The sequence below is a fragment of the Collimonas sp. OK307 genome (genome assembly GCF_900113705.1).
Classification (GTDB): Bacteria; Pseudomonadota; Gammaproteobacteria; order Burkholderiales; family Burkholderiaceae_D; genus Collimonas.
This window is the reverse complement of record NZ_FOQI01000015.1, coordinates 1-115,343: the sequence shown is the minus strand read 5'-3', so window position 1 is coordinate 115,343 and position 115,343 is coordinate 1. Positions and strand designations below refer to the sequence as shown.

The window sequence follows — 115,343 nt, the reverse complement described above, 5'->3', positions numbered from 1 at the left end:
CACCGTTGAATTTCAAGATGATGTCGCCAGCCTGCAAGCCAGCCTTGGCGGCCGGGCCATCAGCCTCGACCCTGGCGACCAGGGCGCCTTCAGCTTTAGGCAAGCCCAGCGACTCGGCCACATCTTTGGTCACTTCGCCGATCTGCACGCCAATTCGGCCGCGCGTCACCTTGCCGGTTGTTTTCAACTGGTCCGACACGCGCATGGCTTCATCAATCGGCACCGCAAACGAAATTCCCATGAAGCCGCCGGAGCGGCTGTAGATTTGCGAGTTGATGCCAACCACTTCGCCACGCATATTGATCAACGGGCCGCCGGAATTACCGGGATTGACGGCGACGTCGGTCTGGATCAAGGGCAGGTAGTCGCCGGTATCGCGCGCTTTCGCCGAAATGATGCCGGCAGTCACAGTATTTTCCAGGCCGAACGGCGAACCGATCGCCAACACCCATTCGCCGGCCTTGATCTTGTCGGAATCGCCGATCGTCAAGCGTGGCAAGTTGGCGCCGTCGATTTTCAACAAGGCGACGTCGCTGCGCGTATCCGCGCCGATCACCTTGGCTTTGAATTCGCGCTTGTCGGTCAGCGTTACATACACTTCGCTGGCGCCGTCGATTACGTGCGCATTGGTCATGACATAGCCGTCGGCCGAAATCACGAAACCGGAACCTACGCCGCGCGGCACTTCTTCCTGCGGCTTGGGCTCAGCCTTGCGGCCGCGCGGGGCCGGGGCCTGCGGGCGCGGCGTGTTGGGAACCGGAACACCAAAAAAACGACGGAAGAAATCTTGCATTTCGGCGTCGCTAGGATCGTCTGAATCCCCCTGGCCGGAACCGGTTTTGACTTTTTCCGTGGTGCGGATATTGACCACTGCAGGGCCGGTTTTTTCGACGATATCGGTAAAGTCCGGCAATCCGGATACCGGTGCAGCGATCGCCTGGGGGCCGATGCCAATCACGACAGGAACAAAAAGAGCTGATGTGACGCCAACGACACCAACAACCATTGCAGACAAAACGTAACGAACCGGATTTGCCGTTTTCATAGTCATATAAGTTTTATTTGTTTTTGAGTTCAATCGAATTCGCCACCTGCCGCATTGCCGCCGGCGGCACATCGCCAACAATCGTCAACCAGTATTCCCCCTGGCGCTTACCCACGATATTCAATGCTCCCTGCTGCAAGGATCCTTCGGTACGGCTTTGACTGCCTGGTTCGATAAATATGGAAATCGCCACCAGCCCGTCTGAAAAAATCAGCTGCGAAACTTCGCGCCGCGTTACCGGCGTACCGGGAGCGCTCTTCGCGGCCGGCGCATCCGCCACCATACGCTTGAGTTCGCGTACTTTCTTGAAACCCGGAGGCATGCCGGTAACTGTCCACTCGTTCAGATTGGAGGGATTGATTACGCTGCTTTCGGTATGCCACGCATTGGTGTTGCCAAAGCTCGGCTTCAATAGATTGTGGTCGATATTGCCGATGGCGACTTGGGTAAACGAAATCTGCTCGATGATTTCATTCTTGCCGTTCAGCGTTTGCGCCCGCAACAACAAGCCGGATTTTTTCTCTGCCCATAGCTTGTAACCATAACGCATATTGTCCCTGGGTTCCAGCAGCACGGCCTGGCAATCAAAACCGGCGACCCGCCCGGTCTCGCCCATTTTTACATTGTAATAATCGGTCAGGTCGGCCGGCAGCGCCGCCAAAATGGCAGGAAAACCGTCTTGTGTGACGCGCCTCTCGACTATCTTGGTTTTAACCTCCGGCATATAGCAGGTGACATCCTCGTTACGCCGGATATATTCGCGCGGCTGGCCATCGAGGATTTCCAATTTTTCTATTTCATTCCGGCCATCCAGCATATGCGTAATACGCGACGTGCGTATCTGGTTTGCCTGCTGATAGATGAAAGTACCGGAATAACTCAGTCTTTGCGCCGCCGACTGGATTTTTTTCAGCAGCGTCTGCGCCTCCTGCTTGTCGGCTGCATTTGCAGCCGCATTTGCGCCATCGGTGCTTTCCGCTTGCGCGGAAAGCACCATGACCAGCGACAGAACAACTCCTAGCAAGACCCGCGTCTGCCGCATGTTAGTTATTAGCATCAGGTGCGTATGTGGCCGGCCGTGCGTATTGCGCAGCGCTATAAAGGGAAGGAGAGAAACGTTGATGCGCCACCAGATATTCATCCATCCGTGGGTCCCGTAACACTTCTCCGTTACGTGTGACGGCGTGATCGTCGCCGACTGCAGATGCCGAAGCCAGGGCCAGTTGCGACGTTGCCGCCCCATTGGACGCCGGGCCGCCGACCACCGCCGTTTGCGGCGTGATGATGAAAGCCGCTGCCGCTACGGCCGCAGCAGCCATGCCAGGCAAGGCAAAGCGTTTGATGGAACGCCCGACGCCGCCCGTGATGCCAAAGCGCATAGACTGGCCGCCACCGACAGCATGACGCTCGGCAGGCTGCAAAGTGGCGGCCAGGGGCGCAGCAATAATTGCAGGCTCAGCGTCTAAGCGCGCCGACATGCGGCTGAAAAAATCCGGACTCATGGTCAACGCCATATCATCCGAACGCATGATGTCGCCTATCTGGTGATAGACGTCCCATGTGTCGCGACCTTCAGTCTGACGCAAAGCAGCCATTGCCATATCCACATAGGCATTGGACAACTCACCGTCAGCCAAGGCAGAAATCTGCTCTTGGGTTATATCTTTGGTATTCATATGTCACCTTAAAACCAGGCCAACCCCTTCGTTCCCGAAAAACCACTATCTTTTTTTACGTTTTACCAACGTTTGTCGATGGCCGTATCCAGCAATGGCCTCAACTTATCTGCGATAGCTTCCCGTGCCCTAAATATCCGACTGCGCACCGTTCCTATCGGACATCCCATTGCCTCAGCAATCTCGTCATAACTCAAACCCTCTATCTCACGTAAGGTAATCGCCGTACGCAACTCCGCCGGCAAAGCCTCCATTGCAGTGTTCACGGTTTGCGCTATCTGCTTGGTGGCCAGCAAAGATTCCGGGGTGTTTATATCCCTTAGTTGCTCGCCATCGTCAAAAGTTTCTGCTTCTTCAGAATTTGCTTCAGTTGAGGTGGGCGCCCTGCGTCCCTGGGTCACCAAATAATTCTTAGCAGTATTTATGCCAATCCGATACAGCCAGGTATAAAAGGCCGAGTCGCCCCTAAACTGAGGCAGTGCCCGGTACGCCTTGATAAAGGCTTCCTGCACAACATCCTCAGCTTCTGCCTGATCGCGTACCAGCCGCGACACAAGACGCATCAGCTTGCGTTGGTATTTAATAACCAAGAGCTCGAACGCCTTCTTATCGCCACGCTGTACGCGCTCGACAAGCAGTTGATCAATTTCGCGTTCTGTCGTCAATCCCCATTCCCTTGTTTTGTTGCGACCTGCATTAGGGTGCCGGAATAGATAGTAAGCAATGACAAAAGTTCAAGAAAATGCTTATTCATTATCTAACCCAACGAGCCCTGTTTTATCCGTGCGCGACGCAATCCAGCGGCATGCCACGGATAATCTTCTGAAAGCATCATTAGAAACGCTATCAGGCAGTATAGCGATTGTTCGGACCGAGCCGCTATCCAATCGAAGGCGCAGCAGCAGTAAATGTGACCAGAGAGTGGTGCCTTCAAGCAACTTCACTCGTAATGGTGTCTGTTTCGCGGCAGGTACGGCCTTGACCGTTGCCACATCGACAAGTCTGATATGGCCGTTTCCGGAAATATTGATTTGAACTGCTTGCCTGCTACGAGTGTAGCGCGTTATGCCGTAAATAGCCGCCGACAAACACAGCGCGGCCAGAGCAAGGCGCTCGGATAACGGTAAATCGCCTACAGCACCAACGGCAATCAGGATGCCAACCGAGCCGGCCAGCAGACACTGCAAACTCACCAGCGCAGACATCACCTTGGATGGCCGGATAACGGCAGACAGGGCGATCGACATCATGAGAAGTTAAAGCGAAATTCGAACCGGTCTCGACAGAGACCGGTTCGAAGCCTGTTGCAAAATTTTAAATTTTGCCAAAAACCAGGGTGCCATTCGTGCCGCCAAAGCCGAATGAATTTTTGACTGCGATGTCTATTTTCATGTCCCGTGCCGTGTTGGCGCAGTAATCAAGATCACATTCAGGATCTTGATTGAAAATATTGGTCGTCGGCGGCGAGATTTGATTATGCAGAGCCAACACTGTAAATACCGACTCCAGTCCACCGGCGCCACCCAACAGATGTCCGGTCATCGACTTGGTCGAATTCACCACCAGCTTATAAGCATGATCACCGAAAGCGGCCTTGATCGCTTCCGTTTCATTCTTGTCGCCCAATGGTGTCGAAGTACCATGCGCATTCAGATATTGCACCTGGTCGGCGTTGACGCCGGCATCGCGCAAGGCATTGCCGACGCAACGACGCGGGCCATCCAGGCTAGGAGCAGTCATGTGATAAGCATCGCCGCTCATGCCGAAGCCAAGCAGTTCCGCATAAATCTTGGCGCCGCGCGCCTTGGCATGTTCGTATTCTTCGAGCACCAGCACACCGGCGCCCTCACCTAATACGAAACCGTCCCGATCCTTGTCCCACGGACGCGAAGCCGTGGCGGGATCGTCATTACGCGACGACAATGCGCGCGCTGACGCAAAACCGCCAACGCCCAACGGCGACACGCTGGACTCCGCACCGCCGGCAATCATCACATCGGCGTCGCCGTACTGAATCATGCGGCCGGCAGCACCGATACAATGCAAACCTGTAGTACAAGCAGTCACGATCGCCAGATTCGGTCCTTTAAGACCGTATTTGATCGACAGATTGCCTGAAATCATGTTGATGATCGATGCCGGGATGAAGAAAGGGCTAATCCGGCGCGGACCGCGAGCGGTCAGTTCGGCATGCGTTTCTTCGATCAAAGGCAAACCACCAATGCCGGAGCCGATGATGACGCCTATCCGCTCAGCATTAGTTTCAGTTACTTCCAGGCCACTGTCTTGCATCGCCTGCATCCCTGCCGCCATGCCATAGTGGATAAAAGTATCCATATGCCGTGCTTCTTTGGCAGGAATGTAATCTTCGATATTGAAGCCCTTCACTTCTCCCGCAAAACGCGTGGAAAAAGCGGTGGCGTCAAACTTGGTGATGGCTGCGATCCCTGATTTGCCTGAGATAATCGCATTCCACGCATCGGCAATCGTATTGCCGACCGGTGAAATGCAACCCAGGCCAGTTATCACAACGCGGCGTTCACGTGTGCGGCTCAAGCGGTTCTCCTGGATACATTCAAAGCTTGCTTAGGCAGCCTTAACGTGGGCCTTAGCGTAATCAATAGCTTGTTGCACTGTAGTAATTTTTTCAGCTTGTTCGTCAGGAATTTCCATTTCGAACTCATCTTCCAGTGCCATCACCAGTTCAACTGTGTCGAGTGAGTCAGCACCCAGATCGTTAACAAACGACGATTCGATCTTGATGTCAGCTTCTGCGACGCCCAGTTGCTCAGCGACGATTTTTTTAACGCGTTGTTCGATATCGGACATGTGATGCCTCCATTAGGTTACAGAAAGTGCGCGCATTTTAGCAGGTTTGCGCATTGAAAATTTACTTTCGACATTAGTCTTTAAGATTTAACAAAACTATGTCAAAAGCTTCTAAATTGGTACTAAATGGTACTACTTACATTTAAGTCTGATTTAACTCTGATATAAGCCCGGAACTGCACGTCCGTTTTAGCTCATGTACATGCCGCCATTCACGTGCAAAGTAGTGCCCGTGATATAGCTGGCTTGTGGCGATGCCAGGAAAACCACAGCCGCTGCCACATCATCTGCAGCACCCAGCCGTCCCAGCGGAATCTGTTGCAGCAATGCAGCGTGCTGCTGCTCGCCCAGGTCCTTGGTCATATCGGTATCGATAAAACCGGGCGCTACGCAATTGACCGTAATGTTGCGGCTGCCGATCTCGCGCGCCAGCGCCCTGCTCATGCCGGATACGCCGGCCTTGGCCGCAGCATAGTTCATTTGCCCCGGATTGCCAGCCGAACCGACTACCGAGGTGATATTGATGATACGGCCGTGCTTGGCTTTCATCATGCCACGCAGGACCGCGCGCGACAAACGCGCTACAGCGGTCAGGTTGGTGGCGATGACAGCATCCCATTCCTCGTCCTTCATGCGCATTGCCAGTTGATCCTGGGTAATGCCGGCATTATTGACAAGGATCGACAGGCCGCCGAATTCCTTCTGCGTCAACTCGACTGCCGCCGCACAACCGGCAGCGTCATTCACATTCAACACAATACCGCGCCCCTGGCCCGGCTGGCTGGCTTCCATATACTCTGTGATCGCCGCTGCACCCGCTTCGGAGGTTGCGGTGCCAATCACCTTGGCGCCGCGCTGGAGCAATTGCAATGCGATAGCCCGGCCGATTCCGCGCGAGGCGCCGGTGACCAAAGCCACCTGCCCGACCAAATTCTGTGAGTCTGTATTTTGTATAGTCACTTCAAAGTCTCCAACATTTTATCCAGCGATGCCTGATCGACAATCATATCGCTGATCAAGGTATCGTTAATACGTTTGGTCAAACCAGCAAGAACCTTGCCCGGACCGCATTCAACCACATGCGCGATACCTTCGGCTGCAATTTTTTGCACCGTTTCCACCCAACGCACCGGGCTGGCCGCTTGCCGCACCAGCGCATTCTTGATGGCTTCAGGGTCGCTCACGATGGCCACATCGACGTTATTGATCAACGCGATCTGCGGCGCTGCGAAACTCAGGTCTTGCATGTATTCACGCAAACGATCGGATGCAGGCTTTAACAACGAGGAATGAAATGGGGCCGATACCGGCAATGGCAAGGCACGTTTTGCGCCTTTTTCTTTCGCGACCACACAAGCGCGCTCAATCGCCGCTTTATGACCGGCGATCACCACTTGTGCCGGCGCATTGAAATTCACCGCCTCGACGACTTCACCCTGCGCAGCTGCCAGGCAGACTGCACGCACATCTTCATCCGACAAACCGAGGATGACGGCCATGCCGCCCTGCCCGACCGGCACCGCTTGCTGCATGGCTTGCGCACGGAAACGTACCAGCGGCACGGCATCCCTGAACGCAATCACGCCGGCGGCTACCAGCGCCGAATACTCACCCAGGCTGTGACCAGCCACCAGCGATGGCGCTTTACCACCAGCCGCCAGCCACGCGCGGTAACAGGCAACTGCCGCGGTCAACATGACCGGCTGGGTATTGGTGGTCAGATCCAGTTCTTCTTTCGGCCCCTCGGCAATCAGTTTGCCGAGATCGAACTGCAGCGCTTCCGAAGCTTCTGCAACCGTGTCTTTTACCACCGGGTTATCGGCAAAACCGTTCAACATGCCAATGGCCTGCGAACCCTGGCCCGGGAAAACAAATGCGAATTTATTCATGCCTTACCTAATTGGGTATCAAATTTGTTAAACACACGCTGGATATATAGCCGCGGTCTGGCAGCAACCTGCCGGATAGACGTTAAAGCGCCTATGCGTGACTTATGTCGCTGCTTATGTCTGGCCTATTGTTTTACATGCGCGCCAAGATAGCGCCCCAGGTAAAGCCGCCGCCCACACCTTCCATCATGACATTCTGGCCAGGCTTGACGCGGCCATCGCGTACCGCCTGGTCCAGCGCCAGCGGAATCGACGCCGCCGAGGTATTGCCATGCTGGTCGACCGTCACCACCATGCGCTCGGGATCCAGGCCCAGCTTGCGCGCGGTGCTTTGCATGATGCGGATGTTGGCTTGATGCGGAATCAGCCAGTCGATCTCGGAAGCCGACATGCCGGCAATCCGCAAAGTCTCATTGGCGACTTTTTCCAATACCGACACTGCCAGCTTGAAGACTGCCTGGCCATCCATATACAAGAAGGCACTGCCCTCAACCGCACCAGCACTCACCTTGCCGGGCACGCACAGTATGTCTTTATGACGGCCATCGGCATGCAGCTTGGTGGCAAGGATGCCAGGTTCGGAGGAAGCGGTCATGACCACCGCGCCGGCGCCATCGCCAAACAAGACACAGGTGGTGCGATCTTCAAAATTCAGGATCTTCGAAAAAACCTCGGTGCCGATCACCAATACGTTCTTGTGGGTGCCGGTCTTGATAAAGCTGTCCGCGATCGATACCGCGTACACAAACCCGCTGCACACCGCCTGTACATCAAAGGCTGCGCCGCCATTGGTGATGCCGAGCTTTTGCTGCACTACGCAGGCAGTACTCGGGAAACCGCCGAAATGGTCCGGGGTTGAAGTGGCGACGATGATCAGGTCGATATCTTCGGGCTGCATGCGAGCCATGTCCAGCGCCTGTTTGGCGGCGGCCACGGCGAGATCGCTGGATTGCACATCCGCTTCAGCATAGTGGCGCGCTGCGATGCCGCTACGGGAAAAAATCCATTCATGGGATGTCTCGATCCCCTTCGCGGCGAGCTGCTCGGTGAGCTCCTGGTTGGTTACCCGCTTCGGTGGCAAATAGCTGCCGGTGCCGACAATTTTGCTAAATGTAGTCATGCTGTCTTTTGTTGGGTTAATTCAGTATTAACGATTTCACCGGACGCGCCACCCGCACCGGCATCCGCCGGCCTGGAGGCGATATCGGCTTGCGGCATCAGCTCCGCAATCGTGGTCGCAATACGAGACAATACATCATATTTGGCTGCATCGAATGCGCGCTGTATGGCCCATTCGTAACCATATGCATCGGCACTGCCGTGGCTCTTGAAAACCAGCCCGCGCAAGCCAAGCAGGCTGGCGCCGTTATAACGCGACGGATTCAGGCGGCGCGAGATCGCTTTGATTGCGCCGCGAGCGATGACTGCGCCCAACATGTTCAAAATGCCGCTCTTGAATTCGGTCGTCAATACCGTCTTGACGAAACGCCCCAGGCCTTCGGAAGCCTTGAGCGTGACATTGCCGACAAAACCATCGCAGACGACGATGTCGGTAGTACCTTCGAAAATGTCATTGCCTTCGACATTGCCGTAGAAATTCAGGATACCTTTTTCGTGATCCGCGCGCAGTAATGCCGCGGTCTGCTTGACCACTTCATTGCCCTTGATATCTTCTTCGCCGACATTGAGCAAACCGATTGTCGGCATCGGCTTGCCTTCCATGGCCGATACCAGGGCCGATCCCATCAACGCAAACTGATGCAGATGCAGGGCTTCGCAGTCAACGTTCGCGCCCAGGTCGAGCATGTACGTCGGACGGTCTTTTTGATTGGGAAGAAGGGTGCAAATGGCAGGGCGGTCGACGCCGTGCAAAGTCTTGAGCAAATAACGGGAAACCGCCATCAAGGCGCCGGTATTACCCGCCGAGACGCAAGCCTGCACCTGCTGGTCTTTAATCAGACGCAGGGCGACACGCATTGAGGAATCTTTTTTACGGCGTAATGCAGTTTCGATGGAGTCATCCATCGTCACCACTTCGGATGCATGCTGCACCGATAAACGCGGATGGGAACTCGCCCTGTGCTTTTTCAGTTGCGCCCGAATTTCGTCTTCGAGACCAACCAATACCAACTCAGCCTCAGGCTCGCGATTGGCAAATGAAATAGCAGCAGGAACGGTAACCGATGGGCCGTGATCACCACCCATACAGTCGATAGAAATTTTGATTGTCATTGTTTTGATTCAGTGCCTACTCTAAGCCGTATTATGAGGCAGATTGGGCGCGATTCAAAATGACGCAAGGATATATTCAGTCTATTCTGCATACAAAAACGGCGCTGCTGAGTAAAACTCATCGCGCCGCCTTCACCCTGCATCGCAAGAACAAGTATTAATTACTCGTCGTTCTTGGTCTTCAACACTTTACGGCCACGGTAAAAGCCGTTCGGGCTGATATGGTGACGCAGATGTGTTTCACCGGTCGTTGGCTCGATAGCCAGCGGAGGTGCAACCAGAAAATCGTGGGCACGGTGCATGCCGCGCTTCGATGGGGTCTTCTTATTTTGTTGAACTGCCATGATAACTCCTGCTTTCTTAAGATCTTAAAGTTTAACATATCCAACCCTCAGAACAGGGAAAGGCTGGATATTCCTGCCGCGTTTGTGCGCGGATTTTACTACCTATTGCCACACCTTAGTCACACGGAATCACATTCATGTGAAAATCAGCGCAACAAATTTACCGCAATTCCTTATTACCGCAATTTACATCTATTGCAATTACTGCTACTTCAAATTCTTTAGCATCGCGAACGGCGATTCTTTTTTGCTGCTTTTCAGCCCATCCAGTGCAGACTGGTCCGGGCAAACCGGATGCTTGGGCGACAGCGGCAAGGCCAGTAAAGCCTCATCCTCAATCAATTCAACGATATTCAGTGATTTAGTGCCGACGATGACATCGATTTCGTCATTATCAAGAAGCGCATCGATTGCATCTGCACTTTCTTCATCTTTTGCCAACACCAACACGGATTCCGCATCGATATCGAAGGCAAACGGCGTCAAGCAGCGCTGGCACATGATCTTGATCGAGCCTGTTACCGACATCGTCAACTGGGGATGCCCCAAGTTATCGACACCGCCAACCAGAACCCAATGCAGAGTGCCGGAGCGGTCTGCCGATTCATCAGCCAGGCGACTCAAGTCAGCCACGGCGATTTCGCCTTCACGGCGCTCTTTATGGCGCGAATACTCAAACGCGTCGATTACAAAAGCACTCATAGTCTAGCCGGACCCGGAAAACCTGCGATAATAACAGCCTTTTCCCTTATTCGTCAAAGTGTTAGCGTGATTTCCGCACTTTCTCGGCATTTTATTGTTGGGCAATCGTTCAATTAACGAAAACCATGGCTTCTTTACAACAAACGACTTCCTCCGCAGCACCCGCAACCCCATCCCTGCCGCGCCTGATCCTCGGCTCCAGCTCAAAATATCGCAAAGAATTGCTTTCCCGGCTACAGATGCCATTTGAGGTGGTGGTGCCGGATATCGACGAAACGCCACGCCCCGGCGAAAATCCGGAAGCCACCGCCTTGCGCCTGGCGCTGGAAAAGGCCCGCACAGTGGCGCTGGCAGCGCCAAATGCGCTGGTGATCGGCTCGGATCAGGTTGCCACGCTGGATGGCGAGCAGATCGGCAAACCCGGCAACCACGAAAATGCCTTGGCGCAACTGCGGAAGATGCGCGGCCGCCGCGTCATATTCCATACCGCCCTGTGCTTGTGGGATAGCCGGCAGAGCCAGGCCGGACAAGCAGCGCAGATAGAAAATATCCAGACCTTCGTCACTTTCCGCGACCTGCCCGATGCCGAACTGGATGCCTACTTGCGCATCGAACAACCTTACGATTGCGCCGGCAGCGCAAAAAATGAAGGACTGGGCATCGCCATCCTGGAAAAAATCGAAAGCACCGATCCGACTGCCCTGACCGGTTTGCCATTAATCGCACTGACCGGTATGCTGCGCCGCGCCGCCTTCCCATTTTTCATAAGATAGACCGACATGCCAGGTATTCTGTATTTAATCCCCAACACACTAGGCCAGAGCGAAGCCACGTCGGCGCAGCCTCCGGCTACCGGGCTGTCAGCCGTTATTCCGCTTGAAGTACAGGCACTCACCGCCCGGCTGGATTACTTCATCGCAGAAAATGCAAAGACGACACGCGCCTTCTTGAAATTGATCGATGCCGCCCGGTCGCTGGCCAAGCCATTGCAAGAAATTCAAATCGCCGAGCTCAACGTCAACACTGCCAGCACCGCATTACCGGCGTTGCTGGCGCCGATCCTGGCCGGCCAGGACGCTGGCCTGATCTCAGAAGCGGGAGTGCCTGCAGTCGCCGACCCCGGCGCCAATCTGGTACGGCTGGCCCATGCACACGGGATTCAGGTGCGGCCATTGGTTGGCCCGTCATCGCTGTTGCTAGCAGTCATGAGTAGCGGCCTTAACGGCCAGAGTTTTGCCTTCAATGGTTACCTGCCCACCGACGCCGAACAGCGCAACAAACGCATCAAGGCATTGGAGTTACGCTCGCGCCAGGAACAGCAGACGCAATTGTTCATTGAAACGCCATATCGCAATAGCGCATTTCTGGAAGCACTGGCTAACGCCTGTCAAGCCAGCACGCTGATTTGCGTGGCCACCGATCTGACCTTGTCCTCCGAAACCATCAGGACCCAGACCGCGGCCAAATGGAAGGCGGCCCTGGCGGCCGGCAAACATCCGGACTTTCACAAGAAGCCAACTGTGTTCCTGTTCCTTGCTCAATAGTTGCCAGATAGACGTTCTGTAGTTTCACGCACAATGATTTCCGCGCGCAAAATGCAAAACGACGACGGTGTTGCGCCGTCGTCGTACTTGCCTGTCTCGAAAGACATTATGTTGAGAAGTCGAAAACTTCTCGGTGCCGCATCCGTGATGCGGTGGTTTGTCCAGCAGCAAATGTACTACGTCAATGCAAGGGGTTGTATTGCAATGGCGCGACTTTTTGCTACCGAAACAATTGCAACTGAGTGGCCAACGATTTAACTATATCTATAATCGCCTCCTCCGTTCGCTATTCCTCGAGTCACTTCAATATACAACAGGATCGCGAAGATACAAGGCGAATTAAGGTATTACGATATGTCGATTTCGAATCGATATTGAATCGGTTTCCACTTTGATATCGCCTTCAAAGCGCGCTCGCAATGTTGCACGAGCAGGCTCTTGACTTAAACTCAACGCAAACTTGGCTTGACGCTGCCAACCAGAGACTGCACCACACCGCCGCCCATCGCCACGCCGAATTTTTTCAGCAAACGGTCAGGCAAACCTTCGCTCTTGGTGTAATCGACAATATCTTCCTGCTTCAAGACATCGCGCGCAACACTGTCCACTGTTCCATAACCATCCGCGAGACCCATCTCGATCGCCTTGGAGCCGCTCCAGAACAGGCCGGAAAAAATTTCCGGCGTTTCTTTCAGGCGCGCGCCACGGCCCTTGCGCACGACATCGATAAACTGCTGATGGATTTCCGCCAGCATGGTTTGCGCATACCCCTTCTGGGTAGCGCTCATCGGACTAAACGGATCGAGGAAACCCTTGTTCTCGCCAGCAGTCAGCAAGCGCCGCTCGACACCTACCTTATCCATCAATCCGGTGAAGCCGAAGCCATCCATGAGCACGCCGATCGAGCCGACGATACTGGCTTTATTGACGTAGATCTTATCGGCCGCAGCAGCGATGTAATAACCGCCGGACGCGCACATCTCATCGACCACTACGTACAGCGGCTTGTTCGGATACTCTTTGCGCAAGCGAGCGATTTCATCATTGATGATGCCGGCCTGCACCGGGCTGCCTCCAGGACTGTTGATGCGCAATATCACGCCGACCGAATCGTCTGCGGCAAAAGCATTATCAAGCGCCGGCACCACCACGCTGGCTGAACCGTTACCTTCCGATTCGATCGCACCGTTGATCTTCACCAACGCAGTATGCGCACCGACGGTTTGCGTATCCGAACCTTCATAGTTCATGCCGAGCCAAAACGCGAAACCGATCACGCCAAGAAAAGCCAGCTTGAAGAAAATACCCCAGCGGCGCCGCGCGCGCTGCTCGCGCAACGAAGCGAACGCCAGCTTCTCCAGCACTTCGCGCTCCCAACCCTCTTTTTTAGCAGGCACCGCAGCTCCCACATTATCAAATTCGTTATTGCTCATGGCGTTCACTCACTTCGTTTATCTGAAATCGTTATTGAATACGGCAGCCATGCAATCTCAGGCGACTGCCGGCCGTATGTATTCATCAGGGATCCAGAACACCTGATCATTGCTTTCTTCAACCATAATCTTGTGCAAGCGGCCACCGCGGCATGGGCCGCCGGCACAGTACCCGGTTTCCGGCTCATACACCGCGCCATGCGTTGCGCACATCAGATACAAACCGCTGGACTCGAAAAACTCGCCTTCATTCCAGTCCAGCTCCAGCGAAATATGCGCGCAACGATTCAGGTAAGCATGGACGATATTGTGGTGGCGCACGACAAACGCCACCGCATCCTCCCCCCAGGCGGTAACTGCAAAGCGCACGCCTTTGCCGCGCTCTGCCAGCGCAGAAGAAGCACAGATGGGGATTCGGATATCATTCACGGTGCGTCGCTCAGTTGCCCACTCGCCGGCCCGGATTCAATGGCATAGATTCAGGCGTTCTCATTAAGCCACGCATGCAGTTCCACCGTCGACCTTGCATTGAACAACGGTTTCAGCACATCCAGTTCGTTGGCAGGATGCGCGCCATATTCAACCGCAATACCCGCCGCGCCGGCATTGATAGCCATTTGCAGATCATGCGTGGTATCGCCGATCATCACGGTGCGTTTCAGGTCTTGCCCCAACTCGCGGGTCAACTCCTGCAGCATGGCCGGATGCGGCTTCGAGAAAGTTTCGTCGGCACAGCGGGTAGCGTCGAATACCGACAGCAATTTAGTCTCGTGCAGGGCGCGATTCAGCCCGACCCGGCTCTTGCCGGTGGCGATAGCCAGGAAATAACCCTGCTGCGACAGATCCGCCAGCATTTCACGTACGCCGTCAAACAAGGTGAGGTCCTGGTCTTGCGCCAGGTAGTGATAGCGATAACGCTCTACCACTCGCGGATACTGGCCAGGCTCCAGGCCCGGCATCGCCACCTGCATCGCTTCCGCCAAACCAAGCCCGATCACATGCGAAGCTGCCTTGTTATCCGGAATTGCCAGCCCCAGATCCCTGGCCGCCGCCTGAATACACTTCACGATGATGGCCGTACTGTCCATCAAGGTGCCATCCCAATCAAATACGATCAAGTCAAATTTTTTTCGTGCCATATTGCCTGACAATCCTTTGCCAATTCCTGTTGCTGTTGTCTGTTGCCGCTCGCCGATAGCAAAATCGACAAGCCGATAAACAAATACTAACTGATATATTCTAATCGCCCTTGGCTTCCGATGTTGCCTCAGGGACATTTTTCGGGAGGCTCTTCAGGAATTTCTCGCATTCCGGCGGCAACGGCGCCTTGAGGGTTACCGGCTTACCCGTTTCGGGATGGGCGAAAGTAATCTGATAAGCATGTAAAAACATTCTTTTCAGGGCGATACGCTGGCCGTCTGCCTTCTGCAAAGCCCGGTTCAAGGCAAAGTCGCCATACTTGTCGTCACCCGCAATCGCAAAACCGCTGGCCGACAGATGGACACGGATCTGATGCGTGCGCCCCGTCTTCAGCTCGGCCTCAAGCAATGCGTAATCACCGTAACGACGGATCAGGTTGAAAATCGTGTGCGATGCCTGGCCGTCGGCTTGCACCCGCACGCGGCGCTCGCCATCGCCCGCCGTATACTTATGTAAGGCCAGTTTGACGTGCTGGCGTTCGTTTTGCCAGTCGCCGTGCACCAGCACCAGGTAGCGCTTGTCCGTATCTCCATCGCGCATCTGTTCGTGCAGATTGGTTAGCGCAGAACGTTTCTTCGCCAACAACAAGATGCCGGAGGTATCGCGATCCAGCCGATGCACCAGTTCCAGGAACTTGGCTTGCGGACGGGCCGCACGAAGTTGCTCAATGACACCATAACTGACGCCGGAACCGCCATGCACGGCAACGCCAGCCGGCTTGTCGATCACCAGCAAATGATTGTCTTCCAACAATATCTTGAATTCCGCACCCGGCACCACTTTTTCTTGCTTTTCAGCAATGCGGATCGGCGGCACCCGGATCACGTCACCTTCCACCAAACGGTAAGTCTGGTCGATGCGGCCTTTGTTAACCCTGACCTCACCGGAGCGCAGCACACGATAAATGTGGCTCTTCGGTACTCCTTTGCAAATACGCAACAAAAAATTGTCGATGCGTTGACCGGCGTCTTCTTCCCCGATAGTCAACAACTGCACGGCAAGTGCTTGTGGCGGCGGTGGCGGCGGCGCCGACGCCTCTTGCTTTACGGCTACATTACGCTCGGCCTTATGCTTGGGCGCGGCCTGTGTCCGCGCCTTGGGACGAGTCTCAACCCGTCCTCCAGAAAATCTCGCTAAGTCCTTCATTTTGAATATATAATTGTTCTGCAATTGTTAGAAAACAGTTGCTGGTGTAAGAATAAAAAGACCATTCTACACAGGGGCGCGCCCATCAGCCTCGCCAATTTGCAAATTTGATGGGAAATGTGTACGCATCACCCCTGCGCGAGTCAAGGTCGCACCGTTGTTGTCATCGGATAACGCGCACGGATGCTGAACAAGAATGTCTGGATGATTAGGATAAAGTCCGGCGAGCTCGATGCGATTGTAACGACGTTACGATTGCGACGAGCTCGCCGGTTGATGTAGTGCTTATAAATTTGTCGTATATTTTTTACTGAAACCAATGCTTTATCTGGCTCTATCAAGCTGCTCACCGCCAGGCGTCGTGCTCGCGTTCCGCGAATCGCAAGACGCTGTACCGGTGCACGCTGGTGGTTTTCAATAAAGCGTTCAGTAAAGTTTTTCAGTACCGCGACAGCACTACATCCGCGCCTGTGCACTGCGCCCTACTTTGTAGATTGGCGCAAACACACCAAGGCAATTCTCTCCCCCCTGACACTCCGTTCTCGCGTACATCCTTGTACTTTTTGTCGCTGACAGAAATGCTGAAGAACAGCAATCCTTAAGCGCCATTGCATTGACCCGAGGGTCACGGAGCGAAAAATGAAACGCATGTTGTTTAATGCCACGCAGCAAGAAGAACTGCGCGTGGCGATTGTTGACGGGCAAAAGCTCATCGACATCGATATCGAAACCACCGGACGCGAACAACGCAAGTCCAATATCTACAAAGGTGTGATTACCCGTATCGAGCCGTCGCTGGAAGCCTGCTTCGTCAACTACGGTGAAGAGCGTCATGGCTTTTTGCCGTTCAAGGAAGTTGCCCGCACTTACTTTAAAGAAGGTGTAGACGTTCGCAGCGCATCGATCAAAGATGCATTGCGCGAAGGCCAGGAAATCATGGTGCAGGTCGAAAAGGAAGAGCGCGGCAACAAAGGCGCGGCCCTGACCTCCTTCGTTTCGCTGGCTGGCCGCTATCTGGTCCTGATGCCTAACAACCCGCGCGGTGGTGGTGTTTCCCGTCGCGTCGAAGGTGAAGACCGCCAGGAACTGCGCGAGACAATGGACAAGCTGGACCTGCCAAACGGCATGTCGGTGATTGCACGTACTGCAGGTATCGGCCGCAACGTTGATGAATTGCAATGGGATTTGAATTACCTGATGCAACTCTGGCGCGCTATTGAAGGTGCCGGCACGCAAGGTAATGGCGCGTTCCTGATTTACCAGGAATCGTCGCTGGTGATCCGCGCGATCCGCGATTACTTCCAACCGGATATCGGCGAAATCCTGATCGATACGGATGAAATCCACGACCAGGCCCAGCAGTTCATGGCCCACGTCATGCCCGACATGGTACACCGCGTAAAACGTTACCGCGACGATGTGCCGCTGTTCTCCCGTTTCCAGATCGAACACCAGATCGAAACCGCGTACTCGCGCACCGTGCCCCTGCCATCAGGCGGCGCGATCGTGATCGACCATACCGAAGCCCTGGTTTCGGTGGACGTCAACTCGGCGCGTGCTACTCGCGGCGGCGACATCGAAACCACCGCATTCAACACCAATTGCGAGGCCGCGGAAGAAGTTGCCCGTCAATTACGTTTGCGCGACCTCGGCGGCTTGATCGTGATCGACTTCATCGACATGGAGAACTCCAAGAACCAGCGCGAAGTCGAAACCCGCCTGAAAGATGCACTGCGCTATGACCGCGCCCGCGTCCAGATGGGTAAGATTTCACGTTTCGGCCTGATGGAATTGTCGCGCCAGCGCCTGCGTCCGTCGCTGTCGGAAGGCAGCCATGTGACTTGCCCGCGTTGCAACGGCACCGGTCACATCCGCGATACAGAATCGTCCGCCCTGCAAGTCCTGCGCATCATCCAGGAAGAGGCGATGAAAGAAAACTCGGCAGCGATCCACGTCCAGGCGCCAGTCGACGTTGCTGCTTTCCTGCTCAACGAAAAACGCGGCGAGATCCTGAAGATCGAAACCCGTCACCGGGTCGGCATCATCCTGATCCCGAACAAGCATCTGGAAACCCCGCATTACAAGCTGGAACGCCTGAAGCACGACGATCCGCGCCTGGAAGAAACCCAGGCAAGCTATGCCATGGCAGAGCAAGCCGATACCGATATCGGTTACAACAAAACCCAAAAAGAAGAAGGCAAGCCGCGTCAGGAAGCTGTGGTCAAGGGCATTACGCCAGACCAGCCGGCACCTATCGTCGAGCGCAAGCCAGCAGAAACAGCAGCGCGTCCGACAGCCGTGGCTGCCGCTCCTGCAGAAACAGGCTTCCTCGGCAAGATCTTCGGCTTCTTCTTCAGCAAACCAGCTGCGCCTGTGGCAGCTCCTGCCGCACCTGCCGAAGCCAAGGGCCCGCAACAACGCGGCGACCGGGGCGATCGCAACAATCGTGGCCAGCGCGGCCGTAATCGTGGCGGTCGCAATCGCGATGGCAGCGAAGGCAAATCGGAAGCACGCGACGATACCGCCAGGAAACCGGTGGTTGAGACGGCAGAAGCCAAAGAAGCTAAAAACCAGCAAGCACGTCTGCCACGCCCTCCGCGCGAATCTAAAGAGCCGAGAGAGCAACGTGACGCCGGCGACAGCAAATCGGAAACTCGCAATGAAGGCCGGCGCGAACGTAGCGAACGCCCACCGCGTCCGCCACGCGAAGATCGCAAGGAAAACCTGAGCGAAGAAAAAGTCGATGACACCTTGCTCAAGGGTGGTGTAGTCGCCACTGCAGGTGTCGCTGTAGCCGCGATTGTCGATACTGCTGAAACAACGGAAATCGATAGCGGACGCACCGAAGTCAAAGCCGGCGAGCAAGAGGAAGAGCCACGTCGTCGTCGTCGTCGCGGTGGCCGTAACCGTAATCGTCGCGATCGTGACAGCACCGAAGGCACGACCGAAGGTAGCAGCGATGAAGTCGAAGCAGGCGAAGCCGCTGCAGTAGCAGATACGGCAGAAGCCAGCGTTGTTGTTGCCGCATCTGCAACAACAGCGGACAATGCTCCGGCTCATGCCGAGCCTGCCGCACTGGTCAGCCACAGCGTACCGATGATGGCCTCCTCAGTTCCTGCACAGCAAGAAGTGAGCGCTCCGGCATTTGAGGCAGCACCTGCTCCGACGGCGTTGTCGAACGCAATCGCTGCACCGCTGGTCCCGCAGCAAGTTGAACCACAACAGGAAACAGCTCCGGTCGCAGTCGAAGTGACGCCGGTAGCAGCAGCTCCGGCCCATGAGCCAGTGGTTGCAGCACCAGTTGTTGCAACAGTTGTCGAAACGCCTGCAGCCGAACCTGAACCAGTCGTTATTCCGGCCCCGGCAGCAGTCGCCGTACCGGATCAACTGGTACTGCCTGAAGTAGCCGCTATCGCTGCCAGCCAACCTGCAGCAGAGCCACAAATCGAAACCGCAGCTCCGGTAGTTACTGAAACGGTGGCTCCGGTGGCTCAGGTAGTTGCTCCAGTTGTTGCGCCGGCACCTGTAGTTGAGGCGCCAGCCGTCATCAAGACAGCCGTGCCGAGCACATCGGCATCGCCTAAGGTTGAAGATTTGCAAAGCGTTCTGGCTGCAGCAGGTCTGACATTGGCGGCAACCGACCCAAGCAAACTGCGTGCGGCGCAGGAAGCAACGGCAAGCATCGCTCCGGCACCACGTGTGCCACGCGAACGCAAGCCATTGCCGGCGCAAACCAGCGAACCGCTGGTTCAAGTCGAAACCCAGCGTTCACAGTCGTAAGCTGACGGTTCACCGCAAGTTATTAGCGGTGTAACGCGATGGCAATAAAACAAAGGGAGTCTCTGACTCCCTTTGTCACGTCTGCACCTGTTTGAAAAACCGGACCGGCCCGCGTTCTTCGGTCCGCTGCAGCCAAAAAACGATGCTCATGGTATCTTGTAGAAGTTACCACCCCAAGACATTGCACACCTTTGCAGACACACATCATGACTAAAAAAGTCATCCCGCTGATCGATAGCCGCAGTTTTTTGCCGCCGTCACTGCCACCGACCTTGCCCTCTATCCTTGAAGCGCCGACCGGCCTGATCGCCGATGAACTGGGCCGGCCGCTACACGACTTGCGCATCTCGGTCACCGACCGCTGCAACTTCCGCTGCGTCTACTGCATGCCACGCGCAGTGTTCGACAAGGACTATGCATTCTTGCCGCATACTGCATTACTGTCGTTTGAAGAAATTACACGACTGGCCAGTTTGTTCGTCGCCCATGGCGTCCACAAAATCCGCCTGACCGGCGGCGAGCCCTTGTTGCGCAAGCACATAGAGACGCTGATCGCCATGCTGAGCGCCCTGAAAACGCCCGATGGCAAGGAACTCGACCTGACCCTGACCACCAACGGTTCGCTGCTGGCAAAAAAGGCGCAGGCGTTGAAAGATGCCGGCCTCAAGCGTGTCACCGTCTCGCTGGATGCACTCGACGAAAACATATTCCAACGCATGAACGACGCCGACTTCCCGGTTTCCGAGGTATTGCGCGGACTAGACGTCGCACATCAGGTCGGGCTGGGGCCGATCAAGGTCAACATGGTAGTCAAGCGTGGCGTCAACGACCAGGAAATCCTGCCGATGGCGCGCTACTTCAAGAACACGCCGTATATCCTGCGATTCATCGAGTATATGGATGTGGGCGCCTCCAACGGCTGGAAGATGGATGAAGTAGTGCCCTCTGCCGAAGTAGCACAACTGATCCAGACCGAACTGCCGATGCAACCGGTGGCAGCCAACTACCTCGGCGAAACCGCGCAGCGCTGGCGCTACGCCGACGGCATTGGCGAAATCGGCCTGATCTCCAGCGTCACCCAGGCGTTTTGCCACGATTGTTCGCGCGCCCGCCTGTCGACCGAAGGCAAGCTGTACACCTGCCTGTTTGCCAGCGCCGGCCACGATCTGCGCGCCCTGTTGCGCAGCGAATGCAGCGACCAGGAGATATCCAGCGTAATCGGCCAGTTGTGGCGGGCACGTGACGATCGTTATTCTGAATTGCGGACGCAAAACACCGAGGGGCTGGCATCCCCCCGCAAGAAAGTGGAAATGTCGTACATAGGCGGTTGACCAAGTCACGCCATGAAAACCGATCCCGACCTTGCTCCCGTTGCGCAGAACATCACTGGCCTGATACTGGCTGGCGGCCGCGGCACGCGCATGGGCGGCGTCGACAAGGGCCTGGCCTTGCTCGATGACCTGCCGATGGTGGCGCACGTCATTGCGCGCCTGGCGCCTCAGGTCAACAGCCTGATCATCAACGCCAACCGCAACCAGAGCAGCTACGCGGCGTTCGGGCATCCGGTCTGGGCGGATGAGCAGCCTGACTTTGCCGGCCCGCTGGCGGGCTTGCAGGCCGGCCTGAGCCACTGCACCAGTCCGTACCTGGTGACGGCCCCCTGCGACTCGCCCTATCTGCCGCATGATCTGGTATCCCGTCTGGCTCAAACACTCCAAAACGCCAATGCCGACCTGGCGGTGGCAACCACAATCGACCATAGCGACCCAGGCGACCCAGGCGACCCAGGCGACCAGAAGGTCCAGCCGCAGCCGGTATTCATGCTCCTGAAAACCGGTTTATTAACCGAGCTCAATGACTTCCTGCAGGGTGGCGGGCGTAAGATGGAAACATGGTATAGCCGCCTAAACTATTGCGTAACGCTGTTTACCGACGCCGACGCTTTCCGTAACATCAATACCCGAGAACAGTTACAACAGCGATAATGCAATGACCAATTTGAATGCCCGCCCAGCCCCAGCCAAACAGTCCTTGTCCCAACTGACCAGTTGCCTGTCGGACTACGATCCGCATGCGATGCCGGTCAAGCAAGCGCAAGCCATCATTCACGATTGCATCACGCCAGTCACCGCGATTGAAAAAGTGGCACTGCGCAGCGCCCTTGACCGAGTGCTGGCAAGCGACATCATCTCGCCCATCAACGTCCCGGCGCATGACAACTCGGCCATGGACGGTTATGCGTTCAACGCCGTCGACCTGTTGCCCGACGCCGATACCATGCTGAGCGTGGTGGGCACCGCCCATGCCGGCCGCGCCTTCGACGGAACGCTGGCGCGCGGCCAGGCGATACGAATCATGACCGGTGCCCTGATGCCGGACGGTCTCGATACCGTGATCCCGCAGGAATTTGTGCGCATTCCGCCTGGCAGTCCGGCAAACTCGGTCACCATCCCGCTCGCAGCCGTAAAGCCGGGCGCAAATCGCCGTTTGGCTGGCGAAGATCTGAAAGCCGGTTCAATTGCCATCGGTCAGGGCCGCATCCTGCGCCCAGCCGATCTCGGTTTGCTAGCCTCGCTGGGGATTGCCGAAATCCCGGTAAGGCGCCGGCTGCGCGTGGCATTTTTCTCCACCGGCGACGAATTGCGCTCGGTCGGCGAAATGCTGGATCCCGGCTGCGTCTACGATTCCAATCGCTACACCTTGTACGGCATGCTGCAGCGGCTCGGCTGCGACATCATCGACATGGGTGTGGTCGGCGACGATCCGCAGGCGCTCGAAAGCGCTTTCCGCAGTGCTTGCGAAAACGCCGACGCCATCATCACCTCCGGCGGCGTCTCGGTCGGCGATGCAGACCACACCAAACAAATGATGGCGCAACTAGGCGATGTCGCTTTCTGGAAAATCGGCATGCGCCCAGGTCGCCCGCTGGCTTTCGGCAGCATCACATCGGCCGGCAGGCAAGCCCTGTTTTTCGGCCTGCCCGGCAATCCTGTTGCGGTCATGGTGTCATTTTACTTTTTTGCCCGCGACGCTCTGCTGCAAATGATGGGCGCGCGGGTCACGCCACTGCCGCTGATGCGCGCCACCGCCGCCGTCGGCATTCGCAAACGACCTGGCCGCACGGAATACCAGCGTGGCATCCTGAGCTTGAGCGATGGCCAGTGGACGGTACGCCCCACCGCAGCCCAGGGTTCCGGCATCCTGCGTTCCATGGCGGAAGCCAATTGCATGATCGTGCTGGCCCATGAGCAGACCGATGTGGCAAGCGGCGATACAGTCGAGGTGATCCTGTTTGACGGTTTGATCTGATCCCTGTCGCCAGCCAGGCACGATAACAGCATGTTCAAACAATACCGGCACGATCTGCAACAGCTGGGCAAACCTTTCATGCTGGTACTGATCAGCGAGATGGCGACACTGAGTGCGCTATTGCTTGGCAATATCACCATCGCCTGGTGGATTGCCCAGCATGGCGGCGCCCGCGATCTTGCCACCTTTGGCGTGACCGTTGCAGCCGCAAGCCTGCTCGCCATTCCCCTGCTCAGCCCTTTAGGTGACCGTTACCCTAAGAAACGCCTGATGGCGATCGGCTTCATCGCCATCGCGATTGAAAGCGTGGCCCTGGCGCTGCTGGCGCAAACGAATTTTTACCATCTCTACATAATCATCGCCTGCGAGATGATCGGCGTTTGCGCCATGGCGATCATCATGCCGTGCATCCAGACCATTGCATCGGAACTGGTGCCGGCGGAAAAACTGTCGCTTGCCTTGAGCATGCAAAAGGTCAGCGGCTCTCTCGGTGGCATCATGGGTCCGGCGCTGGGCGGCAGTGTAATGGCCGCCAGCAGCGTCGCCAGCGCGCTCTGGGTCCATGTGGCTTTGCTGTTGATTGCAGCGTTTGCCGCCACCAGATTACCCAAGGCTGTGACGGCAAACAAACCTGCAGCGCTTGGACTCACGCAATGGCTGCACGAGCTGAAAGCAGGCCTGCGCATGAAATGGCATATTCCGCTGGAACGTCACTGGACCATTGTGACGCTAGTCATCGGCATGTTTTACGCTCCCACTATCGGCATGATGGCAGCGCTGAGAGTGACCAGCCTGGGCCTGTCGGCCTTTTGGCTGGGCGCGACGAACATGGGCATCATGTCCGGCATGTTTCTCGGCTTTCTCGGCTGCGCGTCTTTTCTCTCAAGAAAGCTGGGACGCTTCCGGGCGTTGATAGGCGCAGCCCAGTTACGCGCCGCCGCGCTCCTGCTGGTGGGCCTGACCGCATCGCCGTTGATGCTGGCAGCGGCATTTTTCATGCTCGGCATCTCGCAATCGACAACCCAATTTGTCGGCGTCACGCATCGCTTGCTGGCGATGCCGCCCAACTATCGCGCACGACATGCGTCGGTCAATACGATGGCCTGGCAGATCTCGTCGACACTGGGGCCGGCCGTCGCAGGCACGGCCTTGCTGCATGCGTCGGTGGCGCAATGCTATGTGATTTTCGGGACCCTGATCGCGCTGCTCAGCATCGGCCTGGCGCTGATTCCGAAAATGCGCGAATTCCTGAGCGTCGATCACGACGTCGCTAACGGCTGGTATCAGCGGGAATATCCTGCCGCATTCCGGAATTATAATAAGTCCACCTGATGGTTTGATGATTTATGATTGATTCAGGCGCCTGCTTGCTCGTGGCGACAAGTTTTCTTTTTATATTCTTATGATCATACGAACCGCAACTGAAGCCGACCTCCTGACTATTTGCAAGCTTGGAATGGAAGTCAATCTTTTGCATCACGAAGCATGGCCGACAGTGTTTGCACCTGAAGCAGCGCCGGAGCGAGACCGGGATTATTGGCGCGCCTGCTTGTTGCACGACGGCGCGCTGATCCTGATCGCCGAGATTGACTGCCAGGCAGCGGGGATGGTTACGGCACAGATAAGCGAAGAAACCGGCAGCCTGGTGCATCCGCACAAATTTTGCCGGATCGGTTCGATTTCAGTCAGTACATCGCATCGCGGCGGTGGTATCGGGCGCAGCCTGATGTCTGGGATTGAAGCCTGGGCTACGTCTCAAGGCGCCAGCGATTTGCGGCTTACCGTATGGGACTTCAACCAACGAGCGATCGCCTTCTATGAAGAGCTGGGATATCGGACAAGGTCGCGCCTGATGTGGAAGCCGTTGCAAACCGAGACGATTACGGCAACCTCATGCGAGTTGCGCCCTGCTCATATCGAAGATGCCACTGCAATTAACGCTCTGATCCTGCAGTTTCTGCATGAATTCACGATCAGCGCAGATGGCAGCGGCGCTGAACAATTCCTCGCATCCGTCTCCACCGAAGCTGAAGCCCGCTACATCTCAGATCCGCGCTACCTCTACATCACGGCATTCGCCGGCGATGTGCTGGCAGGCTTCATTGCCATCCGCGACCGCAGCCACATCGCCCATCTGTTTGTAGCGCCACAGTTCCAACGCCAGGGTCTGGCCACCCGGCTTTGGCAGGCAGCGCTGAGCTCTGCCTCGGACCATGACCTTGAAGGCTTTACAGTCAACTCTTCGCCCTTTGCACTACCCGTATACGAGCGCTTGGGGTTCGTCAAAACCGGGCCGAAAATTGAAAAACATGGCATATGCTTTGTCCCCATGCACCTGTCGCTCAGGTAAGTTTGCACAAGCATGAAACACTACGATGATCTCAACTCTCTGTTGCTGGCGGATCCGGTGCGGCAACGTCTGATAGCGCTGGTACATTCCCTCGACCTTCCCGATTGCTGGATCGCGGCTGGCTTTATCAGAAATGCCGTCTGGGATTTTTTGCACGGAAGATCGCCATCATTACCCTCCGGGGACGTCGACGTGATTTGGTTCGACTCCTCCAGGAACAATGCAGACATCGATCTGGAATTGGAAAATTGCCTGAAGAATAGTGATGATTCGATCGCCTGGTCGGTGAAAAATCAAAGCCGAATGCATACTCGCAATGACGATACGCCTTACCAGTCGAGCATCGATGCCATGCGCTTCTGGCCAGAGACCGCAACTGCTGTGGCGGTCAGATACACCGAACATGGCGATCTGGAATTGGCAGCGCCATTTGAGTTAAACGATCTGTACCAGGCTATCGTCAGGCCGACTCCACGTTTCACCGGCGAAAAGCGCCCAATATTCGACCACCGCCTGCAGCAAAAGAACTGGCTCGATCACTGGCCTCTATTGCGTGTCGCGGCAAGCCCACCAGTCGTGAATTGTAAATAGGAAAAACCAACCCAGGGTTTTCCTCTAAAGTGAATTCCGGAGACAATTCAGTTGCGGCCAAACGCTTGACGGTACTCCGCCGGCGTAAGTGCAGTAAGGTCTTTGAACATGCGGCGCATGCTGGAATCGCTGCTAAAACCAAGCTCTGCGCTGATGGCGCTGGCGGGTACGGATGTCAGGATAAGACGCTCGCTTGCCTGGTTGAGTTTGATTCGTCGAACATAGTTTGCAACCGACAAGCCCGTGGCCGCGATAACTTTCCGCGCAAGAGTCCGTTCCGAAATATGCAACTCCCGTGCCAAGTGATGTACCGTCACCTCGGTAGCGGGCATTTGTTCCGCCACTGCATATAGCTTGCGCAGCAGCCGGTCAGATTGTTCGATCAGATTCATCGACTGAAACACATGATGGGTGCGCTCGGGACGCGGCAACACCATGAGCTTGGTCAAATCTCGATAGGCTTCAACGCTGAGATATTTCTCTATCAAGGCCTGGGCGATCGGCAAATAGCCGTTGACCCCAGAGGCGGTAGCCGTGCGCAGGTTAACAATGCTGGTTCGCTCGTTTTGCCAAAGAATTTTCGGATAACGCTGCCGCATCGCATCGGCCAGCCACCACGTAACTGTCGCTTTCTGGCCATTCAACCGTCCCGTGGAAGCGAGCAAACAGACGCCGGTGCAGTAGCTCCACATCATGACGCTCTTCTGCAATCCCGCCAACGCTGCGATCAAGTCCGCATTGATGGCAAGTTCGTCCGATACCTGCTGCGACGATTCTGCCCAGAATCCCGGCACCAGCATGGCGTCGAGATTAGCGCCCGGAATCGATTCGCCAGCTGCCAGCGATTGGCCGTGAGCGCATTCAACAACGCCGGCCTGCTCCGCAACGAAAACCACTTCAAAGAGACGCACGCCGGCACGCCGATTCGCGGCATAAACAAGATCCGCAAATGCAAACAATCCTGCCGGCATGCATCCGGGATACAAAAGCAAACCGATACGAAGAGTCGGCTGGCCAGCTTTGGCAGAAAATGATCGCTTTATGTCCATTCTTGCCATTTTAAGCTTACTCATGAGGCCACACAATGAGTCATTCCTATGAAGAAAGACTCATCATGAAAATAACGCAGCTCCGTAATGCGACAATCGTGCTTGAAATTGGCGCCCACCGGATCCTGGTTGATCCGATGCTAGCGCCGAAAGATGCGTTGCCACCGCTAAAATTCCTCGGCCAGCGGCAACGCAATCCCGTCGTTGAACTACCTGTAGTGGCCGACACCATGCTTGAGTCGGTGACGCATTGCTTGATTACCCACTGCCAGAAGGGGCACTTCGATCATCTCGACCATGCGGGAAAAGAATGGCTGCGAACCCGGCAAATTCCCGTGATCTGCACGCCGCACGATGCGGATTACCTGCGTCAGCGCGATCTGAACGTTTGTCCACTGCCGGTGAGGCTTCAGGAGCCGCAGGCCTTTCTTGGCGGTCAAGTCAGAACCGTGCCTTGCAGCCACGGCAGGGGCATGATCGGGTTACTGATGGAACACGGCGTTGGCTACTTTATCGAAATGCCCGGAGAGCCAAGCCTCTACCTTTCAGGCGACACCATCCTGACGCCTGCCGTGCGCGATTTTGCTGCGCGCCATCAGCCGAATATTTGCGTGGTCCCGGCAGGTGGCGCCAGATTTGACGTCGGGTATGAAATCATCATGGGCACCAGCGAAGTCATCGAATTCACGTTGGCATTGAAAGGCACGGTAATTGCCAATCACTTGGAGGCTCTCAGTCATTGTCCGGTGCGCCGAAGTGAGCTGTCCGCCGCTGCCGCCCATGCAGGCGTAACGGATCGGCTACGGATACCCGAGGATGGGGAAACCCTGGAGTTGACGGTCTGAGTCGGCTGCTTCCTCATCGGAAGCAGCCGCCCGACGATTACAGCTTGCCAAGCGTGGATTGATCAGGCTCCCCTTCAAAATATTTTTGCAGGCAATCGTTGAAAACCTGATTGCCGGTTGCTGCTTTGGCAAACAAGGTCATTGAAGATTGAAATTTCATGTAGTCCGGGTAACCGAATATATCTTCTATCGAACGCCCGTCAACCGCTTCGACCAGTCGGCTGCACTCCAGCAGCCGCGGCCCAAGCAGCGGATGCGCCAGATACGCCTTGGCTTCGTCAAACGAGGAGATGGCATATCTGGATGCCATCTCGCTGTGGCCCAATCCCTGAATCTGGGGGAAAATGAACCACATCCAATGGCTTCGCTTGCGTCCCGCGCTTAGTTCTTCACGTACGATATCGAAGACTGGCTGTTGGGCCGTCACGAAGCGTTGCAGATTGTATTGATCGTTCACGTCTTTCTCCCTCACATTGAAAGGAAAAACCCTTGATCTCTCATGTCTTTGTCGGCATCACCGATTTTCAGCGCGCGTTCCGGTTTTATTCGGCTGTCATGGAGACCCTCGGCCTGCAGTTGAAATTCTGCGATGCAGATAAACCATGGGCGGCCTGGATGGTGAGTGGCAAGGCGCGTCCGCTGTTCATCATTGGTCCGCCTTACAACGGAGAAATCGCAACTGCCGGCAACGGTCAGATGATCGCCCTGCTCGCGCCGGATCGGGCTGCCGTCGACAACGCTTATACTGTCGCTTTAAAAAACGGCGGCCACTGCGAAGGCGTCCCCGGGTTACGCCCCCAATATCATGCCCATTATTACGGCGCCTATTTCCGCGATGCCGACGGCAACAAGATTTGCGTTTGTTGTCACGATGCAGCGGCTTAGGATTTAACTGAACGCCGTCGTCACGTTAAAACAGGACATCAATTCAAGTATAGATGTCCTGCGAAAAGTACAACTTTAATTGTCAGAGAAGCGCCGGCGTCAAAACGACGTGCATTGGATTAAGCCAGGATGTCCAAAGCAAGTAGTCGTAGCCGGGTAACGTTCTGTATTGTCTTTTGTATCCAGCCGCAGCACACAACTGCGCCATTCGTCCGAATTGTTTTTGTATCCAAGCCGGTCGCAAGCCGGTCCGTAGATGCGCATCATCTGGTCGACGTCGCGTTGCGCCTGGGCGGCACGTTCGGCATCCGTCGCGCAACCGGCCAACATGGCGACCGCCGCCAGGATAATGAGTGTACGCATAAAAAACTCCTTCCTTTCGGTTCTGTTCAGCGAGCTTCGGTGAACTCCGGTTTTTCTATTTATCGCAAGCAAAATGCATGAATGCGCGGAGCTTGCTGTGACAACAGTATAGGCCAGCCCCTATCACTCCACAGTTTCCGATTACGCATAGTTGCTACCAGATGTAACCGACGAGAAGTAGTACAAAGTTTAGAATTTTATACGTTATTCTTCCCTATCAATTTAATTGCTTTTATTGTAATTTAATGAATTAAATGACAATACATAGGATACCAAATGGCACAGGATATGTTTTTAAAAATCGCGGGCATTGATGGCGAATCAAGCGACTCAGCTCATAAGGGCGAAATTGAAATCTCCCATTGGGAGTGGGACATCAAACAAAACGCCACTATGCATTCTGGCAGTGGCGGCGGCGCAGGAAAAGCAACGATTAGCGACTTATATTTTGAACATTCTGCCGATCGCTCTAGCCCTAACTTGATGAAGTACTGCCTTACTGGAAAACACATTTCTGAAGCCATTCTGGTAACGCGCAAAGCTGGCGGCAACCCGCTTGAATACATGAAAATAACTATGAACGATGTCGTCGTTACTGGCGTACATCCTATTTGCAGCGGCCATAGCGATGGCATCCGTGAACAAGTTAGCTTGTCTTTTTCCAAGGTAACCCAGGAATATAAGATGCAAAATTCTCAAGGCGGTAGCGCCGGAATGGTAACCGCCAGCTTTGATATTAAAGCTAACCGGGAAACCTAGTCGTGGGTGATCGCTACGCAGGGGAACGCTACTCTCCGAGGCTTCCGACATGTGGCAAAGCGACTTTTTCATTACACTTTGATGGAAAATATTTACGCGGATCTGGGATGAACGGTGCAACGCAATTCTCTGCTGTTTCAGGACGTGATATTGGCGGTAAATTTGATTACTCGGTTGCACGCCAAAGCATTCCGAATGAAGGCCCCATACCAGAAGGTGACTACTGGATTCAACCGAGTCAATTACAAAAAAATAACTGGTATCGGGTACGTAATCCACGCATTGCATGGGGCAATTATTGGATTACCATCCACCCGTATCCAAGTACACAGACGTATAAACGCGGCGGATTTTTTATTCATGGAGGAAGTACCTTAGGCAGCGCTGGATGCATTGACTTAACAAGTCAAATGGATCGTTTTGTTGACGCATTGAGAAAAGCTCTTGCCGACCAGCCGGACTGCTACATACCGCTCTCCGTTCAGTACCCAAAATGAAAAGATATTTCTCACACCTCATTTTCATCATTTGTCTCGCAACAATTTTATTTGTTGGCTATATCAACGTAGATGCCGTTCAGGGGGCATTTGGAGACGGGCCTCCATATTATGGACGGACTACGAACATGGACAAATGGGGAAATCCGATTCCGTTACTCGCGGTGATTGATATTGTCACTACCATTTTTATTGGCGTAGCTGTTCGATGGGCTTGCAAAGCTTTGAAATAACAAACTTCGGGAAGCGCTGATTTTCAAACCGGAAATTTTAATCTTGCGACGGTAGAAGCTGGAATCGCATTTATAGAGAAAAGTTGGCCTGCTTTTCCTGCCGTCAGACGCCCTTGATACGCTCCATCAAGTAGCCACACTACTCAGTGGGGACCGTCGAGGCTGTTGATCACCATTGGAGTGAAATCATGAGCAAAATCAAAAATGGCGTGCAGCCGATCCGCCCGGGAGATTTGTTCGATTATTAACTTGTAAATAGCAATAATTCTCATTTATAATAAATCGCGCAATACACTGACGTAGATTGCCCACCCTCAGATACTTCCCTCTTTCCAGCCAGCCGCATCCTCAGCGTCGCCAGCCACTCAACAAGTTTGACTGTTTTGGAGCACGACGCTTTGCCCAATTTATATCCAACCCGCATCGCGATGCCGGGAATGCCTGCGGCCGCCAACTTTGCCGTCTTCGCCACGATCGCCGTATCGCTGCCGGTTTTTGCCCAGAGTGCGCCACAACTACTGGCAGGCACCTATGCCACCAGTCACGCACTCGACGAAATATCGGTGACTGCGACCCGCAGCGAGACCGCGGTGTCACGCACGCCCAGCAGTATTTCTGTGATCAACGCCGACACCATCGAAGAACAGCAGCCCAGGGATGTCAAGGATCTACTGCGCTACGAACCCGGTGTCACGGTCAGGCACGGGCCTTACCGGCCATCGCCGGCGGCCGCGGCGGTAATGAAGGCATCAATATCCGCGGGCTTGAAGGCAACCGGATCCTGTTGATGGAGGACGGCACACGCCTGCCCAGCGCGTTTTCGTTCGGGCCGCTGGAAGCGGGCCGGGGTGACTATGTGCAAATGGATATGTATAAGCGGGTGGAAATCCTGCGCGGACCGGCATCAGCCATGTACGGCAGCGACGGTCTGACCGGTGCAGTCAACTTCATCACCAAGGACCCATTCGATTTCCTGAAGATTTTCAACAAGCCGACTTACTTCTCGATCAAACCCAGCTACGACTCTACCGACGGCAGCACTTCAACTACTGCTGTCGCCGCTTTCGGCGGTGAACGTTTCGAAGGCTTGATCATTGCCAACAAACGCGATGGCAATGAGGTTGATACCCAAGGCACGCGCGATATCGTCGGCCCCAACCGCGATACCGCCAATCCGCAAAATGTGCATGGCAACGGGCTACTCGGCAAGCTGGTATTCAAGGCCAGCGCCGAGGATACCTTCACCGCCACCATCAATCACCAGGAACAGAAAACCGGCTCCAATGTGCTGTCCGCGGTCACCGCCAGCACGCTGGCGCTGCGCGCTAACGATAAACTCGAACGCAATCGCTATAGCCTGGCCTATGATTTCAAGGACACCGGCAATCCTTATTTCCAGAATGCCCATGCGCAGATCTATTACCAGGACGCCAAAAATCACCAGTTTTCCTATGAAGACCGGTTTCCCGCGATTGACCGCACCCGTGACAATACCTATCAGGAACGCACCTACGGCGCTTCGGCGCAGGCCGAAAGCGGCTTCGCCACCGGCAGCCTGCAGCACAAGCTGGTGTACGGTTTCGACCTAAGCACCGCACGCATCAGTGGACTGCGCGATGGCACTATTCCGGGTGTCGGCGAATCACCGTTCCCCAACAAGGCTTTCCCGAATACCGATTACTCGCTGTTCGGCGCTTTCATCCAGGATGAAATCCGGCTGTCGCAAAACGGCGCGCTCAGTATCGCGCCCGGTTTGCGCTTCGACGGCTATCGCCTGACACCGGACGAGAATGATCCGTCCTACACCGGCAAGCCCACCAAATCGAGCGGCAACGCCGTATCGCCGCGATTGGCATTGATGGTTGAAATCAATCCGGCATTGCTGCCTTACATCCAGTACGCACGCGGTTTCCGTACGCCGACGCCGGACCAGGTTAACAACAGTTTCGGCAATCCGATCTACGGCTACGCCACTATCGGCAATCCGGATCTGAAACCGGAGACCAGCAACACGTTCGAACTCGGCTTGCGTGGCAAACTGGACGGCGGCAACAGCGTCCTGCGCTACAGCACGGCAGTCTTCACCGGCAACTACAACAACTTCATCTCGCAAGAAGTGGTTGGCGGCAGCGGCCGGCCGTTCGTCGATCCGCTCATCTACCAGTATGTCAATCGCGCCAAGGCCCGCATCAGCGGCGCCGAAGCGAGAATCGACTGGCAACTTGCCAACGGCCTTGGCTTCAAGGCCGGCATGGCGTATACCAGAGGCCACACCGAAGGCGCCGACGGTAGCAGCACACCGCTCGATACGATCAATCCTTTCATGGCGGTATTCGGTTTACGCTACGAACCCAGCGAACGCTGGTACGGACAAACCGACTTCATCTACCAAAGCGCTAAACGCCGCAGCGACATGAGCAAGCAGACCGACTTTGCACCGCCGGCCGCTTTCGTCATGGATCTGCGCGGCGGCTACAACATCAGCAAGAACGTTGCACTGTTCGTCGGCATTCACAACCTGTTCAACCGCCAATACTGGAACTGGTCGGACGTGCGCGGCCTGGCCGACAACTCGACAGTCAAAAATGCTTATACCGCCCCCGGCCGCAGCTTTAACGTCGGTTTGAAATTCCAGTACTAATCCACGTATTAATCCCCCATTCCCGGACAAGGAGAAAACCATGCCTACCACTAACCTGCACAAGCAACGTGATCAACAGCAGTTGCGCGCGGATTTCTTAAACATCAAACGCGAGAAAAAGCTACGTAATCGCGATGCCGCCGCCGCAATCGGCATCACCGAAGGCGAAGCCATTGCAGCCTGCGTCGGTGTAGAGGCAATCCGCTTGCTGCCACGTTTTGTGGAGTTGTTTGAAGAAGTGCCGCTGCTCGGCCCGGTCATGGCGCTCACCCGCAATGACAGTGCAGTGCATGAAACGGACGGCGCTTATCAAAAGATGAGCCACAACGGCCAGGTCGGCCTGGCGCTCGGCGAAGCCATCGATTTGCGGATTTTCTATAGCCAATGGCGTTTCGCTTGTGCCGTGATTGAAGATATCGTGCGCGGCACCGAAAAGACATTGCAAAAAAGCCTGCAGTTCTACGACCTGCACGGCGAGGCAGTACACAAGATGTTCTTGCGCGAACACAGCGATCACGAAGCCTTCGATGCTTTGGTAGCGCGCTGGCGCGATCCTGAACAACAGCCCGGCATGACGGTCGAACCTGTGCCGCCGGCAGCCATTGACACTCCGGATTCAGAAATCGACGGCGACGGCTTCCGCGCCGCCTGGAAAAGCATGACCGACACGCATCAGTTCTTCGGCCTGCTGCGCGAATTCGGTGTCAGCCGTACTCAGGCGTTGCGACTGGCGCCGCCGCAGTTTGTGCGTCAGGTCGACAACAGCGCTACCCGTATCATATTGGAGCAAGCCGCCGCCAGCGCGTTACCGATCATGGTTTTCGTCGCCAATCGCGGCATGATCCAGATCCACTCAGGCGCCGTCGCCAACATCAAGGTAATGGGACCCTGGCTAAACATATTAGACCCAGGCTTCAATCTGCATTTGCGGGAAGATCTGATCGCGTCGAGCTGGGTGGTAAGCAAACCAACCGGCGACGGCGAAGTCACGTCACTCGAACTGTTCGACAATGAAGGCAATACCATCGCGATGCTGTTCGGCGTGCGCAAACCGGGTCAGCCGGAACTCGCCGCATGGCGCGCAGCGGCCTTGAATCTGCCGCTTACAGCAAGCGTGGCGGAGGCTGAAGCGTGAAACGGCACATCAATACACAACGGCGCTTGCTGTTAAGCGGCAGCGCAGCCGGCCTGTTGTTAAGCGCCTTGCCCGCTCTGGCAACGACAAAAGCCGCAGCGGGCGCCACGCCGCGTCGCGTGGTTGTGGCCGGCGGCGCCATCACCGAGGTAGTGTATGCGCTTGATGCCGGCACAGTCCTGATCGGCGCCGATACCACCAGCACCTATCCTGCCGCGGCGCTGGCGCTGCCCAAGATGGGCTACCAGCGTGCATTGTCGGCCGAAGGTGTACTGTCGCTGCATCCCGATCTGCTGCTGGCGTCAGCCGACGCCGGTCCGCCGGCCACACTGCAGCAGATTGCCGCGGCTGGAGTGCGCGTGATCCGGCTAGGCGAGCGACATGACGTAAATACCGTGCGCGAAAAAATCATCGGCGTAGCCTCTGCACTGGACCTGGCGCCACGCGGCAAGGTACTGCTGCAACGTTTCGACAGCGAATGGCAAACCGCGTTAACAGCAGTTCAGAAACAGCGCCCGGCCAAGCCGCCGCGCGTCCTGTTCATCCTGAGTAATAGCGGCACGCAGGCAATGGTTGCCGGCCGGGATACCGCAGCCGACGCCATGATCCGTTACGCCGGAGCAGTCAACGCCACTTCGGACGGCAAGGGTTTCAAAGGTTACAAACCTCTGACTGCAGAAAGCGCGGTTGCCAGCGCACCCGACATCCTGTTGATTGCCAGCGAAAGCCTGGCAGCGATAGGCGGTGTCGACCGTTTGCTGGCTAGCCCTGGCATCTCCCTGACGCCGGCAGCTAAGGCAAGGCGAGTGGTGTCCGATATCGATTCACTGTTGTTGCTGGGCTTCGGACCTCGGCTGCCGCAAGCGCTGAGCCAGCTGTCCACCCAACTGTATTCTTGACCATTGATCATTGATAATTGACCAACGCTGCGATGTCATCCTCATTCCCTGGTACCTTGCCCGGCTCTGCAATCTCAGCACCCCACGCACCCGAGTTGCCGCGCAAGAGCCGACAACGCATGGTGCTGGCGGGCCTGTTGGTGCTATTGATCGTCACCACGCTGTTATGTGCCGCATTGGGCGCTTATCAAATCGATCCTTGGCGCATCCCGCTGCTGCTGTGGCCTGGCAGCCAACTCGACATAGCCGATACGCAAACCCGCGCGGTGCTAATGGATATCCGCTTGCCGCGGGTGCTGCTGGCAATCCTGGTCGGCTGCGGTTTCGGCGCCGCCGGCAGCGCCATGCAAGCCTTGTTTCGTAATCCGCTGGCCGATCCGGGCTTGATCGGCGTCTCCAGCGGCGCTGCGCTCGGGGCGGCACTGACCATCGTGCTGGGCACCACGCTGTGGCCTGACGCACTGCGCATGGTCGGCATTTACGCGCCGATGCTGGCTGCCTTCATCGGCGCCCTGGCGGTGGCGATGCTGGTGTATCGGATCGGCGCCGCTCGTGGTCGTCTGGCGCTGCCTCTGCTGCTGCTGGCCGGGATCGCCATCAACGCCATCGTCGGCGCCGCCATCGGCCTGCTGATCTATGTCGCCAGCGACGACCAGCTGCGCACGCTCACCTTCTGGAACCTGGGCAGCCTGGCCGGTGCGCAGTGGTCCTTGCTGGCAGTGGCGACGCCGGTGGTGGTATTCAGCATCGCCGCCCTGGCCCGCCATTCGGCAGCGCTGAATGCCATGTTGCTGGGAGAAGCTGAAGCCATGCACCTTGGCGTGCCGGTGCAAGCCATCAAACGCCAGGTGCTGATCGCCAGCGCGTTGTGTGTCGGCGCACTGGTGGCATGCACCGGCACGATCGGCTTCATCGGCCTGGTGGCGCCGCATTGCATCCGCCTGGCCTGCGGCCCGGACCAGCGCGTGGTGCTGCCCGGAGCGCTACTATTCGGCGCCGTCCTGACCTTGGCTGCGGACCTGATTGCACGCACCGTTGCAGCGCCCGCCGAAATGCCTTTGGGTATCCTTACCGCGCTGCTGGGCGGACCGTTCTTCATGGTGCTGCTGTGGCGTCGACGCGGGCAGCTGGGTCTTTAGGGCCTGTTGCCATATGATTTGGGAGTGCGAACGCGCGGCAGGCGTTGCGTGCCTAGGCGCAGCGACGCGACGTAGCGGTGCTACGGCAAGGAGATGCAACAACGGCATGCGACGCCTGCAGCCGTTCCCGGAGGGTTCAAACCAAAACGAGCGCTGGCCGCGTTGCATGGCTTGTTGGTGTACCAGCCCCAACCGCACCACGCGCCTTGCCAGCGCTCGTTTTGGTTTGAACGCATCTCCCAAATCATATGGCAACAGGCCCTAACCAATCTGGAGTAACACAATGTTAATGGCAAGCGATCTCTCACTACGGCGCGGTAGTAAAACCATCTTGCGCAACCTTAGCCTGCATATCCAGCCGGGTGAAATCGTCGCCCTGCTGGGCCGCAACGGCGCCGGTAAAAGTACGTTACTGAAAGCCATGTCCGGCGAGTTCCATGGCAAGCTGCAAAATAGCGAGGCGCAACTAACCGGACATATCACGCTCAACGGTACTCCGCTTAGGCAGCTGACGCCGCAGCAACTGGCCACTACCCGCGCAGTATTGCCGCAAAGCGTGCAATTTTCCTTTCCATTCACAGCCATGGAAATCGCGTTGCTGGGCCGTTATCCGCATGGCGGCGGCGGCAGCATGACTGACCGCCTGATTGCCATGGAAGCGCTGGCGCTGGCCGGCGCTGCCGCACTGGCAGAACGCGACGTCACCACGCTCTCCGGCGGTGAGTTGGCACGGGTGCAATTTGCCAGGGTGCTGGCGCAATTGCGGCCGCAAACTGAGCATGCGCAATCGCAGCCTGCTGCACGCCACTTGCTGCTTGATGAGCCGACCGCAGCACTGGACCTGGCGCATCAGCACCATTTGCTCAGCACCTTGCGGCATTTGACGAAAGAATGGAATATCGGCGTACTGGCGATCATGCACGACCCCAACCTGGCGGCGCGCTATGCCGATCAGCTAGCCTGGCTGGCAGATGGCACCCTGCTAGCGCAGGATACGCCGGCACTGACCATGACGCCGCATATCGTCAGGACTTGCCTGGGAATTGATGTCGACGTAGTCCGGCAAGCCGGTAAGCCGCCGTTTGCGATGCCTTGCATGGCCTGATATAGATCAGCGCGGCTCCGGCCAGAAGACAACGCCGACAATGCTATTTCAGCTTTCGTCGTCGGGCGCCAACTCCGGCTCCGACTCTTTACCCAACAAGCGCTGCGCCGCATCGCTCGGCAACGCTTCCACCGATTTCAACTTGCGCGCCATCTGGCGGCTGCGCACTTCCGCCTGGTCGATATTCTTGGCGGCACGTTCCAGCGTCAATTTGGTTGCTGCCAACACGTCGCCGAACTTGCCGAATTCGGTCTTCACCGCACCCAGCACTTGCCATACTTCGGATGAACGCTTCTCCAGCGCCAGCGTCCGGAATCCCATCTGCAAACTGTTCAGCAAGGCCGACAAGGTAGACGGCCCGGCAATGCTGATCCGGTGCACCCGCTGCAATTCATCGGCAAGACCGGGACGACGCATGACCTCGGCATACAGGCCTTCGGTCGGCAGGAACAGGATGGCGAAATCGGTGGTCAGTGGCGGTGACAGGTATTTCTCGGCAATCGTCTTGGCTTCGCCGCGCACCGCGCGCTCCAGTTCGCGCGAAGCAAGCGCTACCCCTTCTGCATCGGCGCGATCAGCTGCATCGGCCAGGCGTTCGTACTGTTCTTTCGGAAACTTGGCATCGATCGGCATCCACACCGGCGTGCCGCTATCATCATTACCAGGTAACTTGATAGCGAACTCGACCCGCTCGCCACTGCCAGGGACAGTTTCCACATTCTTGGCATACTGTTCCGGTGTCAGCACTTGTTCCAGCAGCATTTCAAGCTGCACTTCACCCCAGGTGCCGCGCGTCTTGACGTTGGTCAGCACGCGCTTGAGGTCGCCGACGCCGATGGCCAGTTGCTGCATCTCGCCCAGGCCCTGATGCACCTTTTCCAGGCGATCGGAGACGATCTTGAACGACTCGCCCAGGCGCTGCTCCAGCGTTGCGTGCAATTTTTCATCCACGGTCTTGCGCATTTCTTCGAGGCGCAAGCCGTTGTCGTTTTGCAGATCCTTGATCTTCGCTTCCAGCGTGGCGCGCACTTCCGCCATCCGCTGTGCATTCGATTCGGTGAGCGCCGCCAACGTCTGGTTCAGCGTATCGCCGAAGCGCTTCAGCGACTGCGCCTGTTCCTCGCGATTGGTCTGCGCTTGCTGGTTCATCGCCAGCCGCATGCTGTCGAGCTGCTGGGAGTTGGTTTCGTTGAGCTTGACCAGTTGCTGGGCGAAGGTATCGATCTGGTTGTTTTGCAAAGTCGCGACGCTAGTCATTTGCGCCGCCAGGGTCTGCTGCAGCTGGCCGAAGTTACTGCCCAGTTCCTGCCGCATGCCTTGCGCACTGGTTTGCACCTCGCTGCGCAGTTCGCGTTGCTGGCGCTCGCCGCGATCTTGTTGATCTTGTTGGTGGCCTTGCAAATCGCTCCGCAATTGCTGCAGTTGCTGCGCCGGATCCGTGCCCCGTGAACTGCGTACGATGGCGATAATTTGCAGCACGATGATAACGGCGGCAACGGCTAGCAAGATAAGCAATTCTGATGATGTCATGTATTCCTGAATTGATTGAAAACTGCGAAACTGAAAATTGCCGAACTACAGGCTAGAGCGAAATCACGGGTGGACGTCGGCTTTGTTGCGCATCCAGTCTGCGGTCTGGAAAAAAGACGTCAGCAAATGCTCCTGCAGCCGTTCCTCCATGCCGACATCCTGCATCGCCAGCGCCATACAGCGCAACCACTGGTCACGCTCCGGCGAGGCAATCGCGTACGGCAAATGACGGGCGCGCAGACGCGGATGGCCGAATTGTTCTATATACAAATCGGGGCCGCCGCTCCAGCCGCTTAAAAACCAGTAAAACTTGTCGCGCGAACCATCCAGCGTAGTCGGATGCAAGGCCCGGATCACGGAAAATTGCGGCTCCAGGTCCATCAGGTCGTAAAAACGGTCGACCAGTTCGCGCAGCTTGTCGGCGCCGCCTATCATGTCGTAGAGGCTGGCCTGTTGCTGATCCGCCGGCTCGGTGGCGGAAGTGGTGTTTTCTGTAGTCATGGGGAAAAATGATAGCGTAAGCCGGCATTATCCCCGAAATGACGTTATAAGGTGTCGAATCAAGTCTCTCGGCTCAAGCTTCTCGCAAAGTTTGCAAAGGCGGTTGATTCAACACATGCCGCAATCCGACCCAGCCGCCGGCAAACGTGCAGATCGCACCGATCGCCATCCCGGCCAGCCACACCAGCGGGCTGAAGGTCCAGGTAAAGTTGAATACGTAATGCGCCAGGGCCCAGCCGATTGCCGCAGCGCCGCTGGCCGCCAGGAAACCGGCGAGACTGCCGATCAAGCCGAATTCTATCCATTGCGATTGCGACAATTGCTTGCGGGTTGCACCCAGCGCGCGCAGCAGACCGGCTTCGCGGGTCCGCTCGTCTTGCGAACCAACCAGCGCCGCGTACAGCACCAGTGCACCGGACAGCAGCGTAAACAAGAAAAGGAATTCGACCGCCGCCACAACCTGATCGATCACACCTTGGATCTGCTTGATGACGCTACCGATATCAACCACCGTCAGATTCGGGAAATCACGTGTCAGTTCATTGCTGAAATTGGCATGCGCATCCGGTAAATTGAACGCGGTGATCCAGGTTTGCGGCATGTCGGCCATCAGCTTGGGATTCAGAATCACAAAGAAATTGACCCGCATCGACCCCCACTCCAGCTTGCGCAAACTGGTAATCGGCGCACTCACCATCTGGCCGGCGATATCGAACTGCAGCGTATCGCCAAGCTTCAGGTTCAAGGTCTTGGCCAGGCCTTCCTCAACCGAGGCGGCAGCTTGCGTATCGTCAAACCAGTGGCCGGCGCTCACCGTATTCTGGGCCGGCACCTGGTTCATGGTGGACAGGTTGAATTCGCGGTCGACCAGGCGCTTGGCCTTGTCTTCGGGATAGGTATCGGCGGTGATCGGCTTGCCGTTGACCTGGGTCAGGCGGCCGCGAATCATTGGGAACAACTGCGGCTGCGCGATGCCAATCGCTTGCAAGCGGTGTGTAATCTCGACGCGTTGGTCGTCCTGGATATTGATCACAAAACGGTTAGGTGCGTCAGCCGGCGTCGCCTGGCGCCAGGCGCCGACCAGATCGCCGCGGATGACCGTCAGCAGCAGCAAGGCCATCAAACCCAGCGACAAGGCGACAATTTGCACGATGGTGGCCACCGGCCGCCGCTGCAGAGCAGTCAACGCAAAGCGCCAGCTTGGGTTACGCGACAAACTACGCACATGGCGCGAGGCCTTCAACGCCAGCCAGCCCAGCAAGGCGAACACGGCAAAGCCACCCAAAAATCCGAGCGCGGTAAGCAAACCCAGTTTTATATCGCCTGCCTGCCACAACAGCAAGCCGATAAACGTCAGCGTACCAAACCCGTAGGTAGCCAGCACCAGCGCTTGCGGCGCATCTTGCTCGCGCCGGATCACGCGGTTATGCGGTACATTGCGCAGTTGCAGGATAGGCGGCAAGGCAAAGCCGATCAGCAGCAGCATGCCGGTGATCACCCCTTGCAAGGCCGGCATCACGCTGGCACCGGGCAAATCGCTGGCGACAAATTTCCCCAGCAGATCGAGCAACATGAAATGCGCGCCGAAACCGAGCGCTACACCAATCAGGCTGCCAGCCAGGCCGATCAGCAGAAATTCCAGAAAATACAATTGCGTCACCTGGTTTTGCGTCAAACCCAGACAGCGCAACATGGCGCAGGCGTCCAGGTGGCGCAGCATGAAGCGGCGCGCTGCCATTGCCACCGCAACTGCTGCAAGCAAGGCCGACAACAAACCGACCAGAGACAGGAATTGCTGGCCGCGATCGAGTGTTGCGCGCATTTCAGGACGACCGTTTTCCAGGCCCTCGATACGCACGCCTTTGAGGTTTTCGCGGCTAATATCGCTCTCTACCCATTTCTGGAAATCCTGCACCTGTTGCGGGGCGCCGGCCAGCAGCAAACGATAGGTGACCCGCGAGCCGTCCTGGATCAGGTTGGTAGATGCCAGATCGGCCATCGACAACATCACGCGCGGCGCAAAATTGATGAAGCCGCTACCGCGGTCTGGTTCGACCACCAGTACCTTGGCGATCTTGAAAGTACGATCGCCGAGCTTGAGCGGATCGCCCACCGCCAGGTTCAGCGCGGTCAGCATGTTGGAATCCAGCCAGACTGTGCCTGCGGCTGGAATCTCCCGGGTCTTGGCATCCGTCCCGCCGACGCTATCGGCGACCACCAGGGTGCCGCGTAGCGGGTAGCCGGCGCTCACCGCTTTCAGCGAAGCCAGCTGCGACCTGGCGCTGTCGCCCTCGCCGGCGATGGCCATGCTGGGAAACACGACCGTATCAGCCAAAGTCAATTGACGGCGTTCGGCCTCTTGGCGCCAGCTGGGGGTTATGCGCTGGTCACCGGAAATCAGCAGGTCGGCGCCCAGCAACTGGTGCGCATCGCGGTTCATCCCGGCGCGCATCCGGTCTACAAAAAAGCCGACTGCCGATAAAGAGGCAACGGCCACAATCAAAGCGATCAGCAAGAAACGTAATTCGCCCGCACGCCAGTCGCGCTGAGTCATGCGTAGGGACTGCAAAAAAATCATGTAGCTAGCCTTTGAAATACCCAGCGTAATCCGCGCCACAGCTTAGGCAGCAGCCAGATCGCAAACAGGAAAAACAGGAACAGAAATGCAAACAACAGCCAGGGATGGAAAAAAGCCGCCCATAAGCCACCCAGCACGGTTGCATCTTCGGAAAACGATGCAGTCCAGTTGCTCAAGGGTTCCGGCGTGGTGTTGATCATGGCCCGGCTGCCGGCCTTGGTAGCGTGCGCCCCCAGCGCAAAAGTGCCGCCTATCAGCGCCGCCACCGTAGTCCAGGCCGGATCCATGTGGCCCATGGCAGCCACTGCGAGGATGGCGCCGGCCGGAATCCGGATAAAGGTGTGGATCGCGTCCCAGACTGAATCAAGTCCGGGAATCTTATCCACCAGAAACTCGATCGCTGCCATCAAGCCGGTAACACCGATCACCCATGGCGATTCCAGTATCTGCAGCGCCTGCGGCAGATCGATCCAGCCCAGGCGGCCGAACCAGCCGGCGATGAACAACGCCATATACAGGCGGATGCCGCTGGCCCACGATAAGCCACCGGCCAGCGCAGCGCTGGAAAGTGTATCAATCATGATGTCCCCTCTTTCTCCGGAGTCGATCTGGTTTTGAGTGTTACGGCTAGCGTAACGTAAACCTACATCAGGCGCGCAAGATTAGCTATCTTGCAGACAAAAATCGGCCGCAGGAGTTCAACAACCCGGTAAATCAACAACGCACGGGAAATAACGAAAAGAGGATGGGCGCCGCCAAACTGTGGGGCGGCGCCAGAAAATTACTTGGAGTCGACCAGCGGCGCGACCTGCACATCGCCGCATTGGGCGCGATGCCGCAAGGCATGGTCCATCAGCACCAGGGCCAGCATGGCTTCGGCAATCGGTGTCGCCCGGATTCCGACGCAAGGATCGTGGCGGCCGAAAGTCTCGACCGTGGCCGGATTGCCTTGCTTGTCGATCGACTGCCGCGGCGTGCGGATGCTGGATGTCGGCTTGATGGCGATCGACACGGTGATGTCCTGGCCGCTCGAAATGCCGCCCAGGATGCCGCCGGCGTTATTGGTCAGGAAGCCGTTGCGGGTGATTTCGTCGCCATGCTGCGATCCCTTTTGCGCCACCGAGGCAAAACCGGCGCCGATTTCCACGCCTTTGACCGCATTGATACCCATCATGGCGTAGCCGATCTCGGCATCCAGCTTGTCGTACAAAGGCTCGCCCAAGCCTACCGGCACCTTGGAAGCGACGACATCGATACGGGCGCCGCAGGAATCGCCATCTTTGCGCAACGCATCCATATACGCCTCAAGTTCGGCGATCTGGCTAACATTGGCGGCAAAAAACGGGTTGTTCGGTACGTGGTCCCAAGACTCGAAAGCGACAGGGATTTCGCCCAGCTGGCTCATGCAGCCCTTGAAAGTGGTGCCGTATTGCTGCAGCAGCCACTTCTTGGCGATGGCCGCAGCGCCCACCATTGGCGCCGTCAGACGTGCCGACGAACGGCCGCCGCCGCGCGGATCGCGGATGCCGTACTTTTGCCAATAGGTAAAATCGGCGTGGCCGGGGCGGAAGGTGTCGACGATATTGCCGTAATCCTTGCTGCGCTGGTCCTGGTTGCGGATCAACAGCATGATCGGGGTGCCGGTGGTCTTGCCTTCATAGACGCCGGACAGGATTTCCACCGTGTCCGGCTCCTGGCGCTGGGTAACATGGCGGGAAGTACCCGGTTTGCGGCGATCCAGGTCGGGCTGGATATCGGCTTCGGACAATTCCAGTCCCGGCGGGCAGCCGTCGACTATGCAGCCGATGGCCGGACCGTGTGATTCGCCGAAATTGGTGACGCTAAACAGACTGCCGAAGGTATTGCCGGGCATGATGATCCAGATAAAAAGGGGCTGAAAAATGTAATTTTACCAGCGCAGCTGCCGTGATAGTGAATCGGGCGCCAATAGTTATCATTTCAACACCCCACTTCATTCCCGCGTCCGCGAGGATGGCGGAATTCACTGCCAGGCGCCGCGCAAAGTCTGTACTTGCTGCTGCAAATATTCCGGCGTCGCCTGAGTCGGCGCTACCGCTTCACCCACCGTCAGTTGCAGAGCCGATAGCGGACCGCGCTTGAACGAGCGTTGAAAGGGATTGCCGGCACCACGGGTCCACATACTCCCCCACAAACCGCTCAATGCCATCGGGATCACGGGCACTGGCGTGCGGTCGATGATTTTCTTGATGCCGCCTCGGAATTCGTTCATTTCACCGGTGCTGGTCAATTTACCTTCCGGGAAAATACAGACCAGGTCGCCATCTTCCAGCGCTGCAGCGATTTGCGCAAACGCGCGCTCCATCAATTCCGGATTTTCCTTGGCCGGCGCAATCGGAATCGCCTTGGCGGTTTTGAACAGCCAGGCCAGCACCGGGATTTTGAAAATCCGGTGATCCATCACAAAACGGATGGGCCGCGGACTAGCCGCCATGATCACGATCGCATCGACGTAACTGACGTGGTTACAGACCAGCACCGCAGCGCCTTCGTCCGGAATACGGTCGCGGTTGATGGTGCGGACCCGATGGATGGTATGAATCAATATCCAGGCCACGAAACGCACCAGGTATTCCGGCACCACCGTGAAAATATACAACGCGACGATGGCATTGAGAATCGCGGTAACCAGGAAAATCTGCGGAATCGTGAAACCGAAACTCAACAAGGTCATCGCTACCAGCGCCGCCGCCACCATGAACAAGGCGTTCATGATATTCATGCCGGCAATCGTGCGCGACAGATGCCGGCGGTCGCAACGGGTCTGGATCACGGCAAACAGCGGCACGATATACAGGCCGCCGAACAGGCCGATCATTACGCAGTCGAACAGGATGCGCCAGCTGCCGTGCTGCTGCACAAAACCGGCCATGTCGACCATCGTGGTATTGGTGTAGCCGAGGCTGGCAAGAAACAGGTCGAAACCAAACACCGACAGGCCGATCGCGCCAAACGGCACCAGCCCGATTTCCACCTTGTGGCCCGACAAGCGTTCGCACAGCAGCGAGCCGGTGCCGACGCCGAGCGAGAATACCGTCAGCAACAGGACAAAAACGCTATGGTCGCCATGCAGGTAATTTTTCGCATACAACGGGAACTGCGCCAGCACGATCGCGCCGTAAAACCAGAACCACGAGTTGGCCAGCATAGCCAGGAACACCGGCCGGTTCTTGCGGGAAAATCCCAGGTTGCGCACCGTTTCGGTAATCGGGTTCCAATTGATCTTCAACGCCGGTTCGGCGGCCGGCGTCAGCGGGATGCCGCGGCTGAACAGCCAGCCGACGACCGCAATCGCCAAGGTACCGCCCGCCACCAGTTCGATACCCCACGGCTTGTGCACCACCAGCACCGCGCCCAGCACTTCACCCAACAAGATGCCGACGAAAGTTCCCATCTCGATAATGCCATTGCCGCCGACCAGTTCATCCTGACGCAGCTGCTGCGGCAGATAGGCGTACTTGACCGGCCCGAAAATGGTCGAATGGACACCCATGCCCACCACCGCCAGAACCAACAGCCATAAGCTATGCGTCATCCAGCCCACGGCGGCAATCGCCATGATGACAATTTCCAGTACCTTTACATAACGCGCCAGGCGCGATTTCTCGAACTTGTCGGCCAGTTGGCCGGCAGTCGCCGAAAACACCACAAACGGCAAAATGAACAAACCCGGAATCAGGTTGTTCAACAGATTGACATCCATGCTGGTCCAGCTCAACGCTTCGTAAGTCAGGATCGTCAGCAAGGCGGTCTTGAATACGTTGTCGTTGAAAGCGCCAAAGAACTGGGTCCAGAAGAAAGGAGCGAAGCGTCGCTGGCGCAGCAGGGCAAATTGACTGGATTTGGACATAAGTGGACTAATGGGAAGGGGCGCGCCTCGGCAGCGACGAATGCATTACTGTTTTAATATTTTTTAAAACTTACACAATTACGCAAAAAAACCGTTTGCGGCATCTCCCTGCCACAAACGGTTCCTGACAAGCTTTAAACAAATCCTATTCGTCGGCGTTGGACGGCCAGTCGCGAATGTAGGCTTTCAGCATCTTGTTTTCAAAACCCTGGGCGTCCAGCACCGCTTTGGCTACGTCATAAAACGACATCACGCCCAGCAAGGTGCGGGCATCCATGATCGGTACGTAACGTGCGTGGCGCTCCAGCATGATACGTCGCACTTCATTGACTTCCGTATCGGGCGTGACGGTAATCGGGCTGTCGTCCATATGCTTGCGCACCGTGTTGCTGCCGACCGCACCACCGTTCTGGTGAATCGCGTTCATCACTTCACGGAAAGTCAGCATCCCCACCAGCGTACCGAACTCCATCACTACCAGCGAACCGATATCTTTTTCCGCCATCGTATTGACGGCGTCGATCAACGGCGTTTCCGGCGTCACTGTGTAGAGAATATTGCCTTTGACTTTGAGGATCTCAGAAACTTTCATGGGGCCATCCTGCCTTTGCTTGAGTTATGCTTGCTTATATCCAGAATGTAGCCTAAGCCAGACTAAAAATCTACCGCGCAGCGCATCACGAGTAGAACGAGTTCTCATATTTCAAGAATAGAAGGAGACAGCAAACACCATGAGCGCCCCCCATTACCCCGGCTTCGACACCCTGTCGCTGCACGCCGGCAGCGTCCCTGATCCGGCCACCGGCGCCCGCGCCACGCCGATCTACCTGACCTCGGCCTTTGTCTTCAAGGATTCCGACCACGCTGCCTCACTGTTCAATATGGAACGCGCAGGCCACGTGTATTCGCGCATTTCCAACCCCACCAACGCTGTGCTGGAAGAGCGCATCGCCGCGCTCGAAGGCGGCGTCGCCGGAATTGCTGTCGCCAGCGGACAAGCGGCCATGCATCTGGGCCTGGCCACTATCGCCGGCGCCGGCTCGCATATCGTGGCGTCGCGCGCCTTGTATGGCGGTTCGCACAACCTGCTGTCCTACACCATGAAACGCTTCGGCATCGAAACTACCTTTGTCGATCCGAGCGACCTGGATGCCTGGCGCGCGGCGATCAGGCCGAATACCAAAGTACTGTTCGGCGAGACGCTCGGCAATCCTGGGCTGGACGTGCTGGATATCCCGCGCATTGCGGCCCTGGCGCATGAGCATTATCTGCCGCTGATGGTAGATGCCACGTTTACCACGCCGTACCTGCTGCGCCCGTTCGATCATGGCGCCGACCTGGTGTTCCACTCGGCCACCAAATTCCTGTGCGGCCACGGCACCGCAGTCGGCGGCCTGCTGGTGGACGGCGGCACTTTCGATTGGCAGCAAGCGTATGAAAAAACCGGCCGCTTCAGCGAATTGTGCGAGCCGTACGAAGGTTTCCACGGCATGGTGTTTTCGGAGGAATCGACAGTCGCACCGTTTTCCTTGCGCGCCCGCCGCGAAGGATTGCGCGATTTCGGCGCGGTCATGAGTCCGCACAATGCTTTCGCCATCCTGCAAGGCATAGAGACGCTAGCGCTACGCATGGAAAAGCATGTCGCCAATACTCGTAAGGTAGTCGAATTCCTGGCGGCGCACGCTGCGGTCGAGTCGGTCGCCTATCCTGAATTGCCTTCGCATCCCGGCCATGCGCTGAGCAAGACACTGCTGCCAAAAGGCTGCGGCGCGGTGTTCTCGTTCAACCTCAAGGGCGATCGCGCAGCCGGCCGGCGCATGGTGGAATCGCTCAAGATATTTTCCCACCTGGCTAATGTCGGCGATGCCAAATCGCTGGTCATCCATCCGGCCTCGACCACCCACTTCCGGGTCCCGAGCGAGCAACTGGCGGCCTCCGGCATTACCGAAGGCACCTTGAGGCTGTCGATAGGCCTGGAAAACGTCGAGGATCTGATTGAAGACCTGGCCCACGGCCTGAAAATGTCACAGCGCGCCGAGCGGAAGGAACAATGAGATGTTACTAAAAACACACTTCCGCAGCACAGATTACGATACTTATTGTTATACCGGCGGCAAAGCCTTCAACCCGGCTTTGCCGACTGCGGTGTTTATCCACGGCGGTCAGAACGACCATTCTGTGTGGATCTTGCAAACCCGCTATTTCGCCCATCATGGCTTCGGTGTCCTGGCGGTGGATCTGCCGGGACATGGGCGCAGCCAGGGTCCCGCCCTGGCCACCATCGAGGAATTGTCAGAATGGTTGAATTCGTTGCTGGACGCTGCGGGTGTCACCAAAGCGATCCTGGTCGGACACAGCATGGGTTCGCTGATTGCACTGGAAACTGCCGGTCGCGCAGCAAGCTCCGCGCGTATCGCAGGCATTGCCCTGGTCGGCACTGCGTATCCGATGAAAGTCGCCGATGCGCTGCTCGATGCCGCCAATAATGCGCAACATAGTGCGATCGACATGGTGAACATCTGGTCGCATTCGACTATTTCACCCAAACCCTCTGCCCCCGGCCCGGGATTCTACGTACAGGGAGCCAGCCAACGCCTGATGCAGCGCATTGCTCGCCAATCAGAAAGCAAGCCGACCGTGTTCTATACCGACTTTGCAGCATGCAACAGTTATGCAAACGGCGAACAGGCATCGCAAGCCGTGACTTGCCCTACCCTGTTCCTGCTCGGCCAACGCGATGTCATGACACCCGCCAAAGCCGCGGCCGGCCTGATTACTGCGATCAAACATGCCAAGGTAGTGCAGGTAGAAGCCAGCGGCCATGCATTGATGGCGGAACAGCCGGATGCGGTACTGGATCATTTGTTCAAGTTTGCCACGGCGGCGCTGCGCTCTTCCTCAGCAGTTGCAGCTGCCATCAAGGGGGATTAAGCTTAAAGAACAGTAACTTCGAGGAGACGCCATGCCTACCGTACTTGAAAAGAAATACGAGACGTTTGCCGAGTTTTATCCAAGTTACCTGAGCCAGCACAGCAACCGCACTTGCCGCCAACTGCATTTCGCCGGCTCGACGCTGGCGCTGCTGGCGTTGGTCGCGCTGGTGCTGACCGGCGCCTGGTACTGGTTGCCGGTGGCGCTGGCGTGCGGTTACGGCTTTGCCTGGGTCGGCCATTTCGTATTCGAGAAGAACCGTCCCGCCACCTTTAAACAACCGCTCTACTCTTTCCTTGGCGATTGGGTCATGTACTGGCAGATGCTGACCGGCCAGGTTTCTTTTTAATTAATCATGTAAAAAAACGGCTCACAGCAATGTGGACCGTTTATCCCTTAAAATAACGATTAATTTACTTTTAAACATCACAAAAAAACAACCATCGAATGCCCACAAAACAGCGCCGGTTTGTAATTAATTACACACATGCGACGTACAAAAACCTGGCGCAAATCAGCTATTTCCGAGTCCCGGGACTAGGACGCTGCGGCACTCTCAAGTTGAGGCTGTACTAGTCCGCCCGCGATAAAATACGCCGCCAGGGTCTGTTCCAGGCCTTGCTCTATGGCAGCTTCAACCTGCCATGCCAGCGCTGATTTAGTCACTTTGGCCGCTACCAGGTTGCACACGAACAAGCGGTAGATGTCTGCAAGTTTCAGCACATCCGGATTAGCCAGTAAAATCCAGCCATCGATACTGACACGTACTTTACGCCCCCACTGGCTTCTGGCCTGCATCTCGGTCTGTACGCAGCCGACCCAGCCGATCTCCAGCATTTGCTGCAGCAAGCTCTCTGACTCATCGAAACCCAACCGGGTTGCGCGGCGTATCTGCGATGCATCCACTGCGGCTGAATTGCCCTCGGTCCTGGCTTGATACAGCACGCCCAATACCGCCATCGCATCAACGAAAGCGCTGCCCGGGGTCGGCACATGCCACCAACGTTCATATTTCACTACCGGCAACGCCGCCACCAGCAAGGCGCCGACCAGCGTGATCATCCATAACATGTAGATCCACAACAAGAAAATCGGCAAGGCGGCCAAGGCGCCGTAGACCATGGTGTAGGTCGGAAACTTGATCACATAGGCGGCAAAGAAACGCTTGGCGATTTCAAACGCGATACCGGCCAGCAAGCCGCCCCACACCGCGTCGCGCCAGTCCACCCGTTGATTCGGCACCGCCACGTACAGCAGGGTAAAAGCACCGGTAGTCAACGCTATCGACACCAGCGTATAAAACCAGTTGCCGACCCAGCTCATCACCAGCCCATTGGTAACCGCCGAAATATTAGATGTGACGCTGATCGAAATACCGATCAGCAGCGGCCCTAGCGTGATAATCGCCCAATACACCAGCACCCTGTGGATCCATGGGCGTTGGGTCTTGACCCGCCAGATGCGGTTGAACACGTGGTCGACCGTCGACATCGTCAACACCGAAGTCACGATCAGCGCAATGCCGCCGACCGCCGATAATTTGGCCGATTTACTGGCAAACTGATTGAGAGAATTGAGAATCGTATCGGAGAACCCGCGCGGCATCAGGTTATGCACGAAATACTGCTCCAGCGAAGCGCGAAAAGTGCCGAACAACGGAAACACGGTAAAGATCGCCAGCGCGATGGTCAGCATCGGCACCAGTGCCAGAATCGAGGTAAAGGTCAGGCTACCGGCCACTTGCGGCAAGCGCTCCTCATCCAGGCGGCGCGCCGCGAACCGAAACAGATCGCGCAATTCCGACCAGGACAGGCCGCGTAATCCGGAAAATTTTATTGACTTCATGTTTTACCTAATCTTGCCCGCCCGCGTTGCTGCCGAGCTTCGCGATCCAACGCGCATTTGCAGCGTGAACCGACGCTAAAGCGCCCTATAATACCAAAATGAGCTCATCCAATATTAACGTTAATACACCAATTCTGGTTTTGTACTACTCCCGCCATGGTTCGACCCGCAAGCTGGCCGAACTGATCGGCCAGGGAATAGACGCCGTGGCCGGCTGCGAAGCACGTTTGCGCACCGTACCGGCCGTATCGACCGTGACCGAAGCCAGCGCCCCCGATATCCCGTCGGAAGGTGCGCCCTATGTCGAACTGGCGGATCTGCACGAATGCCAGGGCCTGGCGCTCGGATCGCCAACCCGCTTCGGCAACATGGCCTCCGCCATGAAGTATTTCTGGGACGGCACCAGCACCGACTGGCTGGCCGGCACCCTGGCCGGCAAGCCGGCTTGCGTGTTTACCTCCACCGGCAGTCTGCACGGCGGCCAGGAATCGACGCTGATATCGATGATGACGCCCCTATTGCACCATGGCATGCTGGTGATGGGCCTACCCTACACGCTGCCAGAATTAATGACAACCGCCAGTGGCGGCACGCCGTATGGCGCCAGCCACTGGTCCGGCATGAACGGCACGCATCCAATCTCTGCCGAGAGCCGCATACTAGCGATCGCCCAAGGACGGCGCCTGGCAGAAACCGCCTTGAAGTTAAATCCCAAGCGCGACACAGCGAGGGCATGATGACCACCAAACTAAAACCCGGCGTATCGACCCACCCCCTGCCACACGCAGCGCGCCAGCCACGCTTCTTCTATTTCGGCGCAGTCGGCAGCCTGCTAGCCCTGATAGCACTAGGCCTGGCCTGGGAACTGGCGCTGGCACCGTTACGGCCGGGTGGTTCCTGGATGGTATTGAAAGTAGTACCACTGCTATTTCCGCTACGTGGCGTATTGAAACGCGACGTCTACACCATGCAATGGGCCTCGATGCTGATCCTGATCTATTTCACCGAAGGCATAGTACGCGCCACCAGCGACAGCAATCTTTTGTCCAGCAGGCTTGGTTGGGTAGAAGTAGCCCTGAGCACCATTTTTTTCTTGTGCACGATTCTTTACCTGCGGCCTTACAAAAAAGCCGCCAAGGAAGTAGCAAAACAAGCGATCAAGAAGGCGTCGCAAGAGTAAAAAATTACCGGGTTGCAGTTGCGGTTGTTTTTGACGCGGCTTTTGACTTTGAAGTCCGCATGGGGACCTGACCGAAGGGAAGGCAGTGGCTTTGCGGTCGCCTTCTTTTGGTTACTTTTCTTGGCGAAGCAAGAAAAGTGACTAGCCGCCGGACTACCCCCGGCATGTACCCACGGAGTAGCAACCGTATTAGATAACGAGAATTCGCGTCGAACGCCCGCGTACGTACTCCGTGGTCCGCTAAAAGGGGTCAGAGTAATTTTCGCAAAGGGCGCGAAAAAAAACTCTGACCCCATTTAGCTTTTTTTGCTGAACCTGGACATGAAAAACACTGAATTTCTGGATGGTTGCCGTAGTGCTATTGGCGCTGCACACGTTCTCACGGATGAGGCCGACAAGGCTGCATATCTGACCGACCAGCGTCAGCGTTACACCGGCACCGCGCTGGCCGTGGTCAAACCCGCCGACACCGCCGAAGTAGCAGCCATCGTAAAACTCTGCGAAAAATTCCAGATCCCGATCGTCCCCCAAGGCGGCAACACCGGCCTGGTACTTGGCAGCGTCCCCGACCAAAGCGGCCAAGCAATCGTCCTATCGCTAAAACGCCTCAACAAGATCCGCGCCGTCGACCCACTCAACCACACCGTCACCGTCGAAGCCGGCTGCATCCTGCAACACATCCAGGAAGCCGCCGCCGCCGAACAGCGCCTGCTCCCCCTGTCACTGGCAGCCGAAGGCAGCTGCACCATAGGCGGCAACCTCTCCACCAACGCCGGCGGCACCGCCGTACTCCGCTACGGCAACACCCGCGAACTCTGCCTCGGACTGGAAGTAGTCACCGCCCAAGGCGAAATCCTGCACGGCCTGCGCGGACTACGCAAAGACAACACCGGTTACGACCTGCGCGACCTGTTCATCGGCGCCGAAGGCACGCTGGGCATCATCACTGCAGCCGTACTGAAAATATTTCCGCAGCCGAAAGTCCAACTCACCGCGCTAGCTGCAGTCCAGACCCCAGCCGACGCCCTGCGCCTGCTAAGCCTGGCGCAAGACCGCTGCGGCGCCACCCTGACCGGTTTTGAACTGATGTCCGACCTGTGCCTGCAACTGGTAGCCAGGCATTTCCCCCGATTGCCGTTTCCCTTCGCAGAGCACCACCCGCACTATGTACTCCTGGAATTATCCGACAGCGAACCCGCCCCCCATGCCAGTACGCTACTAGAAGCAGTTATCGGCGATGCGCTAGAACAAAATATTTGCCAGGATGCCGTACTCGCCACTTCTACCGCCCAGTCGCGCGCCCTGTGGCAACTGCGCGAAAGCATATCCGAGGCGCAAGCCAAGGAAGGCAAGAATATCAAACACGACATCTCGCTGCCGATTTCCCGCATAGCCGAATTCATCAGCGTCACCGACACCATGTTGCAAGAACATTTCCCCGGTTGCCGCAACGTCACTTTCGGCCATCTGGGAGACGGCAACCTGCATTACAACGTCTCGCCGCCCATTAACACTTCCGCAGAGAAATTCATAGAACGGCAAGCCGACATCAACCGCCTGGTGCACGACAGCGTCGACCGCATGAACGGCTCGATCTCGGCCGAACACGGGCTCGGCGCCCTCAAGCGCGACGAGATCCTGCGCTACAAATCCCCGGTGGAAATTGCGCTGATGAAAACCATCAAACAGGCGCTCGATCCATTGAACCTGATGAACCCAGGCAAGGTAATCTGATTCGCCAAACGATTTCCCGATCTGTCGATATTGCCGTATTACAATCTGTTACACCACCCTTGTATGCGCAGACCGCTAGCCAAGCGTTAATTAGCGGTGTAAGCCGAAAATTGCATAAGGTGGAACATGTCGACAATAAGAAACCCTGGTGTGCTATCGATCGCTTTGCTGCTGGGCGGCCTGGCAACGCTTAACGCCAATGCGCAAACTACCCAGCCGCCGCTGAGCGACTCGGAAAAAGCGCTGCATGTCCTGAACCGGCTGGCCTATGGCCCCCGTCCCGGCGACGTCGATGCAGTCAGACACATCGGCATCAAGCGCTACATCGAACAGCAATTGAATCCTGACAGCGTGCCAATGCCAGCCGACCTGACGGATAAACTGTCAACCTTGTCGACTTATCAACTGACATCGTCCCAGCTTTACCAGCAGTACGGCCCGCCATCCTTCCCTCCCAATACCGCCACTCCCGAAGAAAAGAACATGGCGCGCCAGCGCGCCAACAAGGAAATCACACCTCAGGTGCATTTTGCCCGCCTGTGGCAAGCCACCGAAAGCCCGCGTCAGTTACAAGAAGTGATGACCGAGTTCTGGTTCAACCATTTCAACGTCTTCGAAGGCAAGGAATGGGTGCGCTACTGGGACGGCGAATATGAAAAAGACGTATTGCGGCCCAATGCACTCGGCAATTTCCGCCAGCTGCTGGGCGCGGTTGCCCATCATCCGGCGATGTTGTACTACCTTGACAACTGGCTGAGCAGCGGCGTCAATACACCGGAAGCCAAAGGCCGCTTCAAAGGACTCAACGAAAATTACGGCCGTGAATTGCTAGAGCTGCACACCATGGGGGTCGACAGCGGCTACACCCAGGCCGACGTGATTTCCCTGGCGCGCATCCTGACCGGCTGGACCATCGATCAAAAAGGCATGACAGACGGCCAGCCGGGATTCGTCTTCAACCCGCGCCGCCATGATTTCGGCGATAAGGTATTCCTCGGCCAGACCATCAAAGGCAGCGGCTATCAGGAAGGCGAGCAGGCGCTGGATATCCTGGCGCGCCATCCCGCCACCGCGCACTTCGTTGCCGCCAAACTGGTCCGGTATTTTGTTTCCGACAAACCCGAACCGGTGCTGACCGAGAAACTGGCGCGCCGTTTCCTGAGCAGCGACGGCGACATCAAGGCGGTACTCCATACCTTGTTCGACAGCCCCGAATTCTGGGCCCGCAGTAATTACCAGACACAGTTCAAGACTCCGTACCAATATGTGGTGTCGTCGCTACGCGCAACCGCAACGCCGGTGCTTAACGTCAAACCGATTGACGGTGTGTTGAATCAGCTCGGCCAGCCGCTATATGGCTGGCTGACCCCGGAAGGCTATAAATTTTCCGAAGAAGCCTGGCTCAATCCGGATGCCCTGCTACGCCGGATCAATTTCGTCAACAGCCTGAGCAACGGCAAAACGCCGATAGCGCGCGGCGAAGTCCCGGCAGGCGTTGCGTCGAGCGCCGGCGCAGTTGGTGGCCCCGCCTTTGGCACCCCCATCGACCCACAGCAACTGATACAAACCTTGACTCCGACGCTGGCGCAGTACAGCCTCAGCACCATCAGTGCCGCACCCGCCAACCTGCAAGTCGGCCTGATACTCGGCAGTCCGGATTTCATGAAAAGATAGCCCATTGGAGCCCTGTTATGAACCGTCGTGATTTCATCCGCCATCTCGGCTTGTGCACCAGTGGCGCGATCCTGATTCCAGTCGGCTTGTCCGGTTGCGTGGTGGCGCCTGCCACCAAACCGCAAGCAAAAGCCAAGGCTCCCCCGATCGCAGCAGCCGTCGTCAGCGACAGCCCGTTATCGTATGGCAGCCCGTTGCAACGCGCCCATGCCGCAGGCGATGGCACGCCGCGCATGATCGTGGCGTTCCTGCGTGGTGCGGTGGATGGCTTGAACGTGGTGGTGCCGCACGGCGATCACAACTATTACAAGGCACGGCCAGGGATTGCAGTGTCGCGCCCCGGAACGCAAAACGGCGCGATCGACCTGACCGGTTATTTCGGCCTGCATCCGGCATTGCAAGCACTCCAGCCATATTGGGACGGCGGCCAGCTGGCATTCATTCACGCCTCCGGATCGCCCGACATGTCGCGTTCGCATTTCGAAGCGCAGGATTACATGGAAACCGGGACGCCGGGAGAACACAATACCCGCGATGGCTGGATGAATCGGATGCTTGGCGCGATGCCGGTATCGGCATCGCCGATGCAAGCTTTGACCCTGGGTGAATCGGTGCCGCGCATCCTGACCGGCAAGGCGGTAGTCGCCAACATGCCAACCGGTCGCGATGCCACCAGGCCAACCCTGATCGACCGCCCTGAAGTCAACCAGACTTATGCCGCGCTCTATGCGCAAGATGCGGTCCTTGGCAAAACCTATCGCGACGGCATTTCGGCACGCAAGGAATTGATGGCCGACGCCAGCAGCACCGAGCAAAAGGCAGCCAATAACGGTGCGCCGCTGCCAAATGGCTTATCGATCGACACTTCCCGCCTGGGCCGTTTGATGCGCAGCAACCCCGATATCCGGCTAGGTTTTATTGCCGTCGGCGGCTGGGATACCCATACCAACCAGGGCAACGGCAACGGCCAGCTGGCCAATCGCCTGCGACCGCTGGCCGACGGCTTGACTACCCTGGCGCGCGAACTCGGGCCGGCCTTTAACGATACGGTGATTGTGGTCATGTCGGAATTCGGCCGCACTTTCCGCGAAAACGGCAACGGCGGCACCGATCACGGCCACGGTAACGCCATGTGGCTGTTAGGCGGCAATGTCCGCGGCCGCAGCATCTACGGTCAATGGCCGGGCATCGACGACAAGTCACTCAATGAAGGCCGCGACCTGGCTGTCACCACCGACTTCCGCGCAGTGCTGGCGACGCTGGCGGAAAAACACATGCGGATCGGCGATCCGGCCATGCAAAAACTGTTTCCGCAATATGGCGCGGGCAATGCGCATGCATTGAATTTCCTGGTGTAAAACAGCCGGGAATTAGCGCACCAATGCCTTGATCTCCGCCAACTGCCGCCGTGAAATCGGCAGACGATGATCGATGTCGCGCAAGATGACTTGCCAGACTTCCTGAGGCTTATCGCCGTCGCTGTCGCTATCCGTGGCATGCATGACGCGCTCGACGCCGCTGATAGCGTTACGCGCCACCAATGCATTGCGATGCACTCGCACAAAGTGCGCAGCCAGCTCTTCTTCGATCGACACCAGCGAATCCTCGATCAGGTATTCCTTGCTCTTGGTACGTAGCGTGACGTATTTCAATTCCGCCTTCAGATACAGCACTTCCGCCATCGGCACCAGCGACATGCGGCCCCGTTCCTGCACTGCAAAATGCTGGCGCGGCAAGCCTGTAACGGCCGGCGGCGCAGCCATTGCGGCCGCTTGCGCATGCTGCCGCACGCGGCTGGCGCGCGTGATAGCTTGCGCCAGTCGCGTCGCGCGCACCGGTTTGACCAGGTAATCGAAAGCCTGCACATCGAATGCGCTCAAGGCGTAATCGTCATAGGCAGTCACGAAAATTATCAGCGGCGGCTCGCTGCTGCCGGCGTTGCGGATCAGCTGCTCGGCCAGTTGCAGGCCGCTCATGCCGGGCATTTGCACATCCAGCAAAATCAAATCCGGCGCGGTGGCCCGTATACCTTCCAGCGCGGTCTCCGCATGGCCGGCTTCGCCCACCAGGTAATGCGGGCAGTCGGCCACGATATCGGATAGCAGCGTGCTCAACCTGGCGCGCGCCGGCGCCTCATCATCGACGATAAATATGCGAGGGATCATGGAATTAGAAAGAGAGTATCCGCACTGTTGTATTTAGTTGATTTTTATTCACTGCTTTACTGCTTGACCAAGGCCGCTTTGACATACGGAAAACTGGCGCGCACTTCAAACTGGCCGAGCTTGGTGGTGGTAGTCAATTGCGCTTCGACATCGTACAGCAACGACAGCCGTTCGCGGATATTCTCCAGCGCCATCTGATTCCCTTCAGGCAGCGCGGCCACACCTTTGCCGCTGTACGGATTGTAAGGATTGGTGATGATGATTTCAATCCGCTCCAGCGAATGACTTAGCTGGATCCGGATCAAGGCCGGCTCGCTACTCGGTTCGACGCCATAGTGGACGGCGTTTTCTATCAAAGGCTGCAACAGCAAGGTCGGAATCTGCGCCCGGAAAATCACTTCATCGCTGATGCCTGCGCGCTCCCATTGCACCTTAAGGCGCTCGCCAAGACGTATTTTTTCTATCGACAGGTATTGCCGGCACAGGCGGATTTCCTTTTCCAACGTGGTCATGGCGCGGCCATCGCGCATCAAGACGCGGATCAGATCCGCCAAATCTTCCAGCGCCGCCTCGGCCCGGCGTGGCTCGGTCCGGATCAGCGACAGCACCGCATTCAGGCTGTTGAACAGAAAGTGCGGCCGGATCCGTGCCTGCAAGGCTTGCAACCTGGCTTCCACCAGGACCGGAGAAAAGGCTTTGGCGCGCAACTCGAAATAGTGTTGCAACGCGCCGCCGAACAACGCCGCCACAAATGCGGCAAGCGGAATGCCGCCGGTGGCGCTCAGATGAGAAAAGCCGCTGAGAAACCAGTCGAAGCCAGACAATAGCCTGATTACCGCAATCGTCACCAGTGCCGGCACGAACCAGCATGACACGCGTTGCATAAACAAAGAAAAACGGTCGGCAAGCCGATGCAAACCGCACAATATCGACAATGACAGGAAACAGGCAGGTTCGATCAGCATGGCCGACTCGACAAAGCTGTTGAGCGCCGCCATCACGCTATCGCTGTGCAGCAGCAGCGCCACCATGACGGCCAGATTAACCGCGATCAGCGCGCGAAACACCACGCCCAGGTTGCAGCCATCGGGAATCACAACGGTATTCGGCTGCTGCGCTTGCGCGGTGTCTGCGATCTGATCGTTGGGCATGAAGGAAAATTAGTTATCTGAACAGCAATTAATGGTTGTTTTAAGTTTTTTCCTGAGACCGGCAGATGCCTGCGACATGCATCTGCGCGCCGAGATTCAACCATAAAAGCAGGTTTTCAGGAGCGGTGATTTATAATCGCATAATTCATTGCTATCCCAGCGCACGATTCAATACCCGATTCAACACTTGGTTCAATACATAATTATGACAGCACAACTCTCCAAAAAAGGCGAAGCCTGGTCGGCTCGTTTCTCCGAACCGGTCTCTGATCTGGTCAAACGCTACACCGCCTCGGTATTTTTCGACAAGCGCCTGGCCGCAGTCGATATCCAAGGCTCGCTGGCCCACGCCGAGATGCTGGCATATCAAAAAATCATCAGCGCCGACGACTATGCGGCCATCCAGAAAGGCATGAGCCAGATCCAGGGCGAAATCGACGCCGGCAAGTTTGAATGGCTGCTGGATCTGGAAGACGTCCACCTGAACATCGAAAAACGCCTGACCGAACTGGTCGGCGATGCCGGCAAACGCCTGCATACCGGCCGTTCGCGCAACGACCAGGTCGCAACCGATATCCGCCTCTACCTGCGCGGCGCCATCGACGACATCAGCGGCTTGCTGCGCGAACTGCGCCTGGCCCTGCTGGATCTGGCGGAACAGCACGCCGACACCATCCTGCCCGGCTTTACCCACATGCAGGTAGCACAACCGATCACGTTCGGCCATCACATCCTGGCCTACGTGGAAATGTTCGGGCGCGACGCCGAACGCATGCAGGATTGCCGCAAGCGCGTCAACCGCCTGCCGCTGGGCGCCGCCGCACTGGCCGGCACCACGTTCCCGATCGATCGCCAACGCGTGGCGACCACCCTCGGCTTCGACGACGTCTGCCGCAATTCGCTGGATGCGGTCTCGGATCGCGATTTTGCGATTGAATTCTGCGCCGCCGCCGCGCTGGTGATGACCCACATCTCGCGCATGTCGGAAGAACTGGTGATCTGGATGAGCCCGCGCATCGGCTTCATCGACATCGCCGACCGCTTCTGCACCGGCTCCTCGATCATGCCGCAAAAGAAAAATCCCGACGTACCGGAACTGGCGCGCGGCAAGACCGGCCGCGTCAACGGCCATCTGATTGCCTTGCTGACCCTGATGAAAGGCCAGCCGCTGGCCTACAACAAGGATAACCAGGAAGACAAAGAACCGTTGTTCGACACCGTCGACACGTTGACTGACACGCTGCGCATCTTTGCCGACATGGCGCGCGGTATCAGCGTCAAGCCGGAAGCTATGCGCGCCGCCGCCCTGCAAGGCTACGCCACCGCCACCGACCTGGCCGACTACCTGGTCAAGAAAGGCCTGCCGTTCCGCGATGCCCACGAAGCCGTGGCACGCGCCGTGCGCAGCTGCGTCGACCAGGCTTGCGATCTGAGCGATCTGTCTCTGGATCAATTGCGCGCATTCTCGCCGTTGATCGAGGATGATATTTTCGAGGTGCTGACATTGGAAGGCTCGGTAGCGGCGCGCGACCATATCGGCGGCACCGCACCGCGCCAGGTACGCCTGGCAATCCAGCATCTGCGTGAGCAGCTGGGCTGATTTAGTCTTAGATCGAATCTTTAAAATGATGGGAAGCGCAATGCTTCCCATCATGCCAATTTGGCATAAGGTCCCCGGCAAAAATTCTCAACGCCGAGTATAATTGGCCAAAAACACGCAATATCTCTCCATTACCGACCAAAAGTCGTCACCCCTCCGCGTAAAACATCCGCTTTACCTGGCTCGTGAGTAATATGTGTGCCAGGAATTTCTGACCGAAAATCCCTTATACTTTGTTCACTTTTGGTGCGTCCACCCAGCACGCGCCGAAATAAAAACGCTAGCTGCTAGCTGATCTCTTACTTCATAATGCTTTTCGGCCGTAGCTGACCTTGTCCGCTGCTGCCTGGAGACATGTGGTAAGTCATCGCTCAAAAAAACGGTACCTGGAGGATTTATAAATGCGAGTCAAAACATTCCTGAAAACACTCCCTTTGCTGATGCTTGCCGCCGGCCTGGGCAGTTCCGCACATGCCGCCGACGTCAAGCTCGGCCTGGCCGCAGCACTGACCGGCCCAGCCGCCAAATACGGCGTCGCCATCAAGAACGGCTTTTCACTGGCTGCAGATGAAGTCAACGCTGCCGGCGGCGTTAGCGGTAACAAGCTGCAACTGATCATCGAAGATGAGCAAGGCAAAAAAGAAGAAGCCATCAACGTCTTCAAGAAACTGATCTTCAAGGACAAGGTTTTGCTGGTATTCGGCCCTACCCTGTCCAACTCGGCATTCGCTGCCGACCCGATCGCCAATGCCGCTAAAGTGGTAGCATTCGGCACCAGCAATACCGCTGACGGTATCACCGCCATGGGCCCGTTCACCTTCCGCAACTCCGTCATGGAAGCCGACGTTCTGCCGGTCACCACACGCGCTGCGGTCAAGCACTTCGGCATCAAGAAAGTCGCCATCATCTACGGTAACGACGACGCTTTCACCAAGAGCGGTTACGACGTTTTCAAGGGAACCCTGGCCGATCAGAAAATCCCGGTCACCACCACTGAAGCGTATGCCAAGGGCGACGTCGATTTCAAGGCGCAGCTGACCAAGATCAAGGCTTCGAATCCAGACGCCATCGTTTGCTCCTGCCTGACTGAAGAAGCGGCCAACATCATCCTGCAAACCCGTGCGCTGGGCATGAAGCAGCCGTTCATCGGCGGCAACGGCCTGAACTCGCCGAAGCTGTTTGATATCGCCAAGGGCGCCGGCGACGACACCATCATGGGCAGCCCATGGTCGTCCGAAAACCAGACGCCTGCCAACAAGGCATTCATGGCTGCTTATAAAGCCAAGTTCGGCAGTGATCCTGATCAGTTTGCTGCGCAAGCTTATGACGCTTTGCATGTTGTTGCCGCTGCTTTGAAGAACGTCAAGCTGAGTGGTGCGATTGATAAGGATCGGATTGCTTTGCAGCAGGCTTTACGGGCAGTGACGATTGATGGCGCGACAGGCAAATTCGCATTCCGCAAGGCGCCGGCAGTGGCCGGCAAGGAAGTCGGCTACGACGCGCAGCAGGAAGCGATTGTGAATATTGCCAAGGGCGGCAAGTTCATTTTGCTGAAGTAACGGAGTCTCTAGTCAATTGGGGACAGAGTTTAAGAGTCGCCGCAGCGCGACGAATTACTCTGTCCCCTATTGACGGCGTCCGGAGAAAGAATGCCTTCGTCGCACTAACAAAGTACTGCACAGGCCGCAAAGAACTGTACTCCGTAGTCCGTTAACTGGGGTCAGAGCCGCACGGGGAGTGTAATTTACGACGATAAAGCTATCGTAAAAAAACTCTGACCCCACTTAACTATCTTTGCGGCTGATTTTTAGAAAAAAACCTCCATGCTTGAACAACAACTCATCAACGCCCTTTCGCTGGGCAGCGTCTATGCGCTGTTTGCCTTGGGTTTCACGCTGGTCTTCGGCGTGCTGGGCGTGATCAATTTATCGCACGGCGCCATTTTCATGCTTGGCAGTTACGCGGCGTTGCTGCTGGTGGAACACCTGGCGCTGCCACTCTGGCTGGCGATGCTGGCGGCGATGCTGGTGTCCGGCCTGATCGGCTTGCTGGTCGACTATCTGGTGCTGAAGCCGCTGCGTGCTCGCAACGCCCCCCATCTGGCGCCAATGATCGCCACCATCGGCGTCGCCACCATCCTCACCAGCCTGGCGCAAGGTATGTTTGGCGCTGAAAACAAACGCTTCCCGGTCGGCACCATTCCGGAAGAAAGCTATAACTGGGGCCATCTGCATGTCACCGCGGTGCAAATCGGCATCGTCCTGATTTCCTTCATCCTGATGCTGGTGCTGCTAGCGGTCATGCGCCGCACCCAGCTCGGCCGTGCCTTGCGCGCGATAGCCGAATCGCCGAAAGCAGCATACCTGCTCGGCATCAATGTCGAAGGCCTGTTCTACCTGACCTCGTTCGCTGCCGCCGCCCTGGGCGGAGCCGCTGGCGTGCTGGTCGGCCTGTCGTTCAACGCGATTACGCCATTCATGGGCCAGCCGATGCTGCACAAAGGCATCGCCGTCATCATCCTGGGCGGCATGGGCGACATTCGCGGCGCCATGATTGCCGGCCTGTTCCTCGGTTTCGCCGAGGTGCTGACGGTAGCCTATATTTCCAGCGATTTCCGCGACGCCGTGGGGTTCGGATTGCTGTTTCTGATTTTACTGGTCAAGCCTTCCGGCATGTTCGGCAAAGTACTGGAAAGGAAGGCCTGACATGACCGAATTGCTTACAACTGTCGGCGCTGCCGGCTTCCTGGATTGGTGGGACGGCTTCTGGTCGACCTACAATACCGTCATTTTCAGCCTCGGCGTCAACGCCATGCTGGCACTTTCGATTTACGTTACGTTGTCATGCGGTCTGCTGTCCTTGGCCAATGCGGCCTTCATGGGTATCGGCGCTTATGCCGCCTCGCTGATCAGCATGCAGACCGGCCTGCCGTTTCCGGTAGCGCTGGCAATCGGCGGCGCATTGCCGGCGCTGGTGGCGCTGATCATCGGCATTCCGACCTTGCGCCTGTCCGGCGTCTATCTGGCGATGGCGACCCTTGGCTTCGGCGAGGTGGTCAGAGTGGTTGTGCTCAACATGGATATCACCGGCGGCCCGCTCGGTTTGAACGGCATCCCGTTGAAAACAGAATGGTGGCACATCGTGTTGCTGCTGGCGCTTACGCTGTACATCCTGGCGCGCATCCGCCGCTCGAAAATCGGCCGCGCCTTCGAAGCCATCAAGGAAGATGAAGTTGCGGCGCGCCTGATGGGCATCAATGTCGCCGGCTACAAGCTGCTGGCGTTTGTCATCGGCGCTGCCATTGCCGGCGTGGCCGGCGGCCTCAACGCCCACTACACTTTCACCATCGGCCCCGGCAACTACGCTTTCGAAAACGCCGTCGAGATTCTGACCATGGCCGTGTTCGGCGGCACCAGCACCCTGATCGGCCCGACCATCGGCGGTATGGTGCTGACGCTGCTGCCGGAAGCGCTGCGCGATTTCAACAGTTACCGGTCGGTCGTCAACGGCTTGATCCTGGTGCTGGTGATCCTGTATCTGCCGAAGGGCATCTGGGACCCGCGTCGGATCCAAGGTTGGACCCGTGCGTTTTTCCAGCGCAAGGCACAGGCTGGAGGAAGTAAATAATGCTGCAACTCAAAAACATCAGCAAGAACTTTGGCGGCCTGCAGGTTTTGCAGGACGTCAATTTTAATGTCCCGCAGGGTGGCATCTTTGGCTTGATAGGCCCTAACGGCGCCGGCAAGACCACCGTCTTCAACCTGATCACCGGTTTGCTGCGCGCTTCCGGCGGCGCGATCGAATTCGACGGCCAGGACATCGGCAAGGTCGCACCGCACAAGATCACCGAGCGCGGTATCGCCCGCACGTTCCAGAACATCCGCGTGTTCAAGGAAATGACCTTGCTGGAAAACGTCGTGGTCGGCATGCACGATCATATGCACTACGGCTTCGGCAGCGTGTTGCTCAATCTTGGCGGCTTCAGAAAGATAGAAGCTCAAGCGCGCGAGCGGGCGTTGGAATTATTGTCCTGGGTACGTTTGGATCATAAGGCGCAAATGCTGGCCGACAGCCTCTCCTATGGCGAACAGCGCAAGCTCGAATTCGCCCGGGCGCTGGCGACCAAGCCGAAGCTGTTGCTGCTGGACGAGCCGGTGGCAGGCATGAATCCCGCCGAAAAAACCGAGCTGATGACGGAAATCCTGAACATCAAGCAACGCGGTTTCAGCATCTTCATGATCGAGCACGATATGCGCTTCGTGATGGGCCTGTGCGACCGCATCGCGGTGCTCAACTTCGGCCGCATCATCGCCGAAGGCACTCCCGATCAGATCAAGAATAACCAGGAAGTGATTGAAGCCTACCTGGGCAAGGAAGACGCAGAATGAAGGCCGAAGCGAACATGAACAAGACACCGATTCTGCAAGTGCAGGACCTGGCGGTTTCATATGGCCATATCGAAGCGGTCAAAGGTATAGACCTGACGCTTAATGAAGGCGAAATCACTGCGCTGGTGGGCGCTAACGGCGCCGGCAAAAGCACCGCCCTGCTCGCCATCTCCGGCCTGTTGAAACCGATCCGCGGACAAGTGCTGTTCGACCAGCGAGACCTGACCAAACTATCGCCGCACAAGATCGTCCAGAGCGGCGTGGTACAGGTAGCCGAGGGCCGCGCCACGCTCACCACCCTGAGCATCGCCGAAAACCTGGCACTGGGCGCATACACCCGCAAGGACAAGGCGCAGATAGCCCAGGATCTGGAGTGGGTGTATTCCCTGTTCCCGGTACTTCAGCGGCGCAAGGATGGCCTGGCCGGCAACCTGTCGGGCGGCGAGCAGCAGATGCTGGCCATCGGCCGCGCATTGATGGCCAAACCGCGCGTACTGTTGCTGGATGAACCGTCGATGGGATTGGCGCCGTTGCTGGTGCAAGAGATTTTCCGCATCGTCCAGGAAATCAACCGCACCGGCCTGACGATTTTGCTGGTCGAACAAAATGTCCGGCAAGCGCTACGCATCGCCCAGCGCGGCTACGTGCTGGAAACCGGCAAGATCGTGCTGGCTGAAAGCGGCAGTAACTTGCTGAACAACCCTAAGGTGCTGGAAGCGTATCTGGGCGGTTGACCTGCTCGGTTATGCCAGCTTTGCATTAAACCTATGTAGCGTTCAAATTCAAGGCCAATATTCATATTGGCCTTATTCATTTCCGGCATACCTGCATATAAGACAACCGGGTATCTTCCCTGCAAACTCGGAAAATCCGACAGAATTATCGATAGTCTTGCAGAAGGAAATAAACCATGTTGGGCATTGCTCTACTGTTCATCGGCGCAGTGCTGGTCGTCAATGGCGTCGGCTTGACCGGCCGCATCGAGGCGCGTGAAAATGCCGTCTTCAATTTCCTGGTCGGCATCCTGGCGCTGTTCATCAGTCTGCTGGGCCTGGTCCGCAGCGTTGACAATGCCGGCTACCTCAGCACCGCGGCGGGCCTGTTGTTTGCCTTCACTTACCTGTATCTGGCAGTGGTGCAATGGAAAGGCATGAACGGCAAAGGCTTAGGCTGGTACTGCCTGTTCGTCGCTATCAATACCTTGCCGATGGCGTGGCTGGCGGTGAACCAGGATATCCGTTCTACCGTGATGTGGCTGGCATGGGGCGCACTCTGGTTCCTGTTTTTCCTGGCCATGGCGCTTCAAAAAACCATTCGATCGCTCGGTCCCATCACTGCGATCATCGGAATTTTTTCATGTTGGATTCCTGGCTTTTTAATGCTGACCGGCCGCTGGTAACAAGAGACCGCTACTGCAGACTACCCCAGCGTTCCACCGCTGGTTCCGCTACCGCCCACTTCCACACATCATCGCTGCGGCAAGCGCTGGCGATATACCAGGCGCGCTTCAACTGCGCACCCTCACCCGTGTCGACCGACAGCATCATTTCCTTGCATAGAGCCAGCGGGGTGTCTATCAGGCGCGTCACGCGCACTTCTCCCTGCTCGTTACCGTAGCCGATCGGATTGACGTATGCCCAGTGACGTGACTGGCCCACCTCCAACTGACCGGTGATGGCTGCAATTTCATCCTGTTCGGTTTTCTGCCAGCTGCGGTAGATATATTTGGTAGTTGCGTCGGTCGCCGCTTGCACGCCTATGCCGACGGCATAGCCCACTGCCGGATTGGAGCTGACGGCGCCGCTGGCGACGCCCGCCGCCGCGCCGGCAAAACCGCCGATGCTGTTACAGCCGCTCAATACTACTGCCGCCGCCAGCAAACAGGCGCCACTGACAGCCCTGCGTGAAATACCACCGCGCCGCATCACTGCAATGCTCCCCAGCGCTCGGTTGCGGGTTCCGCGGACGCCCACTTCCAGGCTGGTCCCGCCTGGCATATGGTCGCCATGTAAAATTCACTGGTCGGTTTGCTAGCCTTATCCACCAGCCCGTCGACAGAAAACACGATCTCCTTGCAACTCATGCCCTGGCTGGCGATAACCCGGCTGACGGTAACCCGGCCGCGCTCATTGTCTTCGATCGGCAACGAGTGTACGACCTGCCAGTTGGCGACCGCGCCGACCGCCAGGCTGCCGGCTGTGCCGGCGATGGCGTCCTGTGCCTCGCCATGCACCTTGCGCTGCTGATACTGCACACCCGCGCGCGTCGCCGCTTGCACACCGAGACCGATACCGGTCGCCACCGCGGCATTATTGGTAAGCTTGCTCGCCAACGCAGTACCGGCCACCCCCGCCGCTGCCGAACTACCCTCGGTCACGACGGAACTACAAGCACTCAACATCACGACACTACCCAACACCACCCAACCACTTATCTGCTTTAACCGCATTACCGAATCCAATATGTAAGCACCGGCCACGGAGGCATCGGTAGACATCAGCCAAAACAGCTGCAAACATTTTAGAAGGGAAAACTCCGGTTCGGTTCGACAGGAAAATGGTAAATTTGCAAATTCTTGTTAAATCATTCCTGGCAAAAAAATTTCCAATGAAAAAACGTGGCATGCAATTACATGCCGCCGCCGTTTGTCCCTCCCATGCCCCCCATACCGCCCATGCCTTTACCATGGCCCTTGCCGGACGGTTTGTCCTTGCCAGCCGTTGAGCCGGGCTCGCAAGACACCTTATCTACGCGCACCAGGCGATCCGCCAGGAACAAGCGAACCGCCTGGCGCTGCTGATCGTCCAGTGCATCGTTCATGGTCAGCCACAGTTCGCGCAACTGGCGCCCTTCCTGCGCAGCCAATCCGGATTCCGTATCAATCGCTGCCGACAACTGCCGCAAATCGATCGCCGGATCCTTGAGACCGTTGCTCATATTGGCTTGCAGATCGTGTTGCCGCTTTTCCCTGTCGCTGAGGATGGTGTGCGTCCTGGTTTCCAGCTGGCGCCATAAAGTCTGTTGATTCGCGTTCAGATGCAACTCGTCCTTCACCCCGCCGGCCACCGACAATACATCCTCCACGTGAAAATCCATCACCGGCGCTGCCAGCGCCGAGGATGCCAGCCCCACGCTGAACAAAGCTGCAAGCGAACCCAGCTTCAAAGCGGACAACAGCTGCTTGGTGTGCATAACAATCTCCAATAGATAAATCAGCTATTTAACCGGAGTTGCCGCATCAACGAAGCAGGTGAATCAATTGGTAACAGCTAGCCACGGTTTGATACACGATGTTGCGAGGCGCAATTTGTCGCGTATCCTTTTCACACATTGCTTTATTATTAGCAGCTTGCATTGCTGTCATGCTCCCTACGTCACCTTATTGACTGATTAATGGATCGATTCAATCACATGATAAAAATCTCCGGCCTTACCTTCGATTACCCCGGTCACCGCGCTTTGCATCAGGTCAGCCTGCAGGTCGAAGCCGGTAGCGTGACTGCACTGGTCGGCTCCAACGGTGCCGGCAAAACCACGCTGATGCGCTGCATTGCGGGTCTGGAAACCCCACTTTCCGGTTCGATCAGCGTGGCTGGCATGGATGTGCTGGAACAGCCGCGTGAAGTACACCGGATCATGGGTTACCTGTCCGATTTCTATGGCTTGTATCAAGCGCTGACCGTGGCGCAGTGTTTTGAATATGCGGCCGCCGCCCAAGGTTTGCCGGCGTCGGCGATCCCGCAGGCGACCCAGACTACCGCGCAGCAACTAGGATTGACAGAACGCCTGCAGCAGACCTGCGACAAGCTGTCGCGCGGCTTGCGCCAGCGTGTCGCCATCGGCCAGGCCATCATTCACAGTCCGAAAATCCTGCTGCTGGACGAACCGGCATCCGGCCTCGACCCCGAAGCGCGCGCCAGCCTGGCGGGACTGTTTCGACAGCTGCAGGCGCAAGGCATGACGCTGCTGGTGTCGTCGCATATCCTGGCGGAGCTGGATGAGTATTCGACTCATATGCTGGCTTTGCGCGATGGCAAAGTACTGGAATATCGCGCGCTGGCCCACGACAGCATCGAACTCGCTCAACACAAATCACTGCGGATCACTCTGGCTCAAGCCAATTCCAGCTTGCGCGCGCAACTGGCCACCGAGCCGTCCGTGCAGATAAGCGCCTGCGACGAGCGTAGCGCCGATTTCGTCTTCAGCGGCGACGAGCACGCCCAGGCGGCATTGCTGGCGCGCCTGATTGATGGCGGACTGGCGGTTGCCAGCTTTACCGATCAAAAGGAAAACCTGCAGCAATCGTATCTGCGCTCAGTCGCCAGCTATGAAAATAACGGTCAAACTGCCAGGAGCGCATCATGATCAATCCTGAATTCAAACGTAACCTGTGGCTGCAATTCTCCTTACATCGCTTGATTGCCATGCCGGCCATCCTGGGATTGATTTTTTTCGCATTCAGCATCGCAAGCAATAATTTCCTTGGCGGCCTGCCGCTGGACAGCATAGCGTTGATCTTGTTTGGCGGCATCGTCTGCCTGTGGGGAACCCGCAGCGCCAGCAGCGCCGTGATCGATGAAATCCGCGACAAAACCTGGGACCAGCAACGCATGAGCGCGCTCAATCCCTGGACCATGACCTGGGGCAAGCTGTTCGGCGCCACAGCTTTCAACTGGTATGGCGGCGTTCTTTGCTTGCTGGTATTCGCGATCGCCGCGCTGACGCGAGAGGATGCCATGACATTTACCAGCAGCTTGACGCTGGTAGCCCTAGGCATACTGATGCATGCAGCGACGATTGCCCTGAACCTGCATTTGATGCGCAGCGACATCCGTGCAGTGCAGCGTGGCGGCATTGCCTGGGCAGTGGTGCTGATGGTTTTCCTGTTCGCACCACGTTTGCGCTCTGGAGTCGACGCTTCCGTTCTCTGGTGGGGGCAGCCGTTTGCGTATAGCGCGTTTCTGCTGGCCAGCACGATATTCTTTGCCGCCTTCGCTGTATTTGCGGCATGGCGCAGTATGAGCAGCGCGCTGCAAATCACGACCATTCCCTGGGCCTGGCCACTGGCTTGCTGCCTGCTGGCAGTCTATGTCGCCGGCTTTACCGACGGTGCCGGGCTGCCGTGGATTGCCCTGCTGTTCTCAATGGCCATGACCTACGCGGCGCTATTCTCGGAAGAAAACGACATCGCGCTCTGGCAACGTGTCATTACCCGGGCAAAAGCTGGCAATTGGCATGGCCTGTTCCGTAATTTGCCAATCTGGCCAACTACGCTGGTCTTGAGTTTCTGTTTTGCGCTACTGCTGCAGTTCAGTAATGGCGAAGACCTGCCATTCAAGCTGTCGGCAACCATCGCCAGTCTGTCGTTCCTGGCCCTGACGCTCGCCCTGATGTTGTTGCGCGACTGCTGTGTATACCTGTTCTTCGCCTTTTCCGGCAAGAGCAAGCGAGTCGGCGCCACCACCATCTTGTATCTCGCGCTCATCAACGGCTTGCTGCCGTTCCTGAGCAAGATGATGGGATTGAAATCCCTATCCATATTCTTCATGCCGCTGCATATCGGCAATGGCTGGGTGATGCTTGGCATAGCCGCGTTGCATGCCCTGCTGGCTTTGGCGCTGTTAGGCTGGCGTTGGCGGCAGCAAGCCTTGAAGGACGACTTGCTGCCGCAGGCGGCGTAACTTAAGAAACCAGCGCCGATGCCAGCAAACCCTCGATGATCTTATCGAGTTTGACCGCATCGGCGGCAAAACCGCGTATCCCTTCGGCCAGTTTTTCGGTAGCCATTGCGTCTTCATTGAGCGCATAACGGAAACTCGCTTCGTCGTAACTGACAGCTTGCAAGTCGGCGTCAGCGGCAGCGTTCTTATCCAGCGCACGCGGCATAGCCGCATCGTTGGCTTGCAACTGCGCCAGCAAATCCGGACTAATGGTCAGCAGATCGCAACCTGCCAGCGCGGCGATCTGGCCGACGTTACGGAAGCTGGCGCCCATTACTTCCGTTTCAATTCCGAAGCGTTTGTAATAACTGTAGATCTGCGCCACCGACTTGACGCCAGGGTCGCTCGAAAGCGTGTTCGCGGATTCGTCCCAAGTGCTACCGGCGGATTTCTTGTACCAGTCATAGATGCGGCCGACGAAAGGCGAGATCAGGCGTACCTTGGCGGCGCCGCAGGCAACCGCCTGGCAGAACGCAAACAGCAAGGTCAGGTTGCAGCGGATGCCTTCGCGCTCCAGGATGGCTGCCGCCTGAATCCCTTCCCAGGTCGAGGCGATCTTGATCAGCACCCGCTCGCGGCCGATACCGGCAGCTTCATATAAAGCCATGATGCGGCGCGCCCGGGCAACCGTGGCAGCCGTGTCGAAACTGAGTCGCGCATCGACTTCGGTAGACACCCGGCCCGGCACCACTTGCAAAATCTCCAGGCCAAACCGCACCAGTACCTGATCGACGATCTGGTCCAGCGCACTGTCGGCATGGGCTGCGACTGTTTCCGCCAGCAACGGCGCGTAGTCGGCTTGCTGGACTGCTTTCAGGATCAGCGATGGATTGGTGGTAGCGTCGCGTGGCTTGAATTGCGCCAGTTGTTTGAAGTTTCCGGTGTCGGCCACTACTGTCGTGTATTGCTTGAGCTGGTCCAGCTGATTCATAGTTCATGTCCTTGTAGAAAATGGATTAATCAATTTGCAATAATTCAGTCGTCAATCATGTAAGGCTTGCGCCGCCGCGAACAATCCGCGGAATTTCTGGTAGCGCGCTTGCAGCATCTCTTGCTGTGCGACCGCTGGAACGAAGCGTTCCTTTACCGGCATGCCCCGGCCCGGCAAGTCATTGCCGCGTCCATACGCCAGGAAACCCAGCTTGGCGGCGCCGATGCAGGCACTGAGTTCACTGCCCGACAAGGTGCAAATCTCCCGGTCGAGGATGTTCGATAACAATTGCGCCCAATAGTTGCTGCGTGCACCACCGCCGACCAATGAACACTGGCCTACCACCGCTCCCGCCGATTGCACCGCACGCATCGCATCGAGCAGGCCGAAGCCTACGCCTTCCAGCACGGCGTAACCGAGCATCGCCGGTGTCGTGTCATGCGCCAAGTTCATGAATCCACCGCGCAGCAACGGATCGTTGTGCGGTGTGCGCTCGCCAGCAAGGTAAGGCAAGAACAAAGGGATCGCGGCCGGAACCGGTTGCTCGATAGGCACGCGTTCCTGCACCAGTTGCAGCAGAGCTTGCTCGTTGATCTGCCCCAACAAGTGGGTAACCCAGCGCAGGCAACTGGCGCCGGCCAGCATCGCGCCCATGGTGTACCAGCGCTGCGGCAGCGCATGGCAGAAGCTGTGCACCGCGCTGGCCGGATTACCTGCCACCCGATCGGTAATGGCGACAATGGCGGCGCTGGTGCCGAGCGTGACAAAGGCCTGGCCGGCCTCAATCGCACCGATCCCAACTGCCGATACCGGATTGTCACCGCCGCCTGCTACCACCACCGGCTGTTGCAATGCCAATAACGATGCTGCAGAAGCACTCAAGTCGGCGGACGCCGCCGAGCCCTCCACCAACCTCGGCATCTGCTTCAGCTCAAGCCCGGTGGCTTGCAGCATCGGTTCAAACCAGTCGCGCTTGCGCACATCCAGCCAGAGCGTACCGGCGGCATCGGAGACATCGCTGATGCGTTCGCCGGTCAAGCGTAAACGTAAATAATCCTTGGGCGACAGCACGCAGGAAATCTGGTTGAATATTTGCGGCTCATGCTCGCGCAGCCATAGCAGCTTGGGAGCGGTCAGGCCGGCCATCGGCAGGCTGCCGGTGAAATCGGCAAACCCGGGATGTTCATGACACAGCAATTGCGCCTGCGCCATGGCACGCGAATCGTCCCACAGAATCGCCGGACGCAACACCTGGTCGCCATGACTCAGCAACACGGCCCCATGCATCTGCCCCGACAAGCCGATGCAACGGACTCTGGCATACGCGTCCGGCTGCTGCTGCCTTAACTGATGCAAGGCCGTCAGGCAGGCCTGCCACCAGTCCTCCGGGTTTTGCTCGGACCAGCCGGCTTGCGGCCGCGAGATGCTCAGTCGGACTCCGGCATGTGTCAACACCGTGCCGCTCTCATCCAGCAATATCGCTTTCAGTTCCGAAGTGCCGAGATCTATCCCGAGTGAGATGGGATTACCCATAAATATCCATTTCTACATTTCTCAATTTCTGGCGCTGGTTCAAATCAGGAAGGCATCAAAGACAGCCGCAGGAGTTACGGACGCGCAGCGTCGGCGCCAGCCGTACCGTCTGCTTTTTCCCTTCGGGTGTTTCAATCCGCTTCATCAGCAATTTGACCGCCCGCGTTCCCAATTCCTTTACCGGCTGCGCCATCACTGTCAGGCGCGGAATAAAAAAATCGGCCCAGTCGAAATCGTCGAAGCCAACCAGGGCGATCTGCTCCGGCACATCAATCTTGGCATCGCGCAAGGCATGCATGGCGCCGATGGTCATCAGGTTATTGGCCGTCATGATAGCTGTCGGCGGCGCTGCCAGAGTCAGTAGCTGGCGGGTTGCCCGCCGCGCCGGTTCGCTGCTGGATTCGCCGCTGACCTGCAGCGCCGGATCGAACGGCAGGCCGGCAGCATCCAGTGCGGCCCGATAACCTTCGATCCGTTCATCGGTAGTAGGCAGGCCGACGCTGCCGGAAATCAGCGCGATGCGCTTGTGGCCATGCTGGATCAAATGACTGACCAGTACCTGCGACGACTTCTTGTTTTCCACGCCGACCTGGTCGAATCCCTGCGTCACCAGCCGGTCGACCAGCACCGCCGGGATCTCGTTGGCGCGCAGATACTCCAGTGCCAGGTGCTGCGGATCGGCGGACGGCGCCAGCAGGATGCCGTCAACCCGCCGATGATGCAGCGCCTTGACCGCGCGTAGCTCTTGCTCGGGATCGTCGCGGGTATCGACATACAACATCATGATGCCGTGCTTGGCGCATTCGGTTTCGATGGCGTGCACGGTTTCGCTGAAATAATGATTGGAGAGCGCTGAAATCGCCACGCCGATGGTGTTCGATGTCGAACGCGCCAGCGAGCGCGCCAAGGTATTGGGTATGTAGCCAAGCTCCTGGATTGCCGCCTCCACCGCACGCACGGTAGCCGGCCGCACCTTGCGCGTACCGTTCAATACATGCGAGACCGTCGAAGTCGATACCTTCGCGATTCTTGCGACATCATCCATCGTAGCCAATTTTTTCGTCCCCTTTTTTATGCTTTAAACCGGCGGCCGCGAACAACTCTGCCTCAGCGGCCGCCTTGTCAACATTACCGCTGACTCGACCAACCTTTATAACTAGCGACATTATCATGGGTAATCAGCATCGGTGTCAGCAACACGACAGGCTTGGCCGGCCGTTTGCCGTTCAGGATGTCATAGCCGATCGCAACCGCATCCTGCGCCTGGGCCCAAGGGTCCTGGCTGGAGGAAGCCTGGATCGAGGTTTCCGACTTCAGTGCTGCTTCGATATCCGGTGCGCCATCGACCGAAGTGATGACGATGCCCTTGCGCTTCAGCTGCTTGGCGGCGAGATCGCTCCCGATCGCTTGCGGATCGTTAATGGTGAACAAACCGTCGATTTTCGGGAAGCGTGTCAGGTAGCCTTGCATGGCGTTCAAACCACCTTCGCGTGAACCTTTGCCATCCTGGTCATCCGACAATACCTTGATGCCTGGCGCTGCGGCGAATACCGTCTTGCAGCCCTTCACCCTGTCGATCACGGCAGTGACTTGCGGCCCGTTCTGGATAATCACGTTGCCCTTGCCGCCTAGTTTATCGACCAGGAACTTGCAGGCCAGCCGGCCAGCCATTTCGTTATCGGTCTGTACTGTGGCATCAACGCCTTTGGCGCCGACATCCACCGCCACCACCACAATCCCCGCCTTCTGGGCTTTCTTGATGGCGGGCTCGATGGCGACCGGATCGGTGGCGTTCAGCAAGATCAGGTCGACCCCCGCTGAAATGAAATTATCGATCTGCGTAAACTGCTTGCTCAGATCATAGTCGGCCGAGACTGCGGTGACCTTGGCGTTCGGATTGATTTGCAGGGCCTTTGCCTTGGCGCCGTTGGCCAGCGTTACAAAATAAGGATTACCGAGCGAACCGACGGTGATGCCTACCGATTTCAGTTCACGTGCCTGGGCTGACGTCGACAGCGTCAGAGCCAAAGTGAGCGGAAGTAATGCCAATGCCGCGAGAGCGATTTTTTTCATGATGCACTTATCTCCTGTTACTGGTCATATAAAAACCCCTGCGCAACGACCAGCTTATCGCACCCGGGTGGTCTGCTTATTTACAAAACTTAAGTACGCGCACCCGATTGCCGATAACGGTCAAGCGCCACCGCGCCGATAATCACGATGCCCTTGATGATGTATTGCCAGATATCGGAAACGCCCAACAACACCAGGCCGTTGGTCAGCACCGCGATGATCAGCGCACCGATCAGGGTGCCGCCGATGGAGCCGACGCCGCCGGTAAAGCTGGTACCGCCCAAAATCACCGCTGCGATCGCATCCAGCTCATAGGATTGCCCCAGTTGCAGGCCATTGGCGGCAGACAGGCGCGATGCCGTCATCACCGCCCCCAGGCCGGCCAGCAGGCCGGATACCGCATACACGAACAACAACACCTTCCACACCTTGATGCCGGACAGGCGCGCCGCCTCGTGGTTGCCGCCAACCGCGTAGATCTGCACACCGATCACGGTCCGGCGCAGGATGAACCAGGAAACCGCCACCACCAGCAAGGCAATGATGACCAGCCACGGCACGCCCAGCACCGAGTCGTTACCGATAAATGCGAACGGAAGTTCCGGGTTGAAGACGGTCTTGTCATCTGCCAGCAGGCGCGCCAGGCCGCGCATCGCGGTCAAGGCGCCGAGCGTGACGATGAACGGCGGCAGCCGCATGAACGCAATCAACACGCCGTTGGTCAATCCCAGCAACAGGCCGAAGCCAATCCCTGCTGCAATCCCCAGCATGCCGAATTGCGGCGAGAGCGAAGCCAGCATGGCTACCACTGCCGACGCCGCCAAAATCGCGCCGACCGATAAATCGATGCCGGCAGTCAGGATCACAAAGGTCATGCCGGCAGCGAGGACAATATTTACCGAAGCTTGCTGGGTGATGATCGACAGATTCTGCACCGTGAAGAAGTTCTCGCTCATCAGGGCAAAACCCAGGACCAGCAACAACAGCACGGGCAGCATGCCGACGGTGCGTAACAGATTGCGCATTTGTTCGCGCTTGCCGACTGCAACGGCGGCGCCGCTATTACTCGCTAATTCCATGATTTTCGTCTCCTTGCTATTCTGATTTATGATGTCAATGTGTTACGGGTAGTCAGGCTGCCTGCGGCTCCACTTGTTGGGCGCCGGTAGCCAGTTCGATGATGTTTTCCTGGCTGATTTCACGCCCTGAATGACCGCCCAGCTCGGCCACCAGCTCACCTTCACGCATCACCAGTACGCGGTCCGAAGTACCGACGATTTCCGGCAATTCACTGGAAATCACCACCACGCCGATACCGGCCAGCGCCAGTTCGTTAATGATCCGGTAGATCTCCGACTTGGCGCCGATGTCGACGCCGCGCGTCGGCTCATCCAGGATCAGCACATGCGGTTTGATTTCCAGCAGACGCGCCAGCAATACTTTCTGCTGATTACCACCCGACAGCGCACCGACGTTGATATTCGGCGAGGCAACCCGGATCGCCAGAGATTTGATCGCCTCGCTAGCACGTTGCGCGCCGCGACGGCGATTCAGCACGCCGCCATAACTGGCATCGGGCACACAAGCGCAGACATTGATGTTGTCGCGCACGCTCATGTCCAGGAACAAGCCCTGTGATTTACGGTCCTCGGTCAGATACACCACGCCGGCGCGGATTGCATCGACCGGTCCACGTAGCGAAGTCACCGCCTTGCCTGCCACTTCAAGCGTGCCGGAAATGCGCGGATCGGCGCCAAAAATCAGGCGCGCCAGTTCAGTACGGCCGGCCCCCACCAACCCGGCGATGCCAAGCACTTCGCCAGCATGAAGATCGAAACTGCAGCCTCGAACCCGGCCGCCATCCGCCATATCGCGCACCCGCATGACGACGTTGCCGGGGTCGTAAGGCGCATGTTCCTTTTTGTAGAAACCGGACAGATCGCGCCCCACCATCATTTTTACCAGCGCCTCGGCCGACAAATCCTCGCGCGCCAGCATGCCTACGTGCTTGCCATCACGCAGTACCGAGACCCGGTCCGAAAGCTCATATATTTCAGCCATCCGATGGCTGATATAGACAATCGCCAACCCCTCCTGGCGCAATTGCCTGATCAAAGCAAATAGACGATCAGTCTCACGTGAAGACAGCGGCGTAGTCGGCTCGTCCATCACCAGGATCCTGGCGTGGGCATGGACCGCGCGCGCAATTTCCACCAGCTGACGCTCCGCGATCGACAAAGTGCTGACCTTGGTCTGCGGCTTGAAATCCGCCCCCAGGCGTATCAATACATCCACACAACCCGCCTCCATCGCCTTGCGGTCGACGGTCCAGCTGCGCCCGCGCAGTTCGCGGCCGAGATAGATGTTCTCCGCCACGCTCAGGTTCGGGCACAAGCTCAGTTCCTGATAGATGACAGCGACGCCGTGCTCCTTGGCGGCACGCGGTCCGTAACTGGCCACGCGCTGGCCGTCGATACGGATCTCGCCGCCGGCATCGGCCTGATGGGCGCCCGACAGGACTTTCATCAGCGTCGACTTGCCGGCGCCATTCTCGCCCATCAAGGCATGGACTTCGCCGGCAAATACGGTCAGGTCGACCTCCTTCAGCACCTTCAAGCCGCTGAAGGTCTTGGAGATGCCGCGCATCTCGAGAATCGGTGTTGCGCCTGATTCAGGTTTCATGAATAGCCCCTAAATTTGACTGATCAATCATTTTTATGAAAACGGCCATAGGGATGAAGCAGTTCGTATGACCCGATGAAAATAGTACAAACTGATTAACAAGATGTTTGTTTCGGCAATTTCGATACCGGGAACGACCGTTCAATCTCAATTTTTGAGCGAGGTGCGGAACGAGGCCGTAGCGCCTCTGTGGGATGCGGGATATTCATTTGTCTCCTTGCGTATTTGTTTTTACCTAGGTGGAGCAACTGCCGGACAACTGCCGGACTAGTTCCAACGACCTGATTTGCGATCAATATTAGAGGAAAGCAAGCGCTTGCGCAAGCGCTTGCTTTTTTTGATATTTACACAACACAAATGATGAAGACAAAAAAACACCTCCATGAAGGAGGTGTCGTATACAGCTAAAACCGCTTGGCGCAGAGTGTCGAAATACCCCGGTCAGTTCCCTGCCACGGTCATGCTTTCAATCAGCACCGAGCCGGTCTGCTTGGTGCCGCGAATCAGCGTATCGGCGCCGATCGCAACGATTTGCGCCAGCATGTCTTTCATGTTGCCGGCAATCGTGATTTCCTCGACCGGGTATTGGATCACGCCCTTCTCAACCCAGTAACCGGAGGCGCCGCGCGAATAATCGCCGGTGACGTAATTGACGCCCTGCCCCATCAGCTCGGTCACCAGCAAGCCGGTATCGAGCTTCTTCAGCATCGCCTTGAAATCATCCGAAGACTTGGTGAGCGAAGAAGTGATGCTCAGGTTATGCGAGCCACCGGAATTGCCGGTAGTTTTCATGCCGAGCTTGCGCGCCGAATAGGTCGACAGGAAATAACCCTGCACTACACCATCCTTGACCACATCGCGGCGCTGCGTCTTGACGCCCTCTTCATCGAACGGCGCCGAACCCACCGCGCCGATAACATGCGGATCTTCCACAATCTGGATATGCGGCGCAAATACCGACTTGCCCAGCGTATCCAGCAAGAAAGTCGACTTGCGATACAGCGCACCGCCCGACACCGCTTGCACGAAAGCCCCCAACAAGCCTGCCGCCAGCGGCGCCTCGAACAGCACGGGGCACTTGCGGGTATCCAGCTGACGGGCGTTCAGCCGCGCCAATGCTCGCTCTGCAGCGTAACGCCCGATCGCTTCCGGCTTGGCCAGCTGCTTCGCATCGCGCATCGACGAATACCAGTCGTCGCGTTGCATCTTGCTGCCCTTGCCAGCAATAGGCGCGACCGAGATGGTGTGCCGCGAAAATGGATAGCCGCCCATGAAACCGCGCGAATTAGCGCTGACAAAGTGCGATTGCTGGGCGTAGACGCCGGCGCCTTCGCTATTGGTGATACGTTTATCAACGGCAAATGCTGCTGCTTCGCAACGTTTTGCCAGTTCCACCGCCTCTTCGGCAGAGATCAGCCACGGCGAGCACAATTTCAAATCCAGGGGATTCATTTCCAAAGTATCAACATCTGGCAAGCCGGCACAATCATCCTCGGCGGTAAAGCGGGCGATGTTGTAGGCAGCTTCGACCGTGTCCTGCAGCGCTTTTGCCGAAAAATCGGAGGTGCTGGCATTGCCGCGCCGGGTATGGCCTTCCTCGCCCAGATAGACGGTGACGCCCATGCCCTTGTCCTTGTTTTGCTCGATGGTTTCGACGCTTCCCTTGCGCACGCCCACCGACAAACCGCTGCCTTCGCTGATTTCAACGGCGGCGCCGGAAGCGCCTTTTTCCCGTGCATAGCGCAAAACGTCCTGCGCAAGTTGTTGCAATTGCTCTTGGCTATGTATGAATACGGAGTCGCTCATGGGTCGGTTTTCTTCGAAAAAGGTATAAAACGGTTATCATAGCAGTCGTTTACAGTATGGAAGTACCCTTAACATCATGCCAAATCCCAATCGTGGCTCCTGCGGCTTTCAGTCCAGCGAGTTCGAACAAGAATACGATCGTCCCTCCAAGTCCCAGCTCAAGCGCGAGATGACTGCATTGCAGAAGCTCGGCGAAGAGCTGATTGCCGAGTCGCGCGACCGCGTCAAGCGGGTGCCGATGCCGGAAGATGTGCGCGACGCCATCCTCGAGTGCCAGCAAATCAAGGATCACGAAGGACGCCGCCGCCAGACTCAGTATGTAGGCAAGAAGATGCGTACGCTGGAGCCGCACGAAATCGCCGAAATCCAGAAAACCCTGGATAGCTGGAGAGGCTTGTCGAAAGCCGATACCGCCGCCATGCACGCACTGGAACGCCACCGCGATCGCCTGCTGAAGGACGATAACGCGCTGACCGAACTGCTGGCGCAGCATCCGGAACTGGATGTGCAGCACATCCGCACCCTGATCCGCAACGGCCGCAAGGAACAAGCCGAGAACAAGCCGCCGAAGGCTTATCGCGAAATTTTCCAGTTGCTGAAGCAATTGCAAAAGCCATCAGCTGATCGGGATGGCGAGGACGATAGCGAGCACGATAGCGAGCACGATGACGACGAAGACCAGCACAATTAATACGATGGGCGCAACTAATCCTGAACCGAAGCAAAGCTTGAAAATCGGCCTGGTGTCGGTTTCGGACCGCGCCAGCACCGGTGTTTATCAGGATCAAGGTATCCCTGCCCTGCAAGACTGGCTGGCGACGGCGCTCACCAGTCCCTGGGAAGTCGAAACCCGCCTGATCGCTGACGAACGCGCGCTGATCGAGCAAACCCTGGTTGAGTTGGCAGATCTACATCATTGCGATCTGGTGCTGACCACCGGCGGCACCGGCCCGGCCCGGCGCGATGTGACGCCGGAAGCAACGCTGGCGGTCGCTACCAAGGAAATGCCAGGTTTTGGCGAACAGATGCGGCAGATCAGCCTGCAATTCGTTCCTACGGCGATCCTGTCGCGGCAAGTCGCGGTGATACGTGAAAGTGCCGACCATGCGGCCCTGATCCTGAACCTGCCAGGCCAGCCGAAAGCCATCAAGGAAACGCTGGAAGGCTTGAAAGATGCAGACGGCAAGCAAAAAGTGTCGGGCATCTTCGCTGCGGTGCCTTATTGCATCGACCTGATCGGCGGTCCCTACATTGAGACTAACGAAGCAGTCTGCAAGGCGTTCCGGCCGAAATCGGCGATCAAACCTGCGTAGGCGCGGTCGACGCCGACAAGCCCTCCTCACCCAACTCTTTTAGCGGACAGCATCCATGTTGCCAGCGATCGTATCCAAACCCTGCATTGCCCGATCCTTGCTTCTGCCGCTACTGACGTTGGCACTGAGTTCGCCCTTACCTTTATTGGCGCAAACCCAGCCCCTGCGCCTGATCAATGAATATCCGGCGACCTCGATCACTGCCTCTGCCGACTTGCAGTTTGCCGCCAATGTCAGGCAACTAGCCGGCGACACACTCGCCATCAGCACCGAGCAGGAAGCACAGAATCCGTTCAAGGGCGGCGCACAAGTCAGCGCAGTGAGCGACGGCAAGGTCGAAATGGCCACGCTGTTTGCCGGCATCGTCGGCGCCAGCGATCCTTTCTTCCTGCTGTCTTCGCTGCCGTTCACGGTAAATGATTTTGATGAAGCCAAGGCGCTCGCGAGTTGCTCCCAGCCTGCCGTTGAGCAGCATCTGAGCAAACTCAATGCGCATCTGCTGTACGTCACGCCATGGCCGCCGTCCGGTATCTGGTCGGCGACGCCGCTGACCGATTTGGCGGCACTGCGGGCGCTGCGGATTCGCACCTACGACGAAAATAGCCGCGCTGTATTTGAGCAGGTTGGTGCTCAGAGCGTGAATCTGCCGTTTTCGGCGGTTCCGCCCAAACTGGCTGCCGGCGAGTTGAATGCAGTGCTGTCGTCAGGCGACGGCGGCGCAGGCAACCGCTTGTGGGAACAGCTGGGCAATTTCAGCGCTGTCAGCTACTCGATTCCGTTGAGTTACACCGTCATCAACCAGGATGTCTGGCAGCGGTTGAAACCGGAACAGCAGGCGATACTGACCGAAGCCGCCAAACGTACCGCAGCCAGCTCATGGAGCAACGTCAAGGATCGCATTGCCAGCAACTACACACGCATGCGCGAGCATAAAATGGCCTTGAACCTGGCGCCTGCGCAAGAGATACAAGACAGTCTGCGCAGTGCCGCAAGAAGCCAGGTCGCGGCCTGGCAGCAAAAGGCCAATGCCGCAGATATCGTCGGACTCTGCCTCACGGGCGCGTCACCTGCGCCACAAGCGTCAAAATAAGCCGGCAACCGGCACCGATCAATCATTCACTCTCTATCCGGAACACCTAATGTCAAGCACTCTCGAAACCCTGGAAATCGCCACCTCCGAAACACCTGCCGCCGCAGTCATCTGGATGCACGGCCTGGGCGCCGACGGCTCCGATTTTGTGCCGATCGTGAAAGAACTGGATCTGAGCGACTGCCCCGGCATACGCTTCGTTTTCCCGAGCGCTCCGGCGATACCGGTGACCATCAACAATGGCTATGTGATGCCAGCCTGGTACGACATCCTGACTACCGACCTGATCCGCCGCGAAGATGAAGCCGGCCTGCGCAAATCGCAAGTTGAAATCGAAGCCTTGATCGCGCAGCAGATCGCGCTCGGGATTGCCGCCGACAAAATCGTCATCGCCGGGTTTTCACAAGGTTGCGCTATGGCGCTGCAAACCGGTTTGCGTTATCCGCAAAAGCTGGCCGGCCTGATGTGCCTCTCCGGTTATCTGCCGCTGAGCGACATGACCGCCGCCGAGCGCAATCCAGCCAACCAGGACACCCCGATTTTCCAGGCCCACGGCCGCGGCGATCCTGTGGTGCTGATCGACCGCGCAGAAAAATCGCGCGACTTGCTCAAGCAACTCGGCTACCAGGTTGAATGGCATGAATACATGATGCCGCATTCGGTGTGCGCCGAAGAAGTTGCCGATATCGGCAACTGGTTGCGGCGTGTGTTGGCATAAATCGGCGCAACGCACGCTGTTGCACCAACCCATAAAAAAGCCCGCACTGCATGCGGGCTTTTTTCTGTCGGCAAAATTTATATCGCCTGCGGCGTATAACCAGCATCCGCAATCGCTTCAGCAAGCTCTTCCTTAGTTGCCTTGCTCTCAACCGACACGGTCCGCCCTTCTATCTTGATATCCACCTTGGCGTTTGCATCAACGCCAATGATGGCTTTGCTAATACGGCTGGCACAGTGGCCGCAAGTCATGTCCTGCACATTGAATTCGATCATTTTCCTGCTCCGTCCTGAGTTAGTTAAGTACCGGTATCAACTATAGACCTTCCCATCATGATAAGGTCAAGCCCTAACTGCCGCAACACGAAAAGCAAACGATCCAACAACGCTACAGGGCGTCATGCACGTCTTAATTCAAGCCGTTCTTACCTTCGATTTCATTGGCTTTCAAACCACCCAGGCGCGCATGCAAGCGGCCACGTGTCGCCACTGCGAACGCCACCACGACTTCATCGGCGTTAGGCGCATCGAAGAACCGGGTTGTCACGGTGTCGTAATGCGATGGCACGTACAAGGCATTTTTGTGGGCCAGCGGAATATCGAGTTCAGTGCCAGGTACGCCGCGTTTGCCGGACGATGGGATCCAGGCCTTGCCGCCACCGATCGCTTCGCGGATCGGCATTACCATGGCTGGCGTCAGGAAGGCATTGCCGTGCTCGTATTCGCCGCCAATGCCGACGATGCAAGCCTTGCCGTAGCTTTCCACCTGGTCCTGGCCCAGCGCGGCGACAATGCGACGACCGAACTCATGGCCGAGCGCCGGTGAATTAGCCAGGATCAGATCCAGGTTTTCGCTGAAACGCCCGGCATAGGGATTGTGGATGGCTGCGGCGATCACGATCTTGCGTAGCAAGCTGCCATCAGCCAGCACGCCGTTTTCATTGGCCAGGGTGTCGTCGATCTGGGTGTACCACTTGCGGATATGATAATTTTCGAAATTGGCTGGTTTGGTCATGGAGGATTCCCGGCAAGTTGATGAGCGTTAATAATTTTAGTATACAAAACTCGTGTACATTAATTATAGCTCACTTGACCCCCTTCCCGTATAGCGCATTACGTATAAGCAGTAGAGCTTTTGGCAGCGCAAAAGGCAAACTGTTAAGATTGTGCTTGACCTTCCCATCATAGGAAGGCTGATCATGCATCATCCCCACTCGTCAAATTGAGTCCATCATGAGCAGCACCGACGCCATACAAGCAACCCAAGCGACAGAATTCCAATTAGCGATAGACGGCATGACCTGCGCATCGTGCGTCTCCCATGTCGAGAAAGCATTGCGCAAAGTTGCCGGTGTGCGCGAGGTCAGCGTCAACCTGGCGACCGAACTGGCGACCGTGCAAGCCGATGGCGCAAACGCTATCGGGCCGCTGGTCGCCGCGGTGGAAAAAGCCGGCTATCAGGTCAGGCAGCAGGAATTGACACTGGATATCGAGGGCATGAGTTGCGCTTCGTGCGTCAGCCGGGTTGAAAAAGCGTTGCACAAAGTAGCCGGCGTACAAACCGTTGCCGTCAATCTGGCCAGCGAGAAAGCCACGCTGACCACTGCCGGTGTGGTACCTGTCAACAGTCTGATAGCTGCAATCAAGGCAGCAGGCTATGAAGCTTCTTTGCCAAAACCCACACTTGAAGCATCTGCAAATTCGGCAAGCAAACGGCCGTTGCCGAGTTGGTGGCCGGTTGCCGTTGCTGCGTTGCTTACCCTGCCGCTGGTCCTGCCGATGCTACTGATGCCTTTCGGCGGCAGTCGGGCCCTGCCCGGCTGGTGGCAGCTGACGCTGGCGACGCCGGTGCAGTTCTGGCTGGGCGCGCGCTTCTATCGTGCCGGCTGGCGCGCGTTGAAGGCCGGCACCGGCAATATGGACTTGCTGGTGGCGCTCGGCACCAGCGCTGCTTATGGATTGTCTTTGTATTTGCTGCTGGCGGCCGAGCATGGCGCGATGGCGCATCTGTATTTCGAAGCATCGGCGGCGGTGATCACGCTGGTGCTGCTCGGAAAATGGCTGGAAACCCGTGCCAAGCGCCAGACCGCCGACGCTATCCGGGCCTTGAACGCGCTGCGTCCGGAGCGCGCCACCGTGCGGCGCGATGGCGTAGACCGGGAGATCGCCATCGCCGACCTGCAGATCAACGATCTGGTGGTAGTGCGTGCCGGCGAACGTATCGCGGTTGACGGCCTGGTGTTAGAGGGCCACAGCCAGGTCGACGAATCCTTGCTGACCGGTGAGAGCCTGCCGGTAGAAAAACAGCTGCACGACCGGGTGACCGCCGGCGCCATCAACGGCGCAGGCTTGCTGCTGGTGACCACCACCGCAATCGGCGCCGAAACCACGCTGGCCCGCATCATCCGCATGGTGGAACATGCACAAGCCGCCAAAGCGCCGATCCAGCGCCTGGTAGACCAGGTCAGCACGGTCTTCGTGCCGGTGGTGCTGTTGATCGCCGCCGTTACCTTGCTGGGTTGGGGCTTGAGCAGCGGCGACTGGCAACAGGCCTTGCTCAACGCAGTGGCCGTGTTGGTGATTGCCTGCCCCTGCGCACTGGGGCTGGCGACGCCGACTGCAATCATGGCCGGCACCGGGATCGCCGCCCGCTTCGGTATCTTGATCAAGGATGCGGAAGCGCTCGAAATCGCCCATCGCATCAGTATCGTGGCCTTCGATAAAACCGGTACCTTGACGGTCGGGCATCCGGCTTTGCTGGCCTTTCTGCCCCGCGTACAAGGCGCAACCGCCAGCGACGACTTGCTGACACTTGCCGCCGCGGTACAACGCGGCAGCGAACATCCGCTGGCGCGCGCCGTTATCGCCGCCGTAGAGAAAAAGGGAATGCAGCCCACGTCCGACCTCAACGCCAGCAAAGTACAAAGCGTCGCCGGACGCGGCGTGCAAGCTACTGTCGGCGATCGACAATGCTATCTGGGTAGCTCGCGCTGGATGCAGGAACTGGGCGTCGACCTCGGGACACTGGCAAACGAAGCCAAGAAGCTGGAAACCGAAGGCCGCACCGTTTCCTGGCTCGCCACCGAAGAGAATGGCAAATTATCACTCACCGGCCTGCTGGCTTTCGGCGACGAAATCAAGCCGACTGCCAAGGCCGCGATCCAGCAACTGCAACAACGTTCGATCCGGGTGGCCATGCTGAGCGGCGATAACCACGGCAGCGCCAACGCCGTCGGCCGGCAGCTGGGAATCACCGAGGTCCATGCAGAAATCCTGCCGGGTGAAAAAGCCAGGGTGATCACCGATCTCAAATCCGGCGCCGCCGTGGTCGCCATGGTCGGCGACGGCATCAACGATGCGCCGGCGCTGGCTGCCGCCGATGTCGGCATCGCCATGTCGACCGGCACCGATGTCGCCATGCAGGCCGCTGGCATCACGCTGATGCGCGGCGATCCGGGCCTGGTCGCGGATGCTATCGATATCTCGCGCCGCACTTACAACAAGATTCGCCAGAACCTGTTCTGGGCTTTTATCTATAACCTGATCGGCATTCCGCTGGCAGCGCTGGGCTATCTGAATCCGGTGCTGGCCGGTGCGGCGATGGCGTTCAGTAGCGTCAGCGTGGTCAGCAACGCCCTGTTGCTGCGCCGCTGGCGGCCTTTATCTTTCAAGGAAATTCCACATGACGACTAATGCAATGAATATCGGTGACGCTGCACTGGCCTCAGGCGTCTCGGCCAAAATGATACGGCACTATGAAGAAACCGGCCTGATCCCGAAAGCCAGCCGCAGCGACGGCGGCTACCGCACTTATACCGAACGCGAGATCCATTTGCTGCGTTTTATTCGCCAGGGCCGCTTGCTGGGATTTTCGATGAAGCAGATCGGCGAGCTGATGGGCCTCTGGCTGGATCAGTCGCGCCCCAGCAGCAAAGTCAAGCAGCTGGCGCTGGACCATATCGCTGAACTGGATGAAAAGATCAAGGAGTTGCAGGCCATGAAAGCCACGCTGGAACAATTGGCTTGCCATTGCCACGGCGATGCGCGGCCGGATTGCCCGATTCTTGAAGGCCTTGCCAAGCAGCCACATCACGTAACATAAATCAATGCTAGAATCCGATCCATGTTTGCCATAAACCGACTCAGGAACCTGCTGATTTTATTGCTGGCGCTGACACTCCCTATACAGGGATATGCAGCGGCGGCAATGGTTTTTTGCGCCTCGGAAAAAATTACGGTGGCAAGCACCGTCAGCGATGATGCCGCAATGGCGCATCATATGCATGCGCAAAATGCGGATCTGCCGTCCAAGGCTCAGCCCGGCAATCACGAGCACTCGTCCCACGACAAGAACTCAAGCTCCTGCAGCTCCTGCGCGGCTTGCTGTGTCGGCGCGATTTCGATGCACTCGGCACTGACTGCTGCGCAACCGCTGCCGACCATGCATTTCACACAATTCCCACTTTCAGGTTTTGTCGGCTACACCCCGGAAAACCCAGAACGGCCTCCCTCAGTCCTCGCGTAACACTCCCGACTCAAACGTCTTGCCGCCCGATCGGGCTCGGCAAGTTTGATTGACGGGCAACGCCCTGGCGACGTCTGCCAGGCATTGCTCCAATGTTCGGCCAACGAGGACATCATGTTCATTTTTTTACGCAGGCGCATGCTGCCTGCTGCGCTTCTGGTCGTCCTGACCGGCTGCGCCACCTTGAGCGCCGATCACGGCTTTGGCGAAGTCAGCGAGATTACCAAACAACGGCTGGGACAAGCCCCGGCTCAGCCGCGCTCCGAACAGGAACGCAGCGAAGTGCGGGATACCGTTCAGAAACTGCTGCAACAACCGCTCACCGCCGATGCTGCGGTACAAATCGCATTGCTCAACAACCGTAGCCTGCAAGCCGATTATCAGGAACTCGGAATTGCCGAAGCAAATTGGGTGCAAGCCAGCCGTTTGCCGAATCCCGGTTTTAGCTTCGGCCGCACCCGCAGCGGCGACGATCTAAAGATAGACCGCAGTTTTTCGATGGCGCTCATGGGCCTGCTGACACTGCCGTTGAGTTCGAAAATCGAACAGCGCCAGCTCGAGATCAGCAAACTGACGATCGTCAATCGCATCCTGCAGGTAGCCGCCGAAACCCGCGGCGCTTACTACCAAAGTATCGCGGCGAACCAGAGCATCTCCTATCAGGAGCAAGTCGAAAGCGCAGCAGCAGCCGGCAGCGAACTGGCCGGCAAGATGGCTAAGGCCGGCAATTTCAATCAATTGGAACTGGCGCGCGAACAAGCGTTTCACGCCGACGCCGTGACGCAATTGACGCGCTCGCGCCAGCAAGTAGTGGTCGCACGAGAACATCTGATCCGGCTGCTGGGCCTCGGTTCTACGCAAACTGCAATGCAACTGCCGCCACGTTTGCCAGAGCTGCCGACCGAGCGCCCTTCTCTGCACGATGCAGAGAGCCTGGCCATGGCGCAGCGGCTGGATATCGCTGCCGCCAAACTGGAAGTCGAAGGCCTGCAGGCATCGCTGGGATTGAATCAGGCTACCCGCTTTATAAACGTGCTGGACCTGGCGTACCTGCATAACTCCGAACCGGGCATCCCACACGAAACCGGCTATCAAATCAGCCTGGAAATTCCCTTGTTCGACTGGGGCGGTGCGCGCATTGCCAAATCTGAAGCGATCTACATGCAAGCTGCGCATCGACTCGCTGCCACTGCTGCGGATGCGCAATCGCAAGTACGCGTTGCGTATCAGGGCTACCAGAGTGCCTACGACCTCGCACGGCATTATCGCGACCAGGTGGTGCCTTTGCGTAAGCGGGTTTCAGATGAATATCTGCTGCGCTACAACGGCATGCTGTCCAGCGTATTCGAGCTATTGGCCGATGCCCACGAACAAGCCAATGCGGTCAATGCCGCCATCGATGCCAATCGTGATTTCTGGCTGGCAGACAGCGAGATGCAACTGACGCTCGGCGGCTCTTTGCCGCCTTCAACATCCTCATCTGCGCCCGTGCCGGCGCCTGCAAAACCACAAGGAAAACAACCATGAAGCACTTATCACGACGCGCCTTTTTGCAAGGCTCGGCGCTGGCGGTCAGCGCTACCGCCGTCAGCCGGATCGGCGCTGCCAGCCTGCCGGAAGCAGTATTGCAAACCCAGGCCAGCACCCAGCCACCGTTGACTCCGGCCAACGGCCGTCCTTATCAGCCGGTTGTCACCTTGAACGGCTGGACGTTGCCGTGGCGCATGAACAACGGCGTCAAGGAATTCCATCTGGTGGCGGAGCCGGTAGTGCGCGAAATCGCGCCCGGCATGAAAGCCAACCTGTGGGGTTATAACGGCCAGAGCCCGGGGCCGACGATCGAGGTGGTGGAAGGAGACCGGGTACGAATTTTCGTGACCAACAAATTGCCGGAACATACCTCCGTGCACTGGCACGGCCAGCGTTTGCCGAATGGCATGGATGGCGTCACCGGCCTGACCCAGCCTGGTATCCCGCCCGGCAAGACTTTCGTCTATGAATTCGTGGCGCGCCGTGCCGGCACGTTCATGTACCACCCGCATGCCGATGAAATGGTGCAGATGGCGATGGGCATGATGGGCTTCTGGATTACCCATCCGAAAGACCCGTCGCTAATGCGGGTCGACCGCGATTTCGTGTTCCTGCTGAACGCCTATGATATCGAACCTGGCGCCGCCACGCCCAGGGTCAATCAAATGACCGACTTCAATCTGTGGACTTGGAACAGCCGTGCCTTTCCCGGCATCGATCCGCTGGTGGTGCGGCAGCATGACCGGGTCCGGATCAGAGTCGGTAACCTGACCATGACCAACCATCCCATCCATCTGCACGGCCACGAATTCGTGGTAACCGGCACCGACGGCGGCTGGACTCCGCCGGCCAGCCGCTGGCCGGAAGTCAGCACCGACATCGCCGTCGGCCAGATGCGCGCGATTGAATTCGACGCCAGCGAGCCAGGCGACTGGGCGTTGCATTGCCATAAATCCCATCACACCATGAATGCCATGGGCCACGAGGTGCCGACCATGATCGGCGTCGACCAGAAATCGGTACTAAAAAAAATCAACCGGTTGATTCCCGACTACATGGTGATGGGCGACAAAGGCGGCTCGATGGGCGATATGGAAATGCCCCTGCCGGACAACACCTTGCCGATGATGAGCGGCGCCGGCCCGTTTGGCGGGATTGAAATGGGCGGCATGTTTACTACGATGAAGGTACGTAAAGGCATCGCCAGCAACGATTACAAAGATCCGGGCTGGTACAAGCATCCCGCCGGCACTGTCGCCTATGAGTGGAAAGGCGGCGATGCTGCGATACCAGCCGCCAGCCAGGCGCCCGATCGAATTTAATTGAACCCGGCTTCCGCGCCGGAAGCATACCGATATTTTATTTTTAACGAAAAGGATATTTCCATGAAATCCATATTAATTGCATCAACCCTGGTTCTATCGCTGTTATCTCTCAATGCGTACGCCCACAGTGATGACGAGCAGATTGCTGCCGCAGAAAGCCAGAACGGACATGCGGCGGCATTGGGTAAACCCGGGATTGCCGGTAACGTAACGAAAACCATGAACGTCGACATGAACGACACGATGCGTTTCACGCCGGCTACCATCTCGGTCAAACGTGGTGAAACCGTCAAATTTATCGTCAGGAATTCCGGCAAGCTAAAGCATGAAATGGTACTGGGCTCCGCCAAGGAGTTAAAGGAACACGCGGCCATGATGGCGAAATTCCCTGAAATGGAACATTCCGATCCGAATCAGGTATCGGTTGAACCCGGTAAAACCGGAGAGCTGATCTGGCAGTTCGGCAAAGCGGGCACGTTTGATTTCGCCTGCCTGGAGCCGGGACATTTTGAAGCCGGCATGCGCGGAAACATCATCGTTAAATAATATTTTTCAACCGGATATACAACAAAGGAATTCTCATGAAAACAAGTTCCGTTCTATTTGCGGCACTCGCCTTGACGTTAACCGCTTCGTTTAACCTGCCGCTTTCGGCGATAGCTGCCGAGGAAATCAAGCCCGTTGACACGGCAGCCATGTCGGCCGGGGAAGTAAGAAAAATCGATAAAGAGGCCGGCAAGATCACGATCAAACACGGCCCGTTGCTGAACCTGGATATGCCGCCGATGACGATGGTGTTTCGCGTTAAGGACCCGGCAATGCTGGATCAGGTAAAGCCCGGCGACAAAATCAATTTTGTTGTCGAAAAAGCTAACGGCGCTTTGACCGTCACTCAGATGCAGGCCGGCGATTGAGATTAATCAGCGCACGGGACGATCTACATCAGAGTGAATATAATGTCCTGCAACACGCTGCAAGCAAGGCTGTATATTCCCCGTGCCGACAACGCCACAGAACAGGACATCATGAACGCCACTTACAAGATTGCCATACTTGCCGGCGACGGCATCGGCAAGGAAGTCATGCCCGAAGGCCTGCGCGTGGTCAACGCCGCCGCCAAACGTTTCGGCATCACGCTCGAAATGACGGAATTCGACTGGGCCAGTTGCGATTACTACGCACAAACCGGCAGCATGATGCCGGAGGACTGGAAGGCGCAACTGGCCGGGATGGATGCTATTTATTTCGGCGCGGTCGGCTGGCCCGTCATCGTTCCCGATCACATATCCTTATGGGGATCGTTGCTGAAATTCCGTCGCGAATTCGACCAATACATCAACCTGCGCCCGGCACAGACTTTCGAAGGCGTGCGCAGCCCGCTGGCGGGACGTGCCGCCGGCGACATCGACATGATGATCGTGCGTGAAAACACGGAAGGAGAATACTCATCGGTCGGCGGCATCATGTACGAAGGCACGCCGCACGAGATCGTCATGCAGCAGGCGGTGTTTTCGCGCCGCGGCACCGAGCGGGTGCTCAAGTACGCATTCGAACTAGCCAGAACCCGCGCCCGTAAACACGTCACCGTCGCCACCAAAAGCAACGGCATTTCGATTTCCATGCCTTGGTGGGACGCCAGGGCAGCGGAAGTCGCCAGCACCTATCCGGATATCACCTGGGACAAGCAGCACATCGATATCCTGTGCGCGCGTTTCGTACTGCAGCCGCAGCGATTCGACGTGGTAGTCGCCTCCAATCTGTTCGGCGACATCCTGTCCGACCTGGGACCGGCATGTACCGGTACTATCGGCCTGGCGCCATCAGCCAACCTGAATCCGGAACGCAATTTCCCCTCGCTGTTTGAGCCGGTACATGGTTCCGCGCCCGACATCTACGGCAAGAATATCGCCAATCCGGTGGCGATGATCTGGTCTGGCGCCATGATGCTCGATTTCCTTACCAGAAGCAGCGGTGCGGGCCGGCAAGCGCATGACGCCATCGTTGCTGCGATCAAGTCAGTGCTGGCAAGCGGGCCGCATACACCCGACCTGGGTGGAACTGCCTCTACCACCGAGATGGGACAAGCTATCGCTCGCCTGATCAGCGATGCCGATTGAAATATTTCCAAATAGTGTCACTTTGGCATTTCGTAACGAGCTGTAAAAAGCCGGTACTTTTTGCCCGCAGTACTGGAGTATCAACACTTCGGGCGAGGCGTCGACACTGCGGCGCTTGATATGCCCCCCATCGCCCCCATGTTCATCAAATCATCCTGGAAAGCCTCATGCCATCCAAGTAATGCGATATTGATTCACCCAGTTTGAAAGGACTCTGACCATGCAATACCTGCAGATAATCGTCATCCTCACCACATTAATGATTGGCCTGCCCCTGAGCAGCATGGCAGCCAACAGCGACAACACCGAAATGCAAACCACGCCGGCAGACCAGACCGCGCTGCCGATGGTGGCCGGTGAAATACGCAAGGTAGACAGCGGCACCGGCAAGATCACCATCAAGCATGCAGAGATCCCCAACTTTGGCATGCCGGCCATGACCATGCTGTATAAAGCCGGCGATCCGGTCATGCTGGAACAGTTCAAGGCTGGCGACAAGATCGAGTTTGCCGTCGATAAGGTTGATGGTGCGTTGACTATAGTCAGTCTGGAATTGGCTGCCCGATAATTGAAGAGTCGCGGCATCCATATGCCGCCCACACCGACCAAGGATTTGCTCATTAGTGTCGAGTTGATATTAGACCAAATTTGATCTAATATAGACTCATGCAACCCAATTACAAACGGCCGTTCAGTCAATACGTAAAAAAGGCGCACAAACCGTTGCGACTTGCGATTGAAGACGCTGTTGAAGAAGTGTGCGCAGATCCCGAGATCGGAGAAGCAAAGATTGGCGATCTTGCCGGAATTTGGGTTTATAAATTCAAATTCAACCGGCAAGAATATTTAATGGCCTACCGCCCGCCATCGGAAACGCTAAGGGAGCAAGGCGCGGATATTGAACTGTTATTGATCGATTTTTACCAGATCGGATCACATGAGCGATTTTACGATGAGCTCAAACAATATTTGAAATCGGAAGGATAGGCGATGAGCGCTATTACAGCAGAAGAGCTTTTCCAAGAATTGAAGACAATGCCGGCTTCCGAGCGTAATCGCTTCTTCACGTTGCTAGCCATCAATGCATTTCGTGACGACAATTTAACGCACGAGCAAGTATTCGGCGATTTGGCCAACGATGAATTCACTGCGCAAGAAGCTGCTGAATATCTGGAGGTGTCCATGTCCACATTTCGACGCTATGTGCAAACCGGCAAACTTAAGGCAAGCAGCGAGCTTGGCCGAAATCAAATGTTTGCCACACATGACTTAAAAGCTTTCAAGCGTGCATTGAAAAATGTAAAGGGAACGCACTGATCGTCACAATTACGAATTGATCCTGCTGGCCATATTCGACTGAATGGCATCAAATTAATGGTGGCGAATTATTTGCCGTTACTGACGGCGATTGACTATCCTGACCTCACCCGGCTCACCGTTTTGCGGCACCACTTCGAGCGACACCACTGGCCCCTTGCGCGGGTCATGCTGAAACATGATCCGGATTTTCTGCGCGTTCTCTATCCCTGCAAAATCTCGGACCAGTATCCGCGTCACATTGGGCAACTCTTCCGAACCCAGCGCAAAAGCATCGCTCTCGTTTTGCTGCTCCGAGGCGACGTGGCCGTTTTTATAAACACAGACGATGGCTTGTGCCGGGTCGATACCGTTACTCATCAGGAATGAGTCGTTGACCAGAAACAAGGCTGGCGGGATCCTGGCGATGTCAATCTGGCTGATGTCTGGCCAGTCGTTCTTGGTAATCACTTTACCGCCGGGATAATACCTGGCGACAAATTGATCGCCCATGCAGGGCAGATGTCCTGCCGCCGCTTCTGCGTGTTGCAACAGTCCTTGCACGTCGCCGGGTTCGAACTCGACTGTAATTGTTGGTGTAAGCATATTTGTCATGCCCGGATTATCGCATTGCGGACGACGTCGCGGTCACTTGACGATACACCGCCACCCTGCCCGCTGCCCCCAGTCATTTCCCCTTATAATGTGCGGCATGGAAAATCCCAATGAATTCGTACAATGGCTGCGCTCGGTCGCCCCCTATATCCATGCCTTTCGCGGCAAGACCTTTGTCGTCGCCTTTCCGGGCGAACTGGTCACCGCCGGCGCCTTGCCGGTGCTGGCGCAAGACTTGTCGCTGCTGCATGCGCTTGGCATCAAGGTGGTTATTGTGCACGGCTCCCGACCGCAGGTTGAAGAACAGCTGGCGCTGCGTAACGTAGAAGCGCGCTTTCACAACGGTTTGCGGATTACCGATACGGCTGCGCTTGAATGCGCCAAGGAAGCTGCCGGCGAGCTGCGCCTGGATATCGAAGCCGCCTTCAGCCAGGGCTTGCCCAACACGCCGATGGCGCATGCCGCGATTCGTATCATTTCTGGCAACTTTGTCACCGCCCGTCCGCTGGGCGTGATCGATGGCGCCGACCTGCAACTGACCGGCGTGGTACGTAAGATCGACTACGACACCATCCATCCGATTCTCAACGCCGGCGGCCTGGTATTGCTGTCGCCGCTGGGCTTTTCGCCAACTGGCGAAGCTTTCAACCTGACCATGGAAGACGTGGCGGTCGCAGCGGCAATCTCGCTGCGTGCCGAAAAGCTGATTTTCATCAGTGAAACACCATTGATGAAAGACGCCGGCGAGACCGAAATCCGCGAGTTATCCTCGCACCAGGCGCAAGCGGTACTGGACAGCGGTTGCCTGCCGGCCGATTCGGCCTTCTACCTGCAGCACGCGATCAAGGCCTGTAACGCCGGCGTGCCGCGCGCCCACGTGGTGCCGTTCGCCACCGACGGTTCGGTCTTGCTGGAATTGTTTACCCACGATGGCGTGGGCACCATGATTTCGTACGAAAACCTGGAAAGCCTGCGCGAAGCTACGATTGAAGACGTCGGCGGTATCCTGAAACTGATCGAACCGCTGGAAAACGACGGTACCCTGGTCAAACGCGGCCGTGAACTGATCGAACGCGAGATTCATTACTTCTCGGTGATCGAGCATGACGGCGTGATCTTCGGTTGCGCTGCGCTATACCCTTTCCCGACCGAAAAAATGGCGGAAATGGCTTGCCTCACGGTCAATCCCGAAGTCCAGGCACAGGGCGACGGCGAGCGTATCCTTAAACACATGGAAAGCCGGGCGCGTGCGGCAGGCTTCACCAAGCTGTTCGTGCTGACTACCCGTACCTCGCACTGGTTCCTGCGGCGCGGCTTCGTCCACGCCACCGTCGACGACCTGCCTAAGGATCGCCAACACATGTATAACTGGCAACGGAAATCGCTGGTACTGATCAAGACACTATAAAATCAAAACCTGCCCCCAGCCGAACTATCCCCTATTCAATTGATCTTACAAGCGAGCCGCTAACACAGCAGCTCGCAACATCTACAAGGAAAAACCATGGCACGTACCATTCATTGCATCAAACTGGACAAAGAGGCAGAAGGCCTGGACTTCCCGCCATATCCGGGCGAGCTGGGCAAGCGCATCTATGAAAGCGTGTCGAAAGAAGCCTGGGCCGGCTGGCTCAAACACCAGACCATGCTGGTCAATGAGAATCGACTGAACCTGGCCGATGTGCGGGCCCGCAAATATCTGGCGACCCAGATGGAAAAGCATTTCTTCGGCGATGGCGCCGATGCTGCTACCGGCTACGTCCCGCCGACCGAATAAGCAATCGCTCCAGAATATCTCTCCTCCCGCCTACCTCTGTGGCAATATAAGCAATATTTATTTTGCCAGGAGTAGCATCCCATTGCGGGCCAATGCGCCGCAACCCAAGCCTGGATTCAAGTACTTATCCTTAACCGGATATACGCGTATATTTATCGATTCACCTCCCCACAGATCGGAAATTTCATGCATCTATTCCGTAAACGCCTTTGGTCCAATCGCCTTTTGTCTTGCTTGCTGGCTACCGCCTGCGGCATCGGCTTCACCGGCATCACGGAAGCGGCAACCGTACTTCCGGCCGGCGTGACCCAGGGTCCGTCCGCTGAAGGCATCACCGAATACCAGTTTGCCAACGGCTTCAAGGTCTTGCTGTTCCCCGATCCGTCCAAACCGACGGTAACCGTTAACATGACTTACCTGGTCGGATCGCGTTTCGAGAATTACGGCGAAACCGGCATGGCGCATTTGCTGGAACATTTGATGTTCAAGGGTACCCCGACCCATCCATCGATTCCCAAGGATTTCAGCCAGCGCGGTATGTCGTTCAACGGCACCACCAACGTCGACCGCACCAATTATTATGAGATCTTCCAGGCCGGTGACGACAACCTGAAATGGGCGATCGACATGGAAGCCGATCGCATGCTGCATTCGTTTATCGCCAGGAAAGACCTCGATAGTGAAATGACCGTGGTGCGCAACGAATACGAACAAGGCGAAAATTCGCCGTTTGGCGTTCTGATCAAGCGTCTGCAAGGAGTGGCATACGATTGGCACAACTACGGCAAGCCGACCATCGGCAACCGCAGCGATATCGAAAACGTCAAGATAGAAAACCTGCAAGCCTTTTATAAAACCTACTATCAGCCAGATAATGCGGTGCTGCTGATCGCCGGAAAATTCGACCAGGCCAAGACCCTGGCCTGGGTCAACCAGGCCTTCGGCAAACTGCCGAAGCCGACCCGCAAGATGCGCGACTTCTGGACCGTGGAACCGACCCAGGACGGCGAACGCAGTGTGACCATACGGCGCCAGGGCGACGTGCAGATCGTTGCCGTAGCCTACAAGATTCCAAGCGAACTGCATCCTGACAGCGATGCCCTGTCCTACGCCGGGACAATTCTGGCAGACACTCCCAACGGCCGCCTGCATAAATCGCTGGTGGAAACCGGCAAAGCTACAGCCGTTTTTAATTACGAGATGACAGGTTATGCGCCCGGCCTGGAAATTATTGCCGCGGTAGTCAAGAAAGGCGAGCCGATCGAGCCGGTACGGCAGGCCTTGATCGACGGTGTCGAGCAATTCGCAAAAACCCCGCCAACGCCGGAAGAGATGGAACGCGTCCGCCTGGCAAATGCCAACAGCTTTGAAAAACTGTTGAACGACCATCAACACGTCGGCGTCGCCATGTCCAGCACGATTGCGCTAGGCGACTGGCGTTTGCTGTTCCTCGGCCGCGACCGTTCCAACAAGGTTACCTCGGCACAAGTGGCGACAGCCGCAGCACACTACTTCACTCGCGATAATCGCACCGTCGGCATGTTCCTGCCGGAAGATCAGCTGCAACGCGCCGATGTCCCTGCAGCGCCAAGCGTGGCCGAACTGCTCAAAGACTACAAGCCGCAGCAAGCGATCGCTGACGGCGAAGCTTTCGATCCGTCGCAAGCCAATATCGATGCCCGCACCCAGCGCTCGCAGGTAGGAGGTTTGAAACTCGCCTTGTTGCCGAAAAAGACCCGCGGCGAAACCGTCTCGGTCAAGCTGAACTTACAATGGGGCGATGAGAAATCCCTGTTCGGCAAAAAGACAGCATCCGAATTGGCTGACGCCATGCTGATGCGCGGCAGCAGCACACTAACGCGCGAGCAACTGGCAGACGAATTTTCCAAACTCAAGATCAGCGGCAGCCTGACGCAGTTCCAGACTACGCGCAGCAATCTGCCAGCCGCCTTGAAACTGGTCGCCAGCGTACTCAAGCAACCGCGCTTCGATCCGGCCGAATTCGATCGCCTGCGCAAGGAATCGCTGGTCAGCCTGGAAGCATCGCGCAACGAGCCGAACACGCTGGCAGCCGAAGCCATCGCCCAGCACTTCAACAAATATCCGCAAGGCCACTGGCTGGCAGCGCAAAGCGTAGATCAGCAAATCGCCGCGATCCAGGCCACCACCCTGGCTGATGTCAGCGCCTTCCATCACGATTTCTATGGCGCCTCGCAAGGCGAGCTGGCCATCGTCGGCGATTTCGACGTAGCGGCAGTTACCAAGGTAGTCCAGGACGAATTCGGCACATGGAAAAGCGCGGCGCCGTACCAGCGCGTGATCCGGCAGAATTTCGACGTGGCGCCACTACAGAAAACCATCAACTCGCCAGACAAGGAAAATGGCTTTTACGTAGCGCGCGAGAACCTCGACATGCGTGACGACGACGCCGATTATCCGGCAATGATGGTAGCCAACTACCTATTCGGCGGCGGCAGCCTGAAATCACGATTGATGGACCGGGTACGTCAAAAAGAAGGTCTCTCCTACGGCATCGGTTCATCGGTAGACATCAACGCCATCAGCCGCGCCGCCAGGTTCTCGGTACAAGCCATAGCCGCACCGCAAAACCTGGGCAGGGTTGATGCGGCGGTCAAGGAAGAGCTGGCACGCGCCCTCAAAGACGGTTTCAGCGCCGACGAGCTAGCCCGCGCCAAATCCGGCATCCTGCAAGAAAACCAACGCGCCCGCGCCCAGGACAGCGCCCTCAGCGCCGGCTGGGCCAGACTGCTAGACCTCAACCGCACCTTCGCCTGGAGCAAACAAATCGAAGACAAGATCAGCGCCCTGACGGTAGAACAAGTCAACGAAGCGTTCCGCAAGCACATTGATCCCGCCAAACTGAGCGTGGTGATTGTGCGTGATGAAGCAAAGGCAAATACTGCATTGGCGACAAAACCTTAAGATCAGGTAACTCAAACAAAAAGCCGCTGTCGTGTTCGCTATTAAATCTGCGAACACGACAGCGGCTTTTTTTTGATGTTGAAGTTGCAGTTGAAGCGGCTTTTGAAGTTGCCGTTGCAGTGGCTTTTGACGTGCCTTCCGCATGGGGACGCTGCCAAATGTGGCGCGTGTCAGTCGGAAATTGTGGGAAGACATGTTTGAGCGAAGCGAGTTGGTCTTCCCACCCGACTGATACGTGACGCATTTGGGGACCTGACCGAAGGGAAGGCAGTGGCTTTGCGGTCGCCTTTCTTTGCGTACTTTCTTTGGCGAAGCAAAGAAAGTATGCGGCTGCTGGGCCGCCCCCGGCATGTACCCACGAAGTAGCTACCGTTTTAAATAACGATGAGCCCTAGTCGCATGCCACAACACGTACTCCGTAGGCCGTTAAATAGGGTCAGAGTCAAGTTTCGCGATAAAGCCTGCGACACCTCACTCTGACCCTATATAACTACTTTTCGGGCCGAAAAAGCGACCAGTCCACTTATCAAAAAAACAGTCTGCCAAATTTCAATAAAAATCAATATAAACAATATGTTATAGACATATTGACCACACCAAAACAAGACCACAAATTTATTGTTGCAATACCAGTTAGATACAGATTGACAGCCACTTTTTGCGCTCTTACAGTGCCCCTAATTCAATATTTCCACATGGAAATATTGAAGACAACGGATCAGAACCTGCCAGTTTTCAGCAGCCGACCTTCCCACGCTGCCCGACCAGCCTTCTCAGGAGAGCAAATTGAAACTGAAACTCATGCACAACCTCATGATCACCCTTGCGTGCAGCGCAATCGTGACCATTGACGCCAATGCCAGCCCATTGATAGCCAGAGCGCAAGCAACAACAACAACAACAACAACAACAACAACAACAACAACAACAACAACAACAACAACCGTGACTTGCTACGCAGCCTGGGACGCCAGCGTCGCCTACACCGGCGGCGCCACCGTCAGCTACAACGGCGTCAACTACAAAGCCAACTGGTGGACCCAAGGCAACAATCCATCCACCAGCAACGGCGGCTCCGGCACCGGCCAGCCATGGACCATCGTCGCCAACTGCGGCGGCACAGTAACGCCACCACCTCCACCGCCGCCGCCACCACCTCCTCCAGGCGGCGGCACCACACCAGCCGGCTTCATCTTCAGCCCCTACAAAGACGGCAGCATCAACCTGAACTGGAATACCTACGCCATGAGCACCGCCGTCACCGGCAGCACGCAGACGGTACTAAGCGCCATGCCAGCCAAACTCACCACCATGACCTGGGCCTTTGCAACCGGCGCCTGCGGCAGCGAAAACTGGGGCGGCGTATCAGCCACGGCGTTTGCGGCAGCCAATGTGCAAGCCTTCGTCAACGCCGGCAAGAAGTACATTGTCTCCACTGGCGGAGCGGCAGGTTCGTTTACCTGCACCAGCGATGCCAACTTCCTGAAATTTATCCAGACTTACTATTCAGCCAACCTGGTCGGCATAGATTTCGATATTGAAGCCGGTCAGACCCAGGCAGATATCAATAACCTGGTGCTGCGTGTAAAAACCGCGCAAGCAACGTATCCAAACCTGCGTTTCAGCTTCACGCTGGCAACACTGGGCGGCAATGTATCGCCTAGCCTGGGTTACTACGGCGTACAGGTGATGCAAGCAATCCAGGCTTACGGCCTGACCAACTACACCATCAACCTGATGGCGATGGACTACGGCAGCCCCGCCGGCGGCAATTGCATGACCAAGAGCGATGGCAGCTGCGACATGGGCGCATCGGCAGTGCAATCGGCAATCGATCTGCACACGCAATACAACCTGCCTTACAAGCAGATCGAAGTAACGCCGATGATCGGTGGCAACGACTCTCCAAACGAAACATTCTCCATCGCCGATGTCACGACGCTGGTGAATTTCGCTCAGGCGAACGGCCTGGCCGGGATCCATTACTGGTCCTTCGACCGTGACCGGGATTGCGCACCGGGCTCAGCTTCGCCGACCTGCAACACCTACGGCACCGCCGGTACTCTGGGCTTCACCAACGCCTTTATTTCGAGGTTGGGACTGTAATCCGGCATTGAGAATCGCTACGTTAAAAAGCCCTGTTCATGTTTGAACGGGGCTTTTTTTCATCTTATCCGGCCAGGTTTTTCCTGATGATTGTGTCGGCCGCCGATTCCGCTTCCGGCACCGGCTGGCTTAGCGTCTGCGTGGAATACACAGGCGCTGCAGGCATAGGCGCCCCCAGCATCGGGCCATCCGCATGGCTGATATCCACCGTGACGATAGTCGACAGACCCACTCGCAACGGATGTTTTTCCAGCTCTTTGGGATCAAGCGAAATCCGCACGGGCACCCGTTGCACCACCTTGATCCAGTTGCCGCTCGCATTTTGCGCAGGCAGCAGCGAGAAGGCGCTACCGGTTCCCGCCGACAAACCCAGCACTTTGCCGTGGTAAACCACCTTGCTGCCATAGACGTCTGCTTCTATGCTGGCGTCTTGGCCGACCCGGATATCCCTGAGTTCGGATTCCTTGAAATTGGCATCCACCCATAGCTGATCGAGCGGCACGATGGACATCATGGCGGTGCCCGGAGTTACCCGGTTTCCGACCTGGACGCTGCGTTTTGCCACATAACCCGTCACCGGCGCCAGAATCGCATTGCGCCGCACGGCAAGCCATGCCTGCACAAAGTCGGCCTTCGCCGCCAGCACATTGGGATGCTGTTCCATGCTGACGCCGGCAATGCCGGTACGGTTGGCGTCAGCCTGTTTAACTGCAACCTGGAGTGACGCCCTGGCGTTTTCCACGGCCTGCCTGGCGTGCGCAATGTCTTCGCCGGATACGGTATGGTCAGCCGCCAGCGGCAAGCGGCGCGCCAGGTCGTCGCTGGCATCGCGCAACACCAGCTTGCGCTGTTCTATGGTTGCATCGTATTGCGCTACGTTCGAGTAGCGCTCGCGTAACTGCCGTACCGTGGTGCCCAGGCGTGCGCCGGCCTGGCTCAGCGCAACGTCGGCATCAATCGGATCGAGCTTGATCAGTTCTGCACCGGCTTGCACCATCTGGGTTTCATCGGCGCGGATTTCCTGCACATTGCCAGACACTTGCGAAGAAAGATTGACCAGGTTGCCACCGACATAGGCGTTGTCTGTATCGACCTCTTTCGATAACACCAGCACGTAATAAATGGCACAGGCGACCCCGATCAGGATGAACACCAGAGTCATGCCCAGCAACACGAGCTTGCGTTTGCCGGAATTTGGTAAGTCTTGAGTAGCTGTCGTCATTGCGAATAGTCCGTTTTATTTTGAGATCTGGGTAAGTGGCGCATGTGAATCTGCGCTGTCCGCACTATCTACCCTGTAACCGCCACCCAAGGCTTTGATCAGCGACACCTCTGCCTGCAACTGCTGGTTATGCAACTGCAGGCTTTCATCTTCTTGCCTGGACAAAGACAACGTAGCGTTCAGCAACGCGTTACGATCCGTCAGTCCCTCCCTGAATTTTGCCTGCGCGGTTTTCAGCAGATCCCGGCTGGCCCGCATCACCTCGTCCTGCCGACCGATCTGGCTCTCTATACCGCGCACGCTGATGGCTTGTTGCGCCACATCGCGCACCGCATTAAACACGCTCTGGTTGTAGTCGGCGATCAGCCCGTTGCGTTCGGAGCGAGAGGATTCCAGGCGCGCATCCAGCCGTTTGCTGTCAAACAGCGGCAACGACAAGGTCGGGCCTATGAACAGGGTACGGCTGGCCGCACTCAGGAAATTACTCATTGAAATCGAATCCAGCCCGGCCGAAGCGCTCAGGTTGATGTCGGGATAAAACGCGGCCTGCGCCGCTTCGATCCGGTTCAGCGACGCTTCCACGCGCCAGTGCGCGGCTTGCAAATCCGGCCGGCGCGCCAGCAACTCCATGCCTAATCTGTCCGGTAGTGCGTGCGGAATATCTGGCAGCTTCTGCGGCTTCAAGTCGGCCAGCGCATTACTGTCGCCGGCTACCAGTGCACGCAGCGCTTCACGCTCGATGGCGGTCTGTGCCGCAAGTTGCGCGACTTGCTTGTTGAGTGAGCTGAGCTCGCTCTCCGCCATGCGTTGCCGGTCTATCGCTGCAAGCCCGTGCGCAACGCGTTTGGTGTTGTCCGCGACGATGTCGCTTTGCGTGGCGATGCTCTGCCGCAGATTTTCCAGCCGCGCCCAGCCGCCTTGCAGATTAAAATAACTTTGCGCAGTCGCGGCGGCCAGTATCTGCTCCGCTTGCGCATAGCCGGCCCGTTGCGCATTCACGTCGCCCAGTGCAGTGGCAATCTGCGCCCGGTGTTTTCCCCACCAGTCAAAATCGTAACTGGCTTGTACCTGCACGGTTGTCTCAGTGAAATAAGCACCGCCTATCGGCGCCGGGAACAAACCATTGCTGGAATAGCGCTGGCGATTTCCCTGTGCATTCAAATTCACGTTCGCACCTTTGTCGGCACGGTTGAACGCCAGCGTGGTGCGCGCCGAATCGATGCGGGCAGCGGCAATTTCCAGCGTCGGGCTGGTCGCCAGCGCCTGGGCGATCAGGCGATTGAGCTGGGGATCGCCGTAGCCGGTCCACCATTGTTTGCTCGGCCAGCCTTCGCTGGCCAGCTTGATGTCCGACGCCAACTGCACCTTGGCCAGATCCTGCTGCGGATAGGTATTGCGGTCAGGCGGAACCGTGGCGCAAGCTGCAACTCCCAGGGCAATCGCCAGGGACAAAGCTAGCGGTTTTAATGTCGATGGCTTTAATATAGATATATGCACGGTGAAATCTTCTCTGCTTTGAGGGCTGCTTCGTTTTGGTTGGCAAATCATGCTGCTAGTCCATTGCCGCATGATCCATTGCCACCGCCATGCTGGCTTTTGGCGGACGGATCAGCAGCAACAGTGGAATCACCATCAAGGTCATGATCAGCATCAGCCAGAAATCGTTGACATAAGCGATCATCGACGCTTGCCTGGTGACCTCGCCGTTGATCACTTCCAGGCCGGATTGCGTCGCCAGGTTGTAGGTCGAAGCCACCATGGCATCCTGGTAAGCGGGGCTGGCGCTGGAGATTTTTTCCACCAGAGACGAATGCGCTATTTGCGTATTGCGCACCAACAAGGTCTGCACCAGTGCGATCCCGATGCTGCTGCCTATATTGCGGATCAGGCTGTAGATGGCAGTGCCTTCCGCGCGCATTTCCGGCGTCAGCGTGGCAAACGTCGCCGCACTCAAAGGCACGAACACCAGGCCCAGGCCGACGCCCTGGATCACGCCCGGCCAAACGATATCGCTGCGCGAAAGCACCAGCGTATAGCGTGACATTTGCCACAACGAGAATGCAGTGATCCCAAACCCGATCGCCAGCAGCACGCGGAGATCCACCTTGCCCACCAGCCGCCCCACTACCAGCATCGCCAGCATGGTGCCGAAGCCGCTTGGCGCCGTCACCAGGCCGGCGATCTTCGCCGGATAACCCATCAGGCTTTGCAGCATCGACGGCGTCAGCGCACGGGTGGCGAACAGCACCAGGCCGACGATGAAGATGAACAACAGGCCGGTCACATAGTTGGAATTCTTCAGCAACCGGTAGTCGAAGAACGATTTTCCTGCAGGCCTTAGCGCAGTGTGTGCCAGAAAATAGGAAAAGCTCATGGCCAGCACGATCGCTTCGATCCAGGTCTCGCGCGACGAAAACCAATCGTTCTGCTCGCCACGGTCAAGCAGCATTTGCAAGGCGCCGATGGCGATGCTGAGCGTAGCGAAGCCGAACATGTCAAAGTTCATCCGGCGCGCAGCGGTGGTGGAACGTATGTATTTCAAGATGCCGTAAAAGGCCAGCGAGCCGATGGGTACGTTGATAAAGAACACCCAGCGCCAGTTATAGCTATCGGTCAGCCAGCCGCCCAAGGTCGGGCCGAGGATCGGGCCTATCATCACGCCCATGCCCCACACCGCCATGGCCGAGCCATGCTTTTCACGCGGATTGATATCCAGCAGCACCGCCTGCGACAACGGCACCAGCGCGGCGCCGAACACTCCCTGCAGCAGCCTGGCGCCGACAATCTGCGCCAGCGACATGGAAACGCCGCACGCCATCGAAGCGATGGTGAAGCCGGCAATGGAAGCCAGGAAAACGTTTTTTTGACCGAAGCGATCGCACAGCCAGCCGGTGAGCGGCGTAGTGATCGCCGCCGCCACGATGTAGGAGGTCAGCACCCACGTAATCTGGTCCTGCGATGCCGACAAGCTGCCCTGCATATGCGGCAAGGCGACGTTGGCGATGGTGCCGTCCAGCGCCTGGATGATCGTCGCCAGCATGATGAAAATCGTGATCATGGGGCGATTGATGGCGGTGTCGGGACCTGGTGCGGTGCCGGATGCTGAACTGCTCATAGCCGAGCCTCCACGGCTGCGCCCGGCGCTTCCGGCATTTCAGCGGCAGTGTGCAATTTATGCAGAGCCGCATTGAAGCATTCTTCCACGATTAACAATTTTATTCCTGATAATAATATAGCTAATCATTAGCTATCTAAGTAAAATTGTAGTAGGCTTTTTATTGGAAAACAAGCTCTTTGAGATTTCTTTTGAGGAACATGGCTTTGCATGTAGCCGCGCACGATCCTTGGGCAGCGCACGAGTGCACTCTGCTAGACTACGCAAAATTGAACAGGCAACCAAAATCCGATGGCTTTGAATTCGAATACCCTTGAAGAACAATTTTCCGGCGCCCTGCACAACACCGCGCGCGCCTGGAAGCTGGCGGTCGACCGGCGGCTTAAATATCTTGGCTTGAGCCAGGCCAGCTGGACCGCCGTCGCGGTGCTGGCCAAGGCGGATGAGCCGCTGTCGCAGATCGAGCTGGCGAACCGGCTCGGGATTGAAGCGGCGACGATGGTGTCAACCATTGATCGCCTGGTGAAAGCGGAACTGGCGGTGCGCGAACAGTCGCCGCATGACCGGCGCGTCAAACTGGTGGTGCTGACCAAGGCCGGCAAGCAGATATATGGGAAGGTAATGATTGAAGCGGATGCTGTCCGCAAAGAGTTGCTGGGCAACGTAGACAAGCAGCAGCTATCGGCCGCCGTCAAATTACTGGAACATTTGCAGGCCGTTGCGGAAGCGGTTGCCTCCGACGCCAAGCCTTGAGCCCGGTCTTGAGTAAAGTCTTGGCGGTTGCAAGCTAGGGAAACTAAGGTTTCAACAGATCCTTCGCCACTTTATCCAGCAACACTGCATCGCGATCCGCCGACAGCTGCCAGAACATCGCGCCGGCCAGGCCCATCTGTTTCAGATACCTGATTTTGTAATCCAGCGATTCGACGTCGTCGTAGCTGATAAATTCGCCTGTATCGGGGTTGAACAGATAAGGCACCTTGGCGGCGTCATTCCAGTAGCGCGTGAAACCATTGCGGTTGACCAGCGTGCCGCTTATGTCAGCGAAATCCAGTTCCCCCGGCTCGACACCGCCACGCCCTTTACCGTTGCAGTCCTGATGCTGGCCATGCTGCAGCGCGCCGCATTGCTTCCAGCTATAGCCATAGAATGGCATGCCCAGCACCAGCTTGCTGGCCGGGATGCCAGCCGCCAAGGCCATTTCAACGGTGCTGCTGACATTGAATTCGGGGTCGGCATCGGGCCGCGCCAGCACAGGGTCATTGTTCAAAGGCGCCACGTGTCCGGCAAACTTGCTCCACGATCCGCTAAAGTCGTAGGTCATGATATTGACCCAATCGAGAATCGCCGCAACCTTGGCCATTTCGGTATTCCGGAAAAATCCCTGGTTATTTCCGATCGCGGCTGTCAGCAGATAGCTGCGATGTTCCTGTTTGCCGGCCTTATCGAGCCGCTCGCGCAGCGCTTGCAGCAACAATGTGTAGTTCTGTTTGTCTTCAGGCCGCATGATATTGGCAGCGTCACCACCAGCTACCGGAAATTCCCAATCGATGTCGACGCCGTCAAAGCCGTTCTTATGCAGGAATGCCACGGCACTGTCGGCAAATTTCTTGCGCGATTGCGGCGTCAGCGCCACATCTGAAAATTCCCTGGAGCCAGCCCATCCGCCCACCGAGATCAAGGTTTTCAGCTTGGGAGTACGACTTTTCAAGCCACGCAGCAAGATAAAATCGCGCGCGCTCTGGTCTGTGCCCGAGGACTGATCGGCAACGATTTCGCCATCCTTGATTACGGCAAATGCATAATTCAGATGCGTCATCTTACTGGCATCGATATCTGCTGCGGAGTACTGGCGTTGTTGCGAGGGTAAGTAATAAGCCACAACCTTGTAAGGCGCAGCCATCGTCATGGCAGGCAACAGCGCCGCGAGCAGCACCGATAGTTGCATCAGTTTCATCATGGTTCTCGCTTAATCAAGACTACTAGAAATCGCAATTGGATGGCAACGGTGGCGTCATGGCGGCTACCGTGTCGACCTGGTGGACGCCGGTCCGCCTGTAGGCACTCACTGCGGCATCAACCTGCGCCGGCGACAACACCTGATCTTTGACATGCATCACCCAGGCCAGGTCCTGCTGGTAGCGCCGCTCAACTTTGGTGTCAGGCAGCACGCCGCTGGGCGAGAACCACAAATTGAAATTGATCGACATCGGCACTGCCGGGTAATTGCGGCCGCCGTGCTCATCCAGCTGCACGCCATCCAGGAAGTAGCGTACTTTCCCGGCCGCCACTTGCGTCAGCAAGGTATGCCAGCCGCCCAGCGCGCGCTGTTCTTCATGTACCTGGTTGAACGCGTTCCAGGGTTCCATCTGCACTGTTTGCCATGACACGCTGTACAGCCTGCCATGTGGATTACCCCAGCCGCCATTGGGCAGGTACTCCCAATCCAGTTCGCTGTATTGCGGATCGAAATCGTGCTTTAGCGGACTGGAAGTGTAAAAGGATTCGACCACCAGATCGCCGCCAGGCCCTTGCACAGGCACATCGGCGAAACGTATCCGCGCGGCGTAGGTGCCTTCGAAATATTTACGCTGATGGCAGAGTTGCGCCTGGTAGGTACCTTCGGCAGTACCGTCTGTGCGCGCGTCTAAACGCAGCAGGCGCCGGCCAACGTGCTGCGGATCGTCGACCAGGCTGACGGTGGACGGCCCCCACTTCCCGTTCTCTATACCCGGATGCCCCGGCTGATCGCGGATCTTCCAACCGCCGGCTACTAATGCAGCAGCATCGGCGTAGTGGAAATCGTCAAAAAAAATGGCAGGAGCATCGGCCATGGCGCTGGTCGCCGTCAGCATCGACACCAGCGCCAGCAAGCGGCGGGAGAAATGCGTCATCGCCGGTTCAGACCGCAGCAGGTTGCACCGCCGCATCGGCCGGCTGTTCGTGCCGTCCGATCGGTACTATGCGCGACAATATCAACACCGGTATCGCGGAAATCAGCACCCACAGGAAAAAATGCTGATAACCGAGCGCGCCCTGGATGGTCCCGCTGAGCATTTTGAACAGCACGTAACCCAACTGCATGATACCGGTGCCAAGCGCGTAGTGCGCCATCTGATATTTACCAACCGCGACCTCCTGCATGATGAACAGGATCAGTCCGACGAAGCCGAAGCCGTAGCCGAACATTTCCAGGCTCAAGGCGGCAGCGATGACGCCGAGGCTGCTTGGCATGGCAGTGCTCAGGAAAAAATAAGCCAGATTCGGCAGGTTCATCGCCAGGATCAGGAAGAACATGCTACGTCGCAAACCGCGCCAGGCGGTGAAATAACCGCCCAACAGGCTACCGCAGATGAATGCTACCGTGGCCAGCGTGCCGTATACCGCGCCGACTTCCGCCGTCGCCAACCCGAGCCCGCCCTCAGCCCGCGCTGCGCGCAGGAACAAAGGGCCGATAGTAGTGATTTGGCCCTCGCCGGCGCGAAACAGGATGATGAATGCGATGGCCAGCCAGATGCCGGGTTTCTGGAAAAAATCGATGATCACATCGCGCAGGGTAAGCCAGACGCCGCCCATCCCGCCCGCCGGGCGTGCCACATTACGCCCTGCCGGCAAGGCCCAGAAATGATAGATCGCCAGCAGCAGCATACTAATTGCGAGCATGCCGAAGATCAGGCTCCAGGCTTGCGCCACTGCCATGCGTTTTTCGAAATAACCAGCCAGCACCACCAGCCCGCCAAGCGAGAAGAAACGCGCGACATTGTAAAACCCGCCCTGCCAGCCGGCATAGGTTGCCTGCTGGGTAGAGCTCAAACTGGCGATATACAGGCCATCGGCCGCTATGTCATGCGTCGCCGAGGCGATCGCCACCAATCCCAGCAAGGCGATGCTGACAGCAAAATAATTCGGCAGATGGAGTGCCAGCGCCACCAGTCCGAGACTGGCGCCGCCGAAAAACTGAAACAGCAGCACGATCGATTTTTTGCTGCGCGCGGCTTCCAGGAACGGACTCCAGAGCGGCTTGAACACCCAGACGAAGCCGAGCATCCCGGTCCACAGGGCGATCTGGTCGTTGGCCATGCCCATGCTCTTGTACATCAGGCCGGCGATGGTCGCCACCACGAAATACGGCAGGCCCTCGGCAAAATATAGCGTCGGCACCCAAAGTGCAGGATGGTGCTCGGGTTTATCTTGAATGCTCATGTCGACGGCCACCGTGGGTAAAAGTGCTTGTTGTTCAGCTTATTGGAATGATTATTGCGTTTCACTCTTCATCGTCACAGGCATCTTGCCGCAGGCTTCAAGGCTTCCCGCCAGCCAGTCGGCAACCGCCTCCAGCGCCGCGGCGGCGAAGCCGTAGGTAATCAGCGCCGGCGCCGCTATATCCAGTGTCTGAAACGGATTCCAGAGCGCCAGATGGAGATCCGGACGCCAGTTTTTCCTGGCCTTTTCACCGTAGCGCAAGCGCGTGGTGGACGCCAGGATCACGACCCTGTCATCGTCCGGCAAGCTCGCCCAGTCAAAACTGTCGTCGCCCTCGAAGGTCACCAGTTCGACATCGTAGCGGCGTGCCAGCACCGCGGCGATCGCCTCGGCCGGCAAGCCAGCTTCGGCCACGCCGTCACCGGCAGCATCGGCACAGGCCAGCAGGCGGATTCTGGTACCTGCAGCTAAAGGCTGAGGATTGCCGACCAGCGTCAGGCCGCGGCGCCATGCATCGGCCATCAGGTGTTCATCGGCAGCTTCTGCCAGGAACGGGTAAGCGCCTGCAGCACAAGGATAGCTGGCGGCCAGGCCATCCAACCGCGCCAGCCGGGCTGCAAGTGCAGCACTGCCGAGTTCGCTGCCGCCGGCGGCAGTAGCCAATGCCATCGTCAACGACACCAGGGTTTCTTCTTGCGTACTGCGATTGCCCAGGGCCATGACCATGTCGGCGCCGGCAGCCAATGCCTGCACTGCCGCATTGCCGACGCCGTAACGGCCGGCGATGGCATGCATGTCCATGCCATCGGTAATGATGACGCCGCGATAGTTCCATTCTTTGCGCAGCAGACCGGTGAGGATTTTGTGCGACAGGGTGGCCGGATGTTCAGGGTCGAGCGCAGGATAAACAATATGCGCGCTCATCATGGCCGGCGCGCTCATCGCCGCCTTGAACGGCGCCAGCTCCAGCGCATCGAGCGCGGCGCGCGACTTGGCAACCGTCGGCAGGTCGCGATGAGAGTCGACGTGCGTGTCGCCATGGCCGGGAAAATGCTTGACGCAGCAAGCCACGCCCTCCTCCAGGCTACCCGCCATCCACGCCAGCGCCAGTTCGGTAGCACGCTGCGGATCGGAGCCGAAAGAGCGCTCGCCGATAACAGGATTGGCAGGATTATTATTGAGATCCAGCACCGGCGCAAAATTCCAGTTGAAGCCCAGCGATTTGATGCCGCGCGCTACTGCAGCGCCAACTGCACGCGCCAGTGCAACGTCGTTGGTGGCGCCGAGCGACATGGCCGCGGGTGGCGCCGGCAGCCAGGTCGCACGTACCACGGCGCCGCCTTCCTGATCGATGCCTATCAATGCATTGGGGCCCATTACCGCCCGTAAATCGGCGGTCAGTTTGCTCAGTTGTTCGGCATTCACCATGTTCTGACGGAACAGGCAGACCGCGCGGATATGGTTGTCGCGCAAGAACTGCGCGGTGTCCTCATCCAGCACCGTGCCCGGCATGCGGATCATGATCAGTTGCCCGGCAATCCGGCGCGCCGCGCTCAGTTTGCCTCGAGGATCGGATTTATTATCGGTGCTGCTAACGTTGTTACCCACGCTGTTACCCATTTCACTGCTCCATCTGCCTGCGCCAATCGATTAATTTGTCTTTGTCACTTTGCTCAGATGACGCGGACGGTCCGGATCTAGTCCGCGCGCGATGGACAGATTGGCTGCCATCACATAAAACGCCTGGATTGCCACGATCGGATCCAGATCCGGCGTCGGCGCCACCGGCAAAGTCAAATCGCGTTCGCTGACATCGGCAGGCGCCGCCAACAACACGCGTGCGCCGCGGCCGCGCATTTCGTCGGCCAGCTTGATCAGACTCGCTTGCGTCGGACCCCGCGTAGCGAAAATCAACAGGGGATAACCTTCGTTAATCAAGGCCATCGGGCCGTGCTTGATCTCAGCGCCGCTGAATGCCTCGGCCTGCAGCACCGAGGTTTCCTTGAACTTGAGAGCTGCTTCCAACGCCACCGGAAAACTGGTGCCGCGGCCTACTACCATGATGCGGGAAGCTGGCGCCAATACTTCAATCGCGGCCGACCAGTCAACCTCGGTGGCCTGCTGCAACGCGGCCGGCAACGCTTCGATCTGCGCCAGGAACTCCGGATCGTCCTGCCAATGCGCCACCAGGCGTGCCGCCGCCACCAGGCTGGTAATGAAGCTCTTGGTAGCTGCCACACTCAACTCGGGGCCGGCGTGCAATGGCAATGCCCACTCTGCGCTGGCCGCCAGCGGCGAAGCAATATCGTTGACCAAGGCCACCGTGGTTGCGCCGCCTTCGCGGAAATAACGAATAGGTTCGATCACATCAGGGCTCTGGCCCGATTGCGAAATCGCGATGGCCAACGCATCGCGCGTCAATAAAGGTGACTTGTACAGCGTAACCAGCGACATCGGCAGCGATGCCACGATGCGGCCAAGACGCGCCATGATCAGGTAAGCGCAATAGTTGGCGGCATGATCGGAACTACCGCGCGCCACCGTCAGCACGCAGGTCGGTTGCGCACTGCGCAAAGCGGCGCCAAGTGCAGCATAACGGTCGCCATCGCGTCCAAGTTGCAACGCTACGTGTTCAGTTGCGGAACACGCTTCCAGCAACATCTGTGAACTAAACTTCTGTGAGGTCAATCTGTTCTCCTTCTACATAAACCGCGGTTAAATTGAGCTGCCGGTCCAGCACCACCAGATCGGCGCTGCAACCGCTTGCCAGACGACCTCGTTCCGGCAAGCCCAGGTGATCTGCGGCATAGGTAGACACCCGGCGCGACGCATCCGCCAGGCTCAGGCCAAGCCCGACCAGGTTGCGTAATGCCTGGTCCATGGTCAGCGTGCTGCCTGCCAGCGTGCCGTCAGCCAGTCGGACCCCGCCCATGCATTTGTGGACCCGCTGCCGCCCTAGCATGTACTCGCCGTCAGGCATGCCGGTAGCGGCAGTCGAATCGGTCACGCAGTACAGCCTGGGGATGGCGCGCAAGGCAGCCTTGATGGCGCCCGGATGCACATGCAACAGATCAGGAATCAGTTCCGAATAGCGGGCATGCGCCAGCGCCGCTCCCACCATGCCGGGGGCACGTGCCTGGAATCCGGTCATGGCATTGAACAGATGGGTGAACCCGGTAGCGCCGTGCTGCAACGCTTGCACGCCATCTTCATAACTGCCCAAGGTATGGCCGATCTGCACCCGCATGCCGGATTCGCTGAGGGTGCGCACCACTTCGAGATGGCCGGCAATTTCAGGGGCGACCGTAATCAGTTTTATCGGCGCCATCGCACTCAGGCGCGCCACTTTCTGCAATGTCGCTTCCTGCGCAAAATCCGGCTGGGCGCCGAGTTTTCCAGGATTGATATAAGGGCCTTCCAGGTGCACGCCGAGCACGCGCGCAGTGCCGGCGCGGCGCTGGCGGCAGGCATCGCCGCAAGCTTCCAGCGCTTGTTCCAGGTCGCTGAGCGGCGACGTCATGGTAGTCGCAAGCATGCTAGTAGTGCCATGCCGCGCATGGATCGCAGAGATTACATGAACCGCATCGCCGCCATCCATGATGTCTTTGCCGCCGCCGCCATGCACGTGCAAATCGATGAATCCAGGCAGGATGTAAGGATCGAGATTGTCTTCGGGATCGACCTCTGCGCCTTCAATCGCGCTGATGCGGCCATCGAAATGCAGGATACCGTTAAGCCAGCCTTGCGGGGTCAGTACGTTGCCTCTGATTTCACCTTTGAATTTGCTACCTGTGTCGTCGCCGGGCTGGCGTTCACTCATCATCGACGCAACTCCGCAACGAAATCATAGTAGTCGCTGCGGCAATACGAATGCGACAGTTCGATCGCCGTGCCGTTTTCCAGGTAGCCGACGCGCGTGATATGCAGCATCGCAGCGCCGGTCTTGATGTCGGCCAGCTTGGCCTGGTCGGCGCTGGCGTTGATGGCGCGGATATGCTGCAGCGCGCGCACCGGCGCTACACCGAGGGTCTCCAGATGAACATACAGAGAGTCGGTCACCGCTTTTGGATCGGGCAGGTAGTGTGCCGGGATGGTAGTGGTTTCAATCGCCATTACCACGTCGTCAGCGGTACGCAAGCGTTTCAGGCGCGACACTACTGTGTTGGGCGACAACCCCAGCGCCAGGATTTCCTCGGCGACGGCAATTCCTGTTTCGCGCAACAGCCATTGCGAGCCTGGGCGGAAACCACGTTGCCGCAATTCTTCGCTGAAGTTGGTCAGGCGCGATAGCGGCTGCTCAAGCTTGGGCGTGATGTAGGTGCCGGAACCGCGCTTCCTGATCAGCATGCCGCGCTCGCACAAGACATCGATGGCTTTGCGCGCAGTTACCCTGGATATTTCGAGCGATTCAGCCAGGATGCGTTCGGATGGCAATGCCTCATCCGGTTGCCAGACGCCGCCGTTGATCTGCTCTGAAAGCCGATTGACCAGTTGCAGGTACAAAGGCGTGTCGCTAGCGGCATCCGGCTTGAGTTTTTCTATCTGAGCTAGCATGTTTGCTTCCCTTTTAATCTTTCATCGATCAGCCTTAGGGCGCCCGCTGCCGCATCTGCATGCGGCTTGACGACAAGTGCCAGCAACTGTGCGGGCAAGTATGCTTGTAAATGCGCGGCGAGACCACCGCACAATGCAATTGGCAACTGCCCCGCAGGATCAAGCGCCGCAGCAATCCTGGCTACTTCCTGGCCTCCGCTTAGCATGATCTGGCGCGCCGCCCGATCCTGCCCGGCGTAGGCGACCACGATCGGCGCCAGTTGTGCGTAGCTGGTCTGGCTGGCGTTTGCCAGCCATGCGAACATGCTGTCGCGATGGCTGTCGAAATGCACCGTATTGGCGCGTCCGCAGAAATGCAGCAGCGCACGCGCAAATTCGCTGCCGGGCGCGCGGCCATCCAGCACTTGCTGGGCGTGCGTGATGGCGCGCATGCCGAGCCAGGCGCCACCTGCTTCGTCACTGGCGGGAAAACCCCAGCCGCCGACTTCACGCCGCATGCCATCTGCCGTCAGCACTTCACCGACACTGCCGGTACCAATGGCGATGATGACGCCAGGATTCCCCTGATGGGCTCCGACCAGCGTGGTAAATGCATCGGTTTCCACCACGGCCTCACGAAAGCCAGGATTTTTCGCCGAAAATTCTGCGGCCCACTGTCGGTTGTTGACGCCCGCCAGACCTAATCCGATGGCCATTTTTTCCAGCGCGGGCCGCACCAGGCCAGCGCTCGAAAATGCGAGATTGAGTGTTTCCAGCACAGTTGACCAGGCTTGTTCCACGCCGTGCATCAGCCCGGACGGACCACCTTTGCCAAGCGCAAGTACTGTGCCATCGTCATTGGCAGCGCGCACAACCCGCACGCGAGTGCCGGTTCCACCGCCATCGACACCGATCAGGTATTCAATCATGTTGTTGCATCCATCGCTTTCATCTGCCACGGGCATTGTTCTTATTAGCGGTAAAAAACCAGATTTACTGTATGAGGACAGAAAGCGGCTGTCAACCGGTCTTTAATTGGTATTCACAAATCTATTGCAAACACCCGTGGACCTGGCGTTTTCTGATTTTAAAAACACTAATTCTTGTTACATTTGCTCTCGCAATTATTCCCGCATTTATTCCCGCATTTATTCCATAAACTGCTCGTTACCGACGATACCGATCTTGGTTACGCCCAGCCGTTGCGCCGATGCCATCACGGCAGCGACCGACTTGTACTCCACCAGCTTGTTCGGACGCAGATGCACTTCATCGATATTGCCGCCTGCAACCACCGTCTTCAACCGATCTTCCAGTTCAGCACGGCTGGCCATCGGCGTGCCGTTCCACATCACTGTGCCAGTCGGATCGATATCTACCGTGTC

At 57.3% G+C, this 115,343-nt stretch carries 109 protein-coding genes and 1 pseudogene (1 of these 110 running past the window's edge); 55 read left to right on the top strand and 55 right to left on the bottom strand.

Features of this window, described 5'->3' with window-relative positions:
- The 13 genes from BM205_RS18545 to BM205_RS18485 form a co-directional block, all read right to left on the bottom strand.
- Positions 1-1,045, bottom strand: the 5' portion of a protein-coding gene (locus tag BM205_RS18545) for a DegQ family serine endoprotease (RefSeq protein WP_092416370.1). It extends 458 nt beyond the left edge of the window; 1,045 of the gene's 1,503 nt are visible here — the first part of the coding sequence; its start codon is at positions 1,043-1,045; the stop codon falls past the left edge of the window.
- A 13-nt stretch (positions 1,046-1,058) separates the two neighbouring features.
- The gene (locus BM205_RS18540; protein ID WP_371326509.1) at positions 1,059-2,102 is read right to left on the bottom strand and encodes a MucB/RseB C-terminal domain-containing protein; all 1,044 of its coding nucleotides are present in this window, start codon (positions 2,100-2,102) and stop codon (positions 1,059-1,061) included.
- A complete protein-coding gene (locus BM205_RS18535; protein WP_092416328.1) occupies positions 2,089-2,721 on the bottom strand; it encodes a sigma-E factor negative regulatory protein in 633 nt (210 codons plus the stop codon). Before BM205_RS18535 ends, BM205_RS18540 begins: the two co-directional genes overlap by 14 nt.
- Before the next feature lie 62 nt (positions 2,722-2,783).
- Positions 2,784-3,386 (bottom strand): RNA polymerase sigma factor RpoE, encoded by a 603-nt coding sequence (gene rpoE, locus BM205_RS18530; RefSeq protein ID WP_014006857.1) that lies wholly within the window; start codon positions 3,384-3,386, stop codon positions 2,784-2,786.
- A gap of 81 nt (positions 3,387-3,467) precedes the next feature.
- Positions 3,468-3,971 (bottom strand): protein YgfX, encoded by a 504-nt coding sequence (locus BM205_RS18525; RefSeq protein ID WP_092416327.1) that lies wholly within the window; start codon positions 3,969-3,971, stop codon positions 3,468-3,470.
- 64 nt (positions 3,972-4,035) lie between these two features.
- The gene (fabF, locus tag BM205_RS18520) at positions 4,036-5,277 is read right to left on the bottom strand and encodes a beta-ketoacyl-ACP synthase II (RefSeq protein ID WP_092416326.1); all 1,242 of its coding nucleotides are present in this window, start codon (positions 5,275-5,277) and stop codon (positions 4,036-4,038) included.
- Between the two features lie 30 nt (positions 5,278-5,307).
- Positions 5,308-5,550, bottom strand: a complete 243-nt coding sequence (gene acpP / locus BM205_RS18515) for an acyl carrier protein (protein WP_038487422.1) — start codon at positions 5,548-5,550, stop codon at positions 5,308-5,310.
- 189 nt (positions 5,551-5,739) lie between these two features.
- On the bottom strand, positions 5,740-6,510 hold the full coding sequence (gene fabG, locus BM205_RS18510) for a 3-oxoacyl-ACP reductase FabG (protein WP_092416325.1): 771 nt from the start codon (positions 6,508-6,510) through the stop codon (positions 5,740-5,742).
- The gene (gene fabD / locus BM205_RS18505; protein ID WP_092416324.1) at positions 6,507-7,439 is read right to left on the bottom strand and encodes an ACP S-malonyltransferase; all 933 of its coding nucleotides are present in this window, start codon (positions 7,437-7,439) and stop codon (positions 6,507-6,509) included. Before fabD ends, fabG begins: the two co-directional genes overlap by 4 nt.
- Positions 7,440-7,572: 133 nt before the next feature.
- A complete protein-coding gene (locus tag BM205_RS18500; protein WP_092416323.1) occupies positions 7,573-8,559 on the bottom strand; it encodes a beta-ketoacyl-ACP synthase III in 987 nt (328 codons plus the stop codon).
- Entirely contained in the window at positions 8,556-9,671 is a 1,116-nt protein-coding gene (plsX, locus tag BM205_RS18495; protein ID WP_092416322.1) for a phosphate acyltransferase PlsX, read from the bottom strand. Before plsX ends, BM205_RS18500 begins: the two co-directional genes overlap by 4 nt.
- A gap of 161 nt (positions 9,672-9,832) precedes the next feature.
- Positions 9,833-10,015: a 50S ribosomal protein L32 gene (gene rpmF, locus BM205_RS18490; protein ID WP_014006864.1), complete on the bottom strand. Its 183-nt coding sequence runs from the start codon at positions 10,013-10,015 to the stop codon at positions 9,833-9,835.
- 207 nt (positions 10,016-10,222) lie between these two features.
- Complete coding sequence (locus BM205_RS18485) at positions 10,223-10,717, bottom strand: YceD family protein (RefSeq protein WP_175511316.1); 495 nt, start codon at positions 10,715-10,717, stop codon at positions 10,223-10,225.
- Between the two features lie 125 nt (positions 10,718-10,842).
- On the opposite strand from BM205_RS18485, the gene BM205_RS18480 reads away from it, so the two are divergent.
- Positions 10,843-11,490 (top strand): Maf-like protein, encoded by a 648-nt coding sequence (locus tag BM205_RS18480; RefSeq protein ID WP_092416321.1) that lies wholly within the window; start codon positions 10,843-10,845, stop codon positions 11,488-11,490.
- A gap of 6 nt (positions 11,491-11,496) precedes the next feature.
- Complete coding sequence (locus BM205_RS18475) at positions 11,497-12,261, top strand: SAM-dependent methyltransferase (protein WP_092416320.1); 765 nt, start codon at positions 11,497-11,499, stop codon at positions 12,259-12,261.
- A 449-nt stretch (positions 12,262-12,710) separates the two neighbouring features.
- Here the strand turns inward: BM205_RS18475 and BM205_RS18470 are convergent, their stop codons facing one another.
- The 4 genes from BM205_RS18470 to BM205_RS18455 form a co-directional block, all read right to left on the bottom strand.
- Complete coding sequence (locus tag BM205_RS18470) at positions 12,711-13,694, bottom strand: S49 family peptidase (RefSeq protein WP_092416319.1); 984 nt, start codon at positions 13,692-13,694, stop codon at positions 12,711-12,713.
- A 57-nt stretch (positions 13,695-13,751) separates the two neighbouring features.
- On the bottom strand, positions 13,752-14,123 hold the full coding sequence (locus tag BM205_RS18465) for a Rieske (2Fe-2S) protein (protein WP_092416318.1): 372 nt from the start codon (positions 14,121-14,123) through the stop codon (positions 13,752-13,754).
- Between the two features lie 50 nt (positions 14,124-14,173).
- Positions 14,174-14,833 carry an HAD-IIIA family hydrolase gene (locus BM205_RS18460; protein ID WP_092416317.1) on the bottom strand — a complete coding sequence of 220 codons (660 nt, stop codon included), beginning with the start codon at positions 14,831-14,833 and terminating at the stop codon, positions 14,174-14,176.
- Positions 14,834-14,933: 100 nt separating this feature from the next.
- Positions 14,934-16,040 (bottom strand): RluA family pseudouridine synthase, encoded by a 1,107-nt coding sequence (locus BM205_RS18455; RefSeq protein WP_092416316.1) that lies wholly within the window; start codon positions 16,038-16,040, stop codon positions 14,934-14,936.
- Between the two features lie 639 nt (positions 16,041-16,679).
- Between BM205_RS18455 and BM205_RS18450 the strand changes: the two genes are divergently transcribed.
- The 7 genes from BM205_RS18450 to BM205_RS18420 all read left to right on the top strand — a co-directional run bounded on the left by BM205_RS18450 (position 16,680) and on the right by BM205_RS18420 (position 26,070).
- On the top strand, positions 16,680-19,820 hold the full coding sequence (locus BM205_RS18450; protein WP_092416315.1) for an Rne/Rng family ribonuclease: 3,141 nt from the start codon (positions 16,680-16,682) through the stop codon (positions 19,818-19,820).
- A 206-nt stretch (positions 19,821-20,026) separates the two neighbouring features.
- Positions 20,027-21,151 carry a GTP 3',8-cyclase MoaA gene (gene moaA / locus BM205_RS18445; protein WP_092416314.1) on the top strand — a complete coding sequence of 375 codons (1,125 nt, stop codon included), beginning with the start codon at positions 20,027-20,029 and terminating at the stop codon, positions 21,149-21,151.
- Between the two features lie 12 nt (positions 21,152-21,163).
- The gene (gene mobA, locus BM205_RS18440) at positions 21,164-21,805 is read left to right on the top strand and encodes a molybdenum cofactor guanylyltransferase MobA (protein ID WP_092416313.1); all 642 of its coding nucleotides are present in this window, start codon (positions 21,164-21,166) and stop codon (positions 21,803-21,805) included.
- A gap of 4 nt (positions 21,806-21,809) precedes the next feature.
- Positions 21,810-23,129, top strand: a complete 1,320-nt coding sequence (gene glp, locus BM205_RS18435; RefSeq protein WP_092416312.1) for a molybdopterin molybdotransferase MoeA — start codon at positions 21,810-21,812, stop codon at positions 23,127-23,129.
- Between the two features lie 30 nt (positions 23,130-23,159).
- On the top strand, positions 23,160-24,461 hold the full coding sequence (locus BM205_RS18430) for an MFS transporter (RefSeq protein WP_092416311.1): 1,302 nt from the start codon (positions 23,160-23,162) through the stop codon (positions 24,459-24,461).
- 124 nt (positions 24,462-24,585) lie between these two features.
- Positions 24,586-25,479 carry a GNAT family N-acetyltransferase gene (locus BM205_RS24350; protein WP_175511315.1) on the top strand — a complete coding sequence of 298 codons (894 nt, stop codon included), beginning with the start codon at positions 24,586-24,588 and terminating at the stop codon, positions 25,477-25,479.
- A gap of 12 nt (positions 25,480-25,491) precedes the next feature.
- Positions 25,492-26,070 (top strand): nucleotidyltransferase family protein, encoded by a 579-nt coding sequence (locus BM205_RS18420; protein WP_092416310.1) that lies wholly within the window; start codon positions 25,492-25,494, stop codon positions 26,068-26,070.
- A gap of 47 nt (positions 26,071-26,117) precedes the next feature.
- On the opposite strand, the gene BM205_RS18415 is transcribed toward BM205_RS18420, so the two are convergent.
- Positions 26,118-27,143: a GlxA family transcriptional regulator gene (locus BM205_RS18415; RefSeq protein ID WP_254783950.1), complete on the bottom strand. Its 1,026-nt coding sequence runs from the start codon at positions 27,141-27,143 to the stop codon at positions 26,118-26,120.
- A gap of 41 nt (positions 27,144-27,184) precedes the next feature.
- On the opposite strand from BM205_RS18415, the gene BM205_RS18410 reads away from it, so the two are divergent.
- Positions 27,185-27,964, top strand: coding sequence for an MBL fold metallo-hydrolase (locus BM205_RS18410; RefSeq protein WP_092416367.1), 780 nt, complete (start codon positions 27,185-27,187; stop codon positions 27,962-27,964).
- A 37-nt stretch (positions 27,965-28,001) separates the two neighbouring features.
- Here BM205_RS18410 and BM205_RS18405 read toward each other — a convergent pair whose 3' ends face one another.
- A complete protein-coding gene (locus BM205_RS18405) occupies positions 28,002-28,421 on the bottom strand; it encodes a DUF1810 domain-containing protein (protein WP_092416309.1) in 420 nt (139 codons plus the stop codon).
- Positions 28,422-28,453: 32 nt separating this feature from the next.
- Here BM205_RS18405 and BM205_RS18400 point away from each other — a divergent pair, with 32 nt between their 5' ends.
- A complete protein-coding gene (locus tag BM205_RS18400; RefSeq protein ID WP_092416308.1) occupies positions 28,454-28,849 on the top strand; it encodes a VOC family protein in 396 nt (131 codons plus the stop codon).
- A gap of 99 nt (positions 28,850-28,948) precedes the next feature.
- On the opposite strand, the gene BM205_RS18395 is transcribed toward BM205_RS18400, so the two are convergent.
- On the bottom strand, positions 28,949-29,212 hold the full coding sequence (locus tag BM205_RS18395; RefSeq protein ID WP_092416307.1) for a hypothetical protein: 264 nt from the start codon (positions 29,210-29,212) through the stop codon (positions 28,949-28,951).
- A gap of 276 nt (positions 29,213-29,488) precedes the next feature.
- On the opposite strand from BM205_RS18395, the gene BM205_RS18390 reads away from it, so the two are divergent.
- The 7 genes and pseudogenes from BM205_RS18390 (at position 29,489) to BM205_RS18355 (ending at position 37,620) form a co-directional block, all read left to right on the top strand.
- Complete coding sequence (locus BM205_RS18390) at positions 29,489-29,971, top strand: Hcp family type VI secretion system effector (RefSeq protein WP_092416306.1); 483 nt, start codon at positions 29,489-29,491, stop codon at positions 29,969-29,971.
- Positions 29,972-29,973: 2 nt separating this feature from the next.
- A complete protein-coding gene (locus BM205_RS18385; protein WP_254783949.1) occupies positions 29,974-30,468 on the top strand; it encodes a tlde1 domain-containing protein in 495 nt (164 codons plus the stop codon).
- Between the two features lie 661 nt (positions 30,469-31,129).
- A pseudogene (locus tag BM205_RS18375) lies at positions 31,130-33,342 on the top strand (TonB-dependent hemoglobin/transferrin/lactoferrin family receptor).
- A gap of 40 nt (positions 33,343-33,382) precedes the next feature.
- The gene (locus BM205_RS18370; protein WP_092416304.1) at positions 33,383-34,477 is read left to right on the top strand and encodes a hemin-degrading factor; all 1,095 of its coding nucleotides are present in this window, start codon (positions 33,383-33,385) and stop codon (positions 34,475-34,477) included.
- On the top strand, positions 34,474-35,376 hold the full coding sequence (locus tag BM205_RS18365; protein ID WP_254783948.1) for a heme/hemin ABC transporter substrate-binding protein: 903 nt from the start codon (positions 34,474-34,476) through the stop codon (positions 35,374-35,376). Before BM205_RS18370 ends, BM205_RS18365 begins: the two co-directional genes overlap by 4 nt.
- A gap of 32 nt (positions 35,377-35,408) precedes the next feature.
- The gene (locus BM205_RS18360; protein WP_092416303.1) at positions 35,409-36,515 is read left to right on the top strand and encodes a FecCD family ABC transporter permease; all 1,107 of its coding nucleotides are present in this window, start codon (positions 35,409-35,411) and stop codon (positions 36,513-36,515) included.
- A gap of 283 nt (positions 36,516-36,798) precedes the next feature.
- Positions 36,799-37,620 (top strand): heme ABC transporter ATP-binding protein, encoded by an 822-nt coding sequence (locus BM205_RS18355; protein WP_092416302.1) that lies wholly within the window; start codon positions 36,799-36,801, stop codon positions 37,618-37,620.
- A gap of 48 nt (positions 37,621-37,668) precedes the next feature.
- Here BM205_RS18355 and rmuC read toward each other — a convergent pair whose 3' ends face one another.
- The 7 genes from rmuC to BM205_RS18320 form a co-directional block, all read right to left on the bottom strand.
- Positions 37,669-39,150, bottom strand: coding sequence for a DNA recombination protein RmuC (gene rmuC / locus BM205_RS18350; protein WP_092416301.1), 1,482 nt, complete (start codon positions 39,148-39,150; stop codon positions 37,669-37,671).
- A 63-nt stretch (positions 39,151-39,213) separates the two neighbouring features.
- Entirely contained in the window at positions 39,214-39,651 is a 438-nt protein-coding gene (locus tag BM205_RS18345) for a group II truncated hemoglobin (protein WP_092416300.1), read from the bottom strand.
- Positions 39,652-39,724: 73 nt separating this feature from the next.
- Positions 39,725-42,205 carry an ABC transporter permease gene (locus tag BM205_RS18340; protein WP_254783947.1) on the bottom strand — a complete coding sequence of 827 codons (2,481 nt, stop codon included), beginning with the start codon at positions 42,203-42,205 and terminating at the stop codon, positions 39,725-39,727.
- Between the two features lie 20 nt (positions 42,206-42,225).
- Positions 42,226-42,810 (bottom strand): DUF4126 domain-containing protein, encoded by a 585-nt coding sequence (locus BM205_RS18335; RefSeq protein WP_092416299.1) that lies wholly within the window; start codon positions 42,808-42,810, stop codon positions 42,226-42,228.
- Between the two features lie 200 nt (positions 42,811-43,010).
- Complete coding sequence (aroC, locus tag BM205_RS18330) at positions 43,011-44,102, bottom strand: chorismate synthase (protein ID WP_092416298.1); 1,092 nt, start codon at positions 44,100-44,102, stop codon at positions 43,011-43,013.
- Positions 44,103-44,231: 129 nt separating this feature from the next.
- Positions 44,232-46,118 carry an MFS transporter gene (locus tag BM205_RS18325; protein WP_092416297.1) on the bottom strand — a complete coding sequence of 629 codons (1,887 nt, stop codon included), beginning with the start codon at positions 46,116-46,118 and terminating at the stop codon, positions 44,232-44,234.
- Between the two features lie 145 nt (positions 46,119-46,263).
- Entirely contained in the window at positions 46,264-46,710 is a 447-nt protein-coding gene (locus tag BM205_RS18320; protein WP_092416296.1) for a CBS domain-containing protein, read from the bottom strand.
- A 139-nt stretch (positions 46,711-46,849) separates the two neighbouring features.
- Between BM205_RS18320 and BM205_RS18315 the strand changes: the two genes are divergently transcribed.
- Genes BM205_RS18315 through BM205_RS18305 form a run of 3 tightly spaced genes read left to right on the top strand, consistent with a single transcriptional unit; the run spans position 46,850 to position 49,398 of the window.
- A complete protein-coding gene (locus tag BM205_RS18315) occupies positions 46,850-48,172 on the top strand; it encodes an O-acetylhomoserine aminocarboxypropyltransferase (protein WP_092416295.1) in 1,323 nt (440 codons plus the stop codon).
- 1 nt (position 48,173) lies between these two features.
- Positions 48,174-49,049 (top strand): alpha/beta fold hydrolase, encoded by an 876-nt coding sequence (locus BM205_RS18310; protein WP_092416294.1) that lies wholly within the window; start codon positions 48,174-48,176, stop codon positions 49,047-49,049.
- A 31-nt stretch (positions 49,050-49,080) separates the two neighbouring features.
- Positions 49,081-49,398: an Mpo1-like protein gene (locus BM205_RS18305; RefSeq protein ID WP_092416293.1), complete on the top strand. Its 318-nt coding sequence runs from the start codon at positions 49,081-49,083 to the stop codon at positions 49,396-49,398.
- Between the two features lie 188 nt (positions 49,399-49,586).
- Here the strand turns inward: BM205_RS18305 and BM205_RS18300 are convergent, their stop codons facing one another.
- Positions 49,587-50,894: a YihY family inner membrane protein gene (locus BM205_RS18300; RefSeq protein ID WP_092416292.1), complete on the bottom strand. Its 1,308-nt coding sequence runs from the start codon at positions 50,892-50,894 to the stop codon at positions 49,587-49,589.
- A 98-nt stretch (positions 50,895-50,992) separates the two neighbouring features.
- On the opposite strand from BM205_RS18300, the gene wrbA reads away from it, so the two are divergent.
- The 5 genes from wrbA (at position 50,993) to BM205_RS18275 (ending at position 56,840) form a co-directional block, all read left to right on the top strand.
- The gene (gene wrbA, locus BM205_RS18295) at positions 50,993-51,631 is read left to right on the top strand and encodes an NAD(P)H:quinone oxidoreductase (RefSeq protein WP_092416291.1); all 639 of its coding nucleotides are present in this window, start codon (positions 50,993-50,995) and stop codon (positions 51,629-51,631) included.
- On the top strand, positions 51,628-52,074 hold the full coding sequence (locus BM205_RS18290; protein ID WP_254783946.1) for a DUF2069 domain-containing protein: 447 nt from the start codon (positions 51,628-51,630) through the stop codon (positions 52,072-52,074). Before wrbA ends, BM205_RS18290 begins: the two co-directional genes overlap by 4 nt.
- Before the next feature lie 321 nt (positions 52,075-52,395).
- Complete coding sequence (locus tag BM205_RS18285; protein WP_092416290.1) at positions 52,396-53,808, top strand: FAD-binding oxidoreductase; 1,413 nt, start codon at positions 52,396-52,398, stop codon at positions 53,806-53,808.
- A gap of 126 nt (positions 53,809-53,934) precedes the next feature.
- Positions 53,935-55,482: a DUF1800 domain-containing protein gene (locus BM205_RS18280; RefSeq protein WP_092416289.1), complete on the top strand. Its 1,548-nt coding sequence runs from the start codon at positions 53,935-53,937 to the stop codon at positions 55,480-55,482.
- A 17-nt stretch (positions 55,483-55,499) separates the two neighbouring features.
- Positions 55,500-56,840, top strand: a complete 1,341-nt coding sequence (locus BM205_RS18275; protein WP_092416288.1) for a DUF1501 domain-containing protein — start codon at positions 55,500-55,502, stop codon at positions 56,838-56,840.
- 12 nt (positions 56,841-56,852) lie between these two features.
- Here the strand turns inward: BM205_RS18275 and BM205_RS18270 are convergent, their stop codons facing one another.
- Both BM205_RS18270 and BM205_RS18265 read right to left on the bottom strand, forming a co-directional pair.
- Positions 56,853-57,647, bottom strand: coding sequence for a LytR/AlgR family response regulator transcription factor (locus BM205_RS18270; protein WP_092416287.1), 795 nt, complete (start codon positions 57,645-57,647; stop codon positions 56,853-56,855).
- Positions 57,648-57,703: 56 nt separating this feature from the next.
- Positions 57,704-58,798 carry a sensor histidine kinase gene (locus tag BM205_RS18265; RefSeq protein WP_092416286.1) on the bottom strand — a complete coding sequence of 365 codons (1,095 nt, stop codon included), beginning with the start codon at positions 58,796-58,798 and terminating at the stop codon, positions 57,704-57,706.
- Positions 58,799-59,003: 205 nt separating this feature from the next.
- Between BM205_RS18265 and argH the strand changes: the two genes are divergently transcribed.
- The 7 genes from argH to BM205_RS18230 all read left to right on the top strand — a co-directional run bounded on the left by argH (position 59,004) and on the right by BM205_RS18230 (position 66,185).
- Positions 59,004-60,398, top strand: a complete 1,395-nt coding sequence (gene argH / locus BM205_RS18260; protein WP_092416285.1) for an argininosuccinate lyase — start codon at positions 59,004-59,006, stop codon at positions 60,396-60,398.
- 401 nt (positions 60,399-60,799) lie between these two features.
- Positions 60,800-61,957 (top strand): ABC transporter substrate-binding protein, encoded by a 1,158-nt coding sequence (locus BM205_RS18255; RefSeq protein ID WP_092416284.1) that lies wholly within the window; start codon positions 60,800-60,802, stop codon positions 61,955-61,957.
- A gap of 264 nt (positions 61,958-62,221) precedes the next feature.
- On the top strand, positions 62,222-63,103 hold the full coding sequence (locus BM205_RS18250) for a branched-chain amino acid ABC transporter permease (protein WP_092416283.1): 882 nt from the start codon (positions 62,222-62,224) through the stop codon (positions 63,101-63,103).
- A gap of 1 nt (position 63,104) precedes the next feature.
- The gene (locus BM205_RS18245) at positions 63,105-64,025 is read left to right on the top strand and encodes a branched-chain amino acid ABC transporter permease (RefSeq protein WP_092416282.1); all 921 of its coding nucleotides are present in this window, start codon (positions 63,105-63,107) and stop codon (positions 64,023-64,025) included.
- Positions 64,025-64,786: an ABC transporter ATP-binding protein gene (locus tag BM205_RS18240; RefSeq protein WP_217646063.1), complete on the top strand. Its 762-nt coding sequence runs from the start codon at positions 64,025-64,027 to the stop codon at positions 64,784-64,786. The genes BM205_RS18245 and BM205_RS18240 overlap by 1 nt, the downstream gene beginning before the upstream one ends.
- Positions 64,783-65,520 carry an ABC transporter ATP-binding protein gene (locus BM205_RS18235; protein WP_092416280.1) on the top strand — a complete coding sequence of 246 codons (738 nt, stop codon included), beginning with the start codon at positions 64,783-64,785 and terminating at the stop codon, positions 65,518-65,520. The genes BM205_RS18240 and BM205_RS18235 overlap by 4 nt, the downstream gene beginning before the upstream one ends.
- A 176-nt stretch (positions 65,521-65,696) precedes the next feature.
- Positions 65,697-66,185 carry an AmiS/UreI family transporter gene (locus BM205_RS18230; protein WP_092416279.1) on the top strand — a complete coding sequence of 163 codons (489 nt, stop codon included), beginning with the start codon at positions 65,697-65,699 and terminating at the stop codon, positions 66,183-66,185.
- A 10-nt stretch (positions 66,186-66,195) separates the two neighbouring features.
- Here the strand turns inward: BM205_RS18230 and BM205_RS18225 are convergent, their stop codons facing one another.
- The 3 genes from BM205_RS18225 to BM205_RS18215 all read right to left on the bottom strand — a co-directional run bounded on the left by BM205_RS18225 (position 66,196) and on the right by BM205_RS18215 (position 67,978).
- Positions 66,196-66,783 carry a hypothetical protein gene (locus BM205_RS18225; protein WP_254783945.1) on the bottom strand — a complete coding sequence of 196 codons (588 nt, stop codon included), beginning with the start codon at positions 66,781-66,783 and terminating at the stop codon, positions 66,196-66,198.
- Complete coding sequence (locus BM205_RS18220) at positions 66,711-67,235, bottom strand: hypothetical protein (protein WP_092416361.1); 525 nt, start codon at positions 67,233-67,235, stop codon at positions 66,711-66,713. Before BM205_RS18220 ends, BM205_RS18225 begins: the two co-directional genes overlap by 73 nt.
- Before the next feature lie 179 nt (positions 67,236-67,414).
- Positions 67,415-67,978, bottom strand: a complete 564-nt coding sequence (locus tag BM205_RS18215) for a hypothetical protein (protein WP_092416278.1) — start codon at positions 67,976-67,978, stop codon at positions 67,415-67,417.
- Between the two features lie 219 nt (positions 67,979-68,197).
- On the opposite strand from BM205_RS18215, the gene BM205_RS18210 reads away from it, so the two are divergent.
- Together BM205_RS18210 and BM205_RS18205 are read left to right on the top strand one after the other, a co-directional pair.
- Positions 68,198-69,151: an ABC transporter ATP-binding protein gene (locus BM205_RS18210; RefSeq protein ID WP_175511314.1), complete on the top strand. Its 954-nt coding sequence runs from the start codon at positions 68,198-68,200 to the stop codon at positions 69,149-69,151.
- Positions 69,148-70,467: a hypothetical protein gene (locus BM205_RS18205; protein ID WP_092416276.1), complete on the top strand. Its 1,320-nt coding sequence runs from the start codon at positions 69,148-69,150 to the stop codon at positions 70,465-70,467. The genes BM205_RS18210 and BM205_RS18205 overlap by 4 nt, the downstream gene beginning before the upstream one ends.
- Before the next feature lies 1 nt (position 70,468).
- Here the strand turns inward: BM205_RS18205 and tal are convergent, their stop codons facing one another.
- The 7 genes from tal to pmbA form a co-directional block, all read right to left on the bottom strand.
- Entirely contained in the window at positions 70,469-71,437 is a 969-nt protein-coding gene (tal, locus tag BM205_RS18200) for a transaldolase (protein WP_092416275.1), read from the bottom strand.
- 51 nt (positions 71,438-71,488) lie between these two features.
- Positions 71,489-72,958 (bottom strand): xylulokinase, encoded by a 1,470-nt coding sequence (xylB, locus tag BM205_RS18195; RefSeq protein ID WP_371326512.1) that lies wholly within the window; start codon positions 72,956-72,958, stop codon positions 71,489-71,491.
- A 67-nt stretch (positions 72,959-73,025) separates the two neighbouring features.
- The gene (locus BM205_RS18190; RefSeq protein ID WP_254783953.1) at positions 73,026-74,015 is read right to left on the bottom strand and encodes a LacI family DNA-binding transcriptional regulator; all 990 of its coding nucleotides are present in this window, start codon (positions 74,013-74,015) and stop codon (positions 73,026-73,028) included.
- Positions 74,016-74,098: 83 nt separating this feature from the next.
- Positions 74,099-75,043 (bottom strand): ABC transporter substrate-binding protein, encoded by a 945-nt coding sequence (locus BM205_RS18185; RefSeq protein ID WP_092416272.1) that lies wholly within the window; start codon positions 75,041-75,043, stop codon positions 74,099-74,101.
- 89 nt (positions 75,044-75,132) lie between these two features.
- On the bottom strand, positions 75,133-76,152 hold the full coding sequence (locus tag BM205_RS18180) for an ABC transporter permease subunit (RefSeq protein ID WP_371326511.1): 1,020 nt from the start codon (positions 76,150-76,152) through the stop codon (positions 75,133-75,135).
- 22 nt (positions 76,153-76,174) lie between these two features.
- On the bottom strand, positions 76,175-77,725 hold the full coding sequence (locus BM205_RS18175) for a sugar ABC transporter ATP-binding protein (RefSeq protein WP_092416270.1): 1,551 nt from the start codon (positions 77,723-77,725) through the stop codon (positions 76,175-76,177).
- Positions 77,726-78,166: 441 nt separating this feature from the next.
- On the bottom strand, positions 78,167-79,531 hold the full coding sequence (pmbA, locus tag BM205_RS18170) for a metalloprotease PmbA (protein WP_092416269.1): 1,365 nt from the start codon (positions 79,529-79,531) through the stop codon (positions 78,167-78,169).
- 76 nt (positions 79,532-79,607) lie between these two features.
- On the opposite strand from pmbA, the gene yjgA reads away from it, so the two are divergent.
- Genes yjgA through BM205_RS18150 form a run of 4 tightly spaced genes read left to right on the top strand, consistent with a single transcriptional unit; the run spans position 79,608 to position 82,652 of the window.
- The gene (gene yjgA / locus BM205_RS18165; RefSeq protein ID WP_092416268.1) at positions 79,608-80,222 is read left to right on the top strand and encodes a ribosome biogenesis factor YjgA; all 615 of its coding nucleotides are present in this window, start codon (positions 79,608-79,610) and stop codon (positions 80,220-80,222) included.
- 4 nt (positions 80,223-80,226) lie between these two features.
- Entirely contained in the window at positions 80,227-80,844 is a 618-nt protein-coding gene (gene mog, locus BM205_RS18160; RefSeq protein WP_092416360.1) for a molybdopterin adenylyltransferase, read from the top strand.
- A gap of 55 nt (positions 80,845-80,899) precedes the next feature.
- Entirely contained in the window at positions 80,900-81,934 is a 1,035-nt protein-coding gene (locus tag BM205_RS18155; RefSeq protein WP_092416267.1) for a TRAP transporter substrate-binding protein, read from the top strand.
- 49 nt (positions 81,935-81,983) lie between these two features.
- Entirely contained in the window at positions 81,984-82,652 is a 669-nt protein-coding gene (locus BM205_RS18150; protein WP_092416266.1) for an alpha/beta hydrolase, read from the top strand.
- A gap of 77 nt (positions 82,653-82,729) precedes the next feature.
- Here the strand turns inward: BM205_RS18150 and BM205_RS18145 are convergent, their stop codons facing one another.
- Together BM205_RS18145 and BM205_RS18140 are read right to left on the bottom strand one after the other, a co-directional pair.
- Entirely contained in the window at positions 82,730-82,927 is a 198-nt protein-coding gene (locus tag BM205_RS18145; RefSeq protein ID WP_092416265.1) for a heavy-metal-associated domain-containing protein, read from the bottom strand.
- 133 nt (positions 82,928-83,060) lie between these two features.
- The gene (locus BM205_RS18140) at positions 83,061-83,666 is read right to left on the bottom strand and encodes an amino acid synthesis family protein (RefSeq protein WP_092416264.1); all 606 of its coding nucleotides are present in this window, start codon (positions 83,664-83,666) and stop codon (positions 83,061-83,063) included.
- Between the two features lie 218 nt (positions 83,667-83,884).
- On the opposite strand from BM205_RS18140, the gene BM205_RS18135 reads away from it, so the two are divergent.
- The 11 genes from BM205_RS18135 to BM205_RS18085 all read left to right on the top strand — a co-directional run bounded on the left by BM205_RS18135 (position 83,885) and on the right by BM205_RS18085 (position 93,465).
- Positions 83,885-86,344 (top strand): heavy metal translocating P-type ATPase, encoded by a 2,460-nt coding sequence (locus BM205_RS18135; protein WP_092416263.1) that lies wholly within the window; start codon positions 83,885-83,887, stop codon positions 86,342-86,344.
- A gap of 4 nt (positions 86,345-86,348) precedes the next feature.
- Positions 86,349-86,753 carry a Cu(I)-responsive transcriptional regulator gene (gene cueR / locus BM205_RS18130; protein ID WP_092416359.1) on the top strand — a complete coding sequence of 135 codons (405 nt, stop codon included), beginning with the start codon at positions 86,349-86,351 and terminating at the stop codon, positions 86,751-86,753.
- Positions 86,754-86,774: 21 nt separating this feature from the next.
- Positions 86,775-87,176, top strand: coding sequence for a hypothetical protein (locus tag BM205_RS18125; RefSeq protein ID WP_092416262.1), 402 nt, complete (start codon positions 86,775-86,777; stop codon positions 87,174-87,176).
- Positions 87,177-87,290: 114 nt separating this feature from the next.
- Positions 87,291-88,703, top strand: a complete 1,413-nt coding sequence (locus tag BM205_RS18120; protein WP_092416358.1) for a TolC family protein — start codon at positions 87,291-87,293, stop codon at positions 88,701-88,703.
- Entirely contained in the window at positions 88,700-90,028 is a 1,329-nt protein-coding gene (locus tag BM205_RS18115; protein ID WP_092416261.1) for a multicopper oxidase family protein, read from the top strand. Before BM205_RS18120 ends, BM205_RS18115 begins: the two co-directional genes overlap by 4 nt.
- A 63-nt stretch (positions 90,029-90,091) precedes the next feature.
- Positions 90,092-90,577 (top strand): cupredoxin domain-containing protein, encoded by a 486-nt coding sequence (locus BM205_RS18110; protein ID WP_092416260.1) that lies wholly within the window; start codon positions 90,092-90,094, stop codon positions 90,575-90,577.
- Between the two features lie 35 nt (positions 90,578-90,612).
- The gene (locus tag BM205_RS18105) at positions 90,613-90,945 is read left to right on the top strand and encodes a copper-binding protein (protein WP_092416259.1); all 333 of its coding nucleotides are present in this window, start codon (positions 90,613-90,615) and stop codon (positions 90,943-90,945) included.
- A 111-nt stretch (positions 90,946-91,056) separates the two neighbouring features.
- A complete protein-coding gene (locus BM205_RS18100) occupies positions 91,057-92,148 on the top strand; it encodes a tartrate dehydrogenase (protein ID WP_092416357.1) in 1,092 nt (363 codons plus the stop codon).
- 220 nt (positions 92,149-92,368) lie between these two features.
- Positions 92,369-92,716: a copper-binding protein gene (locus tag BM205_RS18095; RefSeq protein ID WP_175511313.1), complete on the top strand. Its 348-nt coding sequence runs from the start codon at positions 92,369-92,371 to the stop codon at positions 92,714-92,716.
- A 98-nt stretch (positions 92,717-92,814) separates the two neighbouring features.
- On the top strand, positions 92,815-93,135 hold the full coding sequence (locus BM205_RS18090) for a type II toxin-antitoxin system RelE/ParE family toxin (protein WP_092416258.1): 321 nt from the start codon (positions 92,815-92,817) through the stop codon (positions 93,133-93,135).
- A 3-nt stretch (positions 93,136-93,138) separates the two neighbouring features.
- The gene (locus BM205_RS18085; protein ID WP_092416257.1) at positions 93,139-93,465 is read left to right on the top strand and encodes a helix-turn-helix domain-containing protein; all 327 of its coding nucleotides are present in this window, start codon (positions 93,139-93,141) and stop codon (positions 93,463-93,465) included.
- A 78-nt stretch (positions 93,466-93,543) separates the two neighbouring features.
- Here the strand turns inward: BM205_RS18085 and BM205_RS18080 are convergent, their stop codons facing one another.
- Positions 93,544-94,050 carry a hypothetical protein gene (locus tag BM205_RS18080; protein ID WP_139227318.1) on the bottom strand — a complete coding sequence of 169 codons (507 nt, stop codon included), beginning with the start codon at positions 94,048-94,050 and terminating at the stop codon, positions 93,544-93,546.
- Positions 94,051-94,156: 106 nt separating this feature from the next.
- Between BM205_RS18080 and argA the strand changes: the two genes are divergently transcribed.
- The 4 genes from argA to BM205_RS18060 all read left to right on the top strand — a co-directional run bounded on the left by argA (position 94,157) and on the right by BM205_RS18060 (position 100,885).
- Entirely contained in the window at positions 94,157-95,467 is a 1,311-nt protein-coding gene (gene argA / locus BM205_RS18075; protein WP_092393506.1) for an amino-acid N-acetyltransferase, read from the top strand.
- A 96-nt stretch (positions 95,468-95,563) separates the two neighbouring features.
- Positions 95,564-95,836, top strand: coding sequence for an oxidative damage protection protein (locus BM205_RS18070; RefSeq protein WP_092416255.1), 273 nt, complete (start codon positions 95,564-95,566; stop codon positions 95,834-95,836).
- A 186-nt stretch (positions 95,837-96,022) separates the two neighbouring features.
- Entirely contained in the window at positions 96,023-98,779 is a 2,757-nt protein-coding gene (locus BM205_RS18065; protein WP_092416254.1) for a M16 family metallopeptidase, read from the top strand.
- A gap of 786 nt (positions 98,780-99,565) precedes the next feature.
- Positions 99,566-100,885, top strand: a complete 1,320-nt coding sequence (locus tag BM205_RS18060) for a carbohydrate-binding protein (RefSeq protein WP_254783943.1) — start codon at positions 99,566-99,568, stop codon at positions 100,883-100,885.
- A 64-nt stretch (positions 100,886-100,949) separates the two neighbouring features.
- Here BM205_RS18060 and BM205_RS18055 read toward each other — a convergent pair whose 3' ends face one another.
- Genes BM205_RS18055 through BM205_RS18045 form a run of 3 tightly spaced genes read right to left on the bottom strand, consistent with a single transcriptional unit; the run spans position 100,950 to position 105,222 of the window.
- Complete coding sequence (locus BM205_RS18055; RefSeq protein ID WP_092416253.1) at positions 100,950-102,107, bottom strand: HlyD/EmrA/EmrK family protein; 1,158 nt, start codon at positions 102,105-102,107, stop codon at positions 100,950-100,952.
- A 15-nt stretch (positions 102,108-102,122) separates the two neighbouring features.
- The gene (locus BM205_RS18050) at positions 102,123-103,604 is read right to left on the bottom strand and encodes an efflux transporter outer membrane subunit (RefSeq protein WP_254783942.1); all 1,482 of its coding nucleotides are present in this window, start codon (positions 103,602-103,604) and stop codon (positions 102,123-102,125) included.
- A gap of 55 nt (positions 103,605-103,659) precedes the next feature.
- Positions 103,660-105,222, bottom strand: coding sequence for a DHA2 family efflux MFS transporter permease subunit (locus tag BM205_RS18045; RefSeq protein WP_092416252.1), 1,563 nt, complete (start codon positions 105,220-105,222; stop codon positions 103,660-103,662).
- A gap of 291 nt (positions 105,223-105,513) precedes the next feature.
- Here BM205_RS18045 and BM205_RS18040 point away from each other — a divergent pair, with 291 nt between their 5' ends.
- Positions 105,514-105,975 carry a MarR family winged helix-turn-helix transcriptional regulator gene (locus tag BM205_RS18040; protein WP_175511312.1) on the top strand — a complete coding sequence of 154 codons (462 nt, stop codon included), beginning with the start codon at positions 105,514-105,516 and terminating at the stop codon, positions 105,973-105,975.
- A gap of 43 nt (positions 105,976-106,018) precedes the next feature.
- Here the strand turns inward: BM205_RS18040 and BM205_RS18035 are convergent, their stop codons facing one another.
- From BM205_RS18035 to BM205_RS17995, 9 genes are all read right to left on the bottom strand, one after another.
- Entirely contained in the window at positions 106,019-107,182 is a 1,164-nt protein-coding gene (locus BM205_RS18035) for a glycoside hydrolase family 18 protein (RefSeq protein WP_254783941.1), read from the bottom strand.
- 22 nt (positions 107,183-107,204) lie between these two features.
- Positions 107,205-108,116 (bottom strand): glycoside hydrolase family 16 protein, encoded by a 912-nt coding sequence (locus BM205_RS18030; protein ID WP_092416251.1) that lies wholly within the window; start codon positions 108,114-108,116, stop codon positions 107,205-107,207.
- Positions 108,117-108,123: 7 nt separating this feature from the next.
- On the bottom strand, positions 108,124-109,425 hold the full coding sequence (locus BM205_RS18025) for an MFS transporter (RefSeq protein WP_092416250.1): 1,302 nt from the start codon (positions 109,423-109,425) through the stop codon (positions 108,124-108,126).
- 51 nt (positions 109,426-109,476) lie between these two features.
- The gene (nagZ, locus tag BM205_RS18020; RefSeq protein WP_092416249.1) at positions 109,477-111,045 is read right to left on the bottom strand and encodes a beta-N-acetylhexosaminidase; all 1,569 of its coding nucleotides are present in this window, start codon (positions 111,043-111,045) and stop codon (positions 109,477-109,479) included.
- A gap of 30 nt (positions 111,046-111,075) precedes the next feature.
- Positions 111,076-112,086, bottom strand: a complete 1,011-nt coding sequence (locus BM205_RS18015; RefSeq protein ID WP_092416248.1) for an SIS domain-containing protein — start codon at positions 112,084-112,086, stop codon at positions 111,076-111,078.
- Between the two features lie 7 nt (positions 112,087-112,093).
- On the bottom strand, positions 112,094-113,248 hold the full coding sequence (gene nagA, locus BM205_RS18010; protein WP_254783940.1) for an N-acetylglucosamine-6-phosphate deacetylase: 1,155 nt from the start codon (positions 113,246-113,248) through the stop codon (positions 112,094-112,096).
- Positions 113,245-113,979, bottom strand: coding sequence for a GntR family transcriptional regulator (locus tag BM205_RS18005; protein ID WP_092360016.1), 735 nt, complete (start codon positions 113,977-113,979; stop codon positions 113,245-113,247). Before BM205_RS18005 ends, nagA begins: the two co-directional genes overlap by 4 nt.
- Positions 113,973-114,917 (bottom strand): glucosamine kinase nucleotide-binding domain-containing protein, encoded by a 945-nt coding sequence (locus BM205_RS18000; RefSeq protein ID WP_371326508.1) that lies wholly within the window; start codon positions 114,915-114,917, stop codon positions 113,973-113,975. The genes BM205_RS18005 and BM205_RS18000 overlap by 7 nt, the downstream gene beginning before the upstream one ends.
- 189 nt (positions 114,918-115,106) lie before the next feature.
- A partial coding sequence (locus BM205_RS17995) for an ExbD/TolR family protein (RefSeq protein ID WP_175511311.1) occupies positions 115,107-115,343 on the bottom strand: 237 nt, incomplete at its 5' end.

Bases quoted from the DNA above. Each gene is read 5' to 3' on its own strand.
- BM205_RS18460 (WP_092416317.1), bottom strand. From the start codon at position 14,833: ATGGCACGAAAAAAATTTGACTTGATCGTATTTGATTGGGATGGCACC.
- nagA (WP_254783940.1), bottom strand. From the start codon at position 113,248: ATGATGAGTGAACGCCAGCCCGGCGACGACACAGGTAGCAAATTCAAA.
- BM205_RS18035 (WP_254783941.1), bottom strand. From the start codon at position 107,182: ATGATGAAACTGATGCAACTATCGGTGCTGCTCGCGGCGCTGTTGCCT.
- BM205_RS18315 (WP_092416295.1), top strand. From the start codon at position 46,850: ATGAGCGCCCCCCATTACCCCGGCTTCGACACCCTGTCGCTGCACGCC.
- BM205_RS18355 (WP_092416302.1), top strand. From the start codon at position 36,799: ATGTTAATGGCAAGCGATCTCTCACTACGGCGCGGTAGTAAAACCATC.
- BM205_RS18280 (WP_092416289.1), top strand. From the start codon at position 53,935: ATGTCGACAATAAGAAACCCTGGTGTGCTATCGATCGCTTTGCTGCTG.
- BM205_RS18390 (WP_092416306.1), top strand. From the start codon at position 29,489: ATGGCACAGGATATGTTTTTAAAAATCGCGGGCATTGATGGCGAATCA.
- BM205_RS18500 (WP_092416323.1), bottom strand. From the start codon at position 8,559: ATGACTACATTTAGCAAAATTGTCGGCACCGGCAGCTATTTGCCACCG.
- yjgA (WP_092416268.1), top strand. From the start codon at position 79,608: ATGCCAAATCCCAATCGTGGCTCCTGCGGCTTTCAGTCCAGCGAGTTC.
- BM205_RS18065 (WP_092416254.1), top strand. From the start codon at position 96,023: ATGCATCTATTCCGTAAACGCCTTTGGTCCAATCGCCTTTTGTCTTGC.
- rmuC (WP_092416301.1), bottom strand. From the start codon at position 39,150: ATGACATCATCAGAATTGCTTATCTTGCTAGCCGTTGCCGCCGTTATC.
- BM205_RS18430 (WP_092416311.1), top strand. From the start codon at position 23,160: ATGTTCAAACAATACCGGCACGATCTGCAACAGCTGGGCAAACCTTTC.
- cueR (WP_092416359.1), top strand. From the start codon at position 86,349: ATGAATATCGGTGACGCTGCACTGGCCTCAGGCGTCTCGGCCAAAATG.
- BM205_RS18285 (WP_092416290.1), top strand. From the start codon at position 52,396: ATGAAAAACACTGAATTTCTGGATGGTTGCCGTAGTGCTATTGGCGCT.
- BM205_RS18415 (WP_254783950.1), bottom strand. From the start codon at position 27,143: ATGAGTAAGCTTAAAATGGCAAGAATGGACATAAAGCGATCATTTTCT.
- BM205_RS18220 (WP_092416361.1), bottom strand. From the start codon at position 67,235: ATGCGGTTAAAGCAGATAAGTGGTTGGGTGGTGTTGGGTAGTGTCGTG.
- BM205_RS18305 (WP_092416293.1), top strand. From the start codon at position 49,081: ATGCCTACCGTACTTGAAAAGAAATACGAGACGTTTGCCGAGTTTTAT.
- rpmF (WP_014006864.1), bottom strand. From the start codon at position 10,015: ATGGCAGTTCAACAAAATAAGAAGACCCCATCGAAGCGCGGCATGCAC.
- BM205_RS18105 (WP_092416259.1), top strand. From the start codon at position 90,613: ATGAAAACAAGTTCCGTTCTATTTGCGGCACTCGCCTTGACGTTAACC.
- BM205_RS18055 (WP_092416253.1), bottom strand. From the start codon at position 102,107: ATGACGACAGCTACTCAAGACTTACCAAATTCCGGCAAACGCAAGCTC.
- BM205_RS18120 (WP_092416358.1), top strand. From the start codon at position 87,291: ATGTTCATTTTTTTACGCAGGCGCATGCTGCCTGCTGCGCTTCTGGTC.
- BM205_RS18525 (WP_092416327.1), bottom strand. From the start codon at position 3,971: ATGATGTCGATCGCCCTGTCTGCCGTTATCCGGCCATCCAAGGTGATG.
- BM205_RS18290 (WP_254783946.1), top strand. From the start codon at position 51,628: ATGATGACCACCAAACTAAAACCCGGCGTATCGACCCACCCCCTGCCA.
- BM205_RS18300 (WP_092416292.1), bottom strand. From the start codon at position 50,894: ATGAAGTCAATAAAATTTTCCGGATTACGCGGCCTGTCCTGGTCGGAA.
- argH (WP_092416285.1), top strand. From the start codon at position 59,004: ATGACAGCACAACTCTCCAAAAAAGGCGAAGCCTGGTCGGCTCGTTTC.
- tal (WP_092416275.1), bottom strand. From the start codon at position 71,437: ATGAATCAGCTGGACCAGCTCAAGCAATACACGACAGTAGTGGCCGAC.
- BM205_RS18450 (WP_092416315.1), top strand. From the start codon at position 16,680: ATGAAACGCATGTTGTTTAATGCCACGCAGCAAGAAGAACTGCGCGTG.
- BM205_RS18410 (WP_092416367.1), top strand. From the start codon at position 27,185: ATGAAAATAACGCAGCTCCGTAATGCGACAATCGTGCTTGAAATTGGC.
- nagZ (WP_092416249.1), bottom strand. From the start codon at position 111,045: ATGGGTAACAGCGTGGGTAACAACGTTAGCAGCACCGATAATAAATCC.
- BM205_RS18015 (WP_092416248.1), bottom strand. From the start codon at position 112,086: ATGTTGCTGGAAGCGTGTTCCGCAACTGAACACGTAGCGTTGCAACTT.
- argA (WP_092393506.1), top strand. From the start codon at position 94,157: ATGGAAAATCCCAATGAATTCGTACAATGGCTGCGCTCGGTCGCCCCC.
- BM205_RS18270 (WP_092416287.1), bottom strand. From the start codon at position 57,647: ATGATCCCTCGCATATTTATCGTCGATGATGAGGCGCCGGCGCGCGCC.
- BM205_RS18245 (WP_092416282.1), top strand. From the start codon at position 63,105: ATGACCGAATTGCTTACAACTGTCGGCGCTGCCGGCTTCCTGGATTGG.
- BM205_RS18470 (WP_092416319.1), bottom strand. From the start codon at position 13,694: ATGAGCAATAACGAATTTGATAATGTGGGAGCTGCGGTGCCTGCTAAA.
- glp (WP_092416312.1), top strand. From the start codon at position 21,810: ATGACCAATTTGAATGCCCGCCCAGCCCCAGCCAAACAGTCCTTGTCC.
- BM205_RS18140 (WP_092416264.1), bottom strand. From the start codon at position 83,666: ATGACCAAACCAGCCAATTTCGAAAATTATCATATCCGCAAGTGGTAC.
- BM205_RS18420 (WP_092416310.1), top strand. From the start codon at position 25,492: ATGAAACACTACGATGATCTCAACTCTCTGTTGCTGGCGGATCCGGTG.
- BM205_RS18345 (WP_092416300.1), bottom strand. From the start codon at position 39,651: ATGACTACAGAAAACACCACTTCCGCCACCGAGCCGGCGGATCAGCAA.
- BM205_RS18085 (WP_092416257.1), top strand. From the start codon at position 93,139: ATGAGCGCTATTACAGCAGAAGAGCTTTTCCAAGAATTGAAGACAATG.
- BM205_RS18335 (WP_092416299.1), bottom strand. From the start codon at position 42,810: ATGATTGATACACTTTCCAGCGCTGCGCTGGCCGGTGGCTTATCGTGG.
- BM205_RS18250 (WP_092416283.1), top strand. From the start codon at position 62,222: ATGCTTGAACAACAACTCATCAACGCCCTTTCGCTGGGCAGCGTCTAT.
- mobA (WP_092416313.1), top strand. From the start codon at position 21,164: ATGAAAACCGATCCCGACCTTGCTCCCGTTGCGCAGAACATCACTGGC.
- BM205_RS18320 (WP_092416296.1), bottom strand. From the start codon at position 46,710: ATGAAAGTTTCTGAGATCCTCAAAGTCAAAGGCAATATTCTCTACACA.
- BM205_RS18100 (WP_092416357.1), top strand. From the start codon at position 91,057: ATGAACGCCACTTACAAGATTGCCATACTTGCCGGCGACGGCATCGGC.
- BM205_RS18175 (WP_092416270.1), bottom strand. From the start codon at position 77,725: ATGAAACCTGAATCAGGCGCAACACCGATTCTCGAGATGCGCGGCATC.
- acpP (WP_038487422.1), bottom strand. From the start codon at position 5,550: ATGTCCGATATCGAACAACGCGTTAAAAAAATCGTCGCTGAGCAACTG.
- BM205_RS18255 (WP_092416284.1), top strand. From the start codon at position 60,800: ATGCGAGTCAAAACATTCCTGAAAACACTCCCTTTGCTGATGCTTGCC.
- mog (WP_092416360.1), top strand. From the start codon at position 80,227: ATGGGCGCAACTAATCCTGAACCGAAGCAAAGCTTGAAAATCGGCCTG.
- wrbA (WP_092416291.1), top strand. From the start codon at position 50,993: ATGAGCTCATCCAATATTAACGTTAATACACCAATTCTGGTTTTGTAC.
- BM205_RS18090 (WP_092416258.1), top strand. From the start codon at position 92,815: ATGCAACCCAATTACAAACGGCCGTTCAGTCAATACGTAAAAAAGGCG.
- BM205_RS18275 (WP_092416288.1), top strand. From the start codon at position 55,500: ATGAACCGTCGTGATTTCATCCGCCATCTCGGCTTGTGCACCAGTGGC.
- BM205_RS18535 (WP_092416328.1), bottom strand. From the start codon at position 2,721: ATGAATACCAAAGATATAACCCAAGAGCAGATTTCTGCCTTGGCTGAC.
- moaA (WP_092416314.1), top strand. From the start codon at position 20,027: ATGACTAAAAAAGTCATCCCGCTGATCGATAGCCGCAGTTTTTTGCCG.
- BM205_RS18230 (WP_092416279.1), top strand. From the start codon at position 65,697: ATGTTGGGCATTGCTCTACTGTTCATCGGCGCAGTGCTGGTCGTCAAT.
- BM205_RS18135 (WP_092416263.1), top strand. From the start codon at position 83,885: ATGAGCAGCACCGACGCCATACAAGCAACCCAAGCGACAGAATTCCAA.
- BM205_RS18240 (WP_217646063.1), top strand. From the start codon at position 64,025: ATGCTGCAACTCAAAAACATCAGCAAGAACTTTGGCGGCCTGCAGGTT.
- BM205_RS18395 (WP_092416307.1), bottom strand. From the start codon at position 29,212: ATGCGTACACTCATTATCCTGGCGGCGGTCGCCATGTTGGCCGGTTGC.
- BM205_RS18030 (WP_092416251.1), bottom strand. From the start codon at position 108,116: ATGACGCATTTCTCCCGCCGCTTGCTGGCGCTGGTGTCGATGCTGACG.
- BM205_RS18210 (WP_175511314.1), top strand. From the start codon at position 68,198: ATGATAAAAATCTCCGGCCTTACCTTCGATTACCCCGGTCACCGCGCT.
- BM205_RS18265 (WP_092416286.1), bottom strand. From the start codon at position 58,798: ATGCCCAACGATCAGATCGCAGACACCGCGCAAGCGCAGCAGCCGAAT.
- BM205_RS18310 (WP_092416294.1), top strand. From the start codon at position 48,174: ATGTTACTAAAAACACACTTCCGCAGCACAGATTACGATACTTATTGT.
- BM205_RS18205 (WP_092416276.1), top strand. From the start codon at position 69,148: ATGATCAATCCTGAATTCAAACGTAACCTGTGGCTGCAATTCTCCTTA.
- BM205_RS18155 (WP_092416267.1), top strand. From the start codon at position 80,900: ATGTTGCCAGCGATCGTATCCAAACCCTGCATTGCCCGATCCTTGCTT.
- BM205_RS18485 (WP_175511316.1), bottom strand. From the start codon at position 10,717: ATGAGTGCTTTTGTAATCGACGCGTTTGAGTATTCGCGCCATAAAGAG.
- BM205_RS18115 (WP_092416261.1), top strand. From the start codon at position 88,700: ATGAAGCACTTATCACGACGCGCCTTTTTGCAAGGCTCGGCGCTGGCG.
- plsX (WP_092416322.1), bottom strand. From the start codon at position 9,671: ATGACAATCAAAATTTCTATCGACTGTATGGGTGGTGATCACGGCCCA.
- BM205_RS18040 (WP_175511312.1), top strand. From the start codon at position 105,514: ATGGCTTTGAATTCGAATACCCTTGAAGAACAATTTTCCGGCGCCCTG.
- BM205_RS18095 (WP_175511313.1), top strand. From the start codon at position 92,369: ATGCAATACCTGCAGATAATCGTCATCCTCACCACATTAATGATTGGC.
- BM205_RS18475 (WP_092416320.1), top strand. From the start codon at position 11,497: ATGCCAGGTATTCTGTATTTAATCCCCAACACACTAGGCCAGAGCGAA.
- BM205_RS18455 (WP_092416316.1), bottom strand. From the start codon at position 16,040: ATGAAGGACTTAGCGAGATTTTCTGGAGGACGGGTTGAGACTCGTCCC.
- BM205_RS18235 (WP_092416280.1), top strand. From the start codon at position 64,783: ATGAAGGCCGAAGCGAACATGAACAAGACACCGATTCTGCAAGTGCAG.
- BM205_RS18370 (WP_092416304.1), top strand. From the start codon at position 33,383: ATGCCTACCACTAACCTGCACAAGCAACGTGATCAACAGCAGTTGCGC.
- BM205_RS18070 (WP_092416255.1), top strand. From the start codon at position 95,564: ATGGCACGTACCATTCATTGCATCAAACTGGACAAAGAGGCAGAAGGC.
- BM205_RS18110 (WP_092416260.1), top strand. From the start codon at position 90,092: ATGAAATCCATATTAATTGCATCAACCCTGGTTCTATCGCTGTTATCT.
- BM205_RS18340 (WP_254783947.1), bottom strand. From the start codon at position 42,205: ATGACTCAGCGCGACTGGCGTGCGGGCGAATTACGTTTCTTGCTGATC.
- BM205_RS18125 (WP_092416262.1), top strand. From the start codon at position 86,775: ATGTTTGCCATAAACCGACTCAGGAACCTGCTGATTTTATTGCTGGCG.
- BM205_RS18080 (WP_139227318.1), bottom strand. From the start codon at position 94,050: ATGCTTACACCAACAATTACAGTCGAGTTCGAACCCGGCGACGTGCAA.
- BM205_RS18005 (WP_092360016.1), bottom strand. From the start codon at position 113,979: ATGCTAGCTCAGATAGAAAAACTCAAGCCGGATGCCGCTAGCGACACG.
- BM205_RS18225 (WP_254783945.1), bottom strand. From the start codon at position 66,783: ATGCCAGGCGGGACCAGCCTGGAAGTGGGCGTCCGCGGAACCCGCAAC.
- BM205_RS18025 (WP_092416250.1), bottom strand. From the start codon at position 109,425: ATGAGCATTCAAGATAAACCCGAGCACCATCCTGCACTTTGGGTGCCG.
- BM205_RS18480 (WP_092416321.1), top strand. From the start codon at position 10,843: ATGGCTTCTTTACAACAAACGACTTCCTCCGCAGCACCCGCAACCCCA.
- BM205_RS24350 (WP_175511315.1), top strand. From the start codon at position 24,586: ATGGAAGTCAATCTTTTGCATCACGAAGCATGGCCGACAGTGTTTGCA.
- fabD (WP_092416324.1), bottom strand. From the start codon at position 7,439: ATGAATAAATTCGCATTTGTTTTCCCGGGCCAGGGTTCGCAGGCCATT.
- aroC (WP_092416298.1), bottom strand. From the start codon at position 44,102: ATGCCCGGCAATACCTTCGGCAGTCTGTTTAGCGTCACCAATTTCGGC.
- BM205_RS18145 (WP_092416265.1), bottom strand. From the start codon at position 82,927: ATGATCGAATTCAATGTGCAGGACATGACTTGCGGCCACTGTGCCAGC.
- BM205_RS18325 (WP_092416297.1), bottom strand. From the start codon at position 46,118: ATGTCCAAATCCAGTCAATTTGCCCTGCTGCGCCAGCGACGCTTCGCT.
- BM205_RS18190 (WP_254783953.1), bottom strand. From the start codon at position 74,015: ATGGATGATGTCGCAAGAATCGCGAAGGTATCGACTTCGACGGTCTCG.
- BM205_RS18185 (WP_092416272.1), bottom strand. From the start codon at position 75,043: ATGAAAAAAATCGCTCTCGCGGCATTGGCATTACTTCCGCTCACTTTG.
- BM205_RS18360 (WP_092416303.1), top strand. From the start codon at position 35,409: ATGTCATCCTCATTCCCTGGTACCTTGCCCGGCTCTGCAATCTCAGCA.
- BM205_RS18045 (WP_092416252.1), bottom strand. From the start codon at position 105,222: ATGAGCAGTTCAGCATCCGGCACCGCACCAGGTCCCGACACCGCCATC.
- pmbA (WP_092416269.1), bottom strand. From the start codon at position 79,531: ATGAGCGACTCCGTATTCATACATAGCCAAGAGCAATTGCAACAACTT.
- BM205_RS18540 (WP_371326509.1), bottom strand. From the start codon at position 2,102: ATGCTAATAACTAACATGCGGCAGACGCGGGTCTTGCTAGGAGTTGTT.
- BM205_RS18150 (WP_092416266.1), top strand. From the start codon at position 81,984: ATGTCAAGCACTCTCGAAACCCTGGAAATCGCCACCTCCGAAACACCT.
- BM205_RS18215 (WP_092416278.1), bottom strand. From the start codon at position 67,978: ATGCACACCAAGCAGCTGTTGTCCGCTTTGAAGCTGGGTTCGCTTGCA.